The organism is Mycobacterium shunyiense (assembly GCF_058270075.1).
The window spans coordinates 1-112438 of record NZ_JBZDPU010000001.1; the positions used below are offsets into that span (position 1 = coordinate 1).

Annotated in this window: 113 protein-coding genes (1 of these 113 cut by a window edge); 39 read left to right on the forward strand and 74 right to left on the reverse strand. The window is 67.0% G+C overall.

What is annotated here, in order from left to right:
• Positions 1-224 precede the first annotated feature (224 nt).
• The 8 genes from AC4ELH_RS00005 to AC4ELH_RS00040 all read left to right on the forward strand — a co-directional run bounded on the left by AC4ELH_RS00005 (position 225) and on the right by AC4ELH_RS00040 (position 6591).
• Positions 225-668 carry a hypothetical protein gene (locus AC4ELH_RS00005; RefSeq protein WP_498882940.1) on the forward strand — a complete coding sequence of 148 codons (444 nt, stop codon included), beginning with the start codon at positions 225-227 and terminating at the stop codon, positions 666-668.
• Positions 669-878: 210 nt separating this feature from the next.
• Positions 879-1175, forward strand: a complete 297-nt coding sequence (locus AC4ELH_RS00010) for a hypothetical protein (protein ID WP_174554294.1) — start codon at positions 879-881, stop codon at positions 1173-1175.
• 69 nt (positions 1176-1244) lie between these two features.
• The gene (locus tag AC4ELH_RS00015; protein ID WP_064884356.1) at positions 1245-2030 is read left to right on the forward strand and encodes a bestrophin-like domain; all 786 of its coding nucleotides are present in this window, start codon (positions 1245-1247) and stop codon (positions 2028-2030) included.
• 143 nt (positions 2031-2173) lie between these two features.
• Entirely contained in the window at positions 2174-2785 is a 612-nt protein-coding gene (locus AC4ELH_RS00020; RefSeq protein ID WP_064960186.1) for a TetR/AcrR family transcriptional regulator, read from the forward strand.
• A complete protein-coding gene (locus AC4ELH_RS00025; RefSeq protein ID WP_064884352.1) occupies positions 2782-3858 on the forward strand; it encodes a DUF1214 domain-containing protein in 1077 nt (358 codons plus the stop codon). Before AC4ELH_RS00020 ends, AC4ELH_RS00025 begins: the two co-directional genes overlap by 4 nt.
• Entirely contained in the window at positions 3855-5120 is a 1266-nt protein-coding gene (locus tag AC4ELH_RS00030; RefSeq protein WP_498882941.1) for a sulfotransferase family protein, read from the forward strand. Before AC4ELH_RS00025 ends, AC4ELH_RS00030 begins: the two co-directional genes overlap by 4 nt.
• A complete protein-coding gene (locus tag AC4ELH_RS00035; protein WP_064884348.1) occupies positions 5117-6190 on the forward strand; it encodes an NADPH:quinone oxidoreductase family protein in 1074 nt (357 codons plus the stop codon). Before AC4ELH_RS00030 ends, AC4ELH_RS00035 begins: the two co-directional genes overlap by 4 nt.
• A 194-nt stretch (positions 6191-6384) precedes the next feature.
• A complete protein-coding gene (locus tag AC4ELH_RS00040) occupies positions 6385-6591 on the forward strand; it encodes a hypothetical protein (protein ID WP_064884346.1) in 207 nt (68 codons plus the stop codon).
• Between the two features lie 204 nt (positions 6592-6795).
• Here the strand turns inward: AC4ELH_RS00040 and AC4ELH_RS00045 are convergent, their stop codons facing one another.
• A complete protein-coding gene (locus AC4ELH_RS00045) occupies positions 6796-7995 on the reverse strand; it encodes a winged helix-turn-helix domain-containing protein (protein WP_498882942.1) in 1200 nt (399 codons plus the stop codon).
• A gap of 96 nt (positions 7996-8091) precedes the next feature.
• Here AC4ELH_RS00045 and AC4ELH_RS00050 point away from each other — a divergent pair, with 96 nt between their 5' ends.
• Complete coding sequence (locus AC4ELH_RS00050; RefSeq protein ID WP_498882943.1) at positions 8092-9333, forward strand: hypothetical protein; 1242 nt, start codon at positions 8092-8094, stop codon at positions 9331-9333.
• On the opposite strand, the gene AC4ELH_RS00055 is transcribed toward AC4ELH_RS00050, so the two are convergent.
• Together AC4ELH_RS00055 and AC4ELH_RS00060 are read right to left on the reverse strand one after the other, a co-directional pair.
• On the reverse strand, positions 9315-9806 hold the full coding sequence (locus tag AC4ELH_RS00055) for a dihydrofolate reductase (protein ID WP_448449098.1): 492 nt from the start codon (positions 9804-9806) through the stop codon (positions 9315-9317). The genes AC4ELH_RS00050 and AC4ELH_RS00055 overlap by 19 nt on opposite strands.
• Positions 9803-10603, reverse strand: a complete 801-nt coding sequence (locus AC4ELH_RS00060; RefSeq protein WP_064960180.1) for a thymidylate synthase — start codon at positions 10601-10603, stop codon at positions 9803-9805. The genes AC4ELH_RS00055 and AC4ELH_RS00060 overlap by 4 nt, the downstream gene beginning before the upstream one ends.
• 42 nt (positions 10604-10645) lie before the next feature.
• Here AC4ELH_RS00060 and AC4ELH_RS00065 point away from each other — a divergent pair, with 42 nt between their 5' ends.
• Together AC4ELH_RS00065 and AC4ELH_RS00070 are read left to right on the forward strand one after the other, a co-directional pair.
• On the forward strand, positions 10646-11395 hold the full coding sequence (locus AC4ELH_RS00065) for a dienelactone hydrolase family protein (RefSeq protein ID WP_064884336.1): 750 nt from the start codon (positions 10646-10648) through the stop codon (positions 11393-11395).
• A gap of 22 nt (positions 11396-11417) precedes the next feature.
• Complete coding sequence (locus AC4ELH_RS00070) at positions 11418-12335, forward strand: HpcH/HpaI aldolase/citrate lyase family protein (RefSeq protein ID WP_064884334.1); 918 nt, start codon at positions 11418-11420, stop codon at positions 12333-12335.
• Between the two features lie 7 nt (positions 12336-12342).
• On the opposite strand, the gene AC4ELH_RS00075 is transcribed toward AC4ELH_RS00070, so the two are convergent.
• The 5 genes from AC4ELH_RS00075 to AC4ELH_RS00095 all read right to left on the reverse strand — a co-directional run bounded on the left by AC4ELH_RS00075 (position 12343) and on the right by AC4ELH_RS00095 (position 15764).
• Positions 12343-12807 carry a hypothetical protein gene (locus tag AC4ELH_RS00075; protein WP_064884332.1) on the reverse strand — a complete coding sequence of 155 codons (465 nt, stop codon included), beginning with the start codon at positions 12805-12807 and terminating at the stop codon, positions 12343-12345.
• A 13-nt stretch (positions 12808-12820) separates the two neighbouring features.
• Positions 12821-13276 (reverse strand): flavodoxin family protein, encoded by a 456-nt coding sequence (locus tag AC4ELH_RS00080; protein ID WP_448449096.1) that lies wholly within the window; start codon positions 13274-13276, stop codon positions 12821-12823.
• A complete protein-coding gene (locus tag AC4ELH_RS00085) occupies positions 13273-13743 on the reverse strand; it encodes a hypothetical protein (protein ID WP_498882944.1) in 471 nt (156 codons plus the stop codon). Before AC4ELH_RS00085 ends, AC4ELH_RS00080 begins: the two co-directional genes overlap by 4 nt.
• Entirely contained in the window at positions 13740-14477 is a 738-nt protein-coding gene (gene dapB, locus AC4ELH_RS00090) for a 4-hydroxy-tetrahydrodipicolinate reductase (RefSeq protein ID WP_064884326.1), read from the reverse strand. The genes AC4ELH_RS00085 and dapB overlap by 4 nt, the downstream gene beginning before the upstream one ends.
• Positions 14478-14612: 135 nt before the next feature.
• Positions 14613-15764, reverse strand: a complete 1152-nt coding sequence (locus tag AC4ELH_RS00095; RefSeq protein ID WP_448449103.1) for an MCE family protein — start codon at positions 15762-15764, stop codon at positions 14613-14615.
• A gap of 449 nt (positions 15765-16213) precedes the next feature.
• On the opposite strand from AC4ELH_RS00095, the gene AC4ELH_RS00100 reads away from it, so the two are divergent.
• Entirely contained in the window at positions 16214-16984 is a 771-nt protein-coding gene (locus AC4ELH_RS00100; protein WP_064884325.1) for an META domain-containing protein, read from the forward strand.
• 2 nt (positions 16985-16986) lie between these two features.
• Here the strand turns inward: AC4ELH_RS00100 and aldR are convergent, their stop codons facing one another.
• Positions 16987-17499 (reverse strand): HTH-type transcriptional regulator AldR, encoded by a 513-nt coding sequence (gene aldR / locus AC4ELH_RS00105; protein ID WP_064960177.1) that lies wholly within the window; start codon positions 17497-17499, stop codon positions 16987-16989.
• 94 nt (positions 17500-17593) lie between these two features.
• Between aldR and ald the strand changes: the two genes are divergently transcribed.
• The 3 genes from ald (at position 17594) to AC4ELH_RS00120 (ending at position 19957) form a co-directional block, all read left to right on the forward strand.
• Positions 17594-18709 (forward strand): alanine dehydrogenase, encoded by a 1116-nt coding sequence (ald, locus tag AC4ELH_RS00110; RefSeq protein ID WP_498882945.1) that lies wholly within the window; start codon positions 17594-17596, stop codon positions 18707-18709.
• A 95-nt stretch (positions 18710-18804) separates the two neighbouring features.
• Complete coding sequence (locus AC4ELH_RS00115; protein ID WP_064884489.1) at positions 18805-19359, forward strand: DUF4334 domain-containing protein; 555 nt, start codon at positions 18805-18807, stop codon at positions 19357-19359.
• 127 nt (positions 19360-19486) lie between these two features.
• The gene (locus tag AC4ELH_RS00120) at positions 19487-19957 is read left to right on the forward strand and encodes an Hsp20/alpha crystallin family protein (RefSeq protein ID WP_448449094.1); all 471 of its coding nucleotides are present in this window, start codon (positions 19487-19489) and stop codon (positions 19955-19957) included.
• On the opposite strand, the gene bla is transcribed toward AC4ELH_RS00120, so the two are convergent.
• From bla to AC4ELH_RS00150, 6 genes are all read right to left on the reverse strand, one after another.
• Positions 19949-20833 carry a class A beta-lactamase gene (gene bla, locus AC4ELH_RS00125; RefSeq protein ID WP_448449093.1) on the reverse strand — a complete coding sequence of 295 codons (885 nt, stop codon included), beginning with the start codon at positions 20831-20833 and terminating at the stop codon, positions 19949-19951. The genes AC4ELH_RS00120 and bla overlap by 9 nt on opposite strands.
• Positions 20834-20851: 18 nt before the next feature.
• Positions 20852-22141 (reverse strand): M16 family metallopeptidase, encoded by a 1290-nt coding sequence (locus tag AC4ELH_RS00130; RefSeq protein WP_064884315.1) that lies wholly within the window; start codon positions 22139-22141, stop codon positions 20852-20854.
• A gap of 29 nt (positions 22142-22170) precedes the next feature.
• Positions 22171-24423 (reverse strand): polyribonucleotide nucleotidyltransferase, encoded by a 2253-nt coding sequence (locus tag AC4ELH_RS00135; RefSeq protein ID WP_448449092.1) that lies wholly within the window; start codon positions 24421-24423, stop codon positions 22171-22173.
• A 304-nt stretch (positions 24424-24727) separates the two neighbouring features.
• Entirely contained in the window at positions 24728-25228 is a 501-nt protein-coding gene (lppU, locus tag AC4ELH_RS00140; protein ID WP_448457122.1) for an LppU family putative lipoprotein, read from the reverse strand.
• Positions 25229-25238: 10 nt separating this feature from the next.
• Positions 25239-25508 (reverse strand): 30S ribosomal protein S15, encoded by a 270-nt coding sequence (gene rpsO / locus AC4ELH_RS00145; RefSeq protein ID WP_055113116.1) that lies wholly within the window; start codon positions 25506-25508, stop codon positions 25239-25241.
• A gap of 121 nt (positions 25509-25629) precedes the next feature.
• A complete protein-coding gene (locus tag AC4ELH_RS00150; protein WP_064884309.1) occupies positions 25630-26616 on the reverse strand; it encodes a bifunctional riboflavin kinase/FAD synthetase in 987 nt (328 codons plus the stop codon).
• An 80-nt stretch (positions 26617-26696) separates the two neighbouring features.
• Between AC4ELH_RS00150 and mntR the strand changes: the two genes are divergently transcribed.
• From mntR to AC4ELH_RS00165, 3 genes are all read left to right on the forward strand, one after another.
• A complete protein-coding gene (gene mntR, locus AC4ELH_RS00155) occupies positions 26697-27422 on the forward strand; it encodes a manganese-binding transcriptional regulator MntR (protein ID WP_064884307.1) in 726 nt (241 codons plus the stop codon).
• Between the two features lie 97 nt (positions 27423-27519).
• Positions 27520-28689, forward strand: coding sequence for an LLM class flavin-dependent oxidoreductase (locus tag AC4ELH_RS00160; protein WP_064884305.1), 1170 nt, complete (start codon positions 27520-27522; stop codon positions 28687-28689).
• A complete protein-coding gene (locus AC4ELH_RS00165; protein ID WP_498882946.1) occupies positions 28686-29903 on the forward strand; it encodes an SfnB family sulfur acquisition oxidoreductase in 1218 nt (405 codons plus the stop codon). The genes AC4ELH_RS00160 and AC4ELH_RS00165 overlap by 4 nt, the downstream gene beginning before the upstream one ends.
• Before the next feature lie 5 nt (positions 29904-29908).
• Here AC4ELH_RS00165 and AC4ELH_RS00170 read toward each other — a convergent pair whose 3' ends face one another.
• From AC4ELH_RS00170 to pptH, 12 genes are all read right to left on the reverse strand, one after another.
• Positions 29909-30757: an SDR family oxidoreductase gene (locus tag AC4ELH_RS00170; protein ID WP_064959962.1), complete on the reverse strand. Its 849-nt coding sequence runs from the start codon at positions 30755-30757 to the stop codon at positions 29909-29911.
• Positions 30754-32364: an acyl-CoA synthetase gene (locus AC4ELH_RS00175; RefSeq protein ID WP_448448955.1), complete on the reverse strand. Its 1611-nt coding sequence runs from the start codon at positions 32362-32364 to the stop codon at positions 30754-30756. The genes AC4ELH_RS00170 and AC4ELH_RS00175 overlap by 4 nt, the downstream gene beginning before the upstream one ends.
• Positions 32364-33197: an alpha/beta fold hydrolase gene (locus tag AC4ELH_RS00180; protein ID WP_448448956.1), complete on the reverse strand. Its 834-nt coding sequence runs from the start codon at positions 33195-33197 to the stop codon at positions 32364-32366. The genes AC4ELH_RS00175 and AC4ELH_RS00180 overlap by 1 nt, the downstream gene beginning before the upstream one ends.
• Positions 33194-34435: an acyl-CoA dehydrogenase family protein gene (locus tag AC4ELH_RS00185; protein WP_448448957.1), complete on the reverse strand. Its 1242-nt coding sequence runs from the start codon at positions 34433-34435 to the stop codon at positions 33194-33196. The genes AC4ELH_RS00180 and AC4ELH_RS00185 overlap by 4 nt, the downstream gene beginning before the upstream one ends.
• Positions 34432-35304: an SDR family oxidoreductase gene (locus AC4ELH_RS00190; RefSeq protein ID WP_064959958.1), complete on the reverse strand. Its 873-nt coding sequence runs from the start codon at positions 35302-35304 to the stop codon at positions 34432-34434. Before AC4ELH_RS00190 ends, AC4ELH_RS00185 begins: the two co-directional genes overlap by 4 nt.
• A gap of 4 nt (positions 35305-35308) precedes the next feature.
• Positions 35309-36184 (reverse strand): MaoC/PaaZ C-terminal domain-containing protein, encoded by an 876-nt coding sequence (locus tag AC4ELH_RS00195; protein WP_448448958.1) that lies wholly within the window; start codon positions 36182-36184, stop codon positions 35309-35311.
• Complete coding sequence (locus AC4ELH_RS00200) at positions 36181-36621, reverse strand: type II toxin-antitoxin system Rv0910 family toxin (protein ID WP_448448959.1); 441 nt, start codon at positions 36619-36621, stop codon at positions 36181-36183. The genes AC4ELH_RS00195 and AC4ELH_RS00200 overlap by 4 nt, the downstream gene beginning before the upstream one ends.
• Before the next feature lie 94 nt (positions 36622-36715).
• Complete coding sequence (locus AC4ELH_RS00205; protein WP_448448960.1) at positions 36716-37921, reverse strand: lipid-transfer protein; 1206 nt, start codon at positions 37919-37921, stop codon at positions 36716-36718.
• Positions 37922-38061: 140 nt separating this feature from the next.
• On the reverse strand, positions 38062-38712 hold the full coding sequence (locus AC4ELH_RS00210; RefSeq protein WP_064884286.1) for a TetR/AcrR family transcriptional regulator: 651 nt from the start codon (positions 38710-38712) through the stop codon (positions 38062-38064).
• Between the two features lie 83 nt (positions 38713-38795).
• Positions 38796-39689, reverse strand: coding sequence for a tRNA pseudouridine(55) synthase TruB (gene truB / locus AC4ELH_RS00215; protein WP_082941740.1), 894 nt, complete (start codon positions 39687-39689; stop codon positions 38796-38798).
• Positions 39686-40360: a 4'-phosphopantetheinyl transferase PptT gene (gene pptT, locus AC4ELH_RS00220; protein ID WP_448448962.1), complete on the reverse strand. Its 675-nt coding sequence runs from the start codon at positions 40358-40360 to the stop codon at positions 39686-39688. The genes truB and pptT overlap by 4 nt, the downstream gene beginning before the upstream one ends.
• Complete coding sequence (pptH, locus tag AC4ELH_RS00225; protein WP_055113106.1) at positions 40357-41316, reverse strand: ACP phosphodiesterase PptH; 960 nt, start codon at positions 41314-41316, stop codon at positions 40357-40359. The genes pptT and pptH overlap by 4 nt, the downstream gene beginning before the upstream one ends.
• Before the next feature lie 162 nt (positions 41317-41478).
• Between pptH and AC4ELH_RS00230 the strand changes: the two genes are divergently transcribed.
• A complete protein-coding gene (locus AC4ELH_RS00230; protein WP_064884485.1) occupies positions 41479-42075 on the forward strand; it encodes a DUF3558 domain-containing protein in 597 nt (198 codons plus the stop codon).
• A gap of 48 nt (positions 42076-42123) precedes the next feature.
• Positions 42124-43797 carry a CocE/NonD family hydrolase gene (locus tag AC4ELH_RS00235; protein WP_448448963.1) on the forward strand — a complete coding sequence of 558 codons (1674 nt, stop codon included), beginning with the start codon at positions 42124-42126 and terminating at the stop codon, positions 43795-43797.
• On the opposite strand, the gene AC4ELH_RS00240 is transcribed toward AC4ELH_RS00235, so the two are convergent.
• Positions 43786-44337, reverse strand: a complete 552-nt coding sequence (locus AC4ELH_RS00240; protein WP_448448964.1) for a DUF1802 family protein — start codon at positions 44335-44337, stop codon at positions 43786-43788. The genes AC4ELH_RS00235 and AC4ELH_RS00240 overlap by 12 nt on opposite strands.
• Positions 44334-44600, reverse strand: a complete 267-nt coding sequence (locus AC4ELH_RS00245) for a DUF2277 domain-containing protein (RefSeq protein ID WP_064884276.1) — start codon at positions 44598-44600, stop codon at positions 44334-44336. The genes AC4ELH_RS00240 and AC4ELH_RS00245 overlap by 4 nt, the downstream gene beginning before the upstream one ends.
• A 22-nt stretch (positions 44601-44622) precedes the next feature.
• On the opposite strand from AC4ELH_RS00245, the gene AC4ELH_RS00250 reads away from it, so the two are divergent.
• Positions 44623-45378 (forward strand): enoyl-CoA hydratase, encoded by a 756-nt coding sequence (locus tag AC4ELH_RS00250; protein ID WP_064884273.1) that lies wholly within the window; start codon positions 44623-44625, stop codon positions 45376-45378.
• A gap of 89 nt (positions 45379-45467) precedes the next feature.
• On the opposite strand, the gene AC4ELH_RS00255 is transcribed toward AC4ELH_RS00250, so the two are convergent.
• The gene (locus tag AC4ELH_RS00255) at positions 45468-45905 is read right to left on the reverse strand and encodes a MerR family transcriptional regulator (RefSeq protein WP_448448965.1); all 438 of its coding nucleotides are present in this window, start codon (positions 45903-45905) and stop codon (positions 45468-45470) included.
• Positions 45906-45950: 45 nt separating this feature from the next.
• Here AC4ELH_RS00255 and AC4ELH_RS00260 point away from each other — a divergent pair, with 45 nt between their 5' ends.
• The gene (locus tag AC4ELH_RS00260) at positions 45951-46562 is read left to right on the forward strand and encodes a class I SAM-dependent methyltransferase (protein WP_448448966.1); all 612 of its coding nucleotides are present in this window, start codon (positions 45951-45953) and stop codon (positions 46560-46562) included.
• An 82-nt stretch (positions 46563-46644) separates the two neighbouring features.
• Here AC4ELH_RS00260 and AC4ELH_RS00265 read toward each other — a convergent pair whose 3' ends face one another.
• The 7 genes from AC4ELH_RS00265 to rimP all read right to left on the reverse strand — a co-directional run bounded on the left by AC4ELH_RS00265 (position 46645) and on the right by rimP (position 54423).
• The gene (locus AC4ELH_RS00265; protein WP_448448967.1) at positions 46645-47979 is read right to left on the reverse strand and encodes an MATE family efflux transporter; all 1335 of its coding nucleotides are present in this window, start codon (positions 47977-47979) and stop codon (positions 46645-46647) included.
• A 32-nt stretch (positions 47980-48011) separates the two neighbouring features.
• Entirely contained in the window at positions 48012-49016 is a 1005-nt protein-coding gene (locus tag AC4ELH_RS00270) for a DHH family phosphoesterase (RefSeq protein ID WP_064959974.1), read from the reverse strand.
• Positions 49009-49512: a 30S ribosome-binding factor RbfA gene (gene rbfA / locus AC4ELH_RS00275; protein WP_064884259.1), complete on the reverse strand. Its 504-nt coding sequence runs from the start codon at positions 49510-49512 to the stop codon at positions 49009-49011. Before rbfA ends, AC4ELH_RS00270 begins: the two co-directional genes overlap by 8 nt.
• 3 nt (positions 49513-49515) lie before the next feature.
• Complete coding sequence (gene infB / locus AC4ELH_RS00280; RefSeq protein ID WP_448448968.1) at positions 49516-52344, reverse strand: translation initiation factor IF-2; 2829 nt, start codon at positions 52342-52344, stop codon at positions 49516-49518.
• 79 nt (positions 52345-52423) lie between these two features.
• Complete coding sequence (locus tag AC4ELH_RS00285) at positions 52424-52801, reverse strand: YlxR family protein (protein ID WP_448448969.1); 378 nt, start codon at positions 52799-52801, stop codon at positions 52424-52426.
• 51 nt (positions 52802-52852) lie between these two features.
• Positions 52853-53881, reverse strand: coding sequence for a transcription termination factor NusA (nusA, locus tag AC4ELH_RS00290; RefSeq protein ID WP_055113091.1), 1029 nt, complete (start codon positions 53879-53881; stop codon positions 52853-52855).
• Positions 53878-54423 (reverse strand): ribosome maturation factor RimP, encoded by a 546-nt coding sequence (rimP, locus tag AC4ELH_RS00295; RefSeq protein WP_448448970.1) that lies wholly within the window; start codon positions 54421-54423, stop codon positions 53878-53880. The genes nusA and rimP overlap by 4 nt, the downstream gene beginning before the upstream one ends.
• Before the next feature lie 201 nt (positions 54424-54624).
• Here rimP and AC4ELH_RS00300 point away from each other — a divergent pair, with 201 nt between their 5' ends.
• Both AC4ELH_RS00300 and AC4ELH_RS00305 read left to right on the forward strand, forming a co-directional pair.
• Positions 54625-55155 (forward strand): hypothetical protein, encoded by a 531-nt coding sequence (locus AC4ELH_RS00300; protein ID WP_110777797.1) that lies wholly within the window; start codon positions 54625-54627, stop codon positions 55153-55155.
• A complete protein-coding gene (locus AC4ELH_RS00305; protein ID WP_064886856.1) occupies positions 55152-55631 on the forward strand; it encodes a ferritin-like domain-containing protein in 480 nt (159 codons plus the stop codon). Before AC4ELH_RS00300 ends, AC4ELH_RS00305 begins: the two co-directional genes overlap by 4 nt.
• A gap of 69 nt (positions 55632-55700) precedes the next feature.
• Here the strand turns inward: AC4ELH_RS00305 and AC4ELH_RS00310 are convergent, their stop codons facing one another.
• From AC4ELH_RS00310 to mqo, 9 genes are all read right to left on the reverse strand, one after another.
• Positions 55701-57461, reverse strand: a complete 1761-nt coding sequence (locus AC4ELH_RS00310; RefSeq protein ID WP_448448971.1) for a proline--tRNA ligase — start codon at positions 57459-57461, stop codon at positions 55701-55703.
• A gap of 24 nt (positions 57462-57485) precedes the next feature.
• The gene (locus AC4ELH_RS00315; protein WP_064959946.1) at positions 57486-58160 is read right to left on the reverse strand and encodes a 4a-hydroxytetrahydrobiopterin dehydratase family protein; all 675 of its coding nucleotides are present in this window, start codon (positions 58158-58160) and stop codon (positions 57486-57488) included.
• A gap of 33 nt (positions 58161-58193) precedes the next feature.
• Positions 58194-59714, reverse strand: coding sequence for an MFS transporter (locus AC4ELH_RS00320; RefSeq protein ID WP_448448972.1), 1521 nt, complete (start codon positions 59712-59714; stop codon positions 58194-58196).
• Positions 59715-59747: 33 nt separating this feature from the next.
• A complete protein-coding gene (gene cobA, locus AC4ELH_RS00325; protein ID WP_064959945.1) occupies positions 59748-60965 on the reverse strand; it encodes a uroporphyrinogen-III C-methyltransferase in 1218 nt (405 codons plus the stop codon).
• Positions 60966-60974: 9 nt separating this feature from the next.
• Positions 60975-62351: a cobyrinic acid a,c-diamide synthase CobB gene (locus tag AC4ELH_RS00330; RefSeq protein WP_498882949.1), complete on the reverse strand. Its 1377-nt coding sequence runs from the start codon at positions 62349-62351 to the stop codon at positions 60975-60977.
• Between the two features lie 88 nt (positions 62352-62439).
• On the reverse strand, positions 62440-63054 hold the full coding sequence (gene cobO / locus AC4ELH_RS00335; RefSeq protein WP_448448974.1) for a cob(I)yrinic acid a,c-diamide adenosyltransferase: 615 nt from the start codon (positions 63052-63054) through the stop codon (positions 62440-62442).
• Positions 63055-63088: 34 nt separating this feature from the next.
• Positions 63089-64975, reverse strand: coding sequence for a magnesium chelatase subunit D family protein (locus AC4ELH_RS00340; protein ID WP_448448975.1), 1887 nt, complete (start codon positions 64973-64975; stop codon positions 63089-63091).
• Positions 64976-65091: 116 nt separating this feature from the next.
• On the reverse strand, positions 65092-65577 hold the full coding sequence (locus AC4ELH_RS00345; RefSeq protein WP_064886870.1) for a GNAT family N-acetyltransferase: 486 nt from the start codon (positions 65575-65577) through the stop codon (positions 65092-65094).
• Positions 65578-65590: 13 nt separating this feature from the next.
• A complete protein-coding gene (mqo, locus tag AC4ELH_RS00350; RefSeq protein ID WP_276029272.1) occupies positions 65591-67030 on the reverse strand; it encodes a malate dehydrogenase (quinone) in 1440 nt (479 codons plus the stop codon).
• A gap of 325 nt (positions 67031-67355) precedes the next feature.
• Between mqo and AC4ELH_RS00355 the strand changes: the two genes are divergently transcribed.
• Together AC4ELH_RS00355 and mtr are read left to right on the forward strand one after the other, a co-directional pair.
• The gene (locus tag AC4ELH_RS00355; protein WP_498882950.1) at positions 67356-68393 is read left to right on the forward strand and encodes an alpha/beta hydrolase; all 1038 of its coding nucleotides are present in this window, start codon (positions 67356-67358) and stop codon (positions 68391-68393) included.
• Positions 68394-68402: 9 nt separating this feature from the next.
• A complete protein-coding gene (gene mtr, locus AC4ELH_RS00360; protein ID WP_498882951.1) occupies positions 68403-69788 on the forward strand; it encodes a mycothione reductase in 1386 nt (461 codons plus the stop codon).
• Here the strand turns inward: mtr and nicT are convergent.
• From nicT to AC4ELH_RS00395, 7 genes are read right to left on the reverse strand one after another with little or no spacing between them, the layout of a single operon-like run.
• Complete coding sequence (gene nicT / locus AC4ELH_RS00365) at positions 69785-70885, reverse strand: Nickel transporter NicT (RefSeq protein ID WP_448448977.1); 1101 nt, start codon at positions 70883-70885, stop codon at positions 69785-69787. The genes mtr and nicT overlap by 4 nt on opposite strands.
• A gap of 56 nt (positions 70886-70941) precedes the next feature.
• Positions 70942-71271, reverse strand: coding sequence for an ArsR/SmtB family transcription factor (locus AC4ELH_RS00370; RefSeq protein WP_064886877.1), 330 nt, complete (start codon positions 71269-71271; stop codon positions 70942-70944).
• 9 nt (positions 71272-71280) lie between these two features.
• On the reverse strand, positions 71281-72012 hold the full coding sequence (locus AC4ELH_RS00375; RefSeq protein WP_448448978.1) for a FadR/GntR family transcriptional regulator: 732 nt from the start codon (positions 72010-72012) through the stop codon (positions 71281-71283).
• A gap of 17 nt (positions 72013-72029) precedes the next feature.
• Positions 72030-72803: a 3-oxoacyl-ACP reductase gene (locus AC4ELH_RS00380; protein ID WP_498882952.1), complete on the reverse strand. Its 774-nt coding sequence runs from the start codon at positions 72801-72803 to the stop codon at positions 72030-72032.
• Complete coding sequence (locus AC4ELH_RS00385; protein WP_498882953.1) at positions 72804-74168, reverse strand: aldehyde dehydrogenase family protein; 1365 nt, start codon at positions 74166-74168, stop codon at positions 72804-72806. It lies immediately after the preceding gene.
• Positions 74165-74923 (reverse strand): gamma-glutamyl-gamma-aminobutyrate hydrolase family protein, encoded by a 759-nt coding sequence (locus AC4ELH_RS00390; RefSeq protein ID WP_448448980.1) that lies wholly within the window; start codon positions 74921-74923, stop codon positions 74165-74167. The genes AC4ELH_RS00385 and AC4ELH_RS00390 overlap by 4 nt, the downstream gene beginning before the upstream one ends.
• Positions 74910-76277 carry a glutamine synthetase family protein gene (locus tag AC4ELH_RS00395; protein WP_498882955.1) on the reverse strand — a complete coding sequence of 456 codons (1368 nt, stop codon included), beginning with the start codon at positions 76275-76277 and terminating at the stop codon, positions 74910-74912. The genes AC4ELH_RS00390 and AC4ELH_RS00395 overlap by 14 nt, the downstream gene beginning before the upstream one ends.
• Positions 76278-76466: 189 nt before the next feature.
• Between AC4ELH_RS00395 and AC4ELH_RS00400 the strand changes: the two genes are divergently transcribed.
• Positions 76467-78098 carry an amino acid permease gene (locus tag AC4ELH_RS00400; RefSeq protein WP_498882956.1) on the forward strand — a complete coding sequence of 544 codons (1632 nt, stop codon included), beginning with the start codon at positions 76467-76469 and terminating at the stop codon, positions 78096-78098.
• Here AC4ELH_RS00400 and AC4ELH_RS00405 read toward each other — a convergent pair.
• Complete coding sequence (locus AC4ELH_RS00405) at positions 78057-81383, reverse strand: DEAD/DEAH box helicase (RefSeq protein ID WP_498882957.1); 3327 nt, start codon at positions 81381-81383, stop codon at positions 78057-78059. The two genes, AC4ELH_RS00400 and AC4ELH_RS00405, sit on opposite strands and share 42 nt — an antisense overlap.
• Positions 81384-81480: 97 nt before the next feature.
• Here AC4ELH_RS00405 and AC4ELH_RS00410 point away from each other — a divergent pair, with 97 nt between their 5' ends.
• Both AC4ELH_RS00410 and ngg read left to right on the forward strand, forming a co-directional pair.
• Entirely contained in the window at positions 81481-83286 is a 1806-nt protein-coding gene (locus tag AC4ELH_RS00410; RefSeq protein WP_463790320.1) for an N-acetylglutaminylglutamine amidotransferase, read from the forward strand.
• Entirely contained in the window at positions 83283-85070 is a 1788-nt protein-coding gene (ngg, locus tag AC4ELH_RS00415; RefSeq protein ID WP_498882958.1) for an N-acetylglutaminylglutamine synthetase, read from the forward strand. Before AC4ELH_RS00410 ends, ngg begins: the two co-directional genes overlap by 4 nt.
• 245 nt (positions 85071-85315) lie before the next feature.
• Here ngg and AC4ELH_RS00420 read toward each other — a convergent pair whose 3' ends face one another.
• The 4 genes from AC4ELH_RS00420 to map all read right to left on the reverse strand — a co-directional run bounded on the left by AC4ELH_RS00420 (position 85316) and on the right by map (position 88994).
• A complete protein-coding gene (locus AC4ELH_RS00420) occupies positions 85316-85879 on the reverse strand; it encodes an alpha/beta fold hydrolase (RefSeq protein WP_064886892.1) in 564 nt (187 codons plus the stop codon).
• 63 nt (positions 85880-85942) lie between these two features.
• Positions 85943-86617, reverse strand: a complete 675-nt coding sequence (locus AC4ELH_RS00425) for a hypothetical protein (protein WP_498882959.1) — start codon at positions 86615-86617, stop codon at positions 85943-85945.
• A 9-nt stretch (positions 86618-86626) separates the two neighbouring features.
• Positions 86627-88126, reverse strand: coding sequence for a cobyric acid synthase (locus AC4ELH_RS00430; RefSeq protein ID WP_498882960.1), 1500 nt, complete (start codon positions 88124-88126; stop codon positions 86627-86629).
• A 10-nt stretch (positions 88127-88136) separates the two neighbouring features.
• A complete protein-coding gene (map, locus tag AC4ELH_RS00435) occupies positions 88137-88994 on the reverse strand; it encodes a type I methionyl aminopeptidase (protein ID WP_064959932.1) in 858 nt (285 codons plus the stop codon).
• A gap of 153 nt (positions 88995-89147) precedes the next feature.
• Here map and AC4ELH_RS00440 point away from each other — a divergent pair, with 153 nt between their 5' ends.
• A complete protein-coding gene (locus AC4ELH_RS00440; RefSeq protein WP_064959931.1) occupies positions 89148-89528 on the forward strand; it encodes a PaaI family thioesterase in 381 nt (126 codons plus the stop codon).
• A gap of 2 nt (positions 89529-89530) precedes the next feature.
• On the opposite strand, the gene AC4ELH_RS00445 is transcribed toward AC4ELH_RS00440, so the two are convergent.
• From AC4ELH_RS00445 to AC4ELH_RS00455, 3 genes are all read right to left on the reverse strand, one after another.
• Positions 89531-90118: a DUF1707 SHOCT-like domain-containing protein gene (locus tag AC4ELH_RS00445; RefSeq protein ID WP_055113041.1), complete on the reverse strand. Its 588-nt coding sequence runs from the start codon at positions 90116-90118 to the stop codon at positions 89531-89533.
• 23 nt (positions 90119-90141) lie between these two features.
• Entirely contained in the window at positions 90142-91965 is a 1824-nt protein-coding gene (locus tag AC4ELH_RS00450; protein WP_064886899.1) for a penicillin-binding transpeptidase domain-containing protein, read from the reverse strand.
• A gap of 91 nt (positions 91966-92056) precedes the next feature.
• Positions 92057-92665: a TetR/AcrR family transcriptional regulator gene (locus AC4ELH_RS00455; RefSeq protein WP_498882961.1), complete on the reverse strand. Its 609-nt coding sequence runs from the start codon at positions 92663-92665 to the stop codon at positions 92057-92059.
• Between the two features lie 75 nt (positions 92666-92740).
• On the opposite strand from AC4ELH_RS00455, the gene AC4ELH_RS00460 reads away from it, so the two are divergent.
• A complete protein-coding gene (locus AC4ELH_RS00460; protein WP_448446717.1) occupies positions 92741-93301 on the forward strand; it encodes a peroxiredoxin-like family protein in 561 nt (186 codons plus the stop codon).
• An 18-nt stretch (positions 93302-93319) separates the two neighbouring features.
• On the opposite strand, the gene AC4ELH_RS00465 is transcribed toward AC4ELH_RS00460, so the two are convergent.
• From AC4ELH_RS00465 to dxr, 4 genes are read right to left on the reverse strand one after another with little or no spacing between them, the layout of a single operon-like run.
• The gene (locus AC4ELH_RS00465; RefSeq protein WP_064886903.1) at positions 93320-94174 is read right to left on the reverse strand and encodes a GNAT family N-acetyltransferase; all 855 of its coding nucleotides are present in this window, start codon (positions 94172-94174) and stop codon (positions 93320-93322) included.
• A 55-nt stretch (positions 94175-94229) separates the two neighbouring features.
• On the reverse strand, positions 94230-95384 hold the full coding sequence (gene ispG / locus AC4ELH_RS00470; protein ID WP_055113031.1) for a flavodoxin-dependent (E)-4-hydroxy-3-methylbut-2-enyl-diphosphate synthase: 1155 nt from the start codon (positions 95382-95384) through the stop codon (positions 94230-94232).
• A 13-nt stretch (positions 95385-95397) separates the two neighbouring features.
• Positions 95398-96618 (reverse strand): M50 family metallopeptidase, encoded by a 1221-nt coding sequence (locus tag AC4ELH_RS00475; protein WP_064959928.1) that lies wholly within the window; start codon positions 96616-96618, stop codon positions 95398-95400.
• Positions 96615-97799: a 1-deoxy-D-xylulose-5-phosphate reductoisomerase gene (dxr, locus tag AC4ELH_RS00480; protein ID WP_110777800.1), complete on the reverse strand. Its 1185-nt coding sequence runs from the start codon at positions 97797-97799 to the stop codon at positions 96615-96617. Before dxr ends, AC4ELH_RS00475 begins: the two co-directional genes overlap by 4 nt.
• 106 nt (positions 97800-97905) lie before the next feature.
• Here dxr and AC4ELH_RS00485 point away from each other — a divergent pair, with 106 nt between their 5' ends.
• Positions 97906-98661, forward strand: coding sequence for a GNAT family N-acetyltransferase (locus AC4ELH_RS00485; protein WP_448446721.1), 756 nt, complete (start codon positions 97906-97908; stop codon positions 98659-98661).
• Here the strand turns inward: AC4ELH_RS00485 and sigI are convergent.
• On the reverse strand, positions 98652-99506 hold the full coding sequence (sigI, locus tag AC4ELH_RS00490) for an RNA polymerase sigma factor SigI (RefSeq protein ID WP_064886911.1): 855 nt from the start codon (positions 99504-99506) through the stop codon (positions 98652-98654). The genes AC4ELH_RS00485 and sigI overlap by 10 nt on opposite strands.
• 93 nt (positions 99507-99599) lie before the next feature.
• Here sigI and AC4ELH_RS00495 point away from each other — a divergent pair, with 93 nt between their 5' ends.
• Together AC4ELH_RS00495 and AC4ELH_RS00500 are read left to right on the forward strand one after the other, a co-directional pair.
• Entirely contained in the window at positions 99600-100442 is an 843-nt protein-coding gene (locus AC4ELH_RS00495; RefSeq protein ID WP_498882962.1) for an NmrA family NAD(P)-binding protein, read from the forward strand.
• Positions 100443-100454: 12 nt separating this feature from the next.
• Positions 100455-100907, forward strand: coding sequence for a nitroreductase family deazaflavin-dependent oxidoreductase (locus AC4ELH_RS00500; protein WP_448446725.1), 453 nt, complete (start codon positions 100455-100457; stop codon positions 100905-100907).
• 19 nt (positions 100908-100926) lie between these two features.
• On the opposite strand, the gene AC4ELH_RS00505 is transcribed toward AC4ELH_RS00500, so the two are convergent.
• Together AC4ELH_RS00505 and AC4ELH_RS00510 are read right to left on the reverse strand one after the other, a co-directional pair.
• Positions 100927-101745, reverse strand: coding sequence for a DUF4097 family beta strand repeat-containing protein (locus AC4ELH_RS00505; RefSeq protein WP_448446727.1), 819 nt, complete (start codon positions 101743-101745; stop codon positions 100927-100929).
• A gap of 20 nt (positions 101746-101765) precedes the next feature.
• Positions 101766-102239: a histidine kinase gene (locus tag AC4ELH_RS00510; protein WP_498882963.1), complete on the reverse strand. Its 474-nt coding sequence runs from the start codon at positions 102237-102239 to the stop codon at positions 101766-101768.
• A 106-nt stretch (positions 102240-102345) separates the two neighbouring features.
• On the opposite strand from AC4ELH_RS00510, the gene AC4ELH_RS00515 reads away from it, so the two are divergent.
• Complete coding sequence (locus tag AC4ELH_RS00515; RefSeq protein WP_498882964.1) at positions 102346-103428, forward strand: hypothetical protein; 1083 nt, start codon at positions 102346-102348, stop codon at positions 103426-103428.
• A gap of 3 nt (positions 103429-103431) precedes the next feature.
• Here the strand turns inward: AC4ELH_RS00515 and AC4ELH_RS00520 are convergent, their stop codons facing one another.
• Both AC4ELH_RS00520 and AC4ELH_RS00525 read right to left on the reverse strand, forming a co-directional pair.
• Positions 103432-104922, reverse strand: a complete 1491-nt coding sequence (locus AC4ELH_RS00520; RefSeq protein ID WP_498882965.1) for a hypothetical protein — start codon at positions 104920-104922, stop codon at positions 103432-103434.
• 60 nt (positions 104923-104982) lie between these two features.
• A complete protein-coding gene (locus tag AC4ELH_RS00525) occupies positions 104983-105852 on the reverse strand; it encodes a TIGR03619 family F420-dependent LLM class oxidoreductase (RefSeq protein WP_448446733.1) in 870 nt (289 codons plus the stop codon).
• A gap of 47 nt (positions 105853-105899) precedes the next feature.
• Between AC4ELH_RS00525 and AC4ELH_RS00530 the strand changes: the two genes are divergently transcribed.
• Together AC4ELH_RS00530 and AC4ELH_RS00535 are read left to right on the forward strand one after the other, a co-directional pair.
• The gene (locus AC4ELH_RS00530; RefSeq protein WP_448446735.1) at positions 105900-107234 is read left to right on the forward strand and encodes a cryptochrome/photolyase family protein; all 1335 of its coding nucleotides are present in this window, start codon (positions 105900-105902) and stop codon (positions 107232-107234) included.
• An 87-nt stretch (positions 107235-107321) separates the two neighbouring features.
• Complete coding sequence (locus tag AC4ELH_RS00535; protein ID WP_088304089.1) at positions 107322-107576, forward strand: DUF2631 domain-containing protein; 255 nt, start codon at positions 107322-107324, stop codon at positions 107574-107576.
• A gap of 22 nt (positions 107577-107598) precedes the next feature.
• On the opposite strand, the gene AC4ELH_RS00540 is transcribed toward AC4ELH_RS00535, so the two are convergent.
• Together AC4ELH_RS00540 and AC4ELH_RS00545 are read right to left on the reverse strand one after the other, a co-directional pair.
• Positions 107599-108465, reverse strand: coding sequence for an acyl-CoA thioesterase (locus AC4ELH_RS00540; protein ID WP_448446737.1), 867 nt, complete (start codon positions 108463-108465; stop codon positions 107599-107601).
• On the reverse strand, positions 108465-109049 hold the full coding sequence (locus AC4ELH_RS00545) for a hypothetical protein (RefSeq protein ID WP_448446739.1): 585 nt from the start codon (positions 109047-109049) through the stop codon (positions 108465-108467). The genes AC4ELH_RS00540 and AC4ELH_RS00545 overlap by 1 nt, the downstream gene beginning before the upstream one ends.
• 226 nt (positions 109050-109275) lie before the next feature.
• Here AC4ELH_RS00545 and AC4ELH_RS00550 point away from each other — a divergent pair, with 226 nt between their 5' ends.
• Together AC4ELH_RS00550 and AC4ELH_RS00555 are read left to right on the forward strand one after the other, a co-directional pair.
• Positions 109276-109983 (forward strand): DUF427 domain-containing protein, encoded by a 708-nt coding sequence (locus AC4ELH_RS00550; RefSeq protein ID WP_448446741.1) that lies wholly within the window; start codon positions 109276-109278, stop codon positions 109981-109983.
• Positions 109984-110016: 33 nt separating this feature from the next.
• Positions 110017-110496, forward strand: a complete 480-nt coding sequence (locus AC4ELH_RS00555) for an SRPBCC family protein (RefSeq protein ID WP_448446743.1) — start codon at positions 110017-110019, stop codon at positions 110494-110496.
• Positions 110497-110543: 47 nt separating this feature from the next.
• Here the strand turns inward: AC4ELH_RS00555 and AC4ELH_RS00560 are convergent, their stop codons facing one another.
• The gene (locus tag AC4ELH_RS00560) at positions 110544-111779 is read right to left on the reverse strand and encodes a MinD/ParA family ATP-binding protein (protein WP_082941885.1); all 1236 of its coding nucleotides are present in this window, start codon (positions 111777-111779) and stop codon (positions 110544-110546) included.
• 176 nt (positions 111780-111955) lie between these two features.
• Positions 111956-112438, reverse strand: partial view of an alpha/beta hydrolase gene (locus AC4ELH_RS00565; protein WP_448446745.1) — the 3' portion only. 441 nt of this gene lie beyond the right edge of the window; only the last 483 of its 924 coding nucleotides appear in the window; the start codon falls outside the window, past its right edge — the gene reads right to left on this strand; its stop codon occupies positions 111956-111958.

The window sequence follows — 112438 nt, forward strand, 5'->3', positions numbered from 1 at the left end:
GCAGCAGGACCCCGAGTCGCCATGGCCCACAATAACAAACGAGACCGAATTAACGACTCGGGACACTAGGCCGGTGTTCTCACCCTCGAACCTGGCGGTCGCCTGACCGAACTTGTCAGACCCTTCCTCTTTACTGTCCTGTTCCCCGGACACCGGGCGGCGGATTCACAGCTTGGACCCTGTCCCGCCACCCGGCCCACCCACCTGAATTGGAAGGTCTCTCGATGCTACGCACGATCATTCGCGCAACCCTGGCCGCGACGCTCCTCGCCGCGGCGCTCGCGGGCTGTGTTTCACCGGACCGGGTCTCGGCGAATCCCAGCGGCGCACCGAAGTGGGACGCCGGGGAGTCGTCGACACCGGCCCCGGTCGCGTCGCCACCCACCGCAGCTGATTTTGTCATCGGGGTGGTCGTCACCGAGCAGAAGTGCTTCGGATCGGCGGGCTGTATCTACCGGTACACGATCAATCCGCAGCACGTGAGCTCAAAGCCATTGCCGGACAAGACCACCGTGGTCTTCCGGGTCACGGGTGGTGATCAGACGCAGATCTGCAACTTCACCATCGACGGTGACGGTATCGCCACGTTCGACCGCGAAACCACACTCGACGGCCCAGAAGGCGCTGATCTACAAGCCACCGTCACCCAGGTCCTGCCCGGGCGCTGAGGTGTCCCCGAGACCGACGAATTGGTCGCTGATCGAGGGGCAGCGACCAATTCGTCCGTCCGTGTCCCCCGATCGGCGGATGCAGCGCCGTCCCGGCCGTGGTCCGATCAGCCGACAGACGCCAGGCACGACGTGCAGGACGCTCGACACAACCGTCGGCGCCCCTGCCGCGCAACGTATCTCCCCGAGACCAAGCAAGGAAAAGTGATCATGAGAGGAACCGCCGTGTACTACGAGATGCTGGACCTGGTCCGCGAACGCGCCAACGAGAAAGACTGGGACCTGATCTTCGACAGCGGCCCCAATGCGGAGTACCGCACGATGGTGTGGGAACACCCTCTGCTCAGCGCCACCGGCGTGGTCACGGAGCTGGAAATCGGGTTCAGCCCCGACGGCCGCATCATCTTCTCCGAGAGGCGGTACGGCGGCGTCGCCCACAAACGCGTCAAGCCGAACAACGCCTTCGGGTCCACCGATGTCTGCCTCGCCGCACTGCAGATGATCTGATCGGGAACCTGCCCCCAAACCGATCGATCCGCCTTCGCGACGGGAAGTTTGCTGGCATCCTTCTCACCTATGGGCGACTTCGGGTTGTTCGGAACCTGGCTCCTGCTTGCCGTGGTTGTCGTCGGCGCCGTGGCGCTGGCGGTCGGCAGCGTGTTGCTGGCCAGCCGCGTCATCGCGCGCGACACCCGCCCTGAGCACAACTCGGTGTTGTCACCGTTCCTCACCGTCGTCGGCCTCGTCTACGGTGCATTGCTGGGGTTCACCGTTGTCGTCGGATGGCAGCAATATCTCTCCGCGCAGACCAACGTGTCCAACGAAGCCTCGACGTTGGTCACCATGTACCGCCAGACGGTGGCCATGCCGCAGCCGGAACAGACCCAGGTGCGTGAACAGCTGCGCGCATACACCGCAGCGGTACAGGGTCCTGGATGGGGCAAGGAAGAGTTCGGCGCCATCAGCAACAACGGCCGACACGCACTCACTGAGATGTATCGCATCGTCGGCACTGCCAAGTCGGACTCGACCGCCAGCCCGATCAACAGTCAGTTCCTCAGCCAACTGGCTGTCCTGACCTCGGACCGCAGTGCGCGCATCCTCAACTCCAGTCCACGGATACCCGTGCTGTTGTGGTGCGCCCTGATCTTCGGCAGCCTGGTACTGATCACGCTGGCCAGCTTCATGCGCCTCGAGAGCAGCCGCGCTCACATGATCCTGGTCAGCACCGTCACTGTGCTGCTGGCCCTGCTGCTCTTCCTCGTCTTCATGCTCGACCATCCTTATGGCCCGGTGGGCGTTACCCCACAACGGTTTTCACATGCCGTGATGGTGTTCGACCTGATTGACCGCGGGACCTGACCGCTCTCCTGGCGGATCTCCGCGTCGGTTTCGACGGCAGGGCTGCTGTTCGACGACAACCACGACCCCGGTGTCGATAGCGGCGCGCATCCAGACCAATTTGCCTCTTGACCTAATTACGTGACGCATCGTAACTTAATCGTGTGTCCTCGCTCACAGGCCCGGGACGGCCACGTGATCCACAAACTCAGCGCGACATCATGCGCGCCACCCGCGACCTGCTCGCACGTGACGGCTACGACCAACTGTCAATCGAGGCCATCGCCCGCGAGGCCGGCGTCAGCCGGCCCACCATCTATCGGCGGTGGCCGTCGAAGGCCCACCTCGTCTTCGATGCCGCCTTCGGCCAGCCACCTGGTGGTGAACTGCTGTCGCTCTCAGGAGATTTCGACGCCGACCTGCGCGGCTTCACCTCGGCGGTACTCACCTTCTGGCGCGATCCCGTGGTGGAGGCCGCCGCACTCGGCATCCTGACCGAACGTCGCCGCGACCCGGAACTACACATCAAGACCCAGCAACTGCTCGATGAGCAGACCAAGGGCGCCTTCCGCTCTCTGGTCGCCTCAGGCGTGGAGCAGAGCCGGGTCCGTCCCGATGTCGACGTCGACATGGTCTACCAAGCGTTGATCGGCACCGCGTTCTACGCCGCGCACATGGAACCGGACATCGATGTCGACGACACCGCAGATCGATTGTGCTCCTTGCTGACCGAAGGAGCAGGACGTAAACAACCACGAAAGAAGGACCGACCATGACCGACAAGGCCGAATTGTCAGAGGCGTTCAACGCGCTGCTCGACGAGCTGCGCGGCATCGAGCAGAAATTGCTGACCGCCGAGCCCGCGCTGAGCGAACCCGATCTGCTCGACGGGTACCGCCTCACGTTCAGCCTGCTGCGGGTCAGCGTCGACGCCTACGTGTGGGGTGACCGGGACAAGCCCATCCTCGTCGACGTCATCAGCCCGTACCTCAAGTGGGGCGGTGACAATTCGGATGCGTTCTATCAGCTCGCACCGCTGAACCCGGCGCGCACCTATCGAGTCACCGGCAACCGCGGTGATGCGGTGTACCTGTCGATGACCGTCTACGGCGGGCCTGGTGAAGGCCGCTACAGCGACCGCATCGTCGGCACGATCAACAACCGCGACCTGGAGTTCGACGAGGACGGCAACTTCGAGTTCATCATGAGCCCCGATTCCCACCCGGGCGCCTGGCTCAAGCTGGACGCCGACACCGAATTCGCCTTGACCCGTGATTATCTGAACGATCCCACCACCGACCGCCGCCCGACGTGGCGAATCGAGGCGCTCGACCCGCCCGCCCGGCGGTCCGACAGCGCCGCAGATCTGGCCCGCCGCTTCCGGTACGCCAAGGCCTGGCTGCACGAGCAGGTTTCCTTCCTGCCCACCAGGGTTGAGCCCGCCAACCAGCTGCACCCACCGTTCCCGGTCCCCCAGAACGCCTACGGGTGGTCAGCCGCCGACGCGGCGTACGCCATGGGCGCTTACGACCTTGAACCGGATCAGGCCCTGATCATCGAGGGCACCTCGCCCGAGTGTGTGTTCTGGAACCTCTGCCTGTGGAATCCGTTCCTCCACACCTTCGACTACACGCACGAACGCGTCACGATCAACGGCGCCCATGTCACCTACGAACCGGACGGGTCGTGGCGGATCGTCATCAGCGACAAGGACCCGGGCCACCCGAACTGGGTCTCGACAGCCGGCCGGCCCAAGGGCCTGATCTGGCTGCGCTGGTTCCTGCCCGACGAGACCCCCGCACACCCGCAGTGTCGGGTGGTCGACGTGGCCGAAGTCGCGGCCCTGTGACCGCCGACCTGCAGCGTCCCGCCCCCATCCGGTTCGACGACCTGGCCAACCCTGCCTATCCTGCGGCCGCCCAACCGATCCGCGACGGACTGGCCGCCTACGGTGCGAATCTGGAGCTGGACCCCGAGGCGCTGCTGGCGGCCGCCACCGAGCGGTCCGGGCTGGATGATTTCGGTGACCCGGCGTTCCGGGAACGTCTCGACGTGCTGTGTACCGCGCTGCGTGAGGAAGCCGGCCTGTGCGACTCCGGCACGGCAATGGCCTTCGAGCAGCTGGTGGGCAGCCTGGTCAATCGGCTGCGGCTGGAGGCACTGATCGCCGACCATCCCGAGATCGAGGACATCGCGATCGAGCGGCCGATCATCATCTGCGGTTTGCCCCGCACCGGCACCACGCATCTGCACAACCTGCTCGCCGCGGATCCCGCGCTGCGCCACCTGCCGTACTGGGAGAGCCTCGAGCCGGTGCCTGCGCCCGGGGAAGAAGACACACCCGGACCCCGGGGGGACCGCTGCGCTGCCGGCCTCGAACTGATCAACTCCTCGATGCCGGAGTTCAAGCGGATGCACGACATGACCGTCGAGCACGCCCATGAGGAGATCCAGCTCCTGTCAAATGACATTTCCGGGATGCTTTGGGAAACCATGTATTACGTGCCGAGCTTCGCGGCTCACTACAAGGCACACGATCAGGCGCCGTCCTATGCGCATGTGAAGCGCAGCCTGCAGGCCATGCAGTGGTTGCGCGGCGGAACCCGCTGGGTGCTGAAATCACCCCAGCACCTCGAGCAGTTCCCGACCCTGGCCGCTACCTTCCCCGATGCCACTTTCATTGTCACGCACCGCGATCCGGTCGAGGTGACGCTGTCGATGATGACCATGATCTGCTACTCGATGCGGATGGCGGTCACGCAGCCCGACGTGGCCAAGGTGACCCGATACTGGTTGGACCGCATCGACGATCTGCTCGCCGGCTGTATCCGGGATCGCGATGTGCTGCCCACCGGGCAGTCCATCGACGTCCGGTTCGACGACTTCATGGCCGACGAGCGGGCCACGCTCGCGGACATCTACCGGCTCGCCGACCAGCCGTTCGGCGACGACGTCCGCGCGGCCATGAGCGACTTCCTCACCGAACACCCCCGCGGGCGCTACGGGGGCGTCATCTACGACCCGGCCGATCTACAGCTCGATCCGGCCGCCCTGGCCGAGCGATTCCGCGCCTACCGTGAGCGCTTTCTCACCCCTACGGAGGACAAATGAACCAGCCTGCACCACAGCCCATCACAGCGGAGGCCTGGGTGGCCACCGCGCTCGGCGAACCCACCGAGGTACTCGAACGCCAAACCGTCGAGGTGCGTGCACCCGGCCCCAACGAAGTCCGCGTCGCAGTCCGCGCGTTCTGCCTGAACTTCAACGACATCGACATCATCAAGGGGCGTTACACCACGCTGCCCCTGCAGCCGCCGTTCGTGCCGGGCATGGAAGCGGTCGGAGTGGTCGAGAGTGCGGGCCTGGGTGCCGAACATCTGGTCGGCCGCCGCGTGGTCGGGATCCCGGTGATGGCCTTCGGAGGGTATGCGTCGTACGCCATCGTCGACGCGGCAACAGTGCTCGATCTGCCGGAGTGGGTCAGCGACGTCGACGGCGCCGCCCTGCACTACCCGTTCCATCTGGGCTGGTTCGCACTACGCGAACGCGGCCGGTTGCAACCCGGTGAGACGCTGCTGGTGCACGCGGCGGCCGGCGGCACCGGGTCGGGCGCGCTGGTCCTCGGAAAGGCGCTGGGCGCCAAGGTGATCGCCACCGCCGGCAGCGAGGAGAAGCTGGAGCTCTGCCGGAAGCTGGGCGCAGACCACGCCGTCAACTACCGCGACGACAACTGGGTCGAGCAGGTCATGGACCTCACCTACGGCCGCGGCGTCGACGTCGCGTTCGACGCGGTGGGCGGAAGCGTGACGACGAATACGTTCCGCTGCATGGGATTCAACGGACGTCACCTGATGGCAGGGTTCGCCGAGGACATCGCCCTCGAAGACGGCGACTACATCTCGCCGCGTCCGATCGCCTACGGCAACTTCGATGTGTGCGGGGTCTGCCTGGTCTATGTGACCGATCCCCTGGCCGTGCGCCGCACGCTCGGGTTCAACTGGCCGGCGCGCTCCGAGGGCCTCGACGCCCACGTGCAGATTCTCGAGCTGATGCGTACCGGCCGGCTGCAGACTGTGGTGGGCGACAACGTGGAGTGGGATCAACTGCCGCAGGCGTTGGCGCGGATGGCCGCCCGCGAGACCACCGGCCGATTGGTGGTGAGCACGGGCGCGCACGACTGAAAGAGGCCTCCACCAAACGCTACAACGGGGGATGGCATCCGGGCGGATCCCCCGACTACTGGGCGAACGCGCAGTAGTCGGCATGGTCCGCCCGGCCAACCGTGCCGGCCGGCAGCAAGATTAGTATGCTTGTCTAGGTAATCTTGTCTGATGGTGGCCGGGGGGTCCCGTTGAGTTTTGGATGGTATGTCTTCATGCACCGCCCTGACGGCGGCGTGATGCCGATCGCTGGGTTCTGGCGCAAACGCACCGCAGTGCGGTGGGCCCAGCAGCATGCAGAGCCGGACTGCCATCTTGAGGTTCAACGTTACGACTGGTGGTTGACCCGCACCGCCGCGTGGCAGCGACGTAGCGACCGCTTTTACGGCGACGCCCCCGCACTGGCCGTCAATCAGCGATGATCGCCCTGCACTACGGATGAGTAGTAGACCGGGTACCGCTCTGGTCGCTCAGTGCCGGCGGGTACGTCGGTGGCCCAGTTACGTTGTGTAGCCGACGATGTCGACGTTCGAGTCTCGTACGTGTGGATGAGCGGTGCGGCTACTCTGCTCGTGGCGATACATCGCCGTTGTCCTTGTTACTCGACTCGAACGGCCACGTCGGACTCACCGCAACGCCATGCGCAGCGCGTCGGCGAGGTCGCCGCGCGACCCGACGGTCACGTCGTCGACCCCGAGCCATGCGGCCATCGATTGCAACTCCCCCGCCAACGCGTCTGCGACCCGCGAACGGTCGCGGCCGTCTTCGGTGAAAGCGCCCAATACCTGCAACGCGGCATCGGTCCGTTTGAGGTCGACTCGCGCCACCAGTTCCCCGTCGAGCAGAAACGGCCATACGTAGTAACCGAATTGGCGTTTGGGCGCGGGCACGTAGATTTCGATGCGGTAGTGAAAATCGAACCACCGCTCCACCCGGGGCCGGAAGAAGATCAACGGGTCGAACGGGCACAGCAGTGCGGTCCCGCGGTCGCGCCGCGGAACCGTCTGGCCCGCACGCAGGTAGGCCGGGGTGCCGTCGACGTCGACGGCCTCGAGCTGCCCGTCGGCCACCAGCTTGGCGATCGCCGGCTTGACCTGCCGCGCACCCATCCGGAAGTAGTCGCGGATGTCGGCCTCGGTGCCGACCCCCAGTGCGGTCGCCGCGCGCATGGTCAGTTCCCGGACCGCTTCGTCGTCGTCGACGTGCCGAGCCAGCACCTCCGGCGGCAGCACCCGCTCGGTGAGGTCGTAGTGCCGGGCGAAGCCGACCCGCGTGGCCGTCGTCAGGACGCCCGAGGACCACAGCGCCTCTGCGACCCACTTGGTCTCGCTGCGGTCCCACCACGGACCCTTGCGGCCGCGCGGCTCGGACTCGAGATGTGCCTCGATCTGGCCGGCGGTCGACGGCCCGAGCTCAGCGACCGCGGCCACGATGTCGTCGGCCAGCTTGGGATTCTTCCGGACGATCTCGGTACCCCACCGCCCGTGCGTGTACTCCCGCATCCGCCACCGCAGCAGCGGCCAGTCCTCGACCGCCATCAGCGCAGCCTCGTGCGCCCAGTACTCGGTCAGAAGCCGGGGTGAACGCGCGCTGTGCGACCAGGCCGCCCGGTCCAGCGCATCGCGGTCGTACGGCCCCAGTCGGCTGAACACCGGCGCGTAGTGGGCCCGTACCGCCACCGACACCGAATCCAACTGCAGCACCTGAATGCGGGAGATCAACCTGCGCAGATGCGCACGGGTGACCGGGCCGCGGGGTTTGGATTCGTGAAATCCCTGGGCCGCGACGGCGATGCGGCGGGCCTGTGTGCTGGTGAGGGTGGCCACGTAGCCATCGTTCCCTACGGCACCGACAAGTAGCGGAGCGGATTGGCGCAACAGGCCCGACAAGTAGCGGAGCGGATTGGAGCGATACTGGTCCGCGTGGCAGTGGACTGGGATGCGTTCGAGACCGAGTTGACCCTGGCTGCCGCGGACGCGGTCCGCGCGCTGGTCGCGACAGCCGCCTCAGAAACGCCGTATGCCGTGGCATTCAGCGAGTTCTATGCCGAGACCACCGGGGTGATCTACCTTCCGAATCTGGCGCTGGCCACCGAGGAGTCGGTCGAGGAGCCGGATTGCCGGTTCAGCCCGCCGGATTGGGAGTATCAGGACTACGAGTGGGGCGAAACCGATTCGGAGTGGAGTGATCGGCTCATCGCTGCGGTCACCGGCCTACCCCGCGCGCAGTGGGAGCAGGCGTGGGATCGGTTCGCCGAGGCGATGCTGACCATCGCGGCCGGGGTGCGGACCGCCCTCGTCGCCGACGGCACCCTGCCCGATGATGTGGTCGTCTACCTCGACGACGAGGAAGCCGACCTGCTGGTCCGCTCATTGACCGCCGACGAGCTGCGGCGTCACTTTCCCGAGTACGTCGCTTCTGCCGAAGCCGAACGTGAACTTCTGGCCCTGCCCGTCGAGCAGCGGGTGGCAGCACTCGCCGCGGCGGCCGGTCTCGTCAGCGGACCGGGCCACGAACTCGGCCGGGAACGCGCCACCGAACTCCTGCTCGACACCGGTGCTGCCGCCGTACCGGTCGCAGTAGCGGCACTCGGCCATCCCGAGACCGCCTGGACGGGCGCCAAGTTCCTGGCCGACCTCAACATCGTCACGCCGGAGGTGATGGACGCGCTGTGGGCGGCCCTGCCGCTGCGCGGTAACGCCCACGACTGGGTGGCTGCGGCTCTCGGCCGCCTCGGTGCCGGGCTGGAGGTGTTGGCGCGCAACGATCTTCCGGCCGGTAGCCGATCGGCGGCGGTCGCTGCGCCCTACCGTTCGTTTCGCGATCAGGGGCGCTCGCACCTGCCACTGGATTACACGCTGCTGGCCGCCGGGCTTGCCGATCCGGCGGTCGCGGGGGCGGTCGCAGAGGATCTGAAACCCGGAACCGGCTATTGCACCCTGGACGGGGCCGACCTACCGGGCGTCCGTCCCGGACTCGACCATTCCGAGCCCGTGATCCGCCGCCACGCGGTCATCGTTCTCAGCGATCTGATCGGACCGATGGGTCCCGGAGACCTCGACAGCGAGGTGGTGAAGAACCTGGAGCGACGGATCGACGAGCTGGCCGTCGACGACCCCGACAGTGAGGTGCGTCGGCTGGCCGGTTACCGCGTGCGCACGTAACTGCAGAACCGGTACCGCAAACCTGAGCTGCTGGTCATCCACTCTCCGGTGGTCTTCGTCCACGAATCGTCGAGCCCCGGCGCCATCGCGTCGCCCGCCGCTGGAGGCAGGTCGATGTCGATCTCGGTCACCTCGCAGCGGACCGCGAACGGAAGGGCCTGGGCGTAGATCTGCGATCCGCCGATCACCCAGCCGCGGAACACGTCGTCGAGGCCGGTCAGTACCTCGGCACCGTCGGCCACGTATCCGGGATCGCGGGTGATCACGACGTTGCGCCGGCCCGGCAGCGGGCGGACCTTGGCCGGGAGCGACTCCCAGGTCAGCCGGCCCATCACCACTGTCTGCCCGAGGGTGAGCTGCTTGAACCGGGCCTGGTCCTCCGGCAGATTCCACGGAATGCCGTTGTCACGGCCGATGACGCCTGAGGTGGACTGCGCCCAGATCATCGCCAGCTGTCGAAGATCGTCGGTCATACAGCGACGGGGGCCTTGATCGCCGGGTGCGGGTTGTAATTCAGAATCGCAATATCCTCAAAGCTGTAGTCGAAGATCGAGTCACGTTGCGCCAGAACGAGTTCTGGGTACGGTCTGGGATCCCTGCTCAGCTGCAGGGCCACCTGGTCGACGTGGTTGTCGTAGATGTGGCAGTCGCCGCCGGTCCAGACGAACTCACCGACGCCGAGCCCGGCCTGCGCGGCCATCATGTGGGTCAGCAGTGCGTAGCTGGCGATGTTGAACGGCACGCCCAGGAAGAGGTCGGCGCTGCGCTGGTACAGCTGGCAGGACAACTTGCCGTCGGCGACATAGAACTGGAAGAAGGCGTGGCACGGTGGCAGCGCCATCTGGGGGATCTCGCCGACGTTCCACGCCGAGACGATGTTGCGCCGCGAATCGGGGTCACGCTTGAGCAGATCCAGCGCGTTCGAGATCTGGTCGATGTGCTCGCCCGACGGTGTCGGCCACGACCGCCACTGCACGCCGTACACCGGGCCCAGATCGCCTGTCTCACTGGCCCATTCATCCCAGATCGTCACACCGTGGTCCTGCAGCCACCGCACGTTCGAATCGCCGCGCAGAAACCACAGCAATTCGTAGATCACCGATTTGGTGTGCACCTTCTTGGTGGTGAGCAACGGAAAGCCGGCGGCCAGGTCATAGCGCATCTGGTGTCCGAACAAACTGCGGGTGCCGGTACCGGTGCGATCGGATTTCGCCACCCCCTGCTCGGTCACCTTTCGCAGCAGGTCTTCGTAGGGGGTCGGGATCGGCACGCCACTCAGCTTACGTGTCGGCACGGAGAGTAGAACGGAGCCATGCCGACCACCACAGACACGATCACCACAGCTGATGGCACCTGCCGCGTCACCGTCGCCACACCGGAGGGAGAAGGTCCCTGGCCTGGCGTCGTGCTGTTCCCTGACGCCGGCGGCCTACGCCCCACCATGGAAGAGATGGCGGCCAAGCTGGCCGGATTCGGTTACGTCGTGCTGGTACCCGACGTCTACTACCGCAACCCGGGCTGGGGACCCTTCGACCTCAACACGGTGTTCACCGACCAGGAGCAGCGCAGGCAGCTCTTCGAACTGATGGGCACTCTCACCCCCGAGATACTGGCCGCCGATGCCGAGGCATTCTTCGACTACCTGGCGGCTCGACCCGACGTCACCGGCGAGAAGTTCGGCACCACCGGCTACTGCATGGGTGGCCGTGCCTCGTTGATCGTCGCCACCCGGGTGCCGGAGCGAGTCGCGGCTGCGCTGTCCTTCCACGGCGGCCGACTGGCCGTCGAAGACGACCCGGACAGCCCCCACCTGCTGGCCGACAAGATCCAGGCCACCGTTTATGTGGCCGCGGCCGAGAACGACGCGTCGTTCACCGAGGACGACGGCAAAAGGTTGGAGGATGCGCTGTCGGGCGCAGCCGTCGACCACACCATCGAGTTCTATCCCGCAGCCCACGGCTTCGCGGTGCCGGATCACACCGCGGTGTACGACGAGGCAGCCGCACAGCGGCACTGGGAGAACACCGAGCGGGTGTTCGGGGCCGCGTTAACCCCGGCATAGGCGGTAGGCGACGATTGACGGCGTGTATGACCAGCCCTTCTCCGACGAGTCCCATTCCACCGAGCCCGGATTCCGGATCGATCCGGTACTGGCCCGGAGCTGGTTGCTGGTAAATGGCGCACAGTACGAGCGGTTCGCCCCGGCGGCCCGCTCGCACGCCGACATCGTCGTCCTCGACATCGAGGACGCGGTGGCCCCCAAGGACAAGGTGGCCGCGCGCGAGAAGGTGACCCGCTGGCTGGCCGACGACAACAGCGACTGGGTCCGGATCAACGGCTTCGGCACCCCGTGGTGGGCTGACGATCTGGAGATGCTGGCCGGAACCTCGGTCGGCGGTGTGATGCTGGCCATGGTCGAGTCGGTGGACCATGTCACCGAGACGGCCCGACGCCTACCGGACGTGCCCATCGTCGCGCTGGTGGAGACGGCCCGGGGTCTGGAGCGGATCACCGAGATCGCCTCGGCCAAGGGCGCGTTCCGGCTCGCCTTCGGCATCGGCGATTTTCGGCGCGACACCGGCTTCGGTGACAACCCGGCAACGCTGGCGTATGCGCGCTCACGCTTCACCATCGCCGCCAAGGCCGCCGGTCTTCCTGGCGCCATCGACGGCCCCACCGTGGGGTCCAGCGCGCTGCGGCTGTCGGAGGCGACAGCGGTCTCGGCCGAGTTCGGGATGACCGGCAAGATATGCCTGACGCCGGATCAGTGCGCCACGGTCAACGAGGGTCTGGCCCCATCTCAGGACGAGATCAGTTGGGCGAAGGAATTTTTCGCCGAATTCCAGCGCGACGGCGGTGAGATCCGCAACGGGTCAGACCTGCCCCGGATCGCCCGGGCCAACAAGATCCTGGATCTGGCCCGGGCGTACGGCATCCACGAACCCGAGTACAGCGACGACCCGGACCACGTGCCGGCGCCGTCCGACACGTACCACTACTGAGGTTCGCTCAGGCCCGTGCTTTGTCGTCGTTGCGGTGCATGAAGTTGTTGATCGCGCGGACGATTCCGCGGCCTGCGTAAATGCCCGCGGCGACGGACACGATGATCATCGCGATGAACATCACCAGCCAGTTGGAGCGGCTGTGACTGACGTTCCACCAGATGAACGTGAACAGCAGCGCGCAGATGAAAACGACGATGTCCCGCCAGTTTCCACGGTAGGACATCGCGGCCTCACGGATTTCGCGGCTGCGGTCACTCGCATCGATCAAGCCGTCGATACGTTCGTCGATACTGGCCTTGAGCCGCGCTTTGCGTTCGACGTCTTCGGCGGGCAACCGGTCCAACAGATCGAGGTCCTTGGTGATCATGCCGCGGATGTCCGGCGGTTTGAGGTTGCCTGCGATCACCCCGAGCATCGCGCCACCGGCGATGGGCGCGGCTCCGAGTGCAAGTTCGGCGATCCCCGGCATAGCTGTCCTCTCGTCAGTCCATCAGCGTGGCAGCCAACGTGCCGCCCAACTCGTAGGCGCGCTCACGGACGGCTCCGTCCACCACTCCCGTAACTTCAAGCACGTCAGCCGCTTTGACCAACGCCAGCCCGGTCACAATCTTGTCGACCGCACCCGCAGCACCGACCGTGTCGTTGTTGCCATGTACCCACAGCCCGTACGGGCGCCCGGCCACGTGATCGAGGCTCGGGTAGTACACGGTATCGAAGAAGTGCTTCAATGCGCCGCTCATGTAGCCGAAATTGGCTGTGGTGCCGAACAAGTAGCCGTCGGCGGCCAACATGTCACTGACGGTCGCAGCTAACGCCGGCTTGGCCAGCACCTCAACCCCGGAGATGTCCGGATCGTGCGCGCCGGCGAGTACCGACTCGAGAAGCTCTCGCGTTGCCGGAGACGGCGTGTGATGCACCACCAGCAGCGTCTTGGTCATGACGACTGTTGTTCCTGCATCCGCACCGCCGTGCGCATGGTCTCGCGCGCGCGGCCCCGGTCGCCGGCGAAGTCATAGGCGCGGGCCAACCGGTACCAGCGAACCCAGTTGTCCGGGTCGGCCTCCAGTTCGGCCTTCACCGTCCCGAACAGTTCGTCGGCCGCGTCGCGTTCGATACGGCCCGATGGCCGGGTCGGCAGCTCGCTGACGTCGAGTTCCATGTCCTGTTCACGGGCGAGCCGAGCCAATCGTTGATGCGCCAGACCGGCCCGCAGCGTGGTCACCAACACCCAGATACCGATCAGCGGAAACACCAGCAGTGCCACGCCCAGCCCGATCGCGGCCGGCTCACCCGAGGTGATGAAGATGAGCGCGGTGCGTCCCAGCATCAGGAAGTAGACGATCAGCGCCAGGCACATGCAGCCGATCACCAGTTGGATGCGCAGCGACCGCGCGCCGTCGCTCACGACAGGTCGAGCAGCGGCTCAATGCCGATGGTCAGGCCGGGCCGCTCGCCGACCTTCCGCACGGCCAGCAGCACGCCCGGCACGAACGAGGACCGGTCCAGGCTGTCGTGCCGGATCGTCAGCGTCTCCCCCTGCGTTCCGAACAGCACCTCCTGGTGGGCGACCAGGCCGGCCAGCCGCACCGAGTGCACCGGCACCCCGTCCACATCGGCGCCGCGGGCCCCCTCCAGACCGGTGCTGGTGGCGTCCGGGTTGGGCGGCATGCCTTTTCGCGCCTCGGCGATGAGCTTCGCGGTACGTGCGGCGGTGCCGGACGGAGCGTCGGCCTTGTGCGGGTGGTGCAGTTCGATGATCTCGACCGATTCGAAATAGCGTGCCGCCTGCTGGGCGAAGTGCATCGACAGCACGGCGCCGATGGCGAAGTTCGGCGCGATGAGCACCGCGGACTCGGGCTTCTCCTTGAGCCAGGCCTCCACCTGTTCGATGCGCTCCCAGGTGAATCCGGTGGTTCCGACGACCGCGTGAATACCGTTGTCTATGAGGAATTTCAGGTTGTCCATCACCACATCGGGATGGGTGAAGTCGATGACCACGTCGGTCTTGGTGTCGGTGAGCAAGCTCAGCGAGTCACCGACGTCGACCCCGGTCGAAAATGTCAGATCCGCCGCCGATTCGACCGCGTGCACCATGGTCGCGCCGACTTTGCCCTTAGCCCCGAGAACACCAACTCGCATGGTTGGGAGCCTACTGCCCGTGCTTGCCGGCGGTATTGGGGCCGCTCCGAGAAAACTTTGTCCTGTCGCCCTGATGCTCGAACGATGGACGTTGAACGCCGGCCTGCGATCGCTGCCGTCCACTCGTCCCGACACCTACGGATTGATGGTGTCCGCGCCGATCTGGCGGCCCCACACGTACTCGGACACCAGCGGTTGTCCCAGCTCGAGGTGGTTGTACGGGGCGATCGATGCACCGGTATCCATCACCAGATACGGAGCCGGCCACAGGTCCTTGGTGACCGGCTGCCAGCAGCCGGGCCGGCCCTCGGGCCCACCCTTGGCGTTGACCCGCGGCAGGTTGTCGGGATAGACGTACGGGTTGCCCGCCCCGATCAGGAAGTCGTGCAGTTCAAGCGCGTAACCGTTGCGGGTCTGGGCGGCAAACTTCGGCGCGGCCTCGGCATAGTTGCGGACAGAACACGCCAACGCCGGGCTGTTGCGGTCGAGCATCTCGCTGACCGGCAGCAGGTCCTGGGCGCCGCGGACCAGATACGGCCCACCCCGCTCCAAAATGTCACCGCCGGTGTTTCCGAAACCGACCGCGGCCACCAGCGCCTGATCCAGATTGCCGCGCTGCTCGTCGAGTGTGCGAGCCGTCGTCACAGCATTGGTCAAACCATCGAACAAATCCGGGCCCGCGTTCGCATACATCTCGCCCAAATCAGCCAGACCCGCGATGTCACGACGGATCTGGGGCATCCGCGGATTGAGATCCGAGAGGATGTCGTTGCCGTTGACGATCGACTGGCCGAACTTGTCCCCCAGACCGTCCAACGCCTGAGCCGTCGCCGTCAGCGTCTGGTTCAGCTTGATCGGGTCGATCTGTTCGGAGATCGCGGTGATCGTCTCGAACAACGTGTTGAACTCCGTGGTCACACCCTGGGCCCGGATCGGCGTCGCCGGCGACAACCGCGTCGGCGACGGGTCCGGCGGCGACAAGAACGAGATGTACTTGTTGCCGAACACCGTCGTCGCCCGCAGTTCAGCGGTCACATTCTCCGGAATCAGCTTCAAATACTGAGGCTTGACATCCAAGGTCAGCTTGGCCTCGGGATTGTTGTCGACAGTGACGACATCGATGGAAGCCAACCGACCGATCGGCACACCGTTGAAGGTGACCTTGGACCCCGGATCCATCGCCAGACCAGCCCGACCCGACAACACGGTCAGCTGCGTTTTGTTCTCGAAGGTTCCGCGGAACTGCATCCAGGTCAACGTCAGCACCGCGACCAGCAGGATGATCATTCCCGCGCTCGCCGTCTTGTACGGCGGGTCGTATCGCCAGTGCTTGAACCGTCGTTGGGCTCGGACCCGCGACGTCACGGCGGATGGGGCCACGCGCAAACCTCCAACTTGTTGACGCGGCCAACCAGTTGGTCAGCAGAGTGAGCGAGCAGAACTCTCGCAAACGATCAGAGACGTCTGCAACTGCAACGGGCCGAGTGCGGCAAACATTAAATTGCGACCGCGAGACGATGTGCGTCACATCCCGTCGGCAGAAGTAACCGACGTAACGTTCCGAGGGCGCATCCGCAGCCGCCCCGGCGTGCCGTTGGCAGGCGTGCGAGGCACAGCGGCAGACCCCGCAGTATCCGGCTGAAAGGGATCCGATCGAGGGACGACGAAACCGGCTGTCCGGCAACCTGATTGCGAGTACCCGCAGCGCACGTGCATCTGCCAACTACGGTGGAACCATGCGTCCTGTCCAGGTGGTGCCGTTTGTCGTTGCCGTTCTTGCATTCATGGGATGCTCGGAGAACGCGGCCGCCGACGCCGCAGACCTCAACGGTCGCACCTTCATCTCGGAGCAGGTGGAGGGTGAGCAGATCCCCGGCGGCGGACCGCTGACGGTCGGTTTCGATGGGAAGCAGATCAGCACCTTCGCCGGCTGTAACCATGGTTCCGGCTCCGCCGATCTTGCCGATGGCCGGATCACGACCCAACTTGCGATGACCATGATGGCCTGCCCACCACCGGTCGGCGATTCGGATGCCTGGGTATCAAAGTTGTTCGGCGCCAAGCCAACCTGGTCGTTGTCGGGCGACACCCTCACCTTGCGCACCGACGCTGCGACCGTCACGCTGCGGGACAAAAAAGTGGCCGACCCCGATCACCCGCTCACCGGCACCACCTGGCAGGTCACCAGCCTGGTGTCCGCGCAGGCGGTCAGCACCTCGGTTGCACTCGAGCAGGCCAAACCCACGCTGACCATCGGCGACGACGGCGCTGTCAGCGGTTCGACGGGCTGCAATCGAATCACCGGCCGCGCCACCGTTTCCGGGTCGCCGGCAGTGATCGAGTTCGGCCCGCTGGCCACCACCAAGATGGCCTGCGCACCGGAGATCAACGAGATCGAGCAAGCCGTGTTGCGGGTCCTCAACGGCACAGTCCAGACATCCATCGACGCCGACGAACTGAGACTCTCCGACACCGACGGCAACGGACTGGTGCTGCGCGCGCAGTGACGTCAGAGCGGTGACGCCCCACGCAGATGCTCGAAGATCAGCGAGGTCTGCGTCCCGGCGACGTCGGCGTCGGCGTTGAGGTTTTCCACCACGAATGCCCGCAGGTCATCGGTGTCACGCGCGGCCACGTGCAGGATGAAATCGTCTCCCCCGGCCAGGAAGTACACGTCCATCACCTGCGGCCGGGTGCGGATGTGGGCAATGAAATTGCGGATCTTGCCCCGCGCGTTCGATTGCAGACTCACCGAGATCATTGCCTGCAGACTGAGTCCCACGGCAGCCGGATCGATATCGGTGTAGAAGCCGCGGATCACTCCGATCTCCTGGAGCCTGCGCACCCGACCGTGGCAGGTCGAGGCGGCGATACCGACCGTCTCCGCCAGTGCGCTGTTGGACATGCGGGCGTCGGCGTGCAGCGCCAACAGGATGCGCCGGTCCACGTCGTCGAGATCAGGCCGAACATCCTTCGGCGAACGGGCCACACGCCCGGGCAAGTTTGATGATTCTTCCGCCACTCGACGAGCTTAACGAATCTTCGTCGGAGATATTGCTCACTTATCGAAGGTTCTTCACACTTATTTTCAGCACCCCAACTTTGAAGGAGCGAGCATGCTCGTCGGCATCCCGACCGAGATCAAGAACAACGAGTACCGCGTGGCCATCACCCCGGCGGGCGTGGCGGAACTGACCCGACGCGGCCACGACGTGATCATCCAGGCCGGCGCCGGCGAGGGTTCGGCCATCACCGACAACGACTTCAAGGCCGCAGGCGCGGAGATCGTCACCACTGCCGATCAGGTCTGGGCCGATGCCGAGCTGCTCCTCAAGGTCAAGGAGCCCATCGCGGCGGAGTACTCGCGCATGCGCAAGGGCCAGACGCTGTTCACCTATCTACATCTGGCGGCGTCCAAGGAATGCACCGACGCGCTGCTCGCCTCGAACACCACCTCGATCGCCTACGAGACGGTGCAGACCGCTGATGGTGCGCTGCCGCTGTTGGCGCCGATGAGCGAGGTCGCCGGCCGGCTGTCGGCGCAGGTCGGCTCGTACCACCTGATGCGCACGCAGGGTGGCCGCGGCATTCTGATGGGTGGCGTTCCCGGTGTCGCACCGGCCGAGGTCGTCGTCATCGGCGGTGGCGTGGCCGGCTACAACGCGGCCCGCATCGCCAAGGGCATGGGCGCCCACGTCACCGTGTTCGACCTGAACATCAACACGCTGCGCAAGATCGACAACGAGACCAACGCCGGCATCGAAACGCGTTACTCGTCCAGCCTGGAGCTCGAAGAGGCCGTCAAGAAGGCAGATCTGGTGATCGGCGCGGTGTTGATCCCGGGCGCCAAGGCACCCAAGTTGGTCACCAATTCGACCGTGGCCCACATGAAGCCGGGGGCGGTGCTGGTCGACATCGCCATCGACCAGGGCGGCTGCTTCGAGGACTCCCGCCCCACCACCCATGACGACCCGACGTTCGCCGTGCACGACACGGTGTTCTACTGCGTGGCCAACATGCCCGGCTCCGTGCCGCGCACGTCGACCTTCGCACTGACCAACGCCACCATGCCGTACGTCCTCAAGTTGGCCGACAAGGGCTGGAAAGCCGCCTGCGCGGCCGACCAAGCACTGGCCAAGGGTCTGTCGACGCACGAAGGTGCGCTGCTGTCCGAGCAGGTCGCCGCCGACCTCGACATGCCGTTCACCGATCCGGGCACAGTCCTGGCGTAGGCAAACCCCTCGCGATCGCCCGGCCGATCCCTTCGGCCGGGCGGTTGACACCCCGACAGGGTCAAACTTGACACGTGTCAAGTATGGTGGTGTCCATGTTGCTGCAGCAGTTGTTACCCACCGTGCCGACGACCACCGCCGAGGCGCTGGCAATCTTCGACGCGGCCGAGGCTGTGGAGCCGGAGTTCATGCTCGGCACCTGGCACGGCGCCGAACTCCCGACCGGACATCCGATGGATGGTCTGCTGGCGGCCAGCGGTTGGTGGGGCAAGCAGTTCGTCGATGCCGAGACCGTGCACCCCCTGTTGTTCCCCACCGGCGACGGCACCTCGCTGTGGGCCCTCAACCCGCTGCTGGCATTCGGCGGCCTCGGGGTGTCGACCAAAATCCCTCTGCTTCGGAACCGGTCGATGACAGGGCCGATCGCGGCGTTGCGGCCCCTGCTGCAGACCCGCGCGCCCAAGGCCAGGTTGCGCACCACCCGGTACCGCGGCGTGGACACCGCGACGATGGTCTACGACCAGCTACCCATCAACGACGTGTTCCGGCGGCTGTCCGACGACACCGTGATCGGGGCGATGGACCTGCGGAACTCCCGCAAGCCGTATTTCTTCGTCCTACAGCGAGACGACTCGATGCGGGTGACCTAGCAGCCACGCGTACGCGCGCTGTTAACCACACATTCGGCCAGTGGCTCCACGTCGGTGCTTGGATCGAAAGGGCAAGCGTTACAAGGTCTTTTCCTCCGATCGACGTTCCAGGACTGAGGAGTCACCCATGGTCAACCTGCCCGTCGCGCACCAGCCCCGCCCACTGCTGCCCGAGCTCTCGGAGTTCTTCGCCGGCATCACCCCGTTCCCCCGCCTGCGTCCGATCTTCAAGCGCAACCTCATGCGCATCGAGGACGAGGTCACCGAGGACCACTACGAACTGCGGGCCGAGATCCCCGGTATCGATCCGGCCAACGACGTTCAGATCACTGTCGCCGACGGCCAGCTGACTGTGAAGGCCGAGCGTTCAGAGCGCGCCGACACCACCGCGCGGTCGGAGTTCTCCTACGGCTCGTTCCTGCGCACCGTAACGCTGCCCGCCGAGGCCGATGAGGACAACATCACGGCCGGCTACGAGCGCGGCATCCTGACCGTACGCGTGCCGTTGTCGCAGAACCCCGCCGGCGCCCGCCAGATCGCAATCCAGGACACCGAGAACGGCTCGACCGCAATCGAATCCGCCGAACATTCAGAGTAGCGCCGGCAGAATCAGCGCGGTCAACTCACCGATGAGCGGACGCAGGTTGTCGGCCTTCGGGTCGTCGGCCTGCGACCGCGTCATCACCGCCAACAGCAACCGTTGCCCGTTCGGCCCATAGGCGATCCCCACGTCGTTGGTGCTGCCGTAGTCCCCGCTGCCGGTCTTGTCGGCGGTGGTCCAGCCCTCCGGCAGTCCGGCACGCACGCTCGAGGTCTGGTTGGCCCGCATCCAGTCCTCCAGCTGGCGCCGCTGCGGCGGGCTCAACGCGTCACCGACCAGGATCTCGCGGTATCCGATCGCCAGCGCCGCCGGCGTGGACGTATCTCTCGGGTCCCCGGGAATCGCCGAGTTCAGCTCGACCTCCCAGCGGTCCAGCCGGGTGCGCTCATCTCCGATGCTACGAGCGAACGCGGTGATGCCGGCAGGCCCGTCAATCGTTTTCAGCAGCAGGTTGCCCGCAGTGTTGTCACTCCGCTGCAGTGCCGCCTGACACAGCTCCGCCAGCGTCATCTCGGAACCGGCATGGGTCTCGGTGACCGGAGAGTTCGGCACGAGCGCCTCCGGGTCGACGAACACCCGGTTGTCCAGTGAGATCTGCCCACGCCCGACCATCTGCAGCACGCGCGCCGCGGCATACCCCTTGAACGTCGAACACATCGCGAACATCTCGTCGGGCCGGTGTGTGAGTGTACGTCCGGAATCCAGATTGGTCGCGGACAAGCCGATCAGGGCGTTGTCACGACGTTCCAGTTCGGCGATCTGGTCAACTACCGGAGTCGCGAACGCCGGTGCGGCGTTACCCACACCGGCTCCGACGGCTGCCGCCGCCACGAGCGAACCGATCAGAACATTGCGCCGCGAGAGTCCCGTCATCGGACCCAGCCTAGCGGGTCAGCCGACGATAGTTTGAAGCTGTTGCGGCAGAGTCTTTTTCGATCGGTGCGGGCCGAGTACGGCCGCACCGTAGTCGCGGGACAGCAACTGATGTGCCACCGCATTGACCTCTTCGAGGGTGACGGCCTCGATCTGGGCCAACGTGTGATCGATGGTCCGGTGTTCGCCGTAATTGAGCTCACTGCGGCCGATCCGGTGCATGCGCGATCCGGAGTCCTCCAGACCCAGCACCAGCCCACCACGCAACGAGCCCTTGGCGATCCGGCACTCGTCGGCGGTGATCCCGTCTCTGGCAACGCCTTCCAGCACCTCGGTGGTCACCCGGACGACTTCGTCGAACCGCTCGGGCTGACAGCCGGCGTACACCGAGAGCGCACCGCTGTCGGCAAAGGTGTCGACCGTCGAATACACCGAGTAGGCCAGGCCGCGGGATTCCCGGATCTGCTGGAACAGACGGGAACTCAGGCCGCCACCGAGGGCGGTGTTGAGCACCGACAGCGCCCACCGGTGTTCCCAGTGCCGGCCGGGCGTGCGAACGCCCAGCGACACGTGGGTCTGCTCTCCGTCGCGGTCGACCACGAGCAGCGACGGCTTGCCGACGACACGTCCCGCCCCTTTGCGCGGTGCCACCGCGGTGCGTCCGGGTTCCAGTCGCGGACCGAAATGCTGCCGCACGAGCGAGACGACCACGTCGTGGTCGATGTTGCCCGCCACCGCCACGATCATCCGTTCGGGCGTGTAACGGCGCACGTGGAAGGAGTGCAACTGCGCGCGCGTCATCGTCTCGATGGACTCGACGCTGCCGATCACCGGCCGTCCGACCGGGTGATCGCCGAACATCGCTGTCAGGAACACGTCACCGAGACTGTCCTCGGGATCGTCGTCGCGCATGGCGATCTCTTCGAGGACGACGTCGCGCTCCACCTCGACATCCTCGGTGGCACAACGGCCCCGCAACACGACGTCGGCCACCAGGTCGACGGCGAGTTCCAGGTCGGAGTCGAGCACATGTGCGTAGTAGCAGGTGTGCTCGCGCGTCGTGAACGCGTTCAGCTCACCACCGACGGCATCGACAGCCTGTGCAATATCGACTGCGCTGCGCGTCGGGGTGGCCTTGAACAGCAGGTGTTCCAGGAAGTGGGCGGCACCCGCGACGCTTCGTCCTTCGTCGCGGGAACCGACACCTACCCAGACCCCGACGGATGCCGAACGCACCGACGGGATGTACTCAGTGACCACCCGGAGTCCGCCGGGCAGATCTGTCCGGCGGACATCAGTGGTATTCAGTGCAAACGCCTTGTGTCGAGCTGAGGTGATCAGGACTCGGCAGCGGCGGCGTCGGCGGTGGCCGGGGCGCCGTCGGCAGCCGGATCCGCCTTCTCCGCAGTCTCTTCGTCCACGAGCACCAGCGAGATCTTGCCGCGGTTGTCGATGTCGGCGATCTCCACGCGGAGCTTGTCGCCCACCTTCACCACATCTTCGACCTTGTTGATCCGCTTGCCGCGGCCCAGCTTGGAGATGTGGACCAGGCCGTCACGACCCGGCAGCAGCGACACGAACGCACCGAAATCGGTTGTCTTGACCACGGTCCCGAGGAACCGCTCACCGATCTTGGGCAGCTGCGGGTTGGCGATGGCGTTGATCTTGTCGATCGCGGCCTGCGCGGCTTCGCCGTTGGAGGCACCGACGAACACCGTGCCGTCATCCTCGATCGAGATCGACGCACCGGTCTCCTCGGTGATCGAGTTGATCATCTTGCCCTTGGGCCCGATGACCTCGCCGATCTTGTCGACCGGAACCTTGATCGTGGTGATCCGCGGTGCGTACGGGCTCATCTCATCGGGGGCGTCGATGGCCTCGGCCATCACGTCCAGGATGGTCAGGCGCGCGTCCTTGGCCTGGCTCAGTGCGCCCGCCAGCACCTTCGACGGGATGCCGTCGAGCTTGGTGTCGAGCTGCAGCGCGGTGACGAAGTCCTTGGTGCCTGCGCACTTGAAGTCCATGTCGCCGAAGGCATCCTCGGCGCCGAGGATGTCGGTCAGCGTCACGTAGCGGGTCTCGCCGTTGACCTCGTCGGAGACCAGACCCATGGCGATGCCGGCCACCGGCGCCTTGAGCGGTACACCGGCGTTCAGCAGCGACAGGGTCGAGGCACACACCGAGCCCATCGAGGTGGAACCGTTGGAGCCCAATGCCTCCGACACCTGGCGGATCGCGTACGGGAACTCCTCGACGCTGGGCAGTACGGGCACCAGCGCACGCTCGGCCAGCGCGCCGTGGCCGATCTCGCGACGCTTGGGCGAACCGACGCGGCCGGTCTCACCGGTCGAGAACGGCGGGAAGTTGTAGTGGTGCATGTAGCGCTTGGACGTCTCGGGCCCCAGCGAGTCGATCTGCTGGGCCATCTTGACCATGTCCAGCGTGGTGACACCCATGATCTGGGTCTCGCCGCGCTCGAACAGCGCGCTGCCGTGCGCCCGCGGGATGATGGCCACCTCGGCCGAGAGCGCCCGGATGTCGGTGACGCCACGGCCGTCGATGCGGAAGTGGTCGGTCAGGATGCGCTGGCGCACAAGCTTTTTGGTCAGCGACCGGTACGCCGCGCCGATCTCCTTCTCACGGCCGGCGTAGGTGTCACCCAGACGCTCGAGCACCTCGACCTTGATCTCGTTGGTGCGGTCGTCGCGCTCGTGCTTGCCCGCGATGGTCAGTGCCTCCGACAGCGCGTCGGTGGCCACCGCGGCCACGGCGTCGTAGACATCTGCCTCGTAATCCGGGAACAGCGGGTACTCGGCGATCTCTTTGGCAGCCTTCTCCGCCAGCGCAGCCTGCGCATCGCACAGGGTCGCGATGAACGGTTTGGCCGCCTCAAGGCCCTCGGCGACGACGGCCTCGGTGGGAGCCTGGGCGCCGCCGGCGACCAACTCGATCACGTTCTCGGTGGCTTCGGCCTCGACCATCATGATCGCGACGTCGTCGCCCACCTTGCGGCCCGCCACGACCATGTCGAAGACAGCCTTCTCCAGCTGCTCGACGGTCGGGAAGGCAACCCACTGGCCGTCTATCAAGGCGACGCGCACGCCGCCGACCGGGCCGGAGAACGGCAGGCCGGAGATCTGCGTCGACGCCGACGCGGCGTTGATGGCCAGCACGTCGTACAGATCCTTCGGATCCAGGCTCAGCACCGTCACCACGACCTGGATCTCGTTACGCAGACCGCTGACGAACGACGGGCGCAGCGGCCGGTCGATCAGGCGACAGGTCAGGATCGCGTCGGTCGACGGACGGCCCTCACGCCGGAAGAACGAGCCGGGGATCCGGCCCGCGGCGTACATCCGCTCCTCGACGTCGATGGTCAGCGGGAAGAAGTCGAAGTGGTCCTTCGGCGTCTTGCTGGCAGTGGTGGCGCTCAGCAGCATGGTCTCGTCGTCGAGGTAGGCGACGACGGAACCGGCGGCCTGCTGCGCGAGCCGCCCGGTCTCGAAACGGATGGTGCGGGTGCCGAAGCTCCCGTTGTCGAGGGTTGCGGTGGATTCGAACACACCGTCTTCAAGTTCAACTACAGACATAGAGTCCGTTGGCCTCTTTCGAATTCATTCAACTGTTTTCGCGGCGTCACGGTGGCGATGCGCCACGGGCCCTGGATACGGCTACGGCCGTCGATCGAAGCGGCCGGATAACCCCCAGAGATGATCCCTGTGTCGGGGTTCCGGCAGCCACTACCGAAGACCGCCCGTCCAGGCGGGCCCGATATGACTCGCAGGAACAGCGCCCGCAGTTCGCGGGTGCCGCACCCTGTGTTCAGCGCAGATTCCAGCCACTGAACGCCCTCATGTTACACGGGAGCAACGTCCCAACAGCCATCCGTGCCAGCTAGGACACGTCCTCCACGCATACGGTGAACTGGCGTTCCGAGTAGGCGTAGCCCACTCCGCTAGCGCACTGATCGACGTTCGACACCCCGCGCAGAACCTCGGTGGCCCGTTGCCGGTGGGGCGCAGACGAATCCGCGCAGTCCACCCGATACGGGTCTTTGTCGTTCTCCGGATCGATGCTCATACAGCCGCCGGCGATCCAGTCGATGTCCAGACAGAGCGTCTGGGTCTCTTCACTGAAGGCGCTGCGCACCGAGTAATAGGTGTCGACGTCGACTGGGCACTGGTCGCTGTCGGTGACTGTGGAGATGACCTTGTAGTTCGACGCTTCGCTGCCGCACTCCGCCCGACTGGAGTCCGGGCGCTCGTACGTGCCGCTCATCTTCAGGCAGTCCCCTGCCTTCATGTCCGCGGCCGCCGCGGACGAGCATGCGGTCAGACCGCCGAGGAAAAGTAGCGCGGCTGCCCCCAGAGGGGCAGCCGCGGAAAGTGGTGGCACTGACGCCGCGTCAGCGACGCAGCCCGAGGCGCTCGATCAGCGAGCGGTAGCGCGCCACGTCAACCTGGGCGACGTACTTCAGCAGCCGGCGACGACGGCCGACCAGCAGCAGCAGACCGCGACGCGAGTGGTGGTCGTGCTTGTGCTGCTTGAGGTGCTCGGTCAGATCCGAGATCCGCTTGGTCAGCAGGGCGACCTGGGCCTCCGGCGAACCGGTGTCGGTCTCGTGCAGACCGTAGCTGGTCAGGATTTCTTTTTTCTGCTCGGCAGTAAGCGCCACGAAAGTAACTCCATCATTTCAGTCCCGCGAACATATTCTCGGCACAGCCACCGCGGACTGCAGCATGCACCGGATCGGAGCAGAGTTTAGCACCGCGGCGAGCCGCGAATTAAATCCCGCCTCAGTGTGAACTCAGAAGCGTGCGCGCCTTGTCGGCGTCCCGCTTCATCTCCGCGACCAGTTCTTCCACCCGGTCGAACTTTTCCATGCCCCGGATCCGGGACACGAAATCGACCGCGACGTGCTGACCGTACAGATCGGCCTCGGTATCGAGCACGAATGCCTCGACCGTGCGGGTCCGCCCGGAGAAGGTCGGGTTGGTACCCACCGACACCGCGGCCTGATACCGCTCACCGGGCGTCACCGTTCCCATCACCGGGCCGTGCCCCAGCACGGTGAACCAGGCGGCGTACACCCCGTCCGCCGGAATCGCCGAGAACATCGGTGGCGCCACGTTGGCCGTCGGGAACCCCAGTACCCGGCCGCGCCCGTCGCCGCGCACCACCACGCCTTCGACGCGGTGCGGACGGCCCAGCGCTTCGGCGGCCGCCACGACGTCACCGGCGTCGACGCAGGAACGGATGTATGTCGAGGAGAAGGTGACCCGCTCGTCGCGATGCTCGGCATCGAGCGATTCGGTCACCAACGACATGCTCTCGACCGCGAAGCCGAACCGCTCCCCTGCCTTGCGCAGCATCTCGACGTTCCCGGCGGCCTTCTTGCCGAAGGTGAAGTTCTCCCCGACCACCACTTCGAGCACGTGCAGGTCTTCGACCAACAACTCGTGGATGTAGCGCTCGGGCGTGAGCTTCATGAAATCCGAGGTGAACGGCATGACCAGGAACACGTCCACACCGAGTTCCTCGACCAGCTCGGCACGCCGGGTCAGCGTGGTCAGCTGTGCCGGATGACTGCCCGGAAACACCACCTCCATCGGATGGGGATCGAAGGTCATGAGAACCACCGGTACTCCGCGTGATCGGCCGGCTTTCACCGCATGGCTGATCAACTCTGCGTGTCCGCGGTGAACCCCGTCGAACACCCCGATGGTGACTACACACCTGCCCCAGTCCGTGGGGATCTCGTCCTGCCCACGCCAGCGCTGCACGCGATCAGCCTACGACCCGAACGCGACGCGGTCTGCTCTAGATCCCCCGATCAGGTGATGATTGCCTAAACTTTCCTACTGTGAGTCCAGACGGTAACCACCAAGACCTCTCCACGGTTGCCCAGGACTATCTGAAAGTCATCTGGACAGCCCAGGAGTGGTCTCGCGAAAAGGTCAGCACAAAACTGCTGGCCGAGCGGATCGGCGTGTCGGCATCCACGGCGTCCGAATCCATTCGCAAACTCGCCGACCAGGGCCTGGTCCACCACGAGAAGTACGGCGCGGTGACGCTGACCGATGCCGGCCGGCGCGCGGCGTTGGCGATGGTCCGCCGGCACCGGCTGATGGAGACGTTCCTGGTCCAGGAGCTGGGCTACGGCTGGGACGAGGTGCACGACGAGGCCGAGATCCTCGAGCACGCCGTGAGTGACCGGATGCTGGACCGGATCGACGCCAAGCTGGGCCACCCGACGCGCGATCCGCACGGAGATCCGATCCCGGCCGCCGATGGCCAGGTGCCCACCCCGCCGGCCCGCCAGCTCTCGGCGTGCCAGGACGGCGACGCCGGTACGGTGGCCCGCATCTCCGATGCCGATCCGGAGATGTTGCGGTATTTCGACAGCGTCGGGATCAGCCTCGATTCACGGGTCCGGGTGGTGGCGCGGCGCGATTTCGCCGGCGTCATCTCGGTGGCCATCGAGAACCCGGGAAATCCAGGTAGCGCCACCGCCACGGGAGACGACACCAGCGTCCAGGTCGAGCTGGGCAATCCGGCTGCCGAGGCAATCTGGGTCGTCGCGAGCTGATCTGCCGCTCCACGACACCGCGACCCTGACAGGTGTCTGGATCAGCGCGATTTTTACCCGTGTGCAACAGCCGATTCGACACCAAGATGTCCTGTTCGTGACTGTCTCTCTGCACTGGTTCCTACCCACCTACGGCGACAGCCGGCTCATCGTCGGCGGCGGCCACGGCACGCCCGCCGGTTCTGCCGGTGGTGACCGCGAGGCCTCGATCGACTACCTGGCGTCGATCGTCCGCTCGGCCGAGCGGTTCGGTTTCACCGGCGCGCTGATCCCGACGGGTGCCTGGTGCGAGGACGCCTTCATCACCGCGGCGCTGCTGGCCCGTGAGACGACGTCGCTGGCGTTCCTGGTCGCGTTCCGCCCAGGTCTGGTGAGCCCGACGTTGTCGGCTCAGATGGCTGCGACGTTCGCCCGGCACGCACCCGGCCGGATTCTGCTCAACGTCGTCGTCGGCGGCGAGGCGCACGAGCAGCGGGCCTTCGGCGACCACCTGGACAAGGACGCCCGGTATGCGCGTTGCGACGAGTTCCTCGACGTGGTGCGCCGGTTGTGGGCCGGCGAGACCGTGACCCACAAGGGTGAGTACATCGACGTCGAGGAGGCCTCGCTGGCCCTGCCCCCGACCCCGGTACCGCCGCTGTACTTCGGCGGCAGCTCGCAGGCGGCCGGACCGGTGGCGGCCCGGCACTCCGACGTCTACCTGACCTGGGGCGAGCCCCCGGCCGCGGTGCGGGAGAAGATCGAGTGGATCCGGGCGCTCGGTGAGGAGCAGGGACGCAAGCTGCGTTTCGGTATCCGCCTGCACACCATTTCGCGTGACACCTCCGAGGAGGCGTGGGCCCAGGCCGATCGGCTGGTCGCCGCCCTGGACGAGGAGACCGTCGCCGCCGCACAGGCCGGACTCGCGCGCAGCCAGTCCGAGGGCCAGAAACGCATGCGTGCCCTGCACGAGGGCAACCGCGCCAACGGCACCTGGAGCGACGCCCGCAGCCTGGAAATCGCCCCCAACCTGTGGTCGGGCGTCGGGCTGGTGCGCGGCGGGGCAGGCACCGCGCTGGTCGGGTCCCACACCGAGGTCGCCGACCGGATCGCCGAGTACGCCGAGATCGGTATCGACGAGTTCATCTTTTCCGGCTATCCGCATCTGGAGGAGCTGTTCTGGTTCGGCGAGGGCGTGGTGCCGATCCTGCGCGAGCGCGGGCTGTTCGGCGGAGGCGCACAAGCCGGTGCGCCCGCCTCGATCCCGTTCGTCGGTACACCGCGATGACCGATCTGGCCGGCGCTACCCGCATCTCCTCGGCCCGGGCCGCGCTAGCCGCCGCGGCGCAGCTGTCGAGTTCGTTCGCCGAGGAGGCCGGCGCCCGTGACGCGCACCGGGCCCTGCCGCACGAGCAGGTGCGGGCCCTCAAGGAATCGGGGCTGCTGGCCGTGACGGTGCCGGCCGAGTACGGCGGGCTCGACGTGCCCGTGTCGGTGCTCGCCGAGGTGCTGCGACTGATCGCGCACGGCGACCCGTCGATCGGCCAGATTCCGCATTCGCATTTCACGTTCCTGGAGGCTTTGCGTCTGCAGGGCACGCCGGAGCAGCAGGCGTACTTCTACGGCCTGGTGCTGGATGGGGCGCTGTTCGCCAATGCCCAGTCCGAACGGGGTCCTCATCCCGTCGACGTGGACACCACGACGCTCACCCCCTCGGGCCCGGGCTATGTACTCGACGGCCGCAAGTACTACTCGACGGGGGCGTTGTTCGCCGACTGGCTGATCGTGCGGGCGTCGCGCTCGGATGGCTCGGGGCTGGTGCCGACGGCCGCCACCCCCAAGGCAATCGCGTTCGTCCCACGCGATGCCCACGGGGTCGAAGTTGTCGACGACTGGGATGGCATGGGCCAGCGGACCACGGCCTCGGGCACCGTCACGCTCGATGCCGTCGAGGTGCCGGCGGAGCACGTCGTCGAGTTCAGCCCGATCTTCACGCGGCCCACGGTCTACGGGGCGCGGGCTCAGCTGCTGCACGCAGCTCTCGATGTGGGCATCGCGACGGCCGCGCTGGAGGAAGGGGTGCGTCAGGCGGCCAACGCCCGTCCGCATTTCGAGGCGTCGGTGTCCAGCGTCGTCGAAGACCCGACCCTCGTACAGGCCGCCGGTGAGCTGACGGTGACGGTGCGAGGCGCGCAAGCGTTACTCGCCGAGGCGGCCCTCCGGGTCGACGCGGCCCGGGCCGATCTCACCGAGGACAGCGCGGCGGCGGCCTCGATCGCGGTGGCGATCGCCAAGGTGGCCGCCGCCCGCGCCGCGGTGGAAGCGGGCAGCGCATTGTTCGAATTCGGCGGGACCCGCAGCGCGTCGGCGTCGGGCAACTTGTCGCGCTACTGGCGTGACGCGCGCACGCACACCTTGCACGACGCGACCCGCTGGAAGATCCGTCACATCGGCAACTACACGCTCTCCGGCACGAAACCGCCTCGCCACGGCCAGCTTTGAGGCCCTCAGATGTCGAGACGCCGGTGGTAGGCCGCCCGTGCTTCCGCGTCGACATGGGTGAATGCGGTGTCGAAATGGGCAGTGCGGGAGAGTCGGTGCCGCACGCTGTCGGGTAGGCCGGAGGCGACTTTGATCATCGCGCCCAGGGCCCGAGGTACCGCAACCGTGTTCTTGCGGCTTCCTACTGCGGAGACGATCGCAGCCGCGACATCCTCGGGTTCGACCTCAGCGATCGGCCGAATCCATTTCGGAGTGCTGTGCCCGGCAGACAGTTCGGTGTGCACCACGCCGGGCAGCACCGCGGTGACTCCGATTCCCGTAGCGGCCAGTTCGAGGTGCAGCGCCTCGGAGAACCCCACGACCGCGTGCTTGGTGGCGCAGTAGGTGGCCAATCCCGGAAAGGCGCTCACACCGGCCAGCGACGCCACGTTGACGATGTGACCACGGCGCCCGGCCATCCGGTTCGCAGCGAGCTTCGATCCGTAGAGGACACCACTCAGGTTGATCGCGACCATCCGGTCGGTCATGTCGTCGTCCTCCTGCGTGAACTCGCCGGTCGGCATGATGCCTGCGTTGTTCACCAGCGCGCCCAGTGGGCCGAGCCGTTCCTGGGTCGCGTCGAGAAACGACGAGAACGATGCCCGGTCGGTGACATCGAGCGGCAGCCCGCACACCACACCCCCGGTCGCCTCGACGAGTTCGCCCGCCGTCTTCTCGACCAACTCGGCGTCGATGTCGCCCAGTGCGACCCGCGCACCGGCGCGCAGAAACGCCGCCCCGGTCGCCCTGCCGATCCCCCGCGCACCGCCGGTGATCGCCACCACCTGTCCACTTCCGAATGGGGTCGTATTCATCGGAACTCCTTCCGCAACGCTCCTTTGAGGACTTTTCCGGTCTCGTTGCGCGGCAACGAGTCGACGAAGATCACGTCCCGGGGAACCTTGTGCCGGGCCAGCCCGGCACGGACATACGTCCTGACACCATCGGCATCCAGATCAGAATCCGGATTGCGAACCACGAAAGCTCGCAATCGTTTTCCGAAGTCATCGTCGTCCACGCCGAGGACACATGATTCGACCACCGCCGGGTGGTCGGCGAGCAGGTTCTCGACCTCGAGTGGGAAGACGTTCTCTCCCCCGGAGACGATCATGTCGTCGTCACGACCGTCGACGAACCACAACCCGTCGGCGGTGAAATGCCCGGTGTCCCCCGAGGACAACAGACCGTCGACGATCTCCTTGTGTCCACCGTCGGTGTACCCCGAGAAGCTCAGCCCGCTGGACACGAAAAGCGTTCCGCTACACCCGGGTTCGGTGATCCTGCGGCGTTGCTCGTCGTAGGCGGCCACGGCGCATCCGACCGGTGGACGTCCCACGGTGCCCGGGGCCGCCCGCAGTTCGCTGGGGGTGGCGACGGCTGCGACAGCGACTTCGGTCGACCCGTACAGGTTGTAGAGCACGTCGCCGAACACGTCTGCCGTGCGCCGGCAGAGGTCTGGCGAAAGCGCAGAACCGGCAGCGAACACCACCTCCAGCGAGGAGGTGTCATAGCGCCCGAGCACATCGGGACCCAGGTCGAGGATTCGCTGCAACATCGTCGGCACGACGATGAGCGCGCCCGCCCGGTGGTTCTCGATCGACGCAAGTGTGTCCTCGGGCTCGAATCGGCGGGACAACACGACGCGGTTGCCCAGTGCAAGTCCCAGCGAGCAGGTCGCCAGCCCAGTGGCATGGAACATCGGTGCCGCCACACAGTAGGCCCCGCCGGCCGGCCACGGGATCCGGTCGAGCAACTGGGCGGATTGCAACGGGCTGACCTTGTTTCGCGGTGCGCCCTTGGGCGTTCCGGTGGTACCGCTGGTCAACAAGACCATCCCACCGAGCCTGCCCGGCGCGGGCAACGGATCGGTCCACTCGTCCTGCGCGACGGTATCCAACGTGCTACGCGTCGTTGCGTCATCAGCCCATCCGACGATCTTCTCGATACCTGGCGGCAGCGCGTCGAGTAGTGCTGTGAACTCCTCATCGGCGACAACCGCCGAAACACTCTCCCGCGTACAGACGTCGGCCAGCTGCGGTGCTGCGAATCCGGTGTTGAGCAGTACCACTCTGGCGCCGATCTTGCCCGCCGCCGCCAGTGCGAGCATCAGTCCCCGGTGATTGCGTTCGAGGACGCCGACTACCGATCCCGCTTCGACTCCCTTGCGGGACAGTCCGCGGGCCAACGCATTCGACGTTCGTTCCAGATCGCGGAAGCTCAGGGTTCCGGCTTCGTCGACAAGTGCAGTCGTGTCGCCGTATCGCGCAGCGGCGTGGGTGATCAGGCCGCCGAACGACCCGTACTTGCGTAAGGCATGGGACGCACGGAGCGCTGCAAGGGGATCGCTCAGGTCGACCAGACCGCGACGCTGCAGAACTACAGCGGCCGCCACGACATCGCGCAGCTGATGCAGTACGCCCATCACGCGGCTACACCGATCTCTGTGATGATCCTAACCACGGCATCAGGATCGTCGAGTTGTGGACAATGACCCGATCGGGACAGCACGACGAGCTCACTTCCTGGAATCTGTTGGTGCAGTGTCTGACTGGCATTGACAGGAATGATCCGGTCACGCGCGCCGTGCACGACCACGGTGGGGCAGCCGACCCGGATACCGTGGTGACCACCCAGCGCCTCATGCGCATATTGGAAGGCATCCCGCCCCAACGCCGCGACATCGGACGCCCCCGACACCAAACCGGACCAATAGGCCACGACCTGAGGATCGGCGGTGATCCCTGGGCCGTACAGCACCCGCGGCACAGCGGTAACGGTGAGCCAGCGCAGCGTACGCGCCGGAACCGGGACGCGTGCCACGCATGACCAGAACCCTGCGGGGATGGAGCGCTTTCGGGCTAGTTTGGCGATCCAGTGGCGGGCATTGAGCGGATCGTTCAGCGCGACGACCGCCGTGACCAGGTCCGGATTTCGGGCCGCCGCACCGAGCGCCGTCGCCGCACCGAGCGAGTTTCCCACCAGGACGACGGGTCCGGTCTCGGCCAGAAGTGCGTCGGCGAAGGCATCGAACTGCGGCCGCAAGGGGCCGGCGCGGCGCGGATCCGCCTGGCCGAAGCCGGGCAGATCGACCGCGAGCGCCCTGTGTCCGAGCGCCTCCAAGCGCGTGAGCACCGCACGCCACGTGTCAGCACTGTCGGCGTAGCCGTGCAGCAGAACCACCGGGGTCCCGCTGCCCGGCACCGACAGCACTCTGGTGCCCACCCCGCCGAAGTGAGCGCGGTTTGCGGCGATCATCCCGCGAGCAGCCCCTTCGCGATGTGAGTCACCTGCACCTCGTTGCTGCCCGCGTAGATCATCAGCGACTTGGCGTCACGCGCAAGTTGCTCGACGCGGTATTCGGCCATGTAGCCGTTGCCGCCGAACAACTGAACGGCGTCCATGGCCACCTCCGTCGCGGCCTCCGACGAGTAGAGCTTGATCGCCGAGGCCTCCGAAAGCGTCGGAAGCGAGCCAGACTTCAGCCGTTCCAGCGTCTGGAACACCATGTTCTGCACATTGATCCGCGCGATCTCCATCTTGGCCAGCTTCAGCTGGATCAACTGGAACTCGGCGATCTTCTTACCCCACAACGTGCGGGTCTTCGCATAGTCCAGGCAGAGCCGGTGACACTCGTTGATGATGCCCAACGACATCAACGCCACCCCGACACGCTCCGCGGCGAAATTCGCTCGCGCACTGTCGCGTCCGTCGCCTCCGGAGTGAGATTCGGTCTCCCCCAACAAGCGATCGGGGCTGATCCGCACGTTGTCGAAGAACAACTCACCCGTGGGCGAGGACATCATGCCCATCTTCTTGAACGGCTTGCCCTGGGTCAGGCCGGGCATGCCGGAGTCCAGCACGAAGGTGAGCACCGGGCGGTCCCGCCGGTCAGTCCCGGCGTTGCCCTCGTCCAGCTTGGCGTAGACGATCAGCACATCGGCACAGGGGCCGTTGGTGATGAAGGTCTTCTGTCCGTTCAGGATGTAATCGGCACCGTCACGCTTGACGTAGGTCTTCATACCGCCGAACGCATCCGATCCCGCATCGGGTTCGGTGATCGCCCAGGCCGCAACCTTTTCCAGCGTCATCAGTTCCGGCAGCCACCGCTCCTTCTGAGCCAAGGTGCCACGGCTCATGATGGTCGCCGCTCCCAGCCCCAGACTGACCCCCACGGTGCTGAGCAGCCCGATACTGACCCCGGCCAGCTCTGCGACCATGACCGCAGCCATCGAGGCCTGTTCGCCGAGACCACTCATGCCGCCGGAGGACTGCCGGCGCTCGCCGACTCCGCGTTCGCGCTCCTTGTCGAGCATGGCCTTGACTGCCTCGGCCGTCATCACGTCGAGCCCGAACTCACTGAACAGCTTGCGGGCGAACGGGTACGGCGACAGCTCACCACTCTCCAGCCCGTCGAGATGCGGCCGGATCTCCTTGTCGATGAACTCGCGGACCGTGTCACGCATGATCACATCGGTGTCGGACCACTCGATCATGACGGCAGCCGTCCGGCGATGTCGTCGATCTGCCACAGACCGTCCGTCTCGATGGTCTCGACGTCGTGCCAGCCGGCCAACTGCGAGATCGCCCCGCCCTGAACGGCGTACACCCGACCAGTGACCGGACACTTCTCCGTCGCGAGGTAGGCGACGAGCGGTGAGATGTTGGCCGGGCTGAACAGGTCGGCCTCTCCCTCGTCCTCGGGTTCCGCCATCAGCGCGCCCATCCCGGGGGTCGCCAGGGTGAGTCGGGTCCGAGCGATCGGCGCGATCGCATTCACCCGGACGCCGTAGCGTTCCAACTCGTCGGCGGCTACCAGAGTCAGCGCGGCGATCGCCGCCTTGGCCGATCCGTAGTTCGCCTGTCCGGCGTTCGGGATCGTGGTCCCCGAGCCCGATGCGGTGTTGATCACCGCTGCGTTGGGCTGGTCGCCGGCCTTCGACTGGGCTTTCCAGTACTCGGCCGCGTGGCGCAGTACCGAGAAGTGCCCCTTGAGGTGAACGGCGATCACCGCGTCCCAGTCCGCCTCGGCCATCGTCGGGATGAATCCGTCTCGCAGTATTCCGGCGTTGTTGACGACGACGTCGAGCCGACCGAACTCGTCGATCGCCTGCTGTACCAAGGACTTCGCCCCATCCCAGGTGGCAACGTTCGCGGTATTGGCCACGGCCTTGCCGCCGGCAGCCTGGATCTCCGCGACCACGTCATGCGCCGGCCCGGCGTCTGTGCCCTCGCCGGCGTTGCTGCCGCCCAGATCGTTGACGACGACGCTGGCCCCTTCCGACGCGAACAGCAGGGCGTGTTCCCGCCCGATTCCGCGACCCGCGCCGGTGATGACCGCGACGCGTCCTTCCAATGCACCCATCTTGCTATGCCTCCTCGGCTATTTCGGCCAGGCCGTCGGTGATGACGAAATCGGAGCCCCTGGCGGTTTCGAATGCGTATGTCGTGACACCGTCGGACGACCCCTTCCACCAGATGCGGGTCTCTAGGTCGTCGCCGGGGAGCACCATCTTGGAGAACCGCACCGCAAATCGCTTGAGTCGGTTCACATCCGATCCCGCCACTTCGGTGAGCACGGCCCACGACGTGAACGCCATGGTGCAAAGGCCGTGCGCGATGATGCCGGGCAGACCGGCATCCCTCGCCACCTCCTCGTCGAGGTGAATGGGCATCGGGTCGCCCGAAGCCGGGCTGTACCGGAATGTCTGGTCATCATCGACGTGTTGGACGACGGTCGCTACCGGGGCGCCGGCACGCAACGTTTCGTCGAACCGGTGACTCGGGCTTAACTCCCCCATCGTCTTGCCGGCGTCGAAGCCCCGCACGAACGTGGTGACGTATTGTTCGTTGACGAGTTCGCCATCCTCCGTGCGGCATTCGAGGTAGATCGCTGCACGGGTTCCGTTCTCCAGGCCCTCGTAGCCGATCATCTTCCCGCGTGACACCAGCTTGTCGCCGGGCCGGATCGGCCGGTGGAAATGGAAGTCCTGTTCGCCGTGGACCACCCTTGGGATGAGTTCGACCGGCAACACGTCGACCGCGGGAACCAAAAGCGCCTCGAACACCGGAACGATCGCGAACACCGGAGGAGCGATGTCACCGGAGCGGTGCGCCGGGATCGGATCGTTGGTGGCCGCGGCATATTCGGCGAGACGTTCACTGGTGACCTCGAACCGCTCCTCGTCGGTCCAGGTGTTCAGCCCGCTGTCGTCGAATACCAGTTCTTCCTCGATCGCGGTCATGCCGCCGCCGATGCCAACGCGTCGAGCGCATCGAGGCTCTTGTCGAGTTGCTTGACACCGTCCTTCTCCACGGCCTTTGCCAGCGCACCCTTGACGAGCGCGCCTTCGAAGTCACCGCTGACGGTGAAGCGGGACCCGGTGCCGGTCGGGTCGATGGTGAACGCGAACTTCGCCTTCACGCCGGCCATACCGGCGCCGGAAAGCACGAGGCTGTTGGGTGCGTCGACGGATTCGATGGTCCAGTCGATCTTGTTCGCCATGCCCAGCATGACGATCTTGGCGCTGAGCTTCGCCCCGGCGGTCAACGTGGCCGGCGGCTCCTCGAGCCATTTGTCGTGGACGGTGAACCACTTGTCCCAGGTCTGCGGATCGGACACGGTCGCCCACAGTGCGTCCGGTCCAGCCGTCAGGTCACGGGTTGCTTCGATGTGTCCCATTGTTCGTTTCTCCTGTTTGTTGGGCGAGCAGACGTGTACGCACCCGACATGCCGTAGAACCGGGTGCTTTCACGTCTGCTCGCGGAGGAAATCTCTAGCGCTCGGCGCGCTGGTAAGCGGTCACGACGGCGGCGCCGCCGAGGCCGATGTTGTGTTGCAATGCGGCGGTGACGCCGTCGACCTGACGTTTGTCGGCGGTGCCGCGCAGTTGCCAGGTGAGTTCGGCGCATTGCGCCAGGCCGGTGGCACCGAGAGGATGGCCCTTCGAGATCAGCCCGCCGGACGGATTGACTACCCACCTCCCGCCATAGGTGGTGTCGCCGTTGTCGATCAGCTTCGGCGCCTCCCCCTCGCCACACAGACCCAACGCCTCGTACAGCAGCAGTTCGTTGGCGCTGAAGCAGTCGTGGAGTTCGATGACCTGAAAATCTTCGGGGCCAAGCCCTGACTCGTCGTAAACCTGCCGGGCGGCAGCGACATTCATGTGATGGCCGATCAATGCCTTACAGGTGCCGTCGAAGCTGTTCTCGAAATCGGTGGTCATTGCCTGACCGACGATCTCCACGGCCCGGGCGGACAGTCCGTGCTTGTCGACGAACTCCTCGCTGGCCAGGATCGCCGCTCCGGACCCATCAGAGGTCGGTGAGCACTGCAGCTTGGTCAGCGGGTCGTAGATCATCCGCGAACCGAGGATGTCGTCGAGGCTGTGCTCGTCCTGGAACTGGGCGTACGGGTTGTTCACGGAGTGCTTGTGGTTCTTGTGACCGATCTTGGCGAAATGCTCTGCGGTGGAACCGTATTGCTTCATATGTTCACGCCCGGCAGCGCCGAACATCCAGGGCGCCGGCGGAAACAACACTTCGGAGATCTCGGCCAGCGCCAGGAAATGCTTGGCCATCGGCTGTTCGCGATCGTCGTACGTCGACCCGAGGGAGCCAGGCTGCATCTTCTCGAAACCGAGCGCCAGCGCGCAGTCGGCCATGCCGCTCCGCACCGCCCGCGCCGCGAGATACAACGCGGTGGATCCAGTCGAACAGTTGTTGTTCACGTTGACGATCGGAAGACCTGTCATCCCGAGTTCGTAGACGGCCCGCTGCCCTGAGGTCGATTCCCCATAGACGTAGCCGACGTAGGCCTCCTGAATCTCGCGGTAGTCAATCCCCGCGTCCGCCAATGCTTTCGAGCCAGATTCGCGAGCCATATCCGGGTAATCCCACGCCGACCCGTCGTCGTTGGTCCGGTGGCCGGGCTTCTCGAACTTCGTCATCCCGACACCGATCACATACACCTTGTTGGGCATCAAACCCTCACTTTCTGTGCGATGTCAGAAACATACCAACTGGTTTGTATCTTAACAAGAGGGTCTGCTGGACCGTCCGAGGTTCACCAGAAGATGGCAGGTGGAGAGACCGAAGGCTCGTTACGAAGTGGAGTCTGCGGTCAGTTGTCGACGCTCAGGGTTTCGCCACCCAGAGCTTCGGTGAGCATGCCGCGCAACTGGACGCACACCCGGTCCCAGCGCTTCTTGGCGCGCTCCGGGTTGCGGTCGGCGAAACTGGACAACAGAATCCCCCGCAGTGCGTCCATGGCGGTATACGCCAGGTCTCGCAGTTCTTTTTGCGCAGCCCGGTCTGGCACCAGTTGCGCCAATGCTGCGATCAGCGCACCGTTGACGATCGGCTCGACGCGCTCGATCTGCGCCGCCAGCACCGCGTCGGTGCGAGCTGCCACCCAGAGTTCCAGCGTGGCAACGAAAATCGGACCTTGATGCGATTCCCAGAGGTAGTCCAGCATCGTCGACACCGCATCCGGACTGCCGGCCGCTCGCCCGAGATCACGAACCGCGGCCTGGACTCGCTGCTCGGCCAAGTGCTCGATCGCCGCCACCACCAGGTCTTCCTTGGACCGGAAGTGGTGCACCTGGGCGCCGCGCGTGACGCCCGCGACCTCTGCGACCCGCTGCGTGGTGGTGCCCGCGTACCCGTAGGTGACCAGGCACTCAACCGTGGCATCCAGCAGGCGCGTCCGCATCGCAGCGCTGCGCTCAGCCTGCGTGCGCCGCTTGGCCTGCCCGTTGACCACTGCTGACATCGCCCGAATCCTAGCCGACCAGGGTAATGGTCAGCATGGACCTAACATACCGACTTGATTGCATGTAGCGTCGCAACAGTCACCTACAGCGTCGCCGGCCGGAGCACCACGACGTTCTTGGTGCGCGACGTGCCGTCCTGCAGCAGTGCGATGACCCGCCCGTCGGGCGCGGTGGCAGCGTAGACCCCGTCGATCCCGGCGGGGGTCAGCGCCCGGCCGTGCCGCGTGTCCTCGGTTTCCGCGTCGGTCAGGTCGCGGCGCGGAAAACCGACCAGGCAGGCCTCGTCGAGCGAGTAGCTCAGCCGCGCCTCCTCTGCGAGCTCGTCCAGGGTGCGGGCCTCGTCGAGGCCGTACCGACCGACCTTGGTGCGCCGCAGGGCCGTCAGATGCCCACCAACACCCAGCGCCACACCGACATCGCGAGCCAGGGCGCGGATATAGGTGCCCGAGGAACAGTCCACCTCGACATCAACGTCGACGAAGTCGTCCACCCGCCGGACGGCGAGTACCTCGAACCGGCCGATGCGTACGGGCCGGGCGGCCAACTCGACAGTCTGCCCCTCACGCGCCAGCTTGTAGGCCCGCTGACCGCCGACCTTGATGGCGCTCACCGCCGAGGGCACCTGCTCGATGTCGCCGCGCAGCGTCGCGACGGCGGCTTCGATCTGCTCGTCGGTCACGCTCGCAGCTGAGACCGACTGCAGCACTTCACCTTCGGCATCTTCGGTCGTGGTGGTCTGTCCCAGCCGGATCGTTGCCGAATACGACTTGTCGGTAGCGGTGAGCAGGCCGAGGATCTTGGTGGCGCGTTCGATCCCCACCACCAGCACACCGGTCGCCATCGGGTCGAGCGTGCCGGCGTGACCGACCTTGCGGGTGCCGAACAGTCGCCGGCACCGACCCACCACGTCATGACTGGTCATTCCGGCCGGCTTGTCGACGATCACCAAACCGGGGTCCGGAACCGGTCGGCTCACAGCACGATCGCCGTCAACGTGACGCCGTCGCGCACCGACCAGCGGCCGTCGAGTGCGGTCAGCGGCGGCCCGTGTTCGGCGGCCGGGTCGATGAGGATCTGGGAGCGGAATGTTCCGGCGGTGCCCGACCCGTCCACCCCGAACGTGATGTGGGCATCTTCGAACCCGAGCCAGCGATGGGTCAACGGGTACCACGCCTTGTAGGTAGCCTCCTTGGCACAGAACAGGATTCGGTCCCAGTGCAAACCGTCGGGCAGCCCACCCAGCTCGGAGCGCTCCAACGGCAGGGAGATGGCGCCCAGCACCCCGTCGGGTAGCACGTCGTGCGGTTCGGCGTCGATGCCGACGGAGCGGACACCGCCGACCCGGCCGACCACCGCCCCGCGAAAGCCCTGACAGTGCGTCAGGCTACCGACGATGCCGTCGGGCCAGCACGGCTCGCCCTTGTCCCCCTTCAAGATCGGGACCGGACCCACGCCCAGCTCGCCCAACGCCTGGCGGGCGCAGTAGCGCACCGTGGTGAACTCGTTACGCCGCTTGGCCACCGCACGGGCCACCAGTTCCGCCTCCTCCGGAAGCGCCGTCAAACCCGGCGGGTCGTCGTACATCTCGGCCGCCGCGAGCTTGTCCGGCATATCAGGCAGCACCTGCCCCAACAACGTGTCGCTCATGCGCGCCTCGCCTTGATGCGCTCCTGCATCTGCTGTGCGTGGGCACGCATCTCGGCCGTGATCTGGAAGTGTCCGCCGAACTCGTTGAGATACCCGGGCGTGTAGTTGGGGTCGGGCAGGATCTGGCGCAGCCAACGGAAGGGCTTGCGGCGACGCCACTCCCGCGGATAGCCGACCGAAACCTCTTCGAAGCGCACGTCGTCGTACCACGTGGTGCGTGGAATGTGCAGATGGCCGTATACCGAGCAGATCGCGTTGTAGCGGGTGTGCCAGTCCCTGGTGGCCGTCGTACCGCACCACAACGAGAACTCCGGATAGAACATCGCATCGCAGGGTTCTCGGACCATCGGAAAGTGGTTGACCTGAACCGTCGGGGTCATCCAGTCCAGGTCTTCGAGTCGCTTGCGGGTGGCCGCCACCCGTTCACGACACCAGGCGTCGCGGGTCGCGTAGGGCTCACTGGACAACAGGAACTCATCGGTGCCGACGACGTTCCGGTCCCGGGCGATGGCCAACCCCTCGGCCTTGTTCGAGGCTCCCTCGGGCAGGAAGGTGTAATCGTAGAGCAGGAACATCGGCACGATCGTGGCCGGGCCGCCCTGTTCGGTCCACACCGGGAACGGGTGCTCGGGAGTGATGACACCCATCTGGTCGCACATGTCGACCAGATAGTCATAGCGGGACCGGCCGAAGATCTGCATCGGGTCCTTGTTCGTGGTCCACAGTTCGTGGTTGCCCGGAACCCAGATGACTTTCGCGAACCGCTTGCGCAGCAGGTCCAGAGCCCATCTGATCTCATCGGTGCGCTCCCCGACATCACCCGCGACGATCAGCCAGTCGTCCGGCGAGGCCGGATACAGCGACTCGGTCACCGGCTTGTTCCCGTTGTGACCGGTATGCAGGTCGCTGATCGCCCACAGAACCGGCTGCCGGTCCCTTGATTCGTGATCAATCATCACAGTTGCACCACCACAACGGACCAGCCTAACCGGGCGGCGCGACAGCAGGCCGTTGACAACTAGAACAGGTTCTCGTTTATGGTCGAGTCCGTCGCGACAGACCGCTACACTCCCCGCAAGCCGGGGAACGGTTTTGCCACCAAACTACGAGGGGGTGTGATGGCCGCCAAGTTGCGCCTACTTTCGGCTTCGACAGGGCTGGTTGCGGCGTTGGTTGCGGCGGTGCTCGTGGCGTGGCAGCCGAACCAGACCCAAGGCGCAGACTCGGGCCCGCTCCGACTCGACGTCACCGACCTCCCGATGACCAACGTGTCCACCACGATCAAGTGGCCGGTCGTCGAGACCACGGACCCCTCACCGTTCGATCCGTGCAATGACATCCCGTTCGACGCGGTCCAGCGGATCGGCCTGGCCTACACCCCGCCCGAGCCTGAGGACAGCCTGCGCTGCCACTACGACGCCGGCAATTACCAGATGGCCGTCGAGGCGTTCGTGTGGCGCACCTACGAGCAGACCATTCCGGCCGACGCGGTCGAGTTGGACGTGAACGGTCACCGCGCGGCGCAGTACTGGATCATGAAGCCGACCGACTGGAACGATCGGTGGTGGGTCACCTGCATGATCGCGTTCAAGACCAGTTACGGCCTCATCCAGCAGTCGCTGTTCTACTCGCCGGTCCACTCCCCGGATCGGCCGGACTGCCTGCAGGTCAACCTGCAGCGGGCCCACGAACTCGCGCCGTACTACAAGTTCTGAGCGCCGCCGAGTCCGAGCACCGCGGCGGCCGATCCGTAACCTGGTTGCGTGAGCAAGTTCCGCCGGTACGCCGGTAAGGCGGTCAGCAAAGTTCTGAGTCTGCCGCCGCACACGACCGACTTCACAGTGCAGCACGGGCTGCGGGTGCCGATGCGCGACGGGGTCGAGCTGATCGCCGATCACTACGCACCCGTCACCGACAGTCCCGCGGGCACTCTCCTGGTGCGCGGGCCCTACGGCCGACGCTTCCCGTTCTCACCCCTTTTCGCCGAGGTGTATGCGGCTCGCGGCTACCACGTGGTGCTGCAGAGTGTGCGCGGCACGTTCGGCTCAGGCGGGCAATTCACACCGATGGTCCACGAAATGGCCGACGGCGCCGACACCGTGGCTTGGCTGCGCGACCAGCCGTGGTTCACCGGCTCGTTCGCCACTGTGGGCCTGTCCTACCTCGGCTTCACCCAGTGGGCGCTACTGGCCGATCCGCCGCCGGAGATGAAGGCCGCCGTCATCACCGTCGGCCCGCACGACTTCAGCGCATCCTCCTGGGGCACCGGATCGTTCTCCCTCAACGACTTCCTCGGCTGGAGTGCGATGGTCGCCCGCCAGGAGGAGCCCGGCGTGGTGCAGGCCCTGTCGCGGCAGCTGCGCGGGCCCGCCGAGCTTGCCAAGGCGACCGCCGGCCTACCCATGGGTGCAGCCGGCCGTCAGCTGCTGGGCACGGGCGCACCGTGGTACGAATCCTGGCTGGAGCATCCCGAACGCGACGATCCGTTCTGGGACCTGTTGCGGTTCGACGACGCATTGCAGCAGGCCGAGGTACCCATCCTGCTGCTCAGTGGATGGCAGGACCTGTTCCTGGACCAAACCTTGGAGCAGTACGAGCAGCTGCACCGGCGCGGTGTCCCGGTGGCATTGACGGTCGGTCCGTGGACTCACACGCAGCTGATGACCAAGGGGCTCACCACCGTGGTCGGCGAATCGCTGGACTGGCTGGGCGCCCACCTGGCCGGCCACGGCGAGACCACCCGCAGCACCGTCCGGATCCATGTCAACGGGCGCGGCTGGGTGGAGCTGGCCGACTGGCCGCCGGCCATGCCGGAGCACGAGTTGTTCCTGCAGCCGACGGGTCGACTGACCGACAGCGCTCCGCCGGACACCGCCCCGCCGTCGGACGACAGCTCTTCGCGCGAGCGCTCATCGACGTTCACCTATGACCCCTCCGACCCCACGCCGACCGTCGGCGGCCGGCTGCTCGCCGCGGCCGGCGGCTACCGCGACGACACTCGACTGGCCCGGCGCGACGATGTGCTGACGTTCACCGGCGATCCGCTTCCTGCCGATCTGTATGTGGCCGGAAACCCGGTCGTCGAGCTGGCACACAGCTGCGACAACCCACATCACGACATCTTCGTGCGGATCAGTGAGGTGGACGCAAAAGGCCGGTCCCGCAACGTGTCCGATGGTTTCCTCCGGTTGAATGATCACACCGGACCGGTTCGGCTCGAGCTCGACGCCGTCGCGCACCGCTTCCCCGCGGGGTCACGGATCCGACTGCTGATCGCCGGCGGCTCACATCCACGCTTCGCCCGTAACCTGGGCACCGCCGAGCCGCCGATCTCCGGTTCCCAGCTGGTGCCGGCCACCCATACCGTGCATCACGGTCAGGGCGGGGTGTCGCGGGTGGTGTTGCCTGCCGGCCCGGTGCCGCCCTCAGCCGACTGAGGTTCGCACCCGCTCAGCGACATCACGCAACATCGCGTCGTCGTGCACCGGCGGGCCCCAGTCCGCCTGCAGCGCAAGGTCGACCCAGCTCTTGCATCCGGCGAACTCGGGGGTGCGGGTCAGCTGAATCGGCGTGCGCAACGGGGCCACCTGGACGACCAGGACGGTCAGGCGGTGTTTGGGGCGGAAATCGAGGCGGTCGGCCCGCACCGATTCGGCGGTCCAGATGTGCAGGTCGGCCAGGTCGTCGATCGACTCGGGACGGTTGACCTCCACAGCGGCAACAACTTTCGCTCCAGCTCGAACCGTCACGGTGTCCTGGGTGCTGTCGGCGGACGCCTCAGCGAGCAGGTCATGGTGTTCGAGGCGCACCCGTTCGGCGTGGCTGTGCGCAATCGTCGGGAACAGCACGAATTCCGGTGCGGCGACCGAGAACCGCTTTTCGTGGATGCCACCCTTGCGCAGCAGCACGGTCTGTCGACCGTCGAGCAGCGCGTGCACGGCCGCGCTCCACTCCTTGAGCGCAGGAGTCGGCCTCACTGTGCGGCCAGGCGGGCTCGCACCTCTGGACGACGTAGAGGCGGGACGGTTTTCGGCGGCTGCCGACGCGGGGCGAGTCCGTCGAGCAACCGCGTGGTGGTGGCCGTGACCTCGGCGACGGCCGCCTCGAAGGCCTCGACGTTGGCCCCGGTCGGTCGGGTGATGCCGCTGACCTTGCGCACATACTGGCGCGCCGCGGCTTCGATCTCTTCGTCAGTGGCGGCGGGCTCCAGCCCACGCAGCTCCGTGATATTGCGGCACATGACCCCACGATAGGTTGATCGCATGAGTGATGACGTCCTGCTGATCGAGACCACCGACCGAGTCCGCACCCTGACGCTGAACCGGCCCCAGTCCCGCAACGCCCTGTCGTCGCGACTGCGCACCGAGTTCTACCAGGCGTTGCGCGACGCGCAGGCCGACGAGGGTGTCGACGTGGTGATCCTCACCGGTGCCGATCCGGTGTTCTGCGCAGGCCTGGACCTCAAGGAACTCGGCGACACCACCGAGCTGCCCGACATCTCCCCCAAGTGGCCGGCGATGACCAAGCCGGTGATCGGCGCGATCAACGGCGCCGCGGTCACCGGTGGGCTGGAGCTGGCGCTGTACTGCGACATCCTGATCGCCTCCGAGCAGGCCCGATTCGCCGACACCCACGCGCGGGTCGGGCTGTTGCCGACCTGGGGCCTGAGCGTGCGCCTGCCGCAGAAAGTCGGGGTGGGCATGGCCCGGCGGATGAGCCTGACCGGTGACTATCTCTCGGCCACCGACGCATTGCGGGCCGGGCTGGTCACCGAGGTGGTCCCCCACGACGAGCTGCTGCCAACGGCTCGCAAGGTGGCCGCCTCGATCGTCGCCAACAATCAAGCCGCGGTCCGGGCGCTACTGGCCTCTTACCACCGCATCGACGAGTCCCAGACCAATCAAGGGCTGTGGATCGAAGCGGCCTCCGCCCGCGCCTGGATGGCAACGGCGTCCGGCGACGACATCGCGGCCAGCCGCAGCTCCGTGATCGAGCGGGGACGCGCGCAGGTGCGCTGACGCGCTTTGTCACGCTGGAGTGGCGGTCGAGCTCGAGTGCCACTCCAGCGTGACAAAGCGGGCGTTCTCCAGGGATTCTCGGGTGAGGGTCAGTCCACGAGCCACCCGGCCTGGTCGCTGGCGAGTTCCTCGACGCTCATCCCATCGACGAGCCGGTCCAGCGCGCCGATCATGGTGTCGCATTCGCGCGCCGGGTGGTCTTTCGGGCAACGCAACGCATGAATCAGAAACTGTTGCGCCCCTTGCGCTTGCGCTATCACCCGATCCAGCGCGGCGATCTGCTCGCGCACCGTCTCGCGCCACTGTTCACTCGGCGCGTCGAGCACCGCGGCCGCGGTGTCGAGGGGAAGACCCAACCGGTTCACAATCTTGAGCAACGCGAGCCGGCGCAGCTCCTCGGGCCCGTACATCCGCTTGCCGGCCTGCCGCTGTCGAGGGGACACCAAGCCGCGTTCGTCGTAGTACCGCAACGCCGACGGGCTCATCTGCAACCTCGCCGCGGCCTCTCCGATCGGGATCAGGTCCATGCCGCCATTTGACTTCAACCCACCTTGAACCGGCAAGGTCTACCTATGAACGCCGCGCGTGCGATCAATCACCATGCCGACCACCCCGGGTTCGCGGGGGTCACCGGGGTGTTGTGCGGGCTGGCCTTCCTCCTGGTGGGCCGGGCGAAGGCCCGGTTGGTCGCTGATGTCGCGCAACTCTCGTCGGCAGACCATGTCGTGGATGTGGGCTGCGGACCGGGCACCGCCGCCCGAGTGGCCGCCCGCCGCGGGGCGCAAGTGACCGGCGTCGACCCCTCGTCCACCATGGTGCGCATCGCGCGGCTGGTCACGCCGAAACGCGCGCCCATCACCTGGCGCGAGGGCACCGCAGAAGCACTGCCCGTGCCGGGCAGTTCTGCCACGGTGGTGTGGGCACTGGCCACCGTGCACCACTGGCAGGACGTCGACAAGGCAGTTGCCGAGGCCCACCGCGTGCTGGTTCCGGGTGGAAGGTTGATCGCGATCGAGCGTCAATCACCCGATGACGCCACCGGATTGGCCAGCCACGGCTGGACACGACAGCAGGCCGAGGCGTTTGCGACGCTGTGCCGTGGCATCGGATTCGATGAGGTGTCAGTGGCCGAGCACGGCGCGGGAAAGGGAGCAGTCTGGGTGGTCAGCGGTAAGCGGCAGTAGCCCCATGCACGAGCGTGCGCAAAATGCCTGTGCTGAGCGGCGTGTCGGGGTGCAGACACGCTCACTCGCGGTGCAACTGCAACTAAGCGGTCCCGGGCACCATCCAGCGCCCTGAGAACGCCCGCCAGCCGACGAAGATCAGCCTCAGCACCATGAACGTGCTCAGCCCCGACCAGATACCGAACAGGCCCCAGCCGTAGATGAGCGACAACCAGATCAGCGGCAGGAACCCGACCAGCGCGCTGGCCAGGGTCGCGTTGCGCATGAATTTGGCGTCGCCGGCGCCCAGAAGCACACCGTCGAGGGCGAAGACGATTCCCGCCACCGGCAATTGGGCCACCAGGAACCACCACGGCACCCTGATCGCCGCCAGCACCGATTGATCATCGGTGAACACGGGCGGCAGCACCGAGGAGCCGACGGCGAACACCAGGGCCAGCACCACACCGGCCATCGTGGAGAACAGCGTCACCCGCCAGGCCACGCTCTTGGCATGCGCAAGTTGACCCGCGCCCAACGCCGCGCCGACGAGCGACTGCGCGGCGATGGCGAGCGAATCCAGCACCAGTGCAAGGAAACTCCAGACCTGCAGGACAACCTGATGGGCCGCCACGGCCGCGGCACCGAACCGGGCAGCGACGGCTCCGGCCGACAGAAAGCAGGCCTGGAACGCCATCGACCGCAACAGCAGATCCCGGCCCATGGTCAACTGGGCCCGCAGTACCGCGGGCTGAATCCGTAGCGCCACCTTCTCACTCAACAGGGCCCGCAGGAACAACAGCGCCGCCACCCACTGCCCCACCAGGTTGGCCACCGCAGATCCGGCCAGCTCCAGCCGGGGCAGGCCCAGCCAGCCGTAGACCAGCGGCGGGCAGAGCACCGCCGACACAGCGAACCCGAACACCACGTAGCGCAGCGGCCGGACCGTGTCCTGTACCCCGCGCATCCAGCCATTGCCTGCCAGCGACACCAGGATCGCCGGGGCGGCCAGGATGGCGATCCGCAGCCACGGCAGTGCGGCGTCGGCGATGTCGGAGCGTCCCGCGATCGCCGACAGCAGCGGCACCGCCGCCGCCTGTACCACCGCGATGATCAGGAGGCCCAGTCCGAGGGCCAACCAGGTGGCCTGCACACCTTCGCCGACGGCGGACTGCCGGTCACCCGCCCCGAACATGCGGGCCGAGCGTGCCGTGGTGCCGTAGGACAGGAACGTGCCCTGCGAGTTGACCAGGCCGAGGATCAGGCCGCCGATCGCCAGGCCGGCCAGGCTGAGCGCGCCCAGCCGCCCGACGATGGCGATGTCGAAGAGCAGGTAGATCGGCTCGGCGGCCAGCACACCGAGTGCCGGAAACGCCAGGCCGGCGATCCGGCGGGTGGTGGCCGGCGTGACGGGAATATCGCCTTCGGGTTCAACCATGCGCCCGCCCGGGAGAGGCGTGCCGCACGCAGTCAGGCAAGAGCTTGCGCAAGCGCCTGCACGACGTCATCGGCGGGCCCGGCGGCCGAGTACCCGGCCGCGTGCGGGTGACCGCCGCCACCGAATGAGCTGGCGACCGTGGCCAGGTTCAGCGACTTCGCCCGCATCGACACCGACCAGTGTTGCGGCTCAATCTCTTTGAACACCGCGGCAACCTCTGCCTGTTGGGTGGTGCGCACGATGTCGACGATGCTTTCCACTTCCTCGGGCCGGGCGCTGGACCATTCGTCATGCGGCACAACGGCGTACACGAGTCCGCGGCCACCGACAGCAGCCGGGAGCAGCCGCGCCGAAGCCAGCACCCGCGACAGCATCGGCAACCATGCAAACGGATGCGTGTCGAGGAGAGCGCGACTGATCGAAGCGTTGTCCACTCCGAGTTCGACCAACCGGGCCGCCAACCGGTGCGCCCGCGCGGTCGCCCAGCGGAACGAGCCGGTGTCGGTGGTCAGCCCGGCGTACAGACAGTGCGCCACCCGCTTGTCGATGGGCTTGTCCCAGGCGTCGAGAAGTTCGGCCACCAGCATCGTGGTGGAATCCGCCGTCGGGTCGACGTAGTTGGCGGTGCCGAACAACTGATTGGACGCATGGTGATCGATCACCAGGACCTCACGGCCGGGGCCGGCCAGTCCCGCCAGTGCACCAAGCCGATTGACGCTCGGGATGTCCACTGTGACAACCAGATCAGCGTCATCCCGGATGGCGCTCGGCGAGACCATCAGATGCCCGCCCGGCAGGGTCTGCAGGGATTCGGGCAGCTGGTCGGGAGCCGCGAAGGCCACCTCGACCTGTTTGCCGGCGTCGTCGAGCACCTGTGCGAGGGCCAGCCCGGCGCCGATGGTGTCGGCATCGGGATAGACATGGCACACCACACTGATGCTCGCCGCGCCGGAGAGAAGGTCGGCTGCCGCACGCGCGTCGACACGCTGACCGGAAGGGCACCCGTTGGGTGCCCCCGAATGAGCAGTTTCAGTCATCCGTTCGATCGCGGTCACCGGCATCCTCTGTGTCTGCCCCGTCGGCAAGCCCATCAGTGTCCTCCGCCCCGTTCACACGGTACGGGTCTTCGTCGCCGGCATGCTTGGCGCCCTGCCTGACTCTCGCCACTTCCTCATCGGCAGCCCGCGCCCGGGCCAGCAGCTCCTCCATCCGGTGCGCCGCGTCGGGCACGGTGTCGCGGACGAACGCCAGGGTCGGGGTGAATCGCACCCCGGTCCCGGCGCCCACCTTTGTCCGCAATACGCCCTTGGCACTTTCCAGCGCCGCGGCCACGCCGGCATAGTCCGGTTCCTCATCGAGACTGGTCCCGATGACCGTGTAGTACAGCGTGGCGTCGTGCAGATCACCGGTCATCTTGGCATCGGTGATCGTCACGCCGTTGAGCCGCGGATCCTTGATCTCGTACTCGATCGCCGAGGCGACGATGGTGGAGATCCGCTTGGCCAGCCGCTTGGCCCGTGCCGGATCAGCCATACCCTACGTCCGAACCTTCTCGACGAGTTCGTACGTCTCGACGACGTCGCCTTCCTTGATGTCGTTGTAGGTCAGCGTCAGACCGCACTCGTAACCCTCGCGGACCTCGGTGGCATCGTCCTTCTCGCGCTTGAGCGAGGACACCGTGAGGTTCTGCGCGACCACCGTGTTGTCACGCAGCAGCCGGGCCTTGGCGTTGCGACGCATGATGCCCGAGGTGACCAGGCAGCCGGCGATGTTGCCGACCTTCGACGACCGGAAGATCGCCCGGATCTCGGCGCGGCCGAGTTCCTTCTCCTCGTAGACCGGCTTGAGCATGCCCTTGAGGGCCTTCTCGATCTCGTCGATGGCCTGGTAGATCACCGAGTAGTACCGGATCTCCACACCCTCGCGGTTGGCCAGCTCGGTCGCCTTGCCTTCGGCACGGACGTTGAACCCGATGATGATCGCGTCCGAGGCAGAAGCCAGGTTGACGTTGGTCTCGGTGACACCACCGACACCGCGGTCGATGACCCGCAGCTCCACTTCGTCGTCGATCTCGATGCCCATCAGCGCTTCCTCGAGGGCTTCGACCGTACCGGCGTTGTCGCCCTTGAGGATCAGGTTCAGCTGGCTGGTTTCCTTCAGTGCCGAATCCAGGTCTTCCAGGCTGATCCGCTTGCGGCTGCGTGCGGCCAGCGCGTTGCGCTTGCGCGCGCTGCGCCGGTCGGCGATCTGGCGGGCGATGCGGTCCTCGTCGACAACCAGGAAGTTGTCACCGGCACCGGGCACCGACGTGAAGCCGATGACCTGGACCGGACGCGAGGGCAGCGCCTCTTCGACGTCGTCGCCGTGCTCGTCGACCATCCGGCGGACGCGGCCATAGGCATCGCCGGCCACCACCGAGTCGCCGACACGCAGGGTGCCGCGCTGGATGAGCACCGTGGCCACCGGACCGCGACCGCGGTCCAGGTGCGCCTCGATCGCCACACCCTGGGCCTCCATGTCGGGGTTGGCCCGCAGGTCCAGGGCCGCGTCGGCGGTCAGTACGACCGCTTCCAGCAGCGCCTGGATGTTGGTGCCCTGCTTGGCCGAGATGTCGACGAACATGGTGTCGCCGCCGTAGTCCTCGGCCACCAGGTTGTACTCGGTGAGCTGCGCCCGGATCTTGGCCGGGTCGGCGCCTTCCTTGTCGATCTTGTTGACCGCCACCACGATCGGGACATCAGCGGCCTGCGCGTGGTTGATGGCCTCCACCGTCTGCGGCATGACGCCGTCGTCGGCCGCGACCACGAGGATCGCGATGTCGGTCGCCTTGGCACCACGGGCACGCATGGCGGTGAACGCCTCGTGACCGGGGGTGTCGATGAAGGTGATCGGCCGGACGTTGCCGTCCAGATCGACCTCGACCTGGTAGGCGCCGATGTGCTGGGTGATGCCGCCGGCCTCGCCCTCGCGGACGGTGGCGTTGCGGATGGTGTCCAGCAGTCGGGTCTTGCCGTGGTCGACGTGACCCATGACGGTGACCACAGGCGGGCGGAACTCGAGGTCGTCCTCGTCGCCCTCGTCCTCGCCGTAGGTGAGGTCGAAGGACTGCAGCAGTTCGCGGTCCTCGTCCTCGGGCGAGACGACCTGCACCTTGAAGTTCATCTCGCTGCCGAGCAGCTCCAGGGTGTCGTCACCGACCGACTGGGTCGCGGTGACCATCTCACCGAGGTTGAACAGCGCCTGGACCAGCGCGGCCGGGTTGGCGTCGATCTTCTCGGCGAAGTCGCTCAGCGATGCGCCGCGGGCGAGCCGGATGGTCTCGCCGTTGCCCTTGGGCAACCGCACACCACCGACGACCGGCGCCTGCATGTTCTCGTATTCGGCGCGTTTCGCCCGCTTCGACTTACGGCCGCGCTTCGGGGCACCGCCGGGACGACCGAACGCACCGGCTGCGCCACCGCGCTGACCGGGACGACCGCCGCCACCACCACCGGGGCGGCCGCGGAAACCGCCGCCACCACCTGCGGGTGCGCCACCGCCACCACCGGCACCGCCGCCGCGGTAGTTACCGCCGCCACCGCCACCGGGACGAGCACCCTGACCGGCACCGCCGGGACGGGGGCCGCCACCGGGACGCGGGCCGGGACGTGGGCCACCACGTCCGGGAGCACCGGCACCGGCCGGACGCGGCGGCATGTTGCCGGGCGACGGACGCGGGCCACCACCGGGACGCGGGGCACCGGGACGCGGCTGCGGCCGCGGGATGGGCCGCTCGACCGGCTGCTGCGAAGAGAAGGGGTTGTTGCCGACCCGCGGGGCCCGCGGGGCCGGCTTCGGGGCACCCGACGCCGGACCCGGACGCGGGCCGGGGGTGGCACCGGGAGTGGGCCGCGGACCGGGCGTGGCGCCCGGAGTGGGCGCTGCCGGGGCGCTGGGCGCAGCAGCGGCCGGCGCACTGGGCGCGGCCGGAGGCTGCGGGGCAGCCGGCTTGGGTGCGGCGGGACGGGCCGGAGCGACCGGGGCCGCCTCGGCTGCCGGAGCCTGGGGTTCGACCGCCGGGGCCACGGGGGCCGCGGGCTTGGCCGGTGACGGCTTGGCCGCCGTCGCGGGGCTGGGAGCCGGAGCGCCGGGCTTGGGTGCCGCGGACGCTGCAGCGTTGCCCTGCGGGCGGGGCTTGTCTTCGGGCTTCTTGCCGCCGGCCTTGGTGCCGAACGACTCGCGCAAACGACGCGCGACCGGCGGCTCCACAGTGGAGGACGCCGACTTGACGAACTCGCCCTGCTCCTTGAGCTTGGCTAAGAGTTCCTTGCTGGTGACACCGAGTTCCTTCGCCAACTCGTGTACACGGGCCTTACCTGCTGCCACTACATCTCCTCGTCTGGAGGCAACAGCGGTGGTAGGCGCCGCGCCTCGGGTTTAGCTATGACGCATGGTCATCGGGACTTCACGGTGTGCTCATGTTCTTCGCTACCTGTTCTGTTGCCGGGGTGGCGGGCCCGTCGAGGTCTAACTTCTCGACGTACTCGATCACCGCGGATGTATCCGGTGAACCGGTGAGTCGCAACGCTCGGACGAAGGCTCGTCGCTTCACTGCCATCTGTGCGCACTGCTGGTCGGGGTGCAGCCACGCACCACGCCCAGGCAGACTCGCCGCGGGGTCAACGGTTACGGAACTCGTCCCGTTCCCGTCGGTCACCGCAACCACTCGGAGCAACTCGGCGGCCAACTCTCGCTTCCGACACCCTATGCAGGTCCGCACTGGTCCGACAGAGGTGTCGGAGGTGCTTCGTTGCGTCAGAGCCGGAGTCTCGCGCTGGATCACGGCTGAGTCTACCGCCCCGGGGCCCGTGCTCCGAAACGCCGGTCACTACTGTCAGTCGTGTACCGCCCCGGGACGCACATCCTGCTCCGGTTGCGGCGCCGCATCGCTGCGGATATCGATCCGCCAGCCGGTCAGCCGGGCCGCCAACCTGGCATTTTGTCCTTCTTTGCCGATCGCCAGTGAAAGCTGGAAGTCCGGCACGATCACCCGTGCCGCCCGCGCGGCCTCATCGATCACCGACACGGACACGACTTTTGCCGGTGACAGGGCGTTGGCGACGAATCGGGCGGCGTCCTCGTCGTAGTCGATGATGTCGATCTTCTCGCCGGACAGTTCGCTCATCACATTGCGCACCCGCTGCCCCATCGGGCCGATACAGGCACCCTTGGCGTTCAGTCCGGGGACCCGCGAGGCCACGGCGATCTTGGACCGGTGCCCGGCCTCCCGGGCGACCGCCACGATCTCCACCGATCCGTCGGCGATCTCGGGTACCTCCAAGGAGAACAGCTTGCGGACCAGGTTCGGGTGGGTGCGGGACAGCGTGATCAACGGCTCGCGGGCGCCTCGGGTGACGCCGACGACGTAGCAGCGCAACCGGTCGCCGTGCTCGTAGCGCTCCCCCGGCACCTGCTCGGCGCTGGGGATCACGCCTTCCGAGCCCTTGGTCTCGCTGCCGATCCGGACCACGACCAGCCCGCGGGCGTTGGCGCGCGCGTCGCGCTGGATGACTCCGGCCACGATGTCGCCCTCGTGGGCCGCGAACTCCCCGTAGGTCTTCTCGTTCTCCGCGTCGCGCAGCCGCTGCAGGATCACCTGGCGGGCCGTCGTCGCCGCGATCCGCCCGAATCCTTCGGGTGTGTCATCCCATTCGTGCAGGACGTTGCCGTCGGCGTCGGTCTGACGGGCGATCACCTTGACCACGCCGGTTTTCCGGTCGATGTCGATGTGCGCGTCGGGCTCATGACCCTCGGTATGGCGATACGCGGTGAGCAACGCCGATTTGATGGTCTCCACGACCACGTCGACAGTGATGCCCTTGTCGGCTTCGATGGCATGCAGCGCCGCCATGTCGATGTTCATTCGCCGGCCCCCTTCCCAGTTTCTCCCGACAGTTCCAGTTCGCGTCGGTTCGGAGGTGAAAACTCCACTTGGACAACAGCTTTGGCGATATCAGTCAGAGCGATCTCACGGATGGCCAGTTCGCGACCTTCCGGCACCACGACTTTCAGGACCGTGCCGTCGGTTTCCCCGAGCCTGCCGGTGAACACCGAACCGTCGGCCAGCGTGAGCTCGGCCTTGCGCCCGCGGGCGCGGCGGAAGTGCTTGGCCTTGGTGAGGGGCCGATCCACACCCGGCGAGGTGACGTCGAGCACATACGGCGTGTCGCCCGGTGCAACCTGGTCGAGCAACTCAGAAGCCGTCCGCGACAGCGCCGCCAGCGAATCGAGATCGAGACCTTCGTCGCCGTCGGCGATCACGGTGATGCGGGGCGGCCGGGTCGACGCGTCGACCACGACATCGTCGATTTCATAGCCTGCGCGTGCGAACTCGCCACCGAGCAGCTCGATCACCTGCGTCTGCGACGGCAAATCCGCAGACCGCAACTTTGGATCCGGTGCCACGGCGAGCTCCTCATCTTGAATTGTCTCCGACACAAAGTCTCAGGGCCAGCCACCTGGATCGGCCCCGGAATTGCCTATCCACGATACGCCAGGCCCCCGGCAGCAACCGCCAATCGCAGTTCGGTGCGTGGCGAATGTCGTCGCGCCCACGCCGGCCGGCCAGTCAGCGCCGCGTCAGGCGGGTGTCTGAGCAATGGCAGGATGTTCACCGTGCCGAGCGCCCATGCAGACATCAGCCGGCGGCGCGTACTGCTCTCGGCCGCGGCCCTTGCCCTGCTGGGCGCCACCGCCGCATGCAGTACGACGCCCCCTCAACCCGAAGTGGACGACCTGACCGCGCAGTTGGACCGGGCGCGCGCCGACAGTGCGCTGGCCGCCGACGCGGCCGCCGCCCAGCCGGCCCAGGCACCGGTGACCCGGGCGCTGAATGCGGTGGCGACCGATCGCAGCGCGCACGCCAAAGCCCTGGCCGATGAGTTGACCCGGATGACGGGTTCCACCCCGGCGAACACCACCACTGCCACCACCAAGAGCACAGCCAAGGCTGCTCCGGGTACCGGGGCAGACCCGTCGGCGCCCAGCGTCGACGACGTGGTCGATGCGCTCAGGGAGTCCGCCGACCGGGCCGCCGGCCTGGCCCGCAGATTGTCCGGCTATCGCGCCGGACTGCTCGGATCCATCGCGGCCTCGTGCACGGCCGGCCACACCGTCGCGCTGGGAGGTGCACAGTGACCTCACCGGGACCACGATCGACCACCTCGCCCACCCGGCCGACGACCGCCGCCGATGCCGCACTGTTCGACGCCGTGGCCGTCGAGCATGGGGTCATCTACGGTTACGGGCTGGTCTCTGCTCATTCGACGGCCGAGGACAACGCGCTGGTCGCCACGGCGATGGCCGAACATCGGGCGCGTCGCGAGGAGGCCATGGCCAGGCTCGAAGCCCGTTCGGTCACCCCGCCGCTGCCCGCGGCCGGATATCAGTTGCCTGCGCCGGTCACCGATCCGGCCGACGCGGCCAACCTCGCGATCCGGATGGAGGAGGACTCCTCGGTGGCCTGGCGTGCGGTGCTCGAGCAGGCCGTCAGTGACGACGACCGCACGTTCGCGGTGGCCGCGCTGACCCAGACTGCCGTCACGGCGGCCAGGTGGCGAGCCATCGTCAACGCCTGGCCGGTGACGGTCGCTTTCCCCGGCGGCGGCGAATAACCCGCGAGCAGACGCTCAGGTACCCGGTAACGCGTTCTCCGGGGTACCGCCACGTCTGCTCGCGCTGGATCAGCCGGCGGTGAGGGCCGCCGAGATCTCGGCCGCCGCATCGTCGACAGCGATCTCGCGGTTCTCACCGGTGAACCGGTTGCGCAGCTCCACCACACCGTCGGAGAAGCCGCGTCCGACAACGACGATCCACGGCATACCCAGCAACTCGGCGTCCTTGAATTTCACGCCGGGTGAGGCCTTGCGGTCGTCGAACAGCACCTCGTGGCCCAGCCGGTCCAGCGCGGCGACCAGTTCGGTCGCCCCGGTCCGTGCGGCCTCGTCCTTGTTGGCCACGACCACGTGCACATCAAAAGGTGCGACGGCGCTGGGCCAGCGCAGGCCGAGCTCGTCGTGCTGCTGCTCGGCGATCACCGCGACCATGCGGGACACCCCGATGCCGTAGGAGCCCATCGTGAGCCGTACCGGCTTGCCGTCCTCGCCGAGCACGTCGGCGGTGAAGGCCTCCGCGTACTTGCGGCCCAGCTGGAAAATGTGACCGATCTCGATGCCCCGCGCCGAGGTCAGCACGCCGGCGCCGTCCGGCGACGGGTCGCCTTCGCGGACCTCGGCGGCCTCGATGGTGCCGTCGGCAGTGAAGTCACGGCCTGCGACCAGGCCGACGACGTGCCTGTTGGGCGCGTCGGCACCGGTGATCCACGCTGTGCCGTCCACCACGCGCGGATCGACGAGGTAGCGAACCCCGTTGTCCAGCAAGGCCTTCGGTCCGACGTAGCCCTTGACCAGGAACGGGTTCTTGGCGAAATCCGCGTCGTCGAGCAGGGCGAACTCGGCGGGTTCCAGCGCAGCGCCGAGGCGTTTCTCGTCGACCTCGCGGTCCCCCGGCACACCGACCGCCAGCAGCTCCCACTCGCCGCCGGGCTCGCGGGTCTTGAGCAGAACGTTCTTCAGGGTGTCGGCGGCGGTGACCTTGCGACCCGAGAACTGTTCCAGAGCAGCCGAATTGGCCCAGTCCACCAGTGTCGCGATGGTTGGGGTGTCCGGGGTGTCGTGCACCTGCGCGGCGGGCTGCCCCTCGATCGGCAGCGGCGCCGGCGCCCGGGTGATCACCGCTTCGACGTTGGCGGCGTAGCCGGACTCCAGGCAGCGCACGAAGGTGTCCTCACCGACCTCGCTCTCGGCCAGGAACTCCTCGGAAGCACTTCCACCCATCGCGCCAGAGACCGCCGAGACGATCACGTAGCGCACACCCAGGCGGCCGAAGATCTTCTGGTACGCCTCGCGGTGCGCGTGGTACGCGTTCTTCAGGCCGTCGTCGTCGACATCGAACGAGTACGAGTCCTTCATCACGAACTCACGGCCGCGCAGAATGCCGGCACGCGGACGCGCCTCGTCGCGGTACTTGGTCTGGACTTGATACAGGATCACCGGGAAGTCCTTGTAGGAGGAGTACTCCCCCTTGACCGTCAGCGTGAAGATCTCCTCGTGCGTCGGCCCGAGCAGATAGTCGTTGCCGCGCCGGTCCTGCAGCCGGAACAAAGTGTCGCCGTACTCGGTCCACCGGTTGGTGGTCTCATAGGGACCGCGGGGCAGCAGCGCCGGCAGGAGGATCTCCTGGCCACCGATCGCGTTCATCTCTTCCCGCACGATGCTCTCGATCCGGCGCAGCACCCGCAGGCCCAGCGGCAGCCAGCTGTAGATGCCGGGGCCGACCGGCCGGACATAGCCGGCGCGGATGAGCAGCTTGTGGCTGGGCACCTCGGCATCAGCGGGGTCGTCGCGCAGGGTTCTCAGGAACAGCTCGGACATGCGGGTGATCACAGGCGACAACCTTAAGGCGTGTCTTCAGTCACGGCCCTGCCAGGTACAGATGCAGGCTTCGTTGCCCTCGGTGTCGGCCAGCACCCAAAAGCGCGGGGCGACCCGATCACTCAGCAATATGCCGCCTGCGGCCAGTGCCGCGTCGACGCGGGCCTGCGCCGCGTCGTGAGGAACGTCGATGTCGAGGTGGATCCGGTTACGTTGGGGCCGAGGCGCATCCATCTGCTGAAACCAGATGGCCGGGCCACGGCCGAAGGGATCCACGAGTCCGGCGTTGAGATCTGATACGCCCGGTTCAGCTGGGGTTTCGTCTATATAACCCGTGACGGCCTTCCAGAACGGGCGGACCGCACCGATGTCGAGGGCGTCGATCGCGATCTCGATCGCCTGGACGGCCACACGACCGGTGGTCGTTTCGAAGCCGTGCCCGGCCAGCGCCTGGGACACCTCACGGGCGAGTTCCAGATCCCGCTCGGTCACCGCGTGGGCGTCGCGCGTGCGCAGCCTCAGCACCGCCCGATCACCACGGATGTCGACGGAGAGGTGTTGTGACGCATCCGCGCCGGCCGCGTGCACGGCGTGGCCGGCCGCTGAGGCGGCGTCGCCCATCGACGGGGCCAGGACCTCGGTGTAGACGGCTCCCAGCACCAGGCGCCAGCCCAGCGGGCCGACGGCGTCCGAGATCTCCCGGCGGTTCATCGGCGTCAGCCTAACTCCGCGACCGGGACGAGGTCAGTCGACTTCGAGCTCTCCGGCATCGATGGCTTCCTTGACGTCCTGGGCGTGGGCCACCTGCTTGGAGGTGTAGCCGATGAACAATGCCGCGACACCGACCAGGACCGCGACCGCGGCCACCCACAGCAATCCGTACGTGTAGCCCGCGTCGAGCGCCGCCAGTTGCGGTTCGTTCATGTCCTTGACCGGACCGGTGATGCCGCCCAGGTAAAGGGTGCGCGAGGTGATGACCGCCTGGATGATGGCCAGCACGAGCGGGCCGCCCAGGTTCTGCAGCATCAGCGCGATGGCCGACGCCGGACCGATACGGTCAATGTCGACACCGGCGATCGCCGAGAGCGTCAGCGGCACCACGATCATGCCGATACCGATACCGCCGATGGTGATCGGCAGCACCAGGTTCGGGAAGTACGGAATGCCGGCGTGCAGCGTCGAGCCGTAGAGCATGGCCCCGAGCACCAGGATCCCGCCCGCGATCACCACGATGCGCGGCTGGAAGAACCGCACGATCTGGGACGAGGCCCCGAGGCCGATGCCCATGCCGATCACGAACGGAATGAAGCCGACCCCGGCGTGCAGGGCGCTGTAGCCCAGGATGTCCTGCACGTAGAGACCGATCAGCACGGTCAGGGTGAACAGCACACCGCCGGCCAGGAAGATCGCCGCGAACGTGGCGACCCGGTTGCGTTCGTGGAACAGGTCGAACGGCACCACCGGGTTCTCGGCGCTGCGCTCGGCAATGAGGAAGGCAATGCCGAAGACGGCTGCCGCGGCGCCGGAGCCGAGCGTGATCGGGGACAACCAGCCGCTCTCCGGGCCCTGGGTGAAGGCGAACACCGCGGCCGTACAGGCCAGCGTGGCCAGCAGCGCGCCGGCGGCATCCAACTTCATCCGCTCGCGATGCGTTTCCTGCAGCGAGGTACGGGCCAGGTACAGCATCACCAGACCGATGGGCACGTTGACCAGGAAGGCCCACCGCCAGGACACCTCGGTGAGAGCTCCGCCGACCACCAGGCCCATCACCGAACCGACTGCGGTCATGGCTCCGAACACCGCGGTGGCAGCGTTGCGGGCCGGGCCTTTGGGGAACGTCGTCGCGACGAGCGCGAGCCCTGTTGGTGCCGCGATGGCGGCGCCGACGCCCTGAAGCAGCCGGGCGACGACCAGGGTGGCCTCATTCCAGGCGATGCCGCACAGGATCGAGGCGATGATGAACAACCCGACGCCCACGATGAAGGTGCGCTTGCGGCCGATCGTGTCGCCGAGCCGTCCGCCCAGGAGCATCAGGCCGCCGAAGGTCAGGACGTAGGCGGTGATGACCCAGCTGCGCCCGGCGTCGGACAGGCCGAGTTCGTCCTGGATCCGCGGCAACGCGACGATCGCGACCGTGCTGTCCATCGTGGCGAGCAGCTGCATGCCACCGATTGCGATCACCGCGGAAAGGAAGCCCCAGGACGGGAACCAGGACGGGAGGCGGGCGGCGAGGCCCTGGCGCTCGGCGTCGTTGAGTGCCGTCATAACGCGTCACCTTACCGGAATCTTAAGAATCCTTTAACCGGCGAAGGCCGCCACAGGTCCGATCACGATGATCGCCGGAGGTCGAATGCCGTCCGCACGAATCCGCTCGGGCGCGTCGCCGAGTGTCGCCAGCAGGGTGCGCTGCGCGAGGGTGGTGCCGTGTTGCACCACGAGGACCGGCGTATCCGCAGGTCGGCCCCCGTCCAGGAGCGCCTTGGTGAACAGCTCGATGCGTTCGACGGCCATCAGCAGCACGATGGTGCCGGTCATCGCCGCCAGCGCATTCCAATTGACTAACGATTCGGGGTGGCCAGGCGCAACATGGCCGCTGACCACCACGAACTCGTGGGTCATGCCGCGGTGGGTGACCGGAACCCCGGCCAGTGCGGGTACCGATATGGCACTCGTCACACCGGGAACGACGGTCACCGGGATGCCGGCCTCGGTGCACGCCAGGACCTCTTCATATCCGCGGGCGAAGACGAACGGGTCACCGCCTTTGAGCCGGACGACGAATTTTCCGTCGCGGGCCCGGTCCACGAGTACCTGGTTGATCGCCTCCTGCGCCATCGCCCGGCCGTACGGGATTTTGGCCGCGTCGATCACCTCGACGTGAGGTCCGAGTTCGGCGAGCAACTCCTGGGGCGCCAGCCGGTCTGCGACCACCACATCTGCGCGGGCCAGCAGGCGGCGTCCGCGCACGGTGATCAACTCGGGATCGCCGGGGCCGCCGCCGACGAGAGCCACCCCACGGGGCGCCTCCCCCGGCTCGTCACCGGCGTCTGCGGTGAGCAGGCCGCGCTGTAGCGCTTCGTGGATGGCGGTGCGGATGGCCGCCGAACGGCGGTGCTCCCCGCCGGCGAGGACGCCCACCGACAGGCCGTCGGAGTCGAACGTTGCGGGGGTCACGGCGGATCCCTCGCGCGCCACGTCGGCGCGGACGCAGAAGATGCGCCGCTCGTCGGCTTCGGCGGCGATGGCGGCGTTGACCTCGGAGTCGTCCGTGGCCGCAAGCACATACCAGGCGCCGTCGAGATCCCCGGCGCGGAAGTCGCGCAGTTGCAGGGTGATCCCCGGGTCGTCGTGCGACAGCGCCTCCACCGCGGGGCTGGCCGCCCGTGCAATCACATGTACGTCGGCGCCATGGGCGATCAGCAGGGGCAGCCGACGTTGCGCGACGGTTCCGCCGCCGACAACGACGACCTTCTTGCCCGACAGGCGCAGGCCGACGAGGTAGGCATTCTCGGTCACCCGCCGAGCTTAGTGGTTGCTGCCACCCGACCGTTGTGTCGGCACCGCCGACGCCACGAAGCGGGTGATGGCCTCCGGATGTGCCGCGGGGTGGGTGTGGAGATATCCGGCATGCACACCGCGCTGCACGGCACCGTCCCGCCGGCCCGCCTGGCCGGGCCCGGCGAACGCCCAGGCGGGCGATGGTTGTTCGACGAATTCGACGGCAGTCCGGTGGAATTCGTGACCGGTGACCCGATCGCCTGCCGCGTGCATGCTGGAGTCCACGACCGCCACCGCGTCGCGGTAGCCCAGCGTGAGGCGTTCGGTGAACCGCGCCGAACCGGCCAGCACACCGCACATCGGCACCCCGTCGAGATCGTCGACCAGATACGTCAGACCTGCGCACTCGGCATGCACCGGGGCTCCGCTGGCAGCAAGGCGGCGGATCTGCTGGCGGACAACATCGTTGGCCGACAGTTCGGCCGTGAACTGCTCGGGAAACCCGCCGGGCAGCACCAGCGCATCCGCACCGGCGGGCAGCGGTTCGGACAGGGGGTCGAACTCGGCGACCTGCGCCCCGGCCCCCTGCAGCAGCTCGGCATGCTCGGCATAGCTGAAGCTGAAGGCCTTGCCGGCCGCCAGGGCGACCGTGACGTTGGTCACCGACTCGGCGACGGGGCTCCACGGCTCGGCGGTGACGTGCGCGCTAGCTGCGGATGCCAGGGCCCCGAGATCCACGTGCCGGGCCACCAGGGCGGTCATTGCGGCCACCGCGTCACGGGCCTGCCGGCCGTGCTCGACGGCGGTGATGAGACCGAGATGTCTTGATGGGACCGTTAACTCGTCACTCCGCGGAATCGCACCGAGGACCTGCGCCCCCGCGTGTTCACAGGCCTGGCGCAGCACCGCCTCGTGCCGGTCGGAACCCACCCGGTTGAGGACCACCCCGGCGATCCGCACCGCCGGGTCGAAGGTGACGAAGCCGTGGATCAGGGCCGCGACGCTGTGACTCTGCCCACGGGCATCGACCACCAGCACCACCGGGGCACCCAGCAGGCCGGCCACCTGGGCCGCCGAACCCCGCGGGATACCGGTCATCTGCCCCTCGATGCGACCGTCGAACAGGCCCATCACGCCTTCGACCACCGCGATGTCGGCGCCGGCGCAGCCGTGCCGGTACAGCGGTCCGATCAGATCCTCACCGACGAGCACCGGATCCAGGTTGCGGCCCGGGCGGCCGGCGGCCAGGGCATGGTAACCGGGATCGATGAAGTCCGGACCCACCTTGAACGGCGCCACCGTGTGACCGGCCTGGCGCAGCGCACCGACCAAACCCGTTGCCACCGTGGTCTTCCCGCTGCCCGAGGCCGGAGCAGCGATCACCACTGCCGGGGTGGTTTTCATTTCTTCCGGCGAGCAGACGCTTGGGTACCTCGCAACGGCCGTTTCCGGGCACCTACGCGTCTGCTCGCGCGAACGAGGGCGACCACGCCTACCATTCGATGCCCTTCTGGCCTTTGCGGCCGGCATCCATCGGATGCTTGATCTTCGTCATCTCCGTCACCAGGTCCGCGGCGTCGATCAGGGCCTGCGGGGCATCGCGGCCCGTGATCACCACATGCTGGCTACCCGGGCGGGCATTCAGCACCTCGACTACTTCGTCTACGGCAACCCAGCCCCATTTGAGCGGATAGGTGAACTCGTCGAGCACATAGAACTGATGACGCTCCTCCGCCAGCCGACGTTTGATCTCGGCCCAACCGTCGGCGGCCGCCGCGGCATGGTCGACATCACTGCCGTGCTTGCGGGTCCAAGACCAGCCCGAGCCCATCTTGTGCCATTCGACCGGCCCGCCGGCCCCGTGCTCGTCGTGCAGCCGACCGAGCTGACCGAACACGGCCTCCTCGCCGACCTTCCACTTCGCGCTCTTGACGAACTGGAACACCGCGACCGAAAAGCCCTGGTTCCAGGCCCGCAGCGCCATGCCGAAGGCCGCGGTGGACTTGCCCTTCCCCGGCCCGGTGTGCACGGCGAGCAGCGGCGCGTTGCGTCGGGCCTTGGTGGTGAGGCCGTCGTCGGGCACCGTCAGCGGCTGTCCCTGTGGCATGGGCGGTCCTTTCTGCGCAGAGTATGGGGCCGCGTCAGGCGGCAGTCTGGTGCTGGACGAGCCGGGTCAGTTCGGCCGCGCGCAACTGCTCGAGCCGGACTGCCGGCGACCCCAGCTGCTCAGCCAGTTGCCCGGCCAATCCCAGTCGCACAAAAGATGTTTCACAATCCACCACCACGGCGGCAGCGCCCTCGGCCACCAGCGCGGCCGCGGCCTGCCTGGTACGGCCCAGCGGATCGGGGCCGCCGGTGGCGCGGCCGTCGGTGAGCACCACCACCAGGCTGCGCCGGGCCCGATCACGGGCCTTCTCCCGGATCACCAGATCGCGGGCCGCCAGCAGCCCCTGGGCCAGCGGAGTCTTGCCTCCGGTGTCGAACCGGGCCAGCCGGCGGCCGGCGATGTGCACCGAGGTGGTGGGCGGCAGCAGCACCCGAGCGTCCTGTTGACGGAACGTGATCACCGCGACCTTGTCCCGACGTTGGTAGGCGTCGCGCAGGAGCGACAGCGTCGCGCCGGTGACCGCCGACATCCGGTCGCGGGCGGCCATGGACCCGGAGGCGTCGACGACGAAGATCACCAGATTGCCTTCGCGGCCTTCCCGTACCGCACGCCGGATGTCCTCGGGGCGGGGCCGCGGCAGTCCCGCACCCTGTTGGCGGCCTGCGGTGGCGAGCAAGGTGGCGAACATGTGCAGCCCGTGCCCGCTGCCGGGTTCCGCGGTGGCCGCGATGGGGGTGCCGGTGCGGTTGCGGGCCCTCGAACGGCGGCCGGGCGCGCCCTCGCCGACTCCGGGCACCACCAGCGCCTTAGTCCGGAACACCGCCGACGGCGGGGCGCTCGGGCGGTTCGCCGATGTTTTCGAGTTGCGTGGCGTCGAATTCCCCTGTGCCGGCTGCCCGTCCGCGCCGGAGTCGACGCCTCCGCCGGGCGGATCGAAGTCTGGATCGAAATCGGGGTCAGGCTCGGCGTCATTGCCCGACTGGGCGGCCGACTCCCCCGCCTGCTGCATGGCCTCTTCGAGACGTTCGGGGTCCAGGCCCGGGTCGTCGAACGGATCACGCCGGCGCCGGTGCGGCAACGCCAGTTCGGCGGCCACTCGGATGTCCTCTTCGGCGACCGTGGTGGCACCGCGCCAGGCAGCGTGAGCGACGGCGGTGCGTGCCACCACCAGATCGGCACGCATCCCGTCGACGTCGAATGCCGCGCACAGCGCCGCGATGCGCCGCAATTCGGTGTCGGGCAGTTCGACCGAGCCGATCGCCGCGCGGGCGGCGGCGATCCGGTCGGCCAGCTCCGCATCGGCGCCCGCGTGGCGCTCGACGAAGGCCCGCGGGTCGGCTTCGAACGCCATGCGGGCGCGGATCACCTCGACGCGGACGTCGACATCGCGTGAGGCGGCGACGTCGACGGTCAGACCGAACCGGTCCAGCAGCTGCGGGCGCAGCTCCCCCTCTTCGGGGTTCATGGTGCCGATCAGGACGAATCGGGACTCGTGCGAGTGCGAAATCCCTTCGCGTTCAACGTGAACCCGTCCCATGGCGGCGGCGTCGAGCAGCACGTCGACCAGGTGGTCGTGCAGCAGGTTGACCTCGTCGACGTAGAGGACGCCACCGTGGGCGCGGGCCAGCAGGCCCGGCGAGAACGCGTGCTCGCCGTCGCGGAGCACCTTCTGCAGATCCAGCGATCCGACCACCCGGTCCTCGGTGGCGCCGATCGGCAATTCCACCAGGCGCGCGTCGTCGTCGACCGCGGACAGCACCGCAGCCAGGCCGCGGACCGCGGTGGATTTCGCCGTCCCCTTCTCACCGCGGATCAGCACGCCGCCGATCTCGGGATGAACCGCGCACAGCAGCAGGGCCAGGCGCAGCCGGTCCTGCCCCACCAGTGCGCTGAACGGGTAGGTGTTGGTCTCGGCCGTCATCAGGAGGACTCGCTCGTCGGTCATGTCGGCTCCTCGCGCAAGCGCTCGTCGGTCATGTCGGCTCCTCGCGCAAGCGCTCGTCGGTCATGTCGGCTCCTCGCGCAAGCGCTCGTCGGTCATGTCGGCTCCTCGCGCAAGCGCTCGTCGGTCCGGAACCCAGCCCGCACCATCGGCACGTGCGGGATTCCGTCATCAAGGAATTCGTCGCCGTCACGGACGAATCCGTGCCGACCGTACATGTCGATCAGGTAGGTCTGGGCATTGATGTGGCACGGGTAGTCGCCGACTTCGGCCAGCGCGGCCTGCATGAGCCGGGTTGTGTGGCCGCTACCCCGGGCACTGCGTTTGGTGCACACCCGGCCGATCCGGAATGCCTTCTCGCCGCCGGGATGCTCCTCCATCAACCGCAGCGTCGAAATGACTTCTCCGTCCGGGCTTTCCAGCCAGAAATGGCGGGTCTCGGCGAGCAGATCCCGCCCGTCGAGCTCAGGGTAGGGCGTGGCCTGCTCCACCACGAACACCTCGACACGGAGCTTGAGCAGCTCGTAAAGCGTTGGTACGTCTAGGTCTTTGGCCCAACTGCGGCGTAGTGCGACCGTCATCCGCCCGCCCCGGTCACGCAGTCACAGGGACGTCCAGCTGCAGCGCCTTGGTGCCCCACGCCCAGACTTCCTCGAACAGGCCGGGTTCGGTGGACAGCTTGGTACCGAGGGAGGGCACCATCTCCTTGAGCTTCGGCAACCAGCTCTGGTACCGATCGGTGAAGCAGCGCTCCAGCACGTCGAGCATGGCCGGCACGGCGGTGGACGCGCCCGGCGAGGCGCCGAGCAGGCCGGCGATGCTGCCGTCGGCGGCGGTCAGCACGGTGGTGCCGAACTCCAGCACACCACCCGCACCCTTGCGCCGGATGACCTGCACGCGCTGTCCGGCGATGTCGAGCTCCCAATCGGAATCGACTGCGCTGGGCGCGAATTCGCGCAAGGTGTCGACCCGTGCGGCCTCACTCAGCAGCAGCTGGCCGACCAGGTAGTTGACCAGCCCCATCTCGGTGAGCCCGACGCCGAGCATCGACATGATGTTGTTGGGCTTGACCGACAACGGCAGGTCGGTGAACTTGCCCTGCTTGAGGAACTTCGGCGTCCAACCGGCGAACGGACCGAACAGCAGCCACGACTTGCCGTTGATCACGCGGGTGTCCAGGTGCGGCACCGACATCGGCGGGGCGCCCAGGGGCGGCAGCCCGTACACCTTTGCCTGGTGGCCTGCGGTCAGCGCCTGGTTGTTGGTCCGCAGGAACGCGCCGCCGACCGGGAATCCGCCGAAGCCCTTGGCCTCGGGGATGCCGGACTTCTGCAGCAGCGGTAGCGCGCCACCACCGGCGCCGACGAACACGAACTTCGCATTGAACTTGCGCTTGAGACCGGTGCGCCGGTTGGTCACCTTGAGCGTCCAGGTCCCGTCCGATTCCTTGCGCAGGTTGCGGACCTCATGGCCGAACAGGGTGTCCATCCCACGCTGCGCGGTGAAGCCGATGAGCTGGCGCGAGAGTGCGCCGAAGTCGACGTCGGTGCCGTGCTGCGACCAGTTCAGCCCGACCGGATCGGAGAAATCGCGCTTGGCGGCCATGAACGGCAGCCGGCGCGCGAACTCGTCCTTGTCGTCGATGAATTCCATCGACGCGAACAGCGGGTTACCGACGAGGGCCTGATGCCGGCGCTTGAGGTAGTCGACGTTGCCTGCGCCGTGCACGAAACTGACGTGCGGGATCGGGTTGAGGAAGCCGCGCACGTCGGGCAGCACGCCGTTCTCGGCCGCGTAGGCCCAGAACTGCCGCGACACCTGGAACTGCTCGTTGACGTTGATGGCCTTGGTGGTGTCGATTGAGCCATCGGACAGCTCGGGCGTGTAGTTCAGCTCACACAGCGCCGAGTGCCCGGTACCTGCGTTGTTCCACGGATCGCTGCTCTCGGCGGCAGCGCCGTCGAGCCGCTCGATCATGGTGATGGACCAGTCCGGCTCCAGCAGACGGATCAGAGCGCCGAGGGTTGCGCTCATGATGCCGGCCCCAACCAGCACGACGTCTGTCTTCACGGTCGTACCCACGTTTGCCTCAGACACCCTGATCGCTCGTCCTTTGTTGTTGCGCGGCCCGTCGACATGGACGGCTTTTGTTATGCCCAGGTTATCGCGCGACGAATCCCAGTTGGCCAGGCATGGTAGTGCGATCCGTCACCCGTCAGGCCTTCTCAACCCGACATCGGCCGCCGGGCACCCCTGGATCTGGCGGGTGGCCCGGCAACTCTGCAGGTCCCCGGTCCGGCAAACGGACTCTCCGCCGTCGTTACGACACCCGTTTCCGGCGCGCGGCTAGGGTGGAACCGTGACGTCACGGGAGCCCTCTTGGGAGCCGGATGTATTGCCGGGGTTCTGGCAACAGACCATCGATGCAGGACCTGATCCCGATGGCGAAGGCGACCTGGTCGCCACGCTGGTTCGCCGCGGCCCGGCCGCCACGGCGAGCGGGTCCGCCCGCCCCGGCCACGCGGTGCTGGCACTGCACGGCTACACCGACTACTTCTTCCACACCGAACTGGCGGATCGATTCGCCGAGCGCGGCTTCGCGTTCTACGCGCTGGATCTCCCCAAGTGCGGACGCTCCCGACACGAGGGGCAGACCGCGCATTTCACCACCGATCTGGCGCGGTACGACGACGAGCTTCAGCGCGCGCTGGAGGTGATCGCGGCCGACACCGACAACGCCACGGTGTGCCTGTACGGGCATTCGGCGGGAGGGCTGATCCTCACGTTGTTCGCCGATCGTCTGCGTCGCAGCCGCCGGCTCGCTCCGTTGCACGTCGGCGGACTGATCCTGAACAGCCCGTTCTTCGACCTGCACGGCCCGGCGATCCTGCGCACCGCACCCACATCGGCCGCGCTGATCGCCCTGGCCCGGCTGCGCAAGCTGTCGGTGATCCGCAGACCCACCGAAGGTGGGTACGGCACAACACTTCACCGCGACTACGGCGGCGATTTCGACTACAACCTCGACTGGAAACCGTTGGGAGGCTTCCCTGTCACCCTCGGGTGGATCAATGCGATCCGCCGCGGACAGGCCCGCTTACACCGCGGCCTGGACGTCGGCGTACCGAACCTGATCCTGCGTTCGGACCGGAGTGTCACCGAAACTTCCGATCCGTCCGCGATGCAGCGCGGCGATGCGGTACTCGATGTTCGCCAGATCGCACGGTGGTCGGGTTGCGTGGGTAACCACACCACAGTCGCACCGATCACCGACGCCAAGCACGACGTGTTCCTGTCGATGGCCGACGCCCGCACGGCGGCCTACGGTGAGCTCGACCGCTGGCTGGACTACTACCTGAGCCTGCAAACGCGGCCGAGCACAACATCTTCCGGATAGGGAGCGCACATGGAGCATTACGATCTGACGATCATCGGTACCGGCTCGGGCAACAGCATTCTCGACGAGCGCTATGCCGGCAAGAAGGTCGCGATCTGCGAGCAGGGCACGTTCGGCGGCACCTGCCTGAACGTCGGCTGCATCCCCACCAAGATGTTCGTCTACGCCGCTGACGTCGCGGACACGATCAAGGACAGCGCCAAGTACGGCATCGATTCCCACATCGACAAGGTGCGCTGGCCCGACGTCGTCGCGCGGGTGTTCGGCCGGATCGACCCGATCGCCGCCGGCGGCGAGGACTATCGCCGCAACGACCCCCACATCACGGTGTACGGCAGCCACACCCGCTTCGGGCCCAAGACCGCCGATGGCCGCTACACGCTGCGCACCGAGGCCGGTGACGAATTCAGCAGCGACCAGGTGGTCATCGCGGCCGGGTCCCGCGCCTACGTCCCGCCGGCCATCATGGACTGCGGCGTCACGTACTACACCAGCGACGACATCATGCGTATCCCCGAGCTGCCCGAACACCTGGTGATCGTCGGCGGCGGATTCGTCGCCGCCGAGTTCGCCCATGTGTTCTCGGCGCTGGGCGTGCGGGTCACCATCGTGGTGCGTGGCGACTGCCTTCTCAGCCATTGCGACGAGACGATCTGCCGGGAATTCAGCGCGCTGGCCGCGGAGAAGTGGGACTTCCGGACCCACGAGAACGTGGTCGGTTCTCATCAGGACGGCGACAAGATCGTCCTCGAACTCGACGACGGCAAGACGCTGCCCGCCGACATGCTGCTGGTGGCCACCGGACGCGTCCCCAACGGGGACCTGCTCGATGCCGACCTCGCCGGGGTCGAGGTCGACGAGGACGGCCTGGTGATCGTGGACGAATACCAACGCACAACGGCGCGTGGCATTTTCGCACTCGGTGACGTGTCCTCGGACTATCAGCTCAAACACGTGGCCAACCATGAGTCCCGGGTGGTCAGGGAGAACCTGCTGCGCGAGTGGGATGACACCGGCGCGATGGTGCGCAGCGACCACCGATTCGTACCGTCCGCGGTATTCACCGACCCACAGATCGCCACGGTCGGATTGACCGAGGAGCAGGCCCGCGACGAGGGCTACGACTATGTCACCAAGATCCAGGGCTACGGCGACACCGCGTACGGCTGGGCGATGGAGGACACCACCGGCATCGCCAAGCTGATCGGCGACCGTGCCACCGGCAAGATACTGGGCGCCCACATCATGGGCTATCAGGCGTCCTCGATCATCCAGCCGCTGATCCAGGCGATGAGCTTCGGGCAGACCGCCGAAGAGGTGGCCCGGGGCCAGTACTGGATTCACCCGGCGCTGCCCGAGGTGATCGAGAACGCCTTGCTGGGCCTGATCGATTAGACCCGTGCAGCCCAGCGCTGCTCGATCCGGCCGAACCGCCAGATTCCGAGGGCGACAAGCCAGCTCAGTACGAACAGCCCGACGATCGCGAACCCGACGAACTCCAGATCGGCCGAACCGATGAATGCCAGCGGACCCGTGGTGATGCCCAGGCGCTCGACCAGGAGACCGGCCAGAACGATGACCCCGACCACCAGGGCCACGATGACCGACAGCACGGTGACAGTCAGGTTGTAATAGACCTTGCGGACCGGCTGCAGGAACGCCCAGCCGTAGGCCCGCGCCATGAAGATTCCGTCCAGGCTGTCGAACAGGCTCATCCCTGCCGCGAAGAGCACCGGAAGCACGAGAATGGCGTACCAGGGCAAGGTGAATGCGGCCGCACCCGCCGCCAGCACCAGAAGCGCCACCTGGGTGGCGGTGTCGAAGCCGAGGCCCATCAGGAAGCCGACCGGGTACAGGTGCCACGGCTTGCTCACCCGTCGCATGACCCGGCCGAGCAGGCGGGCCAGGAAGCCTCGCTGGTGAAGTTGACGTTCGAGCTCGGCTTCGTCGAACTGTCCGCTACGCATGGCGCGGAAGATCTTGGCGATACCGACCACGGCGAACAGATTCGTCAGGCCGATCAGAATGAGGAATGTTCCGGCCACCACCGACCCGATCAGTCCCAGGGTCTGCAACATCGACGATTCGTCGTTCTGCACCGGTCCGGCCAGCGCATGAACTCCGAACGCCAACAACAGGGCAAGCCCGAACACCACGCTGGAATGCCCCAGCGAGAACCAGAATCCTGCGGAAAGTGATCGCGTGCCCTCACCGACGAGTTTTCGGGTGGTGTTGTCGATGACGGCGATGTGGTCGGCGTCGAACGCGTGGCGCACGCCCAGCAGATAGGCGGTGACTCCGATTCCGACCCCGAACACGCCGGCCGATCCCAGCGTGATGTGTTGCGGGGCAACCCCGAAAACCAGCACGCCCCAACCGAATACATGCAGCAACAACACCACCGCGCCGACCATCGCAATCGAAATCCAGTCTGGGCGGTCGAATGGCTGCGGCTTCGTCGTCGTCACCTCGGGAGCCGCGCCAATGGTCATTCGGCGAGCCTAGGACGGCACTGGATATCTGTCCAGGTGAACAGATGAGCACGGTTTCAGCCGTGCCGGGCCCCGATCCAGTGCAGTAGGTCGTGCACGGTCTCGTCCTCGAGCCGGTAGTTCACCGTCCGGCCGGCCCGGGTGGAGGTGACCCAGCCCTGGTCCCGGAGCACACGCAACGCCTGGGAGACGGCGTTTTCCGAGCGGCCGAGAGCCGTGGCCAGGTCACTGACACAGATGCCCGGCGCGCGGTGCAGGCCGAGCAGGATCTCCAGCCGGTGCGGGTCGGACAGCAGGTCGAAGCGCTGCGCCCACCCTGGGGTGTCGACGTCGGCCAAGGCCGACGACGCGCGTTCGACCTGGACCTGTTTACCGTGCCGGTCCACGGTACGAATCTAGTCCAGGAAGCCGTGCAGCAAGGCCGCCGATCCCCCGACGTGGGCCAGCATGGCCGCGGCGGCCCGCTCGCTGTCACCAGCCAGGATCGCCATCACGATCGCTTCGTGCTGTTCGTCGGAATGGGCGATGTTGCGCAGCAGCAGCGGGATCTGATCCAGCAGCGCATTGAGCCGCATGCGGTTCTCGGCGACCAGCGGTACCAGTGACGGCGACCCCGCGGCCTCCGCGATGGCCAGGTGCAGCCGCGAATCCAGGCGGCGGTAATCGTCGGGCTCGGCCGCGCGGACGTCTTCCAGCCGCGACCACAGGCCCTCCCGCTCGGCAGCGCTCAACGTCCGTCCGGCCGCCATCCGCGCCGCCCCGACCTCCAGGATCTCGCGCAGCCGCAACGCATCGTCGATCTCCGCGCGCGTCGGACTCGGACCGTCGGCGGTGTGCCTGGGCAACTCAGCGGCCAGGAAGGTGCCGCCGTACCTACCCCGCTTGGACACCAGATAACCGGCATCGGCGAGCGATTTGATCGCCTCCCGGACGGTGTCGCGACTGACCCCGAGCCGCGCGGCAAGCTCACGCTCTGGCGGGAGCGACTCCCCCGGACCTAATACGCCCAGTCGGATCGTCTCCAGCAGCCGACCCACGGTGTCCTCGAAGGCATTGCCCAGCCGGACCGGACGCAGCAGGGCACCGGCCGTTTCCGCGGCGGGCTGGGGATCCGGTTCGGCTGTCATGGCGAGCTACCAGGGTGTCACAGGGGCGTCACGTACGCGGAGCTGATGCCGCCGTCGACGAGGAATTTCGAACCGGTGATGAACGACGCGTCGTCACTGGCCAGGAACGCCACCGCGGCGGCCAACTCCTCGGGTTCGGCGAACCGGCCCAGCGGGATGTGTACCAGCCGGCGCGCGGCACGCTCGGGATCCTTGGCGAACAACTCCTGCAGTAGCGGGGTGTTGACCGGCCCGGGGCACAGTGCGTTGACCCGGATTCCCTGCCTCGCATACTGCACGCCGAGTTCGCGCGACATCGCCAGCACGCCGCCCTTGGACGCGGTGTAAGAGATCTGGGAGGTGGCCGAGCCCATCACGGCCACGAACGATGCGGTGTTGATGATCGAGCCCTTGCCCGCGGGCACCATGTGGCGCAGCGCCGCCCGGCACGACAGGTAGACCGATTTCAGGTTGATGTCCTGCACCCGTTGCCAGGCCGGCAGTTCGGTGGTCTCGATCAGGTCATCTTCGGGTGGCGAGATCCCGGCGTTGTTGAACGCGATGTCGACCGATCCGAATGTCGCCGCCGCAGTATCGAAGAGGTTGTCGACGGCATCCTGATCGGACACGTCGACCGGGACGAACAACCCGTCGAGTTCTTCGGCAGCGGCCTCTCCGGTGGCAGGGTCGATGTCGCCCACCACGATCGTGGCCCCCTCGGCGCGCAATCGCCGGCCGGTGGCCAGGCCGATGCCGCTGGCGCCCCCGGTGATCACGGCGATCTTGCCGGCCAGACGTTGGGTCAGATCCATCTACAGCTCCTCTACTGCGAAAAAGACGTTCTTGGTCTCGGTGAAAGACAACGGTGCGTCAGGCCCCAACTCGCGCCCGAGTCCGGACTGTTTGAAGCCACCGAACGGCGTGTTGTAGCGCACCGAGGAATGCGAATTGACACTGAGATTGCCCGATTCCACCGCCCGCGACACCCGCATCGCTCGCGAGAGGTTGTCGGTCCAGATCGAGCCCGACAAACCGTAAGGCGTGTCGTTGGCCAGTGCGATGGCGTCGGCCTCGTCCTCGAACGGCAGCACGGTCACCACAGGGCCGAAGATCTCCTCGGTCACGGTCCGGTCCGTACGCTGCGGCGTCAACACCGTCGGCGGGAACCAGAACCCGGGCCCCTCAGGGGCAGACGCCCGGAATGCGACCGGCGCGCCGTCGGGCACGTAGGACGCCACCGACTCCCAGTGCGGACGGGACACCAACGGCCCCATCTCGGTGTCACGCACCGTGGGGTCCCCCACGACGACGCCCTTGACGGCCGGCTCCAGCAGCTCCATGAACCGGTCGTAGACATTGCGCTGCACCAGGATCCGGCTGCGCGCACAGCAGTCCTGTCCAGCGTTGTCGAACACGCCGTATGGCGCGGTGGCTGCCGCCTTCTCCAGATCGCAGTCGTCGAAAACGATGTTCGCGCTCTTGCCACCCAATTCCAGGGTCACCCGTTTGACCTGGGCCGCCGCTCCGGCCATCACCCGCATCCCCACCTCGGTGGATCCGGTGAACACGACCTTGCGGACGCCTGGATGGGTGACGAACCGTTCTCCCACCACCGAGCCCTTGCCGGGCAACACCTGAAAGAGCCCCTCCGGCAAGCCCGATGCGATGGCGAGCTCACCGAGCCGGATCGTGGTCAGCGGGGTCCACTCGGCAGGCTTGAGCACGACGGCGTTGCCGGCGGCGAGCGCCGGGGCGAAGCCCCACGCGGCGATGGTCATCGGGAAGTTCCACGGTGTGATCACGCCGACCACGCCGAGCGGCTCGTTGAACGTGACGTCCAGACCGCCGGCCACCGGGATCTGCTTGCCGCTCAATCTTTCCGGAGTCGCCGAGTAGAACTGCAGGACATCGCGGACGTGCCCGGCCTCCCATTCGGCCTGCGCGATCGGATGCCCGGAATTGGCAACCTCGAGGGCGGCCAGCTCATCAATGTGTGCGTCGACGACACCGGCGAAGGCTCGCAAGCCTGCCGCCCGCTCGGCCGGAGCCAGCCGGCACCATTTCCGCTGCGCCGCGGCGGCACGCGCCACTGCGTCGTCGACAGCGGCCACGTCGAGGAGGTCGACGGTGGTCAACAGCTCCTCGGTCGCCGGATTGATGACCTGACTGGATGTCATGAGATCCTTTCTGTTGCATAGGTTCCGGCCGCATCGACCAGGGCGGCGAACAGTCTCAAGTCATCGAGAGTCTCCTCCGGATGCCATTGCACGCCGACCACGAAGGCCTCGCCGGGTAGCTCAACCGCCTCGATCACCCCGTCGGCATCCCGGGCGCTGACCACCAGGCCCTCGCCCAGTAGATCGATGGCCTGATGGTGATAGCACTGCGCATCGGAGGAATCGCCGATCAGAGCCGCCAGTCGGGTGTTCGGCACGGTGCGTACCGTCGAGGTGCCGAACACCGCATTGCCCTTCTGGTGATGCGTGCTCCCGATGACGTCGGGTAGATGCTGGTGCAACGTGCCGCCCAGCGCCGCGTTGAGAACCTGCGCCCCGCGGCACACACCGAGCACCGGAATGCCGTGTTGCAGAGCACTTTCCAGCAGAGCGAACTCCCACGCGTCACGCCCGCTGTCTGGTTCGTTGGTGGCCGGGTGCGGCTGTTGGCCGTAGCGGGCCGGATCGACATCCGGGCCGCCGGTGATCACCAGGCCGTCGAGGCGGTCGAGCACCCGGTCGGCGATGTCGCGGTCCACCGCTTGCGGCGGCAGCAGAAGAGCGGTCCCACCGGCCCGGGTGATGCCTTCGAAGTAGACCTGCGGCAAGAAGCTGGCCCGTACATCCCAAATACCCGTCTGCGCCTGCTGCAGATAGGTCGTCATGCCGATGACCGGGCCTGACCGTCTGCTCGCGCTGAAATCAGAGCCGTTCAAAGCCGCGGACCCTTTCCCAGTCGGTCACCGTGGAATTGAACGCAGCCAACTCGACGCGCGCGTTGTTGAGGTAGTGCTCGACGACGTCGTCCCCGAACGCCGCGCGTGCCACCTCGGACTTTGCGAACAGCTCAGCCGCCTCGGCCAGGGTGGTGGGCAGCCGTTGCGCCTCACTGGCATAGGCGTTGCCCGGCAGCGGGTCGGGTAGTTCCAGCTCGTGATCGATGCCATACAGTCCGCCGGCGAGAAGCGCCGACACCGCCAGGTACTGGTTGACGTCGCCTCCGGGTGTCCGGCATTCCACCCGCATACCAGGCCCGTGACCGACGACCCGCAACGCGCAGGTGCGGTTGTCCATACCCCAGGCAATGGCGGTGGGCGCGAAGCTGCCGTCGGCAAACCTCTTGTAGGAATTGATGTTCGGAGCGTAGAACAGCGTCATCTCACGCAGCGTGGCCAGTTGACCCGCGATGAAGCTGCGGAACATCGACGACATTCCCCGCGGATCGGACTCGTCGGCGAACACAGGAGACCCGTCATCGCCGCGTAGCGAGACGTGGATGTGACAGCTGTTGCCCTCACGCTCATCGAATTTCGCCATGAACGTCAAGCTCTTGCCGTGCTGGTCGGCGATCTCCTTGGCACCGTTCTTGTAGATGGTGTGGTTGTCGCAGGTGTTGCGGGCGTGGTCGTAGCGGAACGCGATCTCCTGCTGACCCAGGTTGCACTCTCCCTTGACACCCTCGCAGTACAACCCGGCGCCCTCCATGCCGACGCGGATGTCGCGCAGCAGCGGTTCCATCCGGGTGGACGCCATCATGGCGTAGTCGACGTTGTAGTCGCTGGCCGGCGTCAGGCCCCGGTAGCCCGCCGCCCACGCCTCGCGGAAAGTGTTGTCGAACACCATGAATTCGAGCTCGGTCCCGACGTACGGCACGAGTTCGCGCTCGGCCAGGCGGTCGATCTGCCGGTTGAGGATGCTGCGGGGCGCCTGTTCGACAGGACGACCGTCGAGCCACGACAGGTCAGCCATCACCAGCGCGGTGCCGGGCAGCCATGGGATCAACCGCAAGGTGCTGAAGTCGGCTGTCATCACCATGTCGCCGTAGCCGGTTTCCCAACTCGACATCGAGTAGCCGCCGACGGTGTTCATGTCGACGTCGACCGCGAGCAGGTAGTTGCAGCACTCCGCGCCGTGGGCGGCGACCTCTTCGACGAACAACCGGCCCGAAACCCGCTTGCCCGTCAGCCGGCCCTGCATATCGCAGAAGGCGACGATCACGGTGTCGATCTCACCCGCCGCCACCATTTGCTCCAGGTCGGCTCGTGCCAGCATGCCGGGGTTCTGGCTCATTGCGCACCCTCCTGCCCGTGTGGGACTTGCCGACCAACCTGACGTCCAGCCGACCATTGTCTCGCCGATGACGTGACGATCGTGCACCGAATTAGCACGATTGTCACGTCAAAAGGTAGGACAGCAGACCAATAAAGTTCTATGGTCCGTTTGGCAGACCGCCCACCGCCCGGCACACGAGGAGCCGCCATGCCCGAGGGGCACGAAGAACTCACCGAACAACTCACGGACGACGAACAACATCTCGCCAAACTCGGTTACGTCCAGGAACTGCAGCGGTCCTGGTCAGGATTCTCCAACTTCGCCATCTCGTTCTCGATCATCTCGATCCTCGCCGGTTGCTTCACGTCGTTCGGATTGGGCTGGAACAACGGCGGCCCTGCCGCCATCGCCTGGGGTTGGCCGATCGTCTCGGTCTTCATCCTGATCATCGGATTCTGTCTGGCCGAACTGGTCTCCGCCTATCCCACCTCAGGTGGAATCTATTGGTGGGCTTCCAAACTCGGCGGGCCCAGGGCCGGCTTCTACACCGGCTGGCTCAACCTGATCGGCCTGATCGCAATTCTGGCGTCGGTGTCCTACGGCAGCGCGACATTCCTGGACCTCACCCTGGGCACGTTCAGCGAATCCTGGCTGGCCGGCTACAGCCTGACCCGGGTGTTCATCATGTTCCTGATCATCCTGGCGGTCTCGGCCCTGATCAACATCTTCTCGTCGCACCTGCTGGCCGTCATCAACAATGTCTCGGTGTGGTGGCACGTCGCCGGAGCCACTGCAGTGATCGCGATCCTGTGGCTACTCCCGGACCAACATGCAAGTGTCTCCGATGTTTTCGCCAAGACCATCAACAATTCCGGGATCTTCTCCGGCTCGACGTCCGGTTGGGGCTTCCTGCTGTTCGTCCTGCCCATCTCGGCGATCCTCACGCAGTACACGATCACCGGCTATGACGCGTCGGCGCACCTGTCCGAAGAGACCAAGAGCGCGGCCAATGCCGCCGCGAAGGGCATCTGGCAGTCGATCTTCTATTCGGCGATCGGTGGCTGGATCCTGTTGCTGTCGTTCCTGTTCGCCGTGCAGAACTCCGACGAGGTATCGGCCAACGGTGGCGCGGTGGCGACCATCTTCACCCAGGCACTGGGATCCAAGTGGGCCGGCGTCGTACTGCTGATCGCCACTGCGGGACAGCTGTTCTGCACCACGGCCTGCCAGACCAGCGCCTCGCGCATGCTGTTCGCCTTCAGCCGGGACCGCGCGGTCCCCGGGCACCAATGGTGGTCGAAGGTCAGTGCCAGCCGCGTGCCCGCCAACGCCGTCATCATCACCGCGGTGGTCGCGGCCATCATCACCTTGCCCGCCATCGTGCCGGTGAAGATTCCGGTCAACGGTGTGGACGTCCCGTCCCCGGTCGCGTTCTACGCGGTCGTCTCGATCGGTGTGGTTGGCCTGTACCTGTGCTTCGCGGTGCCGATCTATTACCGGTGGAAGGCCGGCGACTCCTTCGAGCAGGGCAAGTGGAATGTCGGAAACAGGTACAAGTGGATGGCACCGGTGGCGATCGTCGAGATCATCGTCACCGCGATCATCGCGATGTTCCCGACCTCGCTCGGTGGCATGCCGTGGGACCCGAGCTTCGAGTGGAAGTTCGTGAACTACACCCCGCTGCTGGTGGGCAGCGTGCTGATACTGCTGTTCATCTACTGGCACGCCTCGGTGAAGCACTGGTTCACCGGTCCGATCAAACAGGTGGACACCGCCAGCACACCCGTCTCCGGTCGATCAGCCGAGCAACTCGCGGATATCGGAGGCTGTGATGGCTGAGCCGAACAGGTCGCCGTCGTCGACCACCGCGGCGAACAGGGCCCGCTTGCGGTCCTGCAGCGCAACCACTTTCTCCTCGATGGTGTTCTCCGCCACCAGACGGTAGACGCTGACCGGCCGGGCCTGCCCGATGCGGTGGGCCCGGTCGACGGCCTGTGCCTCGGCGGCCGGGCTCCACCACGGGTCGCACAGAAAGCAGTAGTCGGCGGCGGTGAGGTTGAGCCCGAATCCGCCCGCCTTCAGGCTGATCAGGAACACCTGCTTGGTACCGGCACCGAATTCCTCGATGGCCCTGGCCCTTCCGTCGGAGTCGACGGAACCGTCGAGGTAGCTGTAGGCGATCCCCGCAGAATCCAGATGCGACCTGACGATGCCGAGGAACCCGGTGAACTGGCTGAACACCAGCGCACTGTGCCCCTCTGCCACCAGTTGATCGAGCTGTTCAACCAGGAAGTCGATCTTGGCCGAACCCACCGAGCGCGCGGAGTCGTCGACCAGCCCCGGGTGCAGGCTGAGCTGGCGCAGCAGCGTCAGCGACCGGAAGATCTGGAACCGGTTCTTCTCCCAGTCCCCCAGCAGTCCCAACACTTTCTGGCGTTCCCGCGCCAGCCGCGTGTCATAGATCTTGCGGTGCTTGGCGCTCAGACCGATGGTCAGCACCTGCTCACTCTTCGGTGGCAACTCGGTGAGCACCTGGCCTTTGGTGCGGCGCAACAGCACCGGCTTGATCCGCCGGCGCAGCACCGGAAGCAGGTCGTCGGCCTGACCCGATTCGATCGGCTTACGGAAATACGTCTCGAACACCTTCGGTGACGGGAACAAACCGGGCACGGTGATCGACAGCAGCGACCACAACTCCATCAGATTGTTCTCCATCGGTGTGCCGGTGATCGCCACCTTGAACGGCACGTCGAGCAGCCGGGCGGCCTGATGGGTCTTGCTGTGGTGATTCTTGACGAACTGGGCCTCGTCGAGAACCATTCCGGCCCACTGGATTTGCGAATAGGCGGCGACGTCCATCCGCAGCAGCGTGTAGGAGGTGACGACGATGTCGGCCGCGGCCACCTGTTCGGCCAAACCCACCGCCGAGCGGGCGGTGGTGGAGGTCAGTACCACCGCACTCAGGTCAGGGGTGAACTTGCGGCACTCGGCCACCCAGTTGCGGGCCACGCTCGTCGGCGCCACCACCAGGAACTTGCCGGCGCCCCCGGCCACCGCCCGCGCGATGAGCGCCAAGGTCTGCACGGTCTTGCCCAGGCCCATGTCGTCGGCGAGCACTCCGCCGATCCCGTTGTCCCACAGGAATGAAAGCCAGTCCAGCCCGTCCCGCTGGTAGTCGCGCAGGTCGGCGTCGAGGCCAACCGGCGGTGCGATCGGCGCCGGCGGACGCGCGGCGGCCAAGCGCGCCAGATTCGCCCGCCACCGGGCGAGCTGCTCGTCGACAACGCCGAGCTCCAGCAGTTCGTCCCACAATGTGACGTTGAGCGATGCGGCGTTGACCCGGTCCCCGTCGATCTCACCGAGCGCACGCGCCTCGTCGAGCAAGGCCCTCAGCCGGACCAGCTCCGGCGTGTCGAGCCGGAAGTAGATACCCGACGGCAGCAACATGTGCGTTGCGCCAGTGGCCAATTCGCGGATGACCTCGGGCAGGGCCACCGTCTCGCCGTCCACAGATACCGTGACGTTCAGGTTGAACCAGTCACCCGGAGCGGAGATGTCCCCGGAGAACGACAGCACCGGGTCGGCGCCGGCAGCTCGGTACCGGCCATCGGCATCGACGATCAGATCCGCGTAGCAGTCCAGCTGCGGCAGGGTCTGGTCACACAACACGGCAGCCTCCACTGCGGTGAGGTTGACCCCGCCCAGCAGAGTGCGCCGGGACGCGACCGCGACCGCGTCCACAGCGCTCACGGCATTGACGATGGCCCGTAACTCGTGGACGGCCTCGGCGTCGAGCGTCGTGGAGATCCGGCGGTTGACATGCTGGGAGGCTTGACGTTTCCAGTCCTGCGCGGCCGCCGCGACCACCTGCAACGCCGGCAGTACCCGCTGCCACAGCTCCTCCTCCGCGGCCGGGTCGCGATATCCGATCAGCCCGGCCGAAGACAACGGGTCGAAGTCGTGATGCTGATCGTTGACCTCGTACCGGGTGCTCCAGAAGACCCGTGCGCCGCCGTCGACGACTTTGACAGTCAGCGCGGGCTTCGGTCCGGTAATGGCCGGTGGGACGAAGAGCCCGTCGGCGACCTCCATGTCCACGCTGCTCGCCAGGCGGGGCAGGATGTCGACCGCGAGTTCACGCGCCATGTCGGCCGGGATGTGCACCTGCTCGTGATGGCCCAGCATTTCGGCCATGGTGCGTGCGGGTACCGGATCGAAGGCACCGAGCCGTAGCACCGAGTCGACCACCTGAAACATCCCGTGCGGAGCCGGCATCCCGATCAGCCCGACGCCGTCGGGGTCGCGTTCCTGTCCGTCGATGATCAGGGACACCGACATCACCGCACCGCCACCGCCCTCGGCGGCGAAGTCCAACCGGAGGTGGACGTTCTTGGCCAACTCGACCGCACGAATGCCCGTTGCGGAGTCGGCCACGATGGTCACGCCCGCGGCGAGCACCTCGTCGAGCCGTGGCCACAAGGTCGCGGGCATGCCGTTGAGCATCATTCCCTCACCGCTGTGCGGCGAGGAGTACCGCACCATCTCCGACACCAGTGCCCGCACCGCCCGGTACTGCTCACGATCGAACTCGCCGGGATCGGGATAGTCCGCGAGGCGGCCCCAGGTCAACGCCCGGGTGATCCAGGTGCCCCGTTTGCCCAGAGTCAGCGGACGCAGCATCAGCAGCGTCCCCGGGCGGTAGCGCGTGGGTGCACCGATGGAGAATTCCAGCGCGATCGGTTTGCCGCCCCCTTCCGGGGCGGCGACCTCGTCGAGCACCTTGTCGAGGACGTAGCGCCAACGCTCCACCGGCTCATGTGCCGCATCAGCCGGGGAGGCCGCCAGCACCAGGGCGACGGCATGTTTGCAGAACGACCCCACGGGGCATGAACACAATGCCCACTCGACGACAGCCCGACTTCCCGGCGACAGTCCGACCTCAAGGACATACAGCTGACCATGCGAACCCACGCACCGCCCGCGCAGCAGACGCTCTTCGGCATCGAACTCGATGTCGCGGACCCGGCCCTCGACGGCATAACGTTCACCGCGCACGGTCGACTGCGCTCCGAAATCGCGAATCAGCTCGTCACGGGCTATCCCGAAGCCGAATCCAGGCCTCATGCGAGGAGAATAGGGCCACTGTCCGACATGTCCTGGTCACACCCCCGACACACCGCGGGTGGCGCACCGACGCCAGATCCTGTGTAGGGTCGAACTGATGTGTGGAGCCGCCGGGGAGGTGCGTCTCGATGGCCGGACACCGGATATTTCAGCGGTGTCGGCCATGGCAGACGCGATGGCACCCAGGGGTCCGGACGCGGCCGGTGTTTGGTCGCAAGGCCGGGTCGCACTGGGTCACCGCCGCCTGAAAATCATTGACCTGACCGAAGCGGGCGCCCAGCCCATGGTCGATCCCGAACTGGGATTGACCGTTTGCTGGAACGGCTGCATCTACAACTACCAGGAGCTGCGCCGGGAACTGTCCGGGCACGGCTACCGCTTCTTCTCGCACAGCGACACCGAGGTGTTGCTCAAGGCCTATCACCACTGGGGCGACCGGTTCGTCGAGCACCTGATGGGGATGTTCGCGTTCGCGATCGTCGAGCGGGACACCGGCCGGGTGCTGCTGGGCCGGGACCGGCTTGGCATCAAGCCGCTCTACATCACCGAGGACAACCATCGGATCCGGTTCGCCTCGTCCCTGCCCGCGCTGCTGGCCGGCGGCGGGGTCGACACCCGGATCGACCCGATCGCGCTGCACCACTACCTCACGTTCCATTCGGTGGTGCCGCCCCCGTTGACCATCCTGCAGGGCATCAAGAAGGTGCCGCCCGCTTCCGTCGTCGCAATCGAACCCGACGGCAGCAGGCACACCACGGTCTACTGGTCGCCGGACTTCAGCCGGCACGCCGACCGGGCCGACTGGTCGGAAAAGGATTGGGAGGACGCGGTACTGGAGTCACTGCGGCGCGCTGTCGAGCGACGTCTGGTGGCCGACGTGCCCGTCGGGTGCCTGCTGTCCGGCGGCGTCGACTCTTCCCTGATCGTCGGCCTGCTCGCCGAGGCCGGCCAACACGGTCTGTCCACCTTCTCGATCGGCTTCGAGTCCGTGGGCGGCGTGGCCGGTGACGAGTTCAAGTACTCCGACATCATCGCCGAGCATTTCGAAACCGATCATCACCAGATCCGGATCGACACCGCCCGCATGCTGCCCGCCCTCGACGGAGCGATCGGCGCGATGAGCGAACCGATGGTCAGCCATGACTGCGTAGCCTTCTACCTGCTCAGCCAGGAAGTAGCCAAGCACGTCAAAGTGGTGCAGTCCGGACAGGGCGCCGACGAGGTCTTCGCCGGATACCACTGGTACCCGCCGATGGCCGAACCGGGCGCGGCCAGCCTGGACGGTTCGGTGGCCAGCTACCGCGGCGCGTTCTTCGACCGGGACAGCACCGGAGTGGCCGCACTGATCAGCGACGGATACCGGGCCGACGGCGACCCAAGCGGGGTCTTCGTGACCGATCACTTCGCTGCGGCGGGTGCCGAGACCGGTGTGGACCGGGCGTTGCGGCTCGATACCACCGTGATGCTGGTCGACGATCCGGTCAAGCGCGTGGACAACATGACCATGGCGTGGGGCCTGGAAGGCCGCGTGCCGTTCCTCGACCACGAGCTCGTCGAGTTGGCCGCCACCTGCCCACCAGGCCTGAAGACCGCGTACGGCGGCAAGGGTGTGCTCAAACAGGCTGCGCGCCGGGTGATTCCGGCAGCGGTGATCGATCGACCCAAGGGATATTTCCCGGTCCCGGCGCTGACCCACCTCGAGGGGCCGTACCTGGACATGGTCCGCGATGCGCTCTATGCGCCGGAGGCCAAGGAGCGCGGCCTGTTCCGTCCCGAGGCCGTCGACCGGCTGTTGGCCGACCCGAACGGCAGGCTGACTCCTCTGCGTGGCAACGAGTTATGGCAGATCGCGCTGCTCGAGTTGTGGCTGCAGCGCCACGGTGTGACGGGAGCCGCGGCATGACCGCCACCGACCATGACGCGTCGGCCCCGGCAATGGAGCCCGACCACACCGAGGCGATCACGCTCGGCCTGCACGATGCCTCACCGCAGCACCTCGTCGACGCCATGGCCGACGATGTGGTACTCGAATTAGGCTGGGGTCGACTGATTTTCGGGCAGACGTTCGCCGACCCCGAGACTCTGGCCGAGGTGCTGCAGCGGGAAGGCCCGGGCCGCCGCGACATCTGCATCTACGCCCGCGAATCGCACGTGCTGATCGCCCGCTCCCCTGCGGAACTGTTCATCGACCCGAGCCACACCTACCGGTTGCGGTTCACCGACGAACTCACCGTCGCCCAGCCCGTCGGGTTCACCGTGCGTACCTTGCAGACGCCGAACGACGCCGACGCGATGAACCGGGTGTACGTGCGGTGCGGGATGGTCCCCGCACCCGTCGACGTCATCTGGCACAACCACACCCTCACCCCTGCCGTGGTCTATCTGGTCGCGGTGCGCGACGACGACGGCACTGTAGTGGGCACCGTCACCGGCGTCGACCACAAGCGGTTGTTCGCCGACCCCGAGGACGGGTCGAGCCTGTGGAGCCTGGCTGTGGATCCGGCGGCCGGACTCCCCGGCGTCGGCGATGCGCTCACCAGGACCCTGGCCGGGATCTTCCGCGAACGGGGCCGGGCCTACCTGGATCTCTCTGTGGCCCACGACAACTCCGCCGCGATCGCGCTCTACGAGAAACTGGGCTTCCACCGGGTCCCGGTGCTGGCCGTCAAGCGTAAGAACGCGATCAACGAGCCGTTGTTCACCCATCCTCCGGAGACCGTCGACGATCTGAATCCCTATGCCCGCATCATCGCCGACGAAGCCATGCGTCGGGGCATCCGCGTCGAGGTGCTCGATGCGGGCGCCGGAGAGATGCGGCTGTCGCACGGCGGTCGCAGCGTCATCACCCGGGAGTCGCTCTCGGAGTTCACTTCTGCGGTGGCCATGGCCCGATGCGACGACAAGCGCCAGACCCGACGCATCGTCTCAGACGCCGGTATCACGGTGCCGAAGGGCCGCCTGGCCACTTTCGACGCCGAAGATCACGAGTTCCTGGCCGAGGTCGGCGATGTGGTGGTCAAACCCACCCGCGGCGAGCAGGGCAAGGGGATCACCGTCGGGGTCGATGGCGGCGACGAGCTGGACGCGGCGCTGCACCGGGCCCGCGAGCAATATCCGGAGGTGCTGATCGAGCAGCGCGCCGCCGGCGACGATCTTCGGCTGGTCGTGATCGACGGCAAGGTGGTGGCCGCCGCGATTCGCAGGCCCGCCGAGATCGTCGGCACCGGCAAGCACACCATCGGCGAGCTGATCGAGACGCAGTCGCGGCGCCGCGCGGCCGCCACCGGCGGAGAATCGCGCATCCCGATCGACGACGTCACCAAGGGCACGGTCGCCGAGGCCGGATGGTCGTTCGACGATGTGCTGCCCGAGGGCGAGCGGCTGCGGGTGCGACGGACGGCGAACCTGCATCAGGGCGGGACGATTCACGACGTCACCGCAGAGGTGAACCCGGAACTGTGCCGGGTCGCAGTGGCAGCTGCCGAGGCGCTCGGCATACCGGTGACGGGAATCGACCTGCTGGTGCCCGATGTGACGGGCCGTGAGTACGTCTTCATCGAAGCCAACGAACGCCCAGGCCTGGCCAATCATGAGCCGCAGCCCACGGCCGCGGCGTTTGTGGATTTCCTGTTCCCGCAGCAGCCGGGGTTGCCGCAAGCCTGGAAGCCTTCGGAGGCGGCTGACTGAGCGCCCGCGCGAAGCCAGGCCGCCGACCCGACAACACAGTTGCGGCTGACTGAGCGCCCGCGCGAAGCCAGGCCGCCGGATTTGCCCTTACGTCGTCACTCCAGCGTGACACTCGGCGGCCAAAGCCACTACAGCGTGACAAACCACGAGCACGCCGCAGCCCAACACCGCCGGCCGTCACTCCAGCGTGACACTCGAGGTCGACCGCCACTCCAGCGTGACAATCAAGAGCACGCCGCGACCCGTCACCAACTGCTGGTGCGCAGCACGATCTCGGCCGCCAGTTGCGCGGTCGAATCACCGGCACTGCGCCGGCCCGGCATCTCCACCAAGCGGAAGTCACCGTAGACGTAGCGCTGGCTGGCCTTGGCCACTGCGCGGGCAGCAGGGGTGCTGACCAGCACGGTGGTATTCATCTCCACCGGGGGGCATTCGTCGTCGCGGATCACACCGGTGGCGTCGGCGACACGTGGGTGGCCGCGGTCCACGACCACCAGGCCGATGAACTTGTCCAGCCGGGTGGCGGCCAGCTCCCAGGCGAGTTCTCCCCCGAGTCGGTCGCCCACCAGCAACGCCCATTTGATGTTGAGCGAATCGAGAATGCCGACCACGGACTTGGCGGTCAAGCGTGGATCGGGACCGATGATCACCGTGCGCAGTGACGCGGTGTGCAACCGTCGGCAGATCGGCTCATAAGCGGCTGGACCGTGATGGCCCGCGCTCAGCACCACTACGGTGGAACCCTGCTCAGGTCCCGAGACGTCGACGGGCGTGGTGAATCCGTCGATCGTCGCGACGGTGGTAAGCATTCGGACAAACTACCGTCCAGTAGCGACGTGCGGGCCGGAATCAATATTGTCCTGACGTCGGCGTCAGCGTGCATCCAGGCGGTGGGCCTGGATACCGAAAACGTCCAGAAATGTCTGCGGCAATGCACCTTTGGCGACGATAGAAGGATTCTGGGCCGGGAACGCGATGCCGAGAACCGCCCAGTTGCCGACGTTCTCGAAGGCGAAGAAGATGCTCTGTTCCCCACCGCCCAGCCGCATGGTCTGTTGATAGGCCAACGCCGACGCACGCGGCGCAGCGACCTTGGTGGTGGTCATCGGGATGCCCTTGTCCGCCGGATCGAAGTAGGTGGAGAACTGTGCGCACCGTTCTGCGGTGGCGGCCAGCCGGTCGAGCGGCAGCGGCGAGGTCATCACCGTCAGCACCATGCGCGCGCCGTCGTAGGCGGCGATGATCTGCGCGGCACTGCCCGGGCCCCGCTCGGCGGTTTCGGCGATCACCCGGGTCAGGCCGTCACTGCATCCGGCCGGGTTGGACAGCATCGGTGGCGGTCCACCGGATCCGCCAGGACCGCCGCCGTCGTCGATCACGCGATCGAACTGCACACCGGGCGGGAAGTCGGCGGGCGTCAGCAACACTTTCTCGAGGGTGGCTCCAGGCCAGGTGGCAGATCCGGCGACCACGGTCGAGCAACCGGACACCGTCATCACGGCGACCAGCCCCACCAAAGCTGCCACCCACCGATGGCACCGGATCATCTGCCCAGGTTACCGAGGTACATCAGCGAGCGCAGTGCTCATGGTGGGCCGCGGCGGCGGCCCCTGCGACACCAGGTCCATCACGGCATCGACGTCGAGATGTGCGGCCAGCAGGTCGGCCATCAGATCCAACTGGGCGTCGCGCCGACCCCGGACGTCGATGTCGTCGGCAACCACGAACCCGTCGCGACCTGCACCCGCGGCGACGTCGGTGAGCCAGGCCCGGCGCAGGTGGTCGTTGTCGAGCAGACCGTGCCAGTGGGTGCCGTACACCGAGCCGGAACGCAGCCCGATTCCCAGCCAGTCATCGGCTGCGCTGCGGGTCACCTGCCCGTGATGGATCTCGTAGCCCCACAACGGTTCTTCCCAGTGCCGCAGGGTTTTGTGGAGAGCGAATTCGATGTCGGCGTCGATCAGTCCGAGCCCCTCGACGGATTCCGAGGCCGCGGACTCGACGCCGTCGTCGATACGGCGGCACAGCATCTGGAACCCGCCGCACACCCCGAGCACGGGCCGGCCCTGGGCCGCGTGTTCGAGGACGGCCTCGGCCAGGCCGCGTTGCCGTAGCCAGGCCAGGTCGCTGACGGTGGCTTTGCTTCCGGGAATCACCACGAGGTCGACGCCGGCGAGGTCTGCGGCGTCGGCGACCCAGCGCACCGCAACACCGGGCTCGCAGGCCAGTGCCTCGATGTCGGTGGAGTTGGAGATGCGCGGCAGCCTGATCGCGGCGACAGTGAGTGTCTGCGCCCCGCGGGGCGGCTGCGGTGTGCCCACCATGCCGCCGGGCCGGACCGACACCGAATCCTCGGTGTCGAGCCAGATCCCGTCGTCGAACGGGATCACGCCGTAGGTGGGCCGCCCGGTCAGCTCCAGCAGCTGCCGCAGGCCGGGTTCGAGGAGGGCTGGGTCACCACGGAATTTGTTGACGACGAATCCCGCGATGAGCGCCTGGTCCTCAGGGGCCAGGACCGCCACGGTGCCGTGCAGGTGGGCCAGTAGACCGCCGCGGTCGATGTCGCCCACGACGATGACAGGCAGATCTGCCGCACGGGCCAGCCCCATGTTGGCGAGGTCGGTGGCACGCAGGTTGATCTCGGCCGGAGAGCCGGCCCCTTCACAGATCACCACGTCGAATTCGGATCTCAGTGAGGCCAATTCGTCGGCGACGACAGCGGCGAGCCGCTCCCGGTGGGTGAAGTAATCGCCGGCGGCCACCGTTCCGGCCACCTGGCCGCGGATCACCAACTGTGACGTGCGGTCCCCGCCAGGCTTGAGCAGGATGGGGTTGAACCTGGTGCTGGGCGCCAGCCCGGCGGCCCGGGCCTGCATGGCCTGGGCGCGGCCGATCTCGCCGCCGTCGACGGTGACCGCCGAGTTGTTGGACATGTTCTGCGCCTTGAACGGCGCCACAGACAGGCCCTTGCGCGCCAACAACCGGCACAGCCCCGCCACGACCATCGACTTGCCGGCGTCGGAGGTGGTGCCGGCGACCAGCAACGCGCCGCTCACGGTACCTGCGTCACGGCAGGGTCAGGATCTCGGCGCCGTCTTCGGTGACCACCAGGGTGTGCTCGAACTGAGCGGTCCACTTGCCGTCCTTGGTCACCACGGTCCAGTCGTCGTCCCAGATCTCGTAGTCGAGCGATCCGAGGTTGATCATCGGCTCGATGGTGAAGGTCATGCCCGGTTCCAGCACGGTCTCCACGGCCGGCTGATCGTAGTGCAGCACCACCAACCCGTTGTGGAAGGTGGTGCCGATGCCGTGCCCGGTGAAATCACGAACCACGTTGTAGCCGAATCGGTTTGCGTACGCCTCGATCACCCGGCCGACGATTGACAGCGCGCGCCCGGGCTTGACCGCCTTGATGGCGCGCATGGTCGCCTCGTGAGTGCGCTCGACGAGCAGCCGGTGTTCCTCGGAGACGTCGCCGGCCAGGAACGTGGCATTGGTGTCACCGTGCACGCCGTCGATGTAGGCGGTGACGTCGATGTTGACGATGTCACCGTCCTCGATCACGGTCGAATCCGGAATCCCGTGGCAGATCACCTCATTCAGCGAGGTGCAGCAAGACTTGGGAAATGCCTTGTAGCCCAGGGTCGATGGATAGGCACCGTGGTCGATCATGTATTCGTGGGCGATGCGGTCCAACTCGTCGGTGGTGACGCCGGGCGCCACGGCCTTGCCGGCCTCGGCCAGGGCCGCCGCCGCGATCTGGCCCGCGACGCGCATCTTGTCGATCACCTCGGGGGTTTGCACCCAGGGTTCGCTGCCCTCCTGCACGGTGGACTTCCACGCATATTCCGGCCGCGGGATCGACTTCGGAACCGGCAGGGTCGGTGACTGCACGCCGGGGCGCAGGGCGGTACGAACTGGCATGTGGACAGCTTAATCGTCAGTTCAGCGACAACGCCTCCAGCGTTGTGCGGCGTCGAGCTGCCGCCCACCGAGGCGCTGCGGTAACCCTCGCGAGAGCGGCCCTCTCGTTAACCGGTAATGGTGTTACCGTACGAGGATGACTGAGGCACGGCGATGACCGAAACCGTTCATGTGCTGGAACTACTGGAGTACCGCGAGGTCGAGTCGAGCGCCGACAGGCTGGTACTCGAAATGGACAACCGGCCCGACCTCGCCAACGTCCGCGGCGCCCTGCAGGGCGGGTTGGTGGCCACTCTGATCGACATCGCGGCAGGGATGCTGGCCGGCAATGCCAGCGGGGTCGGCTACGACGTGACGACCGCCGACCTCAACATCCACTTCCTCGCGCCGATCATGGGCACGGCTCGCGCGGAGGCGAAGGTCGTACGGGCCGGGAAACGCCTCATCGTGACCTCGGTCGACGTCACCGACGTCACCCGCGGTCGGCTCGCTGCCCGCGCGACGCTGACGTTCGCGGTGCTCGAACCTCGCTGAGATCAGGACCGGCGCAGCGTCAGCTTCCAGTTGCGCCGCGGCCCACGGATATCGACCGAACCGCACACCACCTTGCCGGTCAGGATGATGTGCGGAGAACCCTCGGCCGGCGCGTCGCGACGGTGATCGTCGGCGCTGCCCACGATCACCTCGACGTCGTCGATCGAGGCGCTCGCGCCGTCGGGCAACCGGATCTCCACCGACCCGAATTTCATGTCCAGCTCGATGACCACCATCGGCCCGGCGAACCGGGCCCGGGTCAGATCCAGTTCCACCGAACCCATCCGGCGTACCAGGGCCAGCCGGGTCGGAACGGTCCATTCACCCTGGCGTTTCAGCGAGCCGAGCACACCGCGCAACTCGACGCGGTCGGTGGCGGTGGTCACGATGGCTCCGGGCCCAGGCAGATCCCCCACCAACGCATCGAGGTCCGAATGCAGACGGGCGTGCGACACCATCGCCGAGCGCTCCTCGAACTCGGCGATGTCGATCAGTCCGAGTGCCACGGCATTGTGCAGCCGCCGCAGCGTGCCATTGCGGTCCGCATCGGAGACGCGTAGGTCCACAGATTGTTCATTGATCCCTGTCATGGCAGGTTCAACGGTACCGCCGTTCAGGCCAGGTAGTCGGGGGGAAGGCTGTCGAACATGGTCTTGCACATCCGCACCGCGTACTCCGAGCTGCCGCCGCCGACGATCAGCGCCGCGAACGCCATGTCCCCGCGGTAACCGGCGAACCAGGAGTGCGAGCCACCCATGAACTCGGCCTCCCCGGTCTTGCCGCGCACGTCGCCGAGCCCGTTGAGATCCTTGGCCGTGCCGTTGGTCACCACCAACCGCATCATCGGTCGCAGTCCGTCCACCATCTTCGGGCTGATCGGGGCCCCCGCGCGGTCGACCATGGTCTGGCGACCCTCGATGAGTTGCGGCACCGGAGTCCGGCCCGCCGCCACGGTCGCGGCCGCCAGCGCCATGCCGAACGGGCTGACGAGCACCTTGCCCTGGCCGAAGCCGTCCTCGGTGCGCTCGGCCAGGTCGACTGTGGGCGGCACCGAACCGGTCAACGTGTTGATGCCGTCCACCTGGTAGTCGGTACCGATGCCGTAGCGCGCAGCGGCCTGGGTGAGACCGCGTGGAGGCATCCGGCTGGCGAGCTCACCGAAGGTGGTGTTGCACGAATTGGCGAATGCGCGTGACATCGGCACGGTGCCGAGATCGAATGCGTCGTAGTTGGTGACGGTCCGGTGCCCGATGTCGAGCGTGCCGGGGCACCCCAAAAGAGTGTTGGGCGTTGCCATGTCGCGCTCGATGGCCGCGCCCGCGGTGACCATCTTGAAGGTCGAACCGGGCGGGAACTGCCCCATGGTGGCGAGCGGTCCGACGGCGTCGGCGGCCCCGTTCTGCGCGACGGCCAGGATCTCGCCGGTGGACGGTTTGATCGCGACGATCATCGCCTGCTTGCCGGTGGTGTTGACCGCGTTCTGCGCGGCGTCCTGCACGGAGCGGTCCAGGCTGATGGTGATCGACGGTGCCGGATCACCGGCCACCTCGTTGAGCACGTCGACATCGACGCCGTTCTGATTGACCGTGACCACCCGCCAGCCCGGCTGACCGTCGAGCTGGTCGGCCACCGATCTCTTGACCTCGTTGACGATCGCCGGGGCGAAAGTTTCATCGGTGGGCAACATTTCGGGCTGGGGCGTGACGACGACGCCGGGCAGCCGGCCGATGGCGGGCGCGATCCGGTCGTTGTCGGATTGCCTCAGCGTGATCAGGCTCATCGGCTGCGCGGACGCGCTCGCCTGTTCGGCGAGTCGCTGGGGGTCTCCCAAGGCGGGGTCGAATCCCCGCAGGGCGTCGGCGACCGCGCGGGAGGTCGGCATCAGCGCGGCACCGGCCGCCCTCGCGTCGAGTGCGTAGGCATAGATGTAGCCGGGTACCAGCACATCGGTACCGCCACGCTCGTTGACCGATGCCCGTCGCGGCGCGTCGGCCCGCAGGGCAAAGGTCTGGTGCTCACCCAGCCTGGGGTGCAGTCCGGTGGCGCTCCAGCGCACCTCCCACCGACCCTCGTCCCGGATCATGTTGAGCTGCCCGTCGTAGGTCCAGGTGCGGTTCTTCGGCAGGTGCCAGGTGTAGCGGTAGGTGACGCTGCCGGTGTCCCCGGCGTACTTCGAACCCAGGATCTGCGCGTCGAGTCCGGTGGCCTGCAAACCGTTCCACGCTTCACCAAGAGCGGTCTTGGCATCGTCGGGCCGGTCGGCCAGCGCCGCCGCGGCCGCGGTGTCACCAGTGGCCAGTGCCGCGAAGAACTGTTCGGCGGCGGGCTCCGGCCCGTCGGGCCGCGGGGTGCAGGCACTGAGCGCCGTCGCCCCGAGGACCGCGATGACCGTGAACAGGCCCGCGGTCCGTGTGACTGATGATGTTTGAGTTGCCATTGAGGCTGATGTTAGAAACGTGGAGGCCGGAATCGTCGGAGGCGCACCGATACCGAACCGAGACTGTGGCGAGACCGACGAGTTGCCCGCTTCACACGTCCAGGGCACTCAACAGGATCTCGAGGCCGCGCCGGAACTCCTCATCGGGCCCGATGCCTGCGGCGACCGCCGCAGTCTCCGACAACAACGGATATTCGCCCGCCGGCAAGCCCGCCAGCGCCTGGGTACCTGGCCCGGCCAGACTTCCCAGTACCTCGATCTCGAGCGCTCCGAAGATGTAGGCGAGCAGGGCCCGGAACGCGTAGACCCGTCGCTCGCCGTCATATCCGGCGGTCGTGAGCACGCCGAGCACCGACTCACCCCAGCGCAGTGACGCCGGCGAGCGATGTCGGTGCGTGAGCATCAGCGGCGCCACGGCCGGATGCCGCGCGGTCGCCGTACGTACCCGCTCGGCGAGTTCGGCGAGTTGGTGTCGCACGGATCCCCGAGGCGATGCGAGATCGACTCCGTCGAGCACGAGGTCCACCACCATCGCTTCGAGCTCGTCCCGATCGGCCACGTACCGATACAGAGACATGGTGCCCATGCCCAACTGACGAGCGACAGCTCGCATCGACAGCCCCGCCAGCCCGTCGGTGTCGACGACCTCAAGCGCAGCTGCGGCAACCTGACGTTGGGTGAGTGAACGTGGGCGCGGCATGACGATTGACAGCGTACACCGTACTCCTATACCGTCCAATCATAGGCGTACAGTGCACGCTAACCAGGAGGACCCGTGACCACACCCGTCTCGCCCAAGGCACCAAGGACCATCGGTCGATACCAATTCCGCAGTGTCACAGGCGAACACATCCCGGTGCCCGACCCGAGCGATCTGGTCCACCTGCAGTTCAGGCGCTTCGCCGGTTGCCCGATCTGCAATCTGCATTTGCAGTCCTTCGTCGCCCGGCATGCCGAGATCCACGCCGCGGGCATCCGCGAAGTGGTCTTCTTCCACTCCCCTGCCGCCGAATTGGCCGAGCACACAGCGGATCTGCCGTTTGCGACCGTTGCCGACCCGGACAAGGACATCTACCGACAGTTCGGTGTGGAGTCCAGCGCCCGCGCCCTGCTCGATCCCCGCAGTTGGCCGGCGCTCGTCCGAGGCAGTGCCCTGACACTGCGCGGACGATTCCGCGCACCGGCCGGCAGGCAGGCCGGTGGACGGCTCGGGCTACCAGCAGATTTCCTGATCGCACCCGACGGCGTGGTGCTCGCGGCCAAATACGGCGCTCATGCCGACGATCAATGGTCGGTCGACGAGCTGCTGGCGCGGGCCGCCGCCGGACGGCGGTGACACCGGGACCCGACGCGCTCAGTCCAGCAGGATGGTGGCGAACGTACCGACCTGCTCGAATCCGATGCGCGCGTACGTCGCCCGAGCCACCGTGTTGTAGCTGTTGACGTACAAGCTTGCGATACGGCCCGAGGCCACCACGGCGGACGCCAGCGCCGCTGTCCCGGACGTACCGAGCCCATGGCCGCGCCACTCCGGATGCACCCACACCCCCTGGATCTGGCCGACCGTGGGCGACTGCGACCCGACCTCGGCCTTGAACACCACCTCGCCGCGCTCGAACCGGGCCCACGCCCGTCCCGCGGCGATCAGGCTGGCGATGCGGCGACGGTAACCACGACCGCCGTCACCCAACCGCGGGTCGACCCCGACCTCGCCGATGAACATGTCGATGGCCGCCACCAGGTAGGTGTCGAGTTCCTCCATTCGCACCGGGCGGACCGCCGGATCGATCGCGCAAAGCGGCATCGAGCTCAACGCCATCAGCGGCTGCTGCTCGCGGACGTCACGGGCGGAACCCCATACCGATTCCAGCCGGCGCCACATCGGCATCACCAGCTCGGCGCGGCCCACCACCGAGGAGCAGCGCCGCGCGGTGCTCATCGCCTTGTCCGAGAACGCCTTGAGATCCTCGGCGTCACCGCGTAGCGGGATCAGATTGGGCCCGGCGTAACACAACGACTCGGTGACGCCGCGGCGCGTCCACAGCTCCCCGCCGATCGCGCCGTGCTCGACGCCGAACTCGGCGACACGCGCGGCCACCATGCACGACCCCACCGGATCCTCGTCGAACACCTGCAGGCAAGGGGTGGCGTCGCGCACCACGGAAACTCGTCGCTCGTCGACGAGTCGGAACAGCGGCGGAGCCGACATTGGCGATTCCCTCTGCTCAAGCCAAGGCTGGGTGACCCCGCTCACAGGGTCGCTATCAGCTTACGGTCACCACTGGCGAACCGCTGGCATCATCTGAACCCGCGGATTCCGCCAGCCGCATCGCCTCTTCGATAAGTGTCTCGACGATCTGTGCCTCGGGCACGGTCTTGATGACCTCACCCTTGACGAAGATCTGGCCCTTGCCGTTACCGGAGGCAACGCCCAGATCGGCCTCGCGGGCCTCACCCGGACCGTTGACCACACAGCCCATCACCGCGACCCGCAACGGGACATCGAGGCCGTCCAGGCCCGCGCTCACCGCGTTGGCCAGCGTGTACACGTCGACCTGGGCGCGCCCGCAGGACGGGCAGGACACGATCTCCAGGCCACGCGGTCGCAGGTTGAGCGACTCCAGGATCTGATTGCCGACCTTGACCTCTTCGGCGGGCGGCGCAGAAAGGGACACCCGGATGGTGTCGCCGATGCCCTCCGACAGCAGCGCGCCGAACGCCACCGCGGACTTGATCGTGCCCTGGAACGCCGGGCCGGCCTCGGTGACACCGAGGTGCAGCGGGTAGTCGCACTGGGCGGCAAGTTGGCGGTACGCCTCGACCATGATCACGGGGTCGTTGTGCTTGACGCTGATCTTGATGTCGCCATAGCCGTGCTCCTCGAACAGCGACGCCTCCCACAGCGCGGATTCGACCAGCGCCTCTGGGGTGGCCTTGCCGTACTTCTGCAGCAACCGTGGGTCCAGCGAGCCGGCGTTGACGCCGATCCGGATCGGGATGCCCGCTTCACCGGCGGCCTTGGCCACCTCTTTGACCCGGCCGTCGAACTCCTTGATGTTGCCGGGGTTGACGCGCACGGCGGCACAGCCGGCGTCGATCGCGGCGAAGATGTACTTGGGCTGGAAGTGGATGTCGGCGATCACCGGGATCTGGCTGTGCCGGGCGATCTCGGCGAGCGCGTCGGCGTCTTCCTGCCGGGGGCAGGCCACCCGCACGATGTCGCAACCCGACGCGGTCAGCTCGGCGATCTGCTGCAGCGTCGAATTGACGTCGTGCGTCTTGGTGGTGCACATGGACTGCACGGCGATCGGGTGCTCGCTGCCGATGCCGACACCACCCACGTCGAGCTGACGGGTTTTGCGGCGCGGCGCCAGGGTCGGTGCCGGGGGTGCGGGCATTCCCAAACCGATGGACGTCATGAGATGAGATCTCCTAGTCGAAGATGCTGAGCGGGTTGACCAGGTCGGCGGTCACGGTCAACAGCATGTAGCTGACCACCACCAGCAACACCACGTAGGTGGCGGGCATGAGTTTGAGGTAGTTGACCGGGGCTGCGGCGACTTTGCCGCGGGCGGCACGGAACATATTGCGGATCTTCTCGTACGTCGCGACCGCGATGTGGCCGCCGTCGAACGGTAGCAGCGGCACCAGATTGACGGCCCCGAGCACAAAGTTCAACTGCGCCAGGAAGAACCAGAACGCCACCCACAGCCCGGCCTCGACCGTCTCGCCGCCGATGATGCTCGCGCCGACGACACTGATCGGGGTTTCCTTGTCGCGCTCGCCGCCGCCGATCGCGTCCACCAGCGCACCGATTTTGGTCGGGATCTTGGCCAGCGACTTACCGAGCTCGACCGCGAGGTCGCCGGTGAACGAGAACGTGGCGGGCACCGCGGTGATCGCGTTGTACTGCGTCGGCGGCTCACCCCGGGCCTCGCTGACGCCGATGGCGCCGACGGTGGTGGCCTCCTTGGCCTCCGTGCTGGTGAACCGCTTGGTCTGGGTCACGTCGACGACGGTCGTGATGGTCTGACCGTCGCGCTTGAGTTCGATCGACACCGGGCCGTTGAGCTTGCGAATCTCGGTGGCCATCTGCTTGAAGTCCGAGACGGGAGTGTCGCCGACCTTGACGATCTCGTCGCCGGCCTGGATACCGGCCAACGCGGCGGGACCGGGCCCGGTGCACTCACCCATCTTGTCGAGGCTCAGTTGTGCTGCCACACAACCGGTTTCGCCGACCTTCGCAGTAGTGGGCTGATTGATGTTGGGCAGGCCCCACATGATCGCGACCGCATAGAGGAGCACGAACCCGATGATGAAGTTCATCGCGGGCCCGGCGAACAACACCGCGACGCGCTTCCACACCTTCTGCTTGTACATCGCATACGGCCGGTCTTCGGGTGCGATCTCGTCGACCGACGTCATACCGGCGATGTCGCAGAACCCACCCAGCGGGATGGCCTTGATGCCGTACTCGGTCTCCCCCAGCCGGTTGGGCCGCCGCGTCGACCACAGCGTCGGGCCGAAGCCCACGAAGTAGCGTCGCACCTTCATGCCGGTGGCGCGCGCCACCCACATGTGCCCGCATTCGTGCAGGGCCACCGATACCAGGATGGCCAGCGCGAACAGCGCGATGCCGATAACGAACATCATTTGGTGACGAGCCCTTTTCTGACGGATTTCTGCTCGACGGTGCGCCGTGCCAGATCCCTGGCCCACCGCTGCGCGTCGAGTACTTCTTCCACGGTAGCGGGTTCGGCAGCCCACTGGTCGGCAGCGTGCAACACGTCACCGACGGTGTCGACGATCGCCGGGAACGAGATCCGATCGGAAAGGAACGCTTCTGCCGCTTCTTCGTTGGCCGCGTTGTAGACCGCGGTCAGGCAGCCGCCACGCGTTCCGGCCTGCCGGGCCAGATTCACGGCGGGGAACACCTCGTTGTCCAGCGGCAGGAATTCCCAGGTCGAGGCAGTGGTGAAGTCACAGGCCAGGGCCGCGCCGGCAACCCGTTCGGGCCAGCCCAGGGCCAGCGCGATCGGCAGTTTCATGTCCGGCGGGCTGGCCTGGGCCAGTGTCGAGCCGTCGGTGAAGGTGGCCATCGAGTGCACGATCGACTGCGGATGCACCACGACCTCGATGCGCTCGTAGTCGATGCCGAACAGGAGATGGGTTTCGATCAACTCCAGGCCCTTGTTGATCAGAGTCGCCGAGTTCAGCGTGTTCATCGGGCCCATGGACCAGGTCGGATGCTTGCCGGCCTGCTCCGGGGTGACCGATTCCAGGTCAGCGGCCGACCATCCGAGGAACGGACCGCCCGACGCGGTGAGCACGATCTTGGCGACCTCGTCGGCGGTGCCGCCCCGCAAGCACTGGGCCATCGCGGAGTGTTCGGAGTCCACCGGGACGATCTGCCCCGGTGCGGCCGCCTTGAGCACCAGGGGGCCACCCGCGACCAGTGACTCCTTGTTGGCCAGGGCCAGCCGCGCACCGGTGGCCAGGGCGGCCAGCGTCGGCGCCAGCCCCAACGCCCCCACCAGCGCGTTGAGCACCACATCGGCTTCGGTGTTCTCGACCAGGCGGGTTGCCGCGTCAGGACCGGCATAGGTCACGTCGCCGACCTTCTCCGCGGCGGCCGCGTCGGCCACCGCGATGTTGGTGACGCCGGTCGCGGCGCGCTGGGCGGCGAGCAGGTCGGGGTTACCCCCACCGGCAGCCAGGCCGACGACCTCGAACCGGTCGGGATTGGCTGCGATGACGTCGAGCGCCTGCGTGCCGATGGATCCGGTGCTTCCGAGGATCAGCACGCGCTGCCGCGCCGGGGAATCGCTCACCAACCCATTGTGCCGCGCTGTGATGGGCGTTCCCTAATGCGCCGGCCAAAATTCGCTTGCGACCGCGCTTACCGTCAAGAGGCCCGTCGAACCTCTCCAGAAAATGAGCATGTCCGCCTTCTCAAGCCCGCTGTTCGCACCGGCCGTCGCCGCGTACTGGCAAACCTGCTTCGCCGGTGACGTGTTGTACCGCGACACGGACTTCACCGTCGTGACCAGGCCGGACCTCGACGTCGACTCCCCCGTCATGGTGCTCAAGACCGCCGACGGCCGGGTCAGCGCAGCCCTGACCCCCGATCTTGCCGACCGGGCGCGACTGGGTGGGCGGGCCAACCTGTCGGAAGCGGAGTTCCGCCGGGCCCTCACGGCCGCCGGCATCACCCTGAACGGCGCGGACTACGTGTTCTACTTCGGATCGGGGACACGCGAGTCGTTGACCGATGACTGCCCGGACGTGCGCCGGTTGACCGACCTCGACAGTGCGATTTTCGCGGAATTCGAGTCGGGCGCCTCGGCAGCTGACCTGGCCGGCGCGTACGTGGAGCTCGACCACTGGGCGGTGTTCGGGGCGTTCGAGCAACCTCGGCTGGTGTGTGCGGCCAGCGCGTATCCGTGGGACGACGCGCCGCTCGCCGACCTCGGTGTACTGACCCTGTCGCCCTTCCGCGGAAACGGTCACGCGCGCACCGTGGTTCGCGCTCTGAGCCGCTATGTCTACGAGCAGGGCTACGAACCGCAGTACCGCTGTCAGCTCGACAACTACGCGTCCGTGGCGCTCGCCAAGTCGCTGGGTTTGCAGCCGTTCGGCGAGTGGGAGGTCATAGCCGAGGACGGTCCGGTCGGGATCGAACCGACTCAGGGCTGACTCGCCTGCCGAGCCGACGGGTCGGCCGTGGCCTCGATCTTGAGCACCAGCCCGTCGCGGATGGTCAGCACCACGACCGCGAACAGCCGGTGCCGGTCGTAGGCCAGCAGCACCGGTTCGGCCGCGCACACCACCGTCGCCCCCGGCCCGAGGTAGCGGAGCAGGTTTGTCGCGACGTCATGGCGGCCGTGGTTGACCTGACGCAGGGCGGGGTCGGTGAGCACCGTGCCGACACCCCAGACGCTCGGGTCGAGCACCGAGGCCAGCGCCGCCACGTCGCCGTTGGCACACGCGGTGATGAACGCATCGGTGACCTGTCGGTGCTCGTCGGCGCTGACCTGATCCAGCGTCGGCGCGGCGCCGGTCACCTTCGTCCGGGCCCGACGCGCCAGCTGTCGGCACGTTCCGACCGGGCGGCCCACCGTGTCGGCGATGTCGTCGAACGGGACCCGGAAGATGTCGTGCAGTACGAATGCGACGCGCTCGCCGGGACTGAGCCGGGTCAGCACCGCCAGCAGCGCCGAGCCGACCTGGTCGTCGAGAGTGACGCGGTCTGCCGGGTCGGAGCCGACAGCCGCGGTCGTGGCCAGTGCCGCCGAGCCGTCGGGGCGTTCGAGCCGCGCCCGGGCCGATCGCAGGAGGTCCAGGGACAGCCGGCCCGCCACCACTGTCAACCAGGCGCGGACATCATCGAGATGCTCCTGGTCGGCGCCGGCCAGCCGCAGAAACGCTTCCTGCGCGACGTCCTCGGCGTCACCGATGTCGCCCAGCATGCGGTAGGCGAGGTTGACCAGATAGGGGTGGTGGTCACGCCACGCCGCCTCGAGACCGGCAGATCCGTTCATGTGTCTACGACGAATCCGCGGCCCGAAAAGTTACTCGTGGCCTTGATTCGTGGCCGCTGTAACTTTCTGGACGGCCGCCCCGTCCTTGATCGCATGAACACAATTCTCGTCACGGGCGCAACCGGCAACGTCGGCCGCCCGCTTGTCACCGAACTCGTCCGTGCCGGCGCCCGTGTGCGCGCCGTCACCCGCAATCCTGACGCCGCCGGGTTCCCGTCCGGTGTCGAGGCGGTGCGATCGGCCGCCGAAGGCATGGTCGGCGCCTCGGCGGTCTTCCTCAATTCCCGGGCACTGGGCCCGGATCTCGCCGCGACAGTCGAATTGGCCCGTACCGCCGGGGCGCAACGCCTGGTCGCGTTGTCTGCAATCAACGCCGATGACGACGACACCCGGCAACCGTCCCGGGTCCGCGGGGATCGCAACCGTGAAGTCGAGCAGCTGGTCGTGGCCTCCGGCCTGGAGTGGGTCAGCCTGCGCCCCACGGTGTTCGCGTCCAATTTCGCCGGCATGTGGTCGGCTCAGATCCGGGCCGGCGAGGTGGTGAGCGGACCGTACGCCGCCGCGTCCACCGCGGTGATCGTCGATGCCGACATATCCGCCGTCGCCGCTGTCGCTCTGATGACCGACGACCTTGTGGGACAGCGCGTCCCGTTGACCGGACCACAGGCACTCACCAACACCGAACTGGTGGCAACGATCGGCCGCGTGCTGGACCGGCCGCTGCGCTATCACGAGGTGCCCACCGAGGTGGTACGGCAGCGGTTCGTCGATCTGGGCTTTCCGGCCGCATTCGCCGATGCCTACATGGGCCTGTTGGCCGACACGGTCGAAAGGCCCGCGCTGGTCACCCACGAGGTGGACAAGATTCTCGGTCGGCCGGCCACGACTTTTGCCGAGTGGGTGGCCGACCACCGCGAGCTTTTCGCCAATAGCTGAGGAGGACAAGACATGTCAGGACACGCGACCGAGCCACACCCACCGCGCTGGCTCAAGCCGATGAACAAGGTGATGATGGCGGTGCAGAGCCTCGGGATCCCGACCGGACCGGCGATGGTGCTGACCGTCCCGGGCCGCAAGACGGGTAAACCCCGCCGCACTCCGATGACACCGTTCGACCACGACGGCGAGCTCTACACGGTAGCGGGCTACCCCGGCTCGGACTGGGCGGCCAATGCGCGTGCCGCCCGTACTGGAACCCTGACCCGGGGCCGACGCTCCCGGACGGTCAGGATTGTCGAACTCACGCCGGACCAGTCACGTCCGGTGCTGCGAGCGTTCGCGGTCAAGGTTCCGGTCGGTGTCGGCTTCGCCAAGCGCAGCGGCCTGGTGGTCGAGGGCACAGCCGACGAGTTCGAGGCACTGGCAGGACGTTTGACGGTGTTTCGGTTCGATCCGACCTAACGCGCCCCGGACAACCCGCCTAAGAGGAGTGGCCCGCGGACACCGGACCGACGGCACGGCGGATCGAGATGTCTCCGGATCCGGTGCGGGCCTGGAGCCTGAATGTCTCGTCACCGTCGGCCGGCCCGTCCGAGGACTGCAACCCGTTGTCGACGGTGCCGGAGTGGGTCTTGAGTTCGAGCCGCGCGGCGGTGCCCTCCGGAATGCCGACTTCGACCTCGCCGCTGCCGGTTTGCGCGCTCAGCGCACCATTGACGGCTACGGCGACGGTGACAGAACCCGAGGCGGTTTGATGCCTGACGTGACCGTGCAGAGTTCCGACGGCGAGGCTGCCGCTGGCCGCCTGGAACTTCACATCGCCATCCACGCGAGCGATCTGCGCGTCGCCGGACGCGGTGGCGATCCGCGCGTTGCCCGTCAGGTCGCCGATGGTGATATCACCGGAGGCGCTGTCCGCCTTGAGGTTTCCCGCGACACTGGCCACGCGCATCGGGCCGCTCGCCGTGGCGAGACGGCAGTCCGAGTACCCACCCTCGGCGTCGATGTCGGCCGACGCGGAGGACAGATTCAGTCGGGAGCCGGTCGGCAGGGCGATGTCGACGCGGACCGCTCCCCCACGTCCCATCGACAGGACCTTCCTGCCTGCGGTCACCACGAGAGTGCCGTCGTGAAAATCGATCCGGGCCTGTTCGGCCGCGCGCACGTCGGAGGTGCGTTCGGGATCTCGCGGTTTGATGTCGACGACGGTGTCCTCGCGGCCGGTGGCTGCCAGGCGCACCGTGCCGGCAACGACTTCGACGACGGCCGTGATGGGTTCGGCGGTGTGGAACTTGGGCATCGGTTTCTCCTGTCGATCGGTCAGCGGACCCAGCCGCTGAAGGTCTTGTCGGTGCCGCGACTCGCTCGCCCGGTCCGACCGACGGCCGCCGCGGCCGAACGTACGAGCCAGGCATTCACGGACACACCGTCCCGCCGGGCGGCGGCCTCCACCCCGGCCCGCAGGCTCTCCGGGACTCGTAGCGACACGCGCCAGGTGCCGCCGTCACCGTCGTCGGGGACGTCCATGACGGGAGGTGCGGAAACGTCGGCCTCCGCGGGCTGGACCGTGAACTCGGGGTCACGCCCGTTGAGCCGGACATGGACGGATCCGGGGGCGAATTCGCGGGTGATCTGCTCGGCAGCCTCGGACAGCGCCTCCAGCAGAGCCAGGCGCAGCGCCGATTCCAGTGGCGCGGTCAGTCGGTGGGCCAATGCCTCGGCCTCTGGCCCTCCCGCCGCGGCGGCCACGCCGAGTTCGTGCCGGACGGTGTCGACATACGGCTGCAAATCCATGGCGTCATGGTGACATCATTTTGACATCACCACAAGCGTCATGTTGATGCATGCCGCTGCGGCGCGCACCGAAGGGCCACCTGGACGCGACCGTATGCTCAGGCGGATGAACTCTGCCGAGGACGCCCGGACGGTCCCCGTCACTGCTCGGACCGAGTACCTGACCAGCCGGCACCGTGCGTCGGCCGTCGCATCGGGCGCCGCCCTGTTGGCGGGGATGGTCACGCTGGTCGCGCTCAGCTACGCCGAGGTGTCCGGACTTGTCACCGCCGCCGTCGTGGCCATGTTCATCGCCGCCGGACTGGCCGCTGTGGCCTACGGGCGGCTGGAGAAGCCGGGCGCGGTGCTGATCACGGTCGATGACGACACCGTCTCTCTCGGCCATGAGTTCCACGGCATCGTCAGCTACCCGCTGTCATCACTGATCGCGGTGAGTCGAGCGGGACCAGCTGCTGACACCACGACCGACGGTCGGCTCTTGACCGTGCGGGGGCAGCAGTACCTGACGCTGGCCTTCACCGCCGACGCCGGCAGCGAGGAATGGCGAGTGGCCGTCGTCGGCTCCGACCCCGCGGCCGTCGAGATCCTGCGCCGGTTGGAATCGAGATTGCCCGATTCCGAATCCGGTATCGAAGCGCCGGTTTCGAGTTCGCGGATCGCCGACGCCGGGACCGACGACGCGGCGCGGCGGTTGTGGGAGGAGGCCGCCCGGCGCCACAGCGACATCCTCGGCGCCTACGGCGCCTACGAACTCGACCCGGCGATGTTGTTGCGCTACCCCGCGATCACCGACGTCACCGTCGAACCGACGCAGACGTTCCATGTCGCTCTCGACGAGGCGCAGGCATTGCGCACCGAGGACTATCCGGGCAGCCGGGGACTGGCCGATGCCTACCAACAGGCGGTGGTGGCCCTGCGCCGCGCCTGGATCGCGTGCGAATCACACGGGAAGAAGGTCGGCACGTCCTATCTGGATGCGACCGATCGCGCTGAACTGGATACCGCACTCAAGCTCTACAACCACGCCACGTCAAGCACCACCCCCGCCGAACAGGCCACCTATTACGGCCGGGTCCGCGAAATCGTCACCAAACTCGCCGACCGTGGCGCCCTGCATCCACCCAAAGTCCAACTCGCGCAACTGGAGGGTGTCACGCGGCGGGCCATCGAGGCGGCCAAACCGCAGTGACACTCAAATGGCGCCGGGCGCAAGGAATTCACCGGTGACCGAGTAGGTCCCAGTCGCCGCATCCACGCCCGCGAGCTCGATCCGGATCGCCAACCGGTGCTGGTCGATCTCCCGGTCGGTCATCCAGATCTCGACAGCCTCCCGTTCGTAGGGTTCGAGGGCGCCACGTTGCATCGCTTGTGCGCGAACGGATTCGAACGCTTCCCGGCTGATGTCGTCGAAAGCGAACGTCTGCCTCCGCGAGTGGTGCGACTCAGCGCTGACCTCGGGCAGTTCGCCCGGCACGATGACGATCTGACCGGACCGGTCACCGGTGTCGAAATCCAGCAGCACCCCGCCGCTGCTCTGGAGTTGGCTCGCGTGCGCGGTCGGCGTGGCCCGGTGGGTGCCGCGGATCTCGAAGTTCGTCAGCACCCGGTCGGAGGCTGTAATCCCGGCCTGTGCCAACGCTTCTCGCGCCTTGTCGAACGACACCGCGAAATCCGCCGGATCGAAGATCTCGCCCACTGTGCCGTCCGGGAGGCCGTTGACGGTCTTGCCACCGAAGGAGCCGGTCAGCATCACCGGAGCGCCGGGCGCCGACCGTTTGATCTCCAGGTCACCCCGCTGCCCCGCCGAGCTCGCACGTTGGGCCATCTTGTCGGCGATCGCGTCCAGATCGGTCGACGCGATCTCGGCAGCCGTGAAAGTGCTGTCCTTGCGGAGCACCCGCTGTGACGGCGTGATGAACGCGTCGCCGCCGTTGTTGATGTAGACGATCGTCGCGTCACCGTTGGTCGGGTCGAGCACCGTGCCATAGTCCGACCCGCTGGCAGTGAGACGCAGATCGAGCAGATTGTTGGACGCCGCCGGACCGAACTGTTCGGCGATCGCGCGGATCATGCCGTCACGACGGGCGTTGAAGTTCATGCTCTTCGACTTGGTTTCGGTATCGGCCCGTGGCACAGGCGACGCCGGCCGACCGAACGAGATATGCCAGGCCTCGCCAACCCCGAACAGCACGGCGAACGTCACCAGCACGGTCACCACCGGATAGATCACGTCGCGCGCGCCGCGGTGATCGCCGAAGCCCGGCGGACGGGAAACGTCGCGCGCGGGCAGTCGATCTGGCGGCAGCGTCGTGAGCGGATTTTCCGTCAGGGAGCGAAAGTTGCCACGTGACATCGACGCGATCCACCGCGCCTGATACACGGTGTCGTGCGGTGGGCTGATCGTCGCGCTCACCAGTGTCGGCTGCAGATCGTCGTCGGTGAGACTGCTGCGGGCGAGTGCGTCGACACGGACCGGCACCGCTTGCGGATGCGTCAGGTCCCCGAACACCTCAAGGTCGGATGCCCGCGAGAGCCGGGGTGCAATCGCAAGACCCGCGACGATGAGCGGAATTGAGACCAACACCGCCACCCACCAGGCGTTATAAGCGCCGAGCCCGATCCCGACGGCGATGAGGACACCGGCAGCGCCGGCTTGGCCGACGCGCATCAGCGTGCGCTTCATGACCCTCCCTGTCCACACCGGTTTAGCGCGATCATAGTGGCGCCGACCGGGTAGCCCCGGTCAGCAGATCTTCGCGATGACCGTTTCCGCGAACTGCTCGATGGGACCCCGGAATCGGTCGACGCCGGTGGCGCCGTTGGGCATTGAGAGCCAGGGCGCACACATCACCGCGGTGATGCCGAGATCCTCGGCGCGCTTGTACAGATCCGCGGACGGCGGATCCAGCAGCGCCAGGATGATGTCGAACGGCTCGTCCTGCCGCCCGTGGTCACGGCGCAGTTCGGCCAACCGGGTGGTGTAGCGGGTGGCCTGCTCCAGCGTGTAGGCGTAGCCGATCCAGCCGTCGCACGATCGGGCCGCCCGCCGCAGCGCCGCCTCTGATTCACCGCCGCACAGGATCGGCACGGGGGCGGGCGGATGCGGTTCGATCATCAGCTCGGGAACCGAGTAGTAGCGCCCGTCGTACGACACCCAGCCGCCGCGCCAGATCTCGCGCAGCGCCGGAATCATCTCGTCGAGCCGCTTGCCGCGAGTGTCGAAATCCTGGCCCATGAGCTCGAACTCCTCACGCATCCAGCCGACCCCGACCCCGAGCGCCACCCGACCACCGGAGATCACCGCGGCCGTCGCCACCTGCTTGGCGACCTCGAGCAGCGGACGCGCGGGCGCCACGTATACGGCGTTGGAGAAACGCAACCGGCGGGTCAGCGCCGCCATTGCCCCGATCAGAACCCAGGAGTCCGGCCAGGCCGTCTCCGGCGCCCACGGTGGCTTACCCGTCGACGAGTCCGGATACGGCGATGACAGCTCGCGCGGATAGATCATGTGATCCGAGCAGACCATGCCGTGATAGCCGGCCTCGTCGAGCAACGGCGCCACCGCCAGCGCGTCGGTGGTGTCCATGAATGCCGTACCGCTCCAAAACTGCATCTGCGCCCTTCCGTGTATTCCGGTGTGTTCATAGGCAGCATGGACACATGCCCACACTGCTCTGGTTCCGGCGAGACCTGCGGTGCCACGACCATCCCGCCCTGCTGGAGGCCGCACGAGAAGGCGGCGAGGTACTGGCCTGCTACGTGCTCGATCCGCGACTGGAGGCATCCGCGGGTGCACGTCGCCTGCAGTATCTGTACCGGGCCTTGCGCAACCTCACCGACAACCTCGATGGAAGACTTCTGGTGACTCGTGGCCGACCAGAACAGCGGATTCCGGCGCTCGCCCGGGCCATCGGCGCCGCCTCGGTGCACACCTCGCAGGACCACGCGCCGTTCGGCCGGCGTCGCGACGAGGCGGTCCGGGCGGCCCTCGGCGAAACCGACCTGTGTGCAACAGGATCGGGCTATCTGGTGTCGCCCGGCAGGATCACCAAATCTGATGGCGCGCCATATCAGGTCTTCACGCCGTTCTTCCGCGCCTGGCGTCGGCACGGCTGGCGCATGCCTGCGGATTCCGGGCCCGATTGCGCGCACTGGATCGACCCGGCCGATATCCCTGACGACATCTCCGCACGCGTCGAAATTCCTTCTGTCACAGGACAACTGATTTTCGAAGCAGGCGAGGACGCGGCGCGGTCGCAGTGGCGGGAATTCGTGGCGGAGGAATTGGCCGACTATCCGGCCCGGCGCGACCGCCCGGGCCTCGATGCCACCAGCCGGATGTCGGCGCACCTCAAGTTCGGCGCCATCCACCCACGCTCCATGGCCGTTGACCTCGACTCGAACGATGAGACCTACCTGCGCGAGCTGGCCTTCCGCGATTTCTATGCCGCCGTGCTGCACCACTGGCCCGACAGCGCGTGGCGAAACTGGAACCGCGACTTCGACGCGATCGAAGTGGACGACGGCGAGGCGGCCCAGCAGGCATTCGAGGCGTGGAAGGACGGCCGGACGGGCTTCCCGATCGTCGATGCCGGGATGCGCCAGCTCGCCTCGACCGGCTTCATGCACAACCGGGTGCGCATGATCGTGGCCTCGTTTCTCGTCAAGGACCTGCACCTGCCATGGCAATGGGGTGCGCGCTGGTTTCTGGACCAGTTGATCGACGGCGATCTGGCCAACAACCAGCACGGGTGGCAGTGGGCGGCCGGTTGCGGCACCGACGCCGCACCGTACTTCCGCGTTTTCAATCCGAACCTGCAGGGCGCGAAGTTCGACCCCGACGGCGACTACATCCGACGCTGGATACCGGAGTTGGCCGATGTCGCCGATGTGCACAAACTCGGCGCCGGCCGACCGCGGTCCTATCCGGAACCGCTCGTCGACCACGCCGAGGAGCGACAGGAGGCCCTGCGGAGGTACCGGCGTCTCGGTTGAACCCCCAGGGCCGGCGTACGACGCAGTGTCGTATGTCAGAATGTGCGGAAGCCAAGCCTGAAGCCAGTTCGATCCGGAGGAGCAACCGTGGCCAGCACCGAAGTGGAGCGCAACAACGGCGTCGACGTCGAGGAAGTGCCGTCCGCAGCGTGGGGCTGGTCGGATCTGAACATCAAGGTGATCCACCTCGGCGGCATCCTGTCCGCGATCTTCCTGCTGGTCATGATGCGCGGCAACCACATCGGCTGGGTCGAGAACTGGTTCCTCATCTCGTTTGCCGCGATCATCTTCCTGGCCGTGATCCGCAACATCTGGCTGCGTCGCCGCGGCTGGATCCGCTAGCCGCACACCGTGCCCGCCGGCCCTACAACCGGGCCGGAACATCGATCGAGGTATCCACCGGTCGCATCGGGCGAATCAGCCCCTCCTGGGCGAACGACGCCAGCAGCTCGCCATCCTCGGTGTGCACCTGACCGCGGACATATGACATCCCCTGTCCGGCCGCGGTGCTCTCGTGGCTGTAGAGCAACCAGCCGTCCCACTCCACCGGCTCGTGGAAGCTGACCGCTGTCGACATCAGGGCGGTCGACAGCGTCGAGTGCGCCTGCGCCGTGCCGATCCCCCGATGCGGCCGCATGGTGGTGGAGATTCCGAGCTGCCCGGTGAAATACGCCAGCAGCGCCTTGGCGAGATCGTCCCGTTCGGGGATCGGGTCGTAGCGCAGCCAGGCATAGAGTTCGGGCGGCCCGACCTCCTCGGGACTGTTCACGTCGACCACATCGACCAGGCGCAACTCATGACCGGCCATGGCCCGCCCGGCAGGGTGGGCATCCTCGGGCGTCTCGACGTCGGGCCGCAACGCATGGTGACTGACGACGTCGCCCGTGGGCACATCGGCGAGGACCGTGACGGTCGCGCACAACCGTGAATCCTGGGCGACGGCCACCACAGCCGTCGCCGTCGAACGGCCCTCGTGCACCACGTTCACCGCCAGCTCAACGGTGGAGTCGATCTCGATCGGCCTGGTAAAGACCGCATGCGCCGAACGAATTGCCTTGTCGGGGCACCGCTTTGCCACCGCGACGATGGCCTGGCCCAACGCTTGCGTGCCCTTGGCCACCTGCCTGCCGTCGGTGCCTGCCGGTCCGGTGACGCCGACGAACCGGTCCGGTCCGGCCTGCGTCACATCGAACACCTCGAGCAGACCGGCGACAGACGCCTGTCGGGACATCAACACACCGGCACCAGATCGGCCTCGAGCAGGCCCGCAGATCGTCCGTACCGGAACAGTGTCTCGACCTGCCCGGTCGAACCCGGATTCGCCCCGGCGATCACCAACGCGTGAGCCTTGAACGCCAGCGCTGCCGCGCTCGGCTGGTACTGCACATGGTCCACGGCCCCGCTCAGACCGTCAGGGCCATGTGCCCCGAAAAAGACCACGCCGGTACCGGATCGGCGCACGGCGCGTACGTGGTCACCGGATTCGAACCGATCGGTCCCGATCGCCGTCATCGTCACCGCATCTGCCTCGGTCGACCACAGGCCGGTCAGATCAACGGCTTTCACCCCGAGGATCCGGAGTGCACGCTCGTCTGCACAGGCGTCGGCGGCGACGCTGACACGCCAGCCCGCCATCGCCCGGTCGAACAACCATCCGCCGATAGCCGACACCACGGCGGTGACGTCGGCGGCCACCACGTTGAGTTCGTACTGCAGGGTCTTGTCGGGCTGCGCCCGCGGCCCGGACAGCGGGCCAGTGCGGGCAACCGTGCCGTGCACATTGCCGCCGCGCGCTTCGGACAACTGTGCGGACATTCCTGACTGTAGGGACATAGGGCATCCAATCCGGGTCCAAAGGGCTGATCGGCCGGCACTCTCGACGGGGGTGTTGCGGTGTGGCCCGCCTCACCCAACAGCGTGACATTCTCAAGAGAATCTGTAAAGCTTCTATCTGGACGCAGCGATCGACCCCCCGAACGGACACCGCTGCGTTCGATGGCCGCGCCCATATCCATCAGTCTGCCAAAATGGAGGTCCCGCAATGAGTCTCGTCGCAGGGCGGGGTCCGTTGAGTACACAACCGGCCGGTTGGTTCACGCCACCGCTCGCGGGCGGCACGGTCTACGTCGAACCGCACCCGCGCCGTATTCAAGCCCTGCGCGGCGATGTCGCCGTGCTCGACACCGAACATGCCCTGATGGTGCACCGCGCCGGCCACCCGCTCAGCTATGCGTTTCCGAGCGACGAGGTCGGCGGCCTTCCGCATGCGCCGGTGGCCGAGGCACCGGGATACGTGACGGTGCCCTGGGATGCCGTCGACGCGTGGTTCGAAGAGGGACGCAAGCTGGTGCACTACCCGCCGAACCCCTACCACCGGATCGACTGCCGGCCGTCCCGCCGAGGCCTTCGGGTGACGGCCGCCGGGTCCGTTCTCGTCGACACCGACGACACAGTGATCGTCTTCGAGACGGCACTGGAACCGCGACTGTATGTGGACCCCACCCTGGTCCGCACCGATCTCCTGCAGCCCAGTTCGACCACGTCGTACTGCAACTACAAGGGCATCGCCGCCTACTGGTCGGCGGTCGTGGGTGACACCGTCATCGCCGACGTGGCGTGGAGTTACCCCGAGACCCCTCCGGAGTCCCTGCCCATCCAGGGATTCCTCAGCTTCGACACGACGCGGGTGGACGTACTCGCCGAGCTTCCCTCCTCGGGGGCGTCGGCAACCTGCGGCTGCGAGCTCTGATCACACCGGGAACACCGAGGAAGGCGAACAACTTTGGGCATCGTGACGACCAGTTCCGAAACCGCGTTCACACAATCGGCGGAGGAGATCTATGACTTCGTCACCAATCCGGCGAACTGGGTGAAGACCTACCCTGGGAGTGCGCACATCGGCGGACTACCCGAGCGGCTGCCGCTGGATGTCGGCGACACCTGGACCGAGGCCGGACCCGACGGCACGCAGATCTACACCTGGCACCTGGCGATCGCCATGCGACCGCGGATGTGGGTGTTCAACTCGGTAGGCCGGCTCGGCCACGATGCCGACGGCAACGGCGGCAGAGAAGGCCGCATCACCGTGCAGTACCAGTTCACCCGCCCGGGCAACGACATCACGCTGTTCAGTCGCACGATGACCATCGAGGCCTACAAAGATGCCCCGTTGCCGGATGCACTGTTCCGCGTGGTCAACCCGGCCAACATCGACGCCTATCACGCCGCTGTGGCCCGGGAGTTGAGCGGCGAGTCAAGCTAGCTGCCGCGGCTGAGCCGCGAATCAAGCCGGCACGGCTGAGACGCGGATCAGACGCCCGCACCGCCCTCGAAATCGTCGGACAGCGCCGCCGCCAACTGCAGGGTGCGGCGCCGGAACGCCGGCCGCAGCAGATCGAAATGGATCTCGGTGCCCGCGGCGATGTGTTTGTCCCACGGCAGCACGAACACCCGGCCCGGAGCCACATGCTTCTGGAACTGGTGCACCAGGTCGCCGGTGTTCACGTTGGGTTTACGGGGCCCGACGTGGTTGACCACCACGCAGGAGCGGTTGAGCAGGTCCTGGTACCCGTTGTGACGCAACCAGTCCATGGTCACCGCGGCCTGGCGGGCACCGTCGATCGAGGCACTGGCCACGATGACCGCACTGGAAACCGTCGCCAACACGCCGCGGCCGGCCGGCGCGAACATGTCGGCCGCGCAGTCGGCCAGCACCAGGTTGTAGTGCTTCGAGACAGCGGCGGTGGCCGCATTCCAGTCGGCGTCGTTGAAGGCCCGACTGGCACCGCTGTACTCATCGCTGGACAGCACTTCCAGCTTCGACTCGTTCATGCTGGTGTAGGCCCGGACGTCGTTGTAACGCGACAGGTCCTTGGCGGCCAGGAGATCGCTCACCGTCGCCGCGGACTGCCGTCCTGCCCGGTCGGCCAGATTGCCGCCGGCCGGGTCGGCGTCGACGGCGAGGATCCGGTCACCCCGAACCGCGCTCAGCACCGATCCGAGCGCCACGGTGACGGTGGTCTTGCCCACGCCGCCCTTCAGGCCGAAGACACCGATCTGGTGGGACTCACGGGCGGTGCGGCGCACCCTGGCGTAGAGGTCCAGTTCGTACAGCTCGTCGCGGGACAACCCCAGGTTGAGGCGAGTCGTGACATAGACCGCCCGCCGCCAGCCGCGCCGCGGCTGCATCTTGACCGAGGAGCGCACGCCGACGCGGGAGAGGTTGTCGATGGCGCGGGGCTCGCCCGGAGCGGCCGCCGGGACCGGTTGTTCCAGGATCCAGCTCCCGGCCGAGGACGACCCGCTGATCGGGCGGCCGGGGACCGGCGGGAGCTTGGTGGTGATCTCCGATTCGCGGGGAGCGGCGAAATTCGAGGTCAGAACGATGGGAGGAGTCGATACCCTGGCGTCGCCGTGGCGGGACCGTCCGCTCGGCAGGGCCGCGACCGGTCCGCCCAGCAGGGCGTCAAGTCCGCCGTATCCCAGAGGTTCCCTGGCGTGTTTGGCGTCGCCGGAGTACATGAGCCGGTCGTCGTCGGCCGACATAGTTACCTCTCAATCGCTTACTCGCTCCCGACGTACCCGGGTTGACCCCTCAGGCGTGCCGTAGCCATCGTCGCACCGGCCGCACAGATTTGTCCGTGCGAAATCCGGATAGAACAGACCTGCATTATTGCCCACAACGTCGATCGCAACCACCGCCGTGCTGGCCAGCTACCGCGTCATCCGTGCAGGGCGCGGCGCATCGCCGCACCTTGTAGTGCGAAAAGCTGGTGGCTGACCTCCCACTCGGGAAGCAACGAATCGAACCCGTGGCACGTCCCGGGAAACAGATGCAGTTCGGTGGCAACGCCGTCGGCGAGCAGCCTGCGCGCATAGTCGAGTGCCTCGTCGCGCAGCGGATCGAGTTCCGAGCAGGTGATCAGTGCCGGCGCCACACCGGCCAGGGTGGCGGCCCGGGCGGGCACCGCCGCCTCCGGAACGTCCCTCGCGCCCGCATAGTGCCGCCACATCGCCACCGTTGCCGGGCCGTCGAAGCCCGGGGTGTCGGAGAATTCCTGCTTGGAACGGGTGGGCCGGTCATCGAGCACGGGCTGATGCATCGCCTGGAACACGATCGGTGGAGCGGAACCGGCTGCGGAGTGCTGGGCCAGCAGCGCGGCCAGCGCGCCGCCGGCGCTGGTGCCGGCAACTGCGATGCGGCC

What these genes read in the sequence shown, in the direction of transcription:
- AC4ELH_RS00120 (WP_448449094.1), top strand. Translation starts at nt 19,487, where the DNA reads ATGGTCAACCTGCCCGTCGCGCACCAGCCCCGCCCACTGCTGCCCGAG.
- AC4ELH_RS00035 (WP_064884348.1), top strand. Translation starts at nt 5,117, where the DNA reads ATGAACCAGCCTGCACCACAGCCCATCACAGCGGAGGCCTGGGTGGCC.
- AC4ELH_RS00525 (WP_448446733.1), bottom strand. Translation starts at nt 105,852, where the DNA reads ATGCAGTTTTGGAGCGGTACGGCATTCATGGACACCACCGACGCGCTG.
- AC4ELH_RS00400 (WP_498882956.1), top strand. Translation starts at nt 76,467, where the DNA reads ATGCCCGAGGGGCACGAAGAACTCACCGAACAACTCACGGACGACGAA.
- AC4ELH_RS00040 (WP_064884346.1), top strand. Translation starts at nt 6,385, where the DNA reads ATGCACCGCCCTGACGGCGGCGTGATGCCGATCGCTGGGTTCTGGCGC.
- AC4ELH_RS00200 (WP_448448959.1), bottom strand. Translation starts at nt 36,621, where the DNA reads ATGGGACACATCGAAGCAACCCGTGACCTGACGGCTGGACCGGACGCA.
- AC4ELH_RS00180 (WP_448448956.1), bottom strand. Translation starts at nt 33,197, where the DNA reads ATGATCGCCGCAAACCGCGCTCACTTCGGCGGGGTGGGCACCAGAGTG.
- AC4ELH_RS00175 (WP_448448955.1), bottom strand. Translation starts at nt 32,364, where the DNA reads ATGGGCGTACTGCATCAGCTGCGCGATGTCGTGGCGGCCGCTGTAGTT.
- AC4ELH_RS00195 (WP_448448958.1), bottom strand. Translation starts at nt 36,184, where the DNA reads ATGACCGCGATCGAGGAAGAACTGGTATTCGACGACAGCGGGCTGAAC.
- AC4ELH_RS00450 (WP_064886899.1), bottom strand. Translation starts at nt 91,965, where the DNA reads ATGGCAACTCAAACATCATCAGTCACACGGACCGCGGGCCTGTTCACG.
- AC4ELH_RS00315 (WP_064959946.1), bottom strand. Translation starts at nt 58,160, where the DNA reads ATGAACCGCCGGGAGATCTCGGACGCCGTCGGCCCGCTGGGCTGGCGC.
- mqo (WP_276029272.1), bottom strand. Translation starts at nt 67,030, where the DNA reads ATGAGCGCAACCCTCGGCGCTCTGATCCGTCTGCTGGAGCCGGACTGG.
- AC4ELH_RS00025 (WP_064884352.1), top strand. Translation starts at nt 2,782, where the DNA reads ATGACCGACAAGGCCGAATTGTCAGAGGCGTTCAACGCGCTGCTCGAC.
- AC4ELH_RS00495 (WP_498882962.1), top strand. Translation starts at nt 99,600, where the DNA reads ATGAACACAATTCTCGTCACGGGCGCAACCGGCAACGTCGGCCGCCCG.
- AC4ELH_RS00345 (WP_064886870.1), bottom strand. Translation starts at nt 65,577, where the DNA reads ATGACGGTCGCACTACGCCGCAGTTGGGCCAAAGACCTAGACGTACCA.
- AC4ELH_RS00010 (WP_174554294.1), top strand. Translation starts at nt 879, where the DNA reads ATGAGAGGAACCGCCGTGTACTACGAGATGCTGGACCTGGTCCGCGAA.
- nicT (WP_448448977.1), bottom strand. Translation starts at nt 70,885, where the DNA reads ATGACCATTGGCGCGGCTCCCGAGGTGACGACGACGAAGCCGCAGCCA.
- AC4ELH_RS00185 (WP_448448957.1), bottom strand. Translation starts at nt 34,435, where the DNA reads ATGATCGAGTGGTCCGACACCGATGTGATCATGCGTGACACGGTCCGC.
- AC4ELH_RS00445 (WP_055113041.1), bottom strand. Translation starts at nt 90,118, where the DNA reads ATGACAGGGATCAATGAACAATCTGTGGACCTACGCGTCTCCGATGCG.
- pptT (WP_448448962.1), bottom strand. Translation starts at nt 40,360, where the DNA reads ATGAGCGACACGTTGTTGGGGCAGGTGCTGCCTGATATGCCGGACAAG.
- AC4ELH_RS00255 (WP_448448965.1), bottom strand. Translation starts at nt 45,905, where the DNA reads ATGGACCTGATCCCGATCGGAGAGGCCGCGGCGAGGTTGCAGATGAGC.
- AC4ELH_RS00340 (WP_448448975.1), bottom strand. Translation starts at nt 64,975, where the DNA reads ATGACGGCCGAGACCAACACCTACCCGTTCAGCGCACTGGTGGGGCAG.
- AC4ELH_RS00420 (WP_064886892.1), bottom strand. Translation starts at nt 85,879, where the DNA reads ATGCTTACCACCGTCGCGACGATCGACGGATTCACCACGCCCGTCGAC.
- AC4ELH_RS00095 (WP_448449103.1), bottom strand. Translation starts at nt 15,764, where the DNA reads ATGATCATCCTGCTGGTCGCGGTGCTGACGTTGACCTGGATGCAGTTC.
- AC4ELH_RS00550 (WP_448446741.1), top strand. Translation starts at nt 109,276, where the DNA reads ATGAGTCTCGTCGCAGGGCGGGGTCCGTTGAGTACACAACCGGCCGGT.
- AC4ELH_RS00080 (WP_448449096.1), bottom strand. Translation starts at nt 13,276, where the DNA reads ATGACCAAGACGCTGCTGGTGGTGCATCACACGCCGTCTCCGGCAACG.
- AC4ELH_RS00405 (WP_498882957.1), bottom strand. Translation starts at nt 81,383, where the DNA reads ATGAGGCCTGGATTCGGCTTCGGGATAGCCCGTGACGAGCTGATTCGC.
- AC4ELH_RS00560 (WP_082941885.1), bottom strand. Translation starts at nt 111,779, where the DNA reads ATGTCGGCCGACGACGACCGGCTCATGTACTCCGGCGACGCCAAACAC.
- AC4ELH_RS00055 (WP_448449098.1), bottom strand. Translation starts at nt 9,806, where the DNA reads ATGACCGACGATCTTCGACAGCTGGCGATGATCTGGGCGCAGTCCACC.
- AC4ELH_RS00395 (WP_498882955.1), bottom strand. Translation starts at nt 76,277, where the DNA reads ATGAGCCAGAACCCCGGCATGCTGGCACGAGCCGACCTGGAGCAAATG.
- AC4ELH_RS00015 (WP_064884356.1), top strand. Translation starts at nt 1,245, where the DNA reads ATGGGCGACTTCGGGTTGTTCGGAACCTGGCTCCTGCTTGCCGTGGTT.
- AC4ELH_RS00205 (WP_448448960.1), bottom strand. Translation starts at nt 37,921, where the DNA reads ATGCCCAACAAGGTGTATGTGATCGGTGTCGGGATGACGAAGTTCGAG.
- AC4ELH_RS00500 (WP_448446725.1), top strand. Translation starts at nt 100,455, where the DNA reads ATGTCAGGACACGCGACCGAGCCACACCCACCGCGCTGGCTCAAGCCG.
- AC4ELH_RS00510 (WP_498882963.1), bottom strand. Translation starts at nt 102,239, where the DNA reads ATGGATTTGCAGCCGTATGTCGACACCGTCCGGCACGAACTCGGCGTG.
- AC4ELH_RS00170 (WP_064959962.1), bottom strand. Translation starts at nt 30,757, where the DNA reads ATGAATACGACCCCATTCGGAAGTGGACAGGTGGTGGCGATCACCGGC.
- AC4ELH_RS00210 (WP_064884286.1), bottom strand. Translation starts at nt 38,712, where the DNA reads ATGTCAGCAGTGGTCAACGGGCAGGCCAAGCGGCGCACGCAGGCTGAG.
- AC4ELH_RS00320 (WP_448448972.1), bottom strand. Translation starts at nt 59,714, where the DNA reads ATGACGGCACTCAACGACGCCGAGCGCCAGGGCCTCGCCGCCCGCCTC.
- bla (WP_448449093.1), bottom strand. Translation starts at nt 20,833, where the DNA reads ATGACGGGACTCTCGCGGCGCAATGTTCTGATCGGTTCGCTCGTGGCG.
- cobO (WP_448448974.1), bottom strand. Translation starts at nt 63,054, where the DNA reads ATGCCACAGGGACAGCCGCTGACGGTGCCCGACGACGGCCTCACCACC.
- AC4ELH_RS00375 (WP_448448978.1), bottom strand. Translation starts at nt 72,012, where the DNA reads ATGACAGCCGAACCGGATCCCCAGCCCGCCGCGGAAACGGCCGGTGCC.
- AC4ELH_RS00190 (WP_064959958.1), bottom strand. Translation starts at nt 35,304, where the DNA reads ATGGGTGCATTGGAAGGACGCGTCGCGGTCATCACCGGCGCGGGTCGC.
- map (WP_064959932.1), bottom strand. Translation starts at nt 88,994, where the DNA reads ATGCCAGTTCGTACCGCCCTGCGCCCCGGCGTGCAGTCACCGACCCTG.
- AC4ELH_RS00410 (WP_463790320.1), top strand. Translation starts at nt 81,481, where the DNA reads ATGTGTGGAGCCGCCGGGGAGGTGCGTCTCGATGGCCGGACACCGGAT.
- AC4ELH_RS00530 (WP_448446735.1), top strand. Translation starts at nt 105,900, where the DNA reads ATGCCCACACTGCTCTGGTTCCGGCGAGACCTGCGGTGCCACGACCAT.
- AC4ELH_RS00385 (WP_498882953.1), bottom strand. Translation starts at nt 74,168, where the DNA reads ATGACATCCAGTCAGGTCATCAATCCGGCGACCGAGGAGCTGTTGACC.
- AC4ELH_RS00380 (WP_498882952.1), bottom strand. Translation starts at nt 72,803, where the DNA reads ATGGATCTGACCCAACGTCTGGCCGGCAAGATCGCCGTGATCACCGGG.
- AC4ELH_RS00135 (WP_448449092.1), bottom strand. Translation starts at nt 24,423, where the DNA reads ATGTCTGTAGTTGAACTTGAAGACGGTGTGTTCGAATCCACCGCAACC.
- dapB (WP_064884326.1), bottom strand. Translation starts at nt 14,477, where the DNA reads ATGCGAGTTGGTGTTCTCGGGGCTAAGGGCAAAGTCGGCGCGACCATG.
- AC4ELH_RS00005 (WP_498882940.1), top strand. Translation starts at nt 225, where the DNA reads ATGCTACGCACGATCATTCGCGCAACCCTGGCCGCGACGCTCCTCGCC.
- AC4ELH_RS00065 (WP_064884336.1), top strand. Translation starts at nt 10,646, where the DNA reads ATGCCGACCACCACAGACACGATCACCACAGCTGATGGCACCTGCCGC.
- pptH (WP_055113106.1), bottom strand. Translation starts at nt 41,316, where the DNA reads ATGATTGATCACGAATCAAGGGACCGGCAGCCGGTTCTGTGGGCGATC.
- ispG (WP_055113031.1), bottom strand. Translation starts at nt 95,384, where the DNA reads ATGACGTCCATCGGTTTGGGAATGCCCGCACCCCCGGCACCGACCCTG.
- AC4ELH_RS00250 (WP_064884273.1), top strand. Translation starts at nt 44,623, where the DNA reads ATGAGTGATGACGTCCTGCTGATCGAGACCACCGACCGAGTCCGCACC.
- AC4ELH_RS00100 (WP_064884325.1), top strand. Translation starts at nt 16,214, where the DNA reads ATGCGTCCTGTCCAGGTGGTGCCGTTTGTCGTTGCCGTTCTTGCATTC.
- nusA (WP_055113091.1), bottom strand. Translation starts at nt 53,881, where the DNA reads ATGAACATCGACATGGCGGCGCTGCATGCCATCGAAGCCGACAAGGGC.
- AC4ELH_RS00330 (WP_498882949.1), bottom strand. Translation starts at nt 62,351, where the DNA reads ATGAAAACCACCCCGGCAGTGGTGATCGCTGCTCCGGCCTCGGGCAGC.
- AC4ELH_RS00455 (WP_498882961.1), bottom strand. Translation starts at nt 92,665, where the DNA reads ATGCCGCGCCCACGTTCACTCACCCAACGTCAGGTTGCCGCAGCTGCG.
- AC4ELH_RS00165 (WP_498882946.1), top strand. Translation starts at nt 28,686, where the DNA reads ATGACCGATCTGGCCGGCGCTACCCGCATCTCCTCGGCCCGGGCCGCG.
- AC4ELH_RS00265 (WP_448448967.1), bottom strand. Translation starts at nt 47,979, where the DNA reads ATGGTTGAACCCGAAGGCGATATTCCCGTCACGCCGGCCACCACCCGC.
- AC4ELH_RS00440 (WP_064959931.1), top strand. Translation starts at nt 89,148, where the DNA reads ATGACCGAAACCGTTCATGTGCTGGAACTACTGGAGTACCGCGAGGTC.
- AC4ELH_RS00465 (WP_064886903.1), bottom strand. Translation starts at nt 94,174, where the DNA reads ATGTCGGCTCCGCCGCTGTTCCGACTCGTCGACGAGCGACGAGTTTCC.
- rbfA (WP_064884259.1), bottom strand. Translation starts at nt 49,512, where the DNA reads ATGGCTGATCCGGCACGGGCCAAGCGGCTGGCCAAGCGGATCTCCACC.
- AC4ELH_RS00075 (WP_064884332.1), bottom strand. Translation starts at nt 12,807, where the DNA reads ATGCCGGGGATCGCCGAACTTGCACTCGGAGCCGCGCCCATCGCCGGT.
- AC4ELH_RS00115 (WP_064884489.1), top strand. Translation starts at nt 18,805, where the DNA reads ATGTTGCTGCAGCAGTTGTTACCCACCGTGCCGACGACCACCGCCGAG.
- AC4ELH_RS00520 (WP_498882965.1), bottom strand. Translation starts at nt 104,922, where the DNA reads ATGAAGCGCACGCTGATGCGCGTCGGCCAAGCCGGCGCTGCCGGTGTC.
- AC4ELH_RS00540 (WP_448446737.1), bottom strand. Translation starts at nt 108,465, where the DNA reads ATGTCCCGACAGGCGTCTGTCGCCGGTCTGCTCGAGGTGTTCGATGTG.
- ngg (WP_498882958.1), top strand. Translation starts at nt 83,283, where the DNA reads ATGACCGCCACCGACCATGACGCGTCGGCCCCGGCAATGGAGCCCGAC.
- AC4ELH_RS00475 (WP_064959928.1), bottom strand. Translation starts at nt 96,618, where the DNA reads ATGATGTTCGTTATCGGCATCGCGCTGTTCGCGCTGGCCATCCTGGTA.
- ald (WP_498882945.1), top strand. Translation starts at nt 17,594, where the DNA reads ATGCTCGTCGGCATCCCGACCGAGATCAAGAACAACGAGTACCGCGTG.
- AC4ELH_RS00230 (WP_064884485.1), top strand. Translation starts at nt 41,479, where the DNA reads ATGGCCGCCAAGTTGCGCCTACTTTCGGCTTCGACAGGGCTGGTTGCG.
- sigI (WP_064886911.1), bottom strand. Translation starts at nt 99,506, where the DNA reads ATGAACGGATCTGCCGGTCTCGAGGCGGCGTGGCGTGACCACCACCCC.
- mtr (WP_498882951.1), top strand. Translation starts at nt 68,403, where the DNA reads ATGGAGCATTACGATCTGACGATCATCGGTACCGGCTCGGGCAACAGC.
- AC4ELH_RS00245 (WP_064884276.1), bottom strand. Translation starts at nt 44,600, where the DNA reads ATGTGCCGCAATATCACGGAGCTGCGTGGGCTGGAGCCCGCCGCCACT.
- AC4ELH_RS00270 (WP_064959974.1), bottom strand. Translation starts at nt 49,016, where the DNA reads ATGACTGAAACTGCTCATTCGGGGGCACCCAACGGGTGCCCTTCCGGT.
- AC4ELH_RS00485 (WP_448446721.1), top strand. Translation starts at nt 97,906, where the DNA reads ATGTCCGCCTTCTCAAGCCCGCTGTTCGCACCGGCCGTCGCCGCGTAC.
- AC4ELH_RS00300 (WP_110777797.1), top strand. Translation starts at nt 54,625, where the DNA reads ATGTTCACCGTGCCGAGCGCCCATGCAGACATCAGCCGGCGGCGCGTA.
- AC4ELH_RS00505 (WP_448446727.1), bottom strand. Translation starts at nt 101,745, where the DNA reads ATGCCCAAGTTCCACACCGCCGAACCCATCACGGCCGTCGTCGAAGTC.
- AC4ELH_RS00545 (WP_448446739.1), bottom strand. Translation starts at nt 109,049, where the DNA reads ATGTCCGCACAGTTGTCCGAAGCGCGCGGCGGCAATGTGCACGGCACG.
- AC4ELH_RS00260 (WP_448448966.1), top strand. Translation starts at nt 45,951, where the DNA reads ATGAACGCCGCGCGTGCGATCAATCACCATGCCGACCACCCCGGGTTC.
- AC4ELH_RS00425 (WP_498882959.1), bottom strand. Translation starts at nt 86,617, where the DNA reads ATGATCCGGTGCCATCGGTGGGTGGCAGCTTTGGTGGGGCTGGTCGCC.
- AC4ELH_RS00515 (WP_498882964.1), top strand. Translation starts at nt 102,346, where the DNA reads ATGAACTCTGCCGAGGACGCCCGGACGGTCCCCGTCACTGCTCGGACC.